The 115,343-nt window shown below is 74.8% G+C and carries 53 protein-coding genes and 2 pseudogenes (1 of these 55 running past the window's edge); 17 read left to right on the top strand and 38 right to left on the bottom strand.

All coding sequences use genetic code 11. The annotated features are described in order from the left end of the window. Positions 1 to 54 carry the beginning of a sulfite oxidase gene (locus DMH08_RS01585; RefSeq protein WP_233617346.1) on the bottom strand. It extends 1,053 nt beyond the left edge of the window, so only the first 54 of its 1,107 coding nucleotides appear in the window; the start codon lies at positions 52 to 54; the stop codon falls past the left edge of the window. A 248-nt stretch (positions 55 to 302) separates the two neighbouring features. On the opposite strand from DMH08_RS01585, the gene DMH08_RS01580 reads away from it, so the two are divergent. Both DMH08_RS01580 and DMH08_RS01575 read left to right on the top strand, forming a co-directional pair. After that, positions 303 to 773 carry a cysteine dioxygenase gene (locus tag DMH08_RS01580; RefSeq protein WP_233617345.1) on the top strand — a complete coding sequence of 157 codons (471 nt, stop codon included), beginning with the start codon at positions 303 to 305 and terminating at the stop codon, positions 771 to 773. Then, entirely contained in the window at positions 767 to 1,180 is a 414-nt protein-coding gene (locus DMH08_RS01575) for a rhodanese-like domain-containing protein (protein WP_051301353.1), read from the top strand. Before DMH08_RS01580 ends, DMH08_RS01575 begins: the two co-directional genes overlap by 7 nt. A 146-nt stretch (positions 1,181 to 1,326) precedes the next feature. Here DMH08_RS01575 and DMH08_RS01570 read toward each other — a convergent pair whose 3' ends face one another. Continuing rightward, entirely contained in the window at positions 1,327 to 1,737 is a 411-nt protein-coding gene (locus tag DMH08_RS01570) for a hypothetical protein (RefSeq protein WP_199747561.1), read from the bottom strand. Positions 1,738 to 1,939: 202 nt separating this feature from the next. Between DMH08_RS01570 and DMH08_RS01565 the strand changes: the two genes are divergently transcribed. Then, the gene (locus DMH08_RS01565; protein ID WP_199747566.1) at positions 1,940 to 2,770 is read left to right on the top strand and encodes an ABC transporter ATP-binding protein; all 831 of its coding nucleotides are present in this window, start codon (positions 1,940 to 1,942) and stop codon (positions 2,768 to 2,770) included. Between the two features lie 3 nt (positions 2,771 to 2,773). Then, a complete protein-coding gene (locus tag DMH08_RS01560) occupies positions 2,774 to 5,302 on the top strand; it encodes an ABC transporter permease (RefSeq protein ID WP_125611165.1) in 2,529 nt (842 codons plus the stop codon). 50 nt (positions 5,303 to 5,352) lie between these two features. On the opposite strand, the gene araA is transcribed toward DMH08_RS01560, so the two are convergent. From araA to araB, 3 genes are all read right to left on the bottom strand, one after another. Then, positions 5,353 to 6,813, bottom strand: a complete 1,461-nt coding sequence (araA, locus tag DMH08_RS01555; RefSeq protein WP_125611163.1) for an L-arabinose isomerase — start codon at positions 6,811 to 6,813, stop codon at positions 5,353 to 5,355. After that, complete coding sequence (locus tag DMH08_RS01550; protein WP_026405068.1) at positions 6,810 to 7,472, bottom strand: L-ribulose-5-phosphate 4-epimerase; 663 nt, start codon at positions 7,470 to 7,472, stop codon at positions 6,810 to 6,812. Before DMH08_RS01550 ends, araA begins: the two co-directional genes overlap by 4 nt. Before the next feature lie 89 nt (positions 7,473 to 7,561). Then, positions 7,562 to 9,187, bottom strand: a complete 1,626-nt coding sequence (gene araB, locus DMH08_RS01545; RefSeq protein ID WP_233617350.1) for a ribulokinase — start codon at positions 9,185 to 9,187, stop codon at positions 7,562 to 7,564. A gap of 115 nt (positions 9,188 to 9,302) precedes the next feature. Here araB and DMH08_RS01540 point away from each other — a divergent pair, with 115 nt between their 5' ends. Together DMH08_RS01540 and DMH08_RS42730 are read left to right on the top strand one after the other, a co-directional pair. Beyond that, positions 9,303 to 10,457 carry an acyl-CoA dehydrogenase family protein gene (locus tag DMH08_RS01540; RefSeq protein WP_125611159.1) on the top strand — a complete coding sequence of 385 codons (1,155 nt, stop codon included), beginning with the start codon at positions 9,303 to 9,305 and terminating at the stop codon, positions 10,455 to 10,457. 25 nt (positions 10,458 to 10,482) lie between these two features. After that, positions 10,483 to 10,596, top strand: a pseudogene (locus DMH08_RS42730) (hypothetical protein); the annotation flags it as partial. Positions 10,597 to 10,932: 336 nt separating this feature from the next. Here the strand turns inward: DMH08_RS42730 and DMH08_RS01530 are convergent. The 7 genes from DMH08_RS01530 to DMH08_RS42275 form a co-directional block, all read right to left on the bottom strand. Continuing rightward, positions 10,933 to 12,165, bottom strand: a complete 1,233-nt coding sequence (locus DMH08_RS01530; protein ID WP_233617343.1) for an ABC transporter substrate-binding protein — start codon at positions 12,163 to 12,165, stop codon at positions 10,933 to 10,935. Between the two features lie 4 nt (positions 12,166 to 12,169). Beyond that, positions 12,170 to 13,204 (bottom strand): branched-chain amino acid ABC transporter permease, encoded by a 1,035-nt coding sequence (locus DMH08_RS01525; RefSeq protein ID WP_233617342.1) that lies wholly within the window; start codon positions 13,202 to 13,204, stop codon positions 12,170 to 12,172. Beyond that, positions 13,201 to 14,082 carry a branched-chain amino acid ABC transporter permease gene (locus DMH08_RS01520; protein WP_125611157.1) on the bottom strand — a complete coding sequence of 294 codons (882 nt, stop codon included), beginning with the start codon at positions 14,080 to 14,082 and terminating at the stop codon, positions 13,201 to 13,203. Before DMH08_RS01520 ends, DMH08_RS01525 begins: the two co-directional genes overlap by 4 nt. 2 nt (positions 14,083 to 14,084) lie before the next feature. After that, positions 14,085 to 14,825 carry an ABC transporter ATP-binding protein gene (locus DMH08_RS01515; protein ID WP_233617341.1) on the bottom strand — a complete coding sequence of 247 codons (741 nt, stop codon included), beginning with the start codon at positions 14,823 to 14,825 and terminating at the stop codon, positions 14,085 to 14,087. Continuing rightward, entirely contained in the window at positions 14,822 to 15,580 is a 759-nt protein-coding gene (locus DMH08_RS01510; RefSeq protein ID WP_125611156.1) for an ABC transporter ATP-binding protein, read from the bottom strand. Before DMH08_RS01510 ends, DMH08_RS01515 begins: the two co-directional genes overlap by 4 nt. Positions 15,581 to 15,746: 166 nt before the next feature. Continuing rightward, complete coding sequence (locus tag DMH08_RS01505) at positions 15,747 to 15,953, bottom strand: tautomerase family protein (protein ID WP_026405166.1); 207 nt, start codon at positions 15,951 to 15,953, stop codon at positions 15,747 to 15,749. A 125-nt stretch (positions 15,954 to 16,078) separates the two neighbouring features. After that, on the bottom strand, positions 16,079 to 16,213 hold the full coding sequence (locus DMH08_RS42275) for a hypothetical protein (protein WP_267898518.1): 135 nt from the start codon (positions 16,211 to 16,213) through the stop codon (positions 16,079 to 16,081). Between the two features lie 106 nt (positions 16,214 to 16,319). On the opposite strand from DMH08_RS42275, the gene DMH08_RS01495 reads away from it, so the two are divergent. Further along, positions 16,320 to 17,024: a TetR/AcrR family transcriptional regulator gene (locus tag DMH08_RS01495; RefSeq protein WP_125611154.1), complete on the top strand. Its 705-nt coding sequence runs from the start codon at positions 16,320 to 16,322 to the stop codon at positions 17,022 to 17,024. A gap of 22 nt (positions 17,025 to 17,046) precedes the next feature. Here the strand turns inward: DMH08_RS01495 and DMH08_RS01490 are convergent, their stop codons facing one another. Next, complete coding sequence (locus tag DMH08_RS01490; protein WP_125611152.1) at positions 17,047 to 17,475, bottom strand: ATP-binding protein; 429 nt, start codon at positions 17,473 to 17,475, stop codon at positions 17,047 to 17,049. Between the two features lie 112 nt (positions 17,476 to 17,587). Here DMH08_RS01490 and DMH08_RS01485 point away from each other — a divergent pair, with 112 nt between their 5' ends. Then, positions 17,588 to 18,403 carry a helix-turn-helix domain-containing protein gene (locus DMH08_RS01485; protein ID WP_125611150.1) on the top strand — a complete coding sequence of 272 codons (816 nt, stop codon included), beginning with the start codon at positions 17,588 to 17,590 and terminating at the stop codon, positions 18,401 to 18,403. Positions 18,404 to 18,422: 19 nt separating this feature from the next. Then, entirely contained in the window at positions 18,423 to 18,629 is a 207-nt protein-coding gene (locus DMH08_RS01480; protein ID WP_026405163.1) for a DUF397 domain-containing protein, read from the top strand. A 33-nt stretch (positions 18,630 to 18,662) separates the two neighbouring features. Here the strand turns inward: DMH08_RS01480 and DMH08_RS01475 are convergent, their stop codons facing one another. Beyond that, complete coding sequence (locus DMH08_RS01475; protein WP_125611148.1) at positions 18,663 to 19,049, bottom strand: hypothetical protein; 387 nt, start codon at positions 19,047 to 19,049, stop codon at positions 18,663 to 18,665. A gap of 227 nt (positions 19,050 to 19,276) precedes the next feature. On the opposite strand from DMH08_RS01475, the gene DMH08_RS01470 reads away from it, so the two are divergent. The 3 genes from DMH08_RS01470 to DMH08_RS01460 all read left to right on the top strand — a co-directional run bounded on the left by DMH08_RS01470 (position 19,277) and on the right by DMH08_RS01460 (position 23,528). Further along, on the top strand, positions 19,277 to 20,524 hold the full coding sequence (locus DMH08_RS01470) for a serine hydrolase domain-containing protein (protein WP_125611146.1): 1,248 nt from the start codon (positions 19,277 to 19,279) through the stop codon (positions 20,522 to 20,524). Positions 20,525 to 20,704: 180 nt separating this feature from the next. After that, positions 20,705 to 22,057, top strand: coding sequence for a PucR family transcriptional regulator (locus tag DMH08_RS01465; RefSeq protein WP_125611144.1), 1,353 nt, complete (start codon positions 20,705 to 20,707; stop codon positions 22,055 to 22,057). Beyond that, positions 22,044 to 23,528, top strand: a complete 1,485-nt coding sequence (locus DMH08_RS01460; RefSeq protein ID WP_125611142.1) for a long-chain-fatty-acid--CoA ligase — start codon at positions 22,044 to 22,046, stop codon at positions 23,526 to 23,528. Before DMH08_RS01465 ends, DMH08_RS01460 begins: the two co-directional genes overlap by 14 nt. Here DMH08_RS01460 and DMH08_RS01455 read toward each other — a convergent pair. The 4 genes from DMH08_RS01455 to DMH08_RS01440 all read right to left on the bottom strand — a co-directional run bounded on the left by DMH08_RS01455 (position 23,497) and on the right by DMH08_RS01440 (position 28,641). Further along, positions 23,497 to 24,573: an AI-2E family transporter gene (locus tag DMH08_RS01455; protein WP_125611140.1), complete on the bottom strand. Its 1,077-nt coding sequence runs from the start codon at positions 24,571 to 24,573 to the stop codon at positions 23,497 to 23,499. The two genes, DMH08_RS01460 and DMH08_RS01455, sit on opposite strands and share 32 nt — an antisense overlap. 61 nt (positions 24,574 to 24,634) lie before the next feature. Continuing rightward, positions 24,635 to 25,405 carry an SDR family NAD(P)-dependent oxidoreductase gene (locus tag DMH08_RS01450; protein WP_125611138.1) on the bottom strand — a complete coding sequence of 257 codons (771 nt, stop codon included), beginning with the start codon at positions 25,403 to 25,405 and terminating at the stop codon, positions 24,635 to 24,637. A gap of 42 nt (positions 25,406 to 25,447) precedes the next feature. Continuing rightward, positions 25,448 to 26,866 carry an FAD-binding oxidoreductase gene (locus tag DMH08_RS01445; protein ID WP_233617340.1) on the bottom strand — a complete coding sequence of 473 codons (1,419 nt, stop codon included), beginning with the start codon at positions 26,864 to 26,866 and terminating at the stop codon, positions 25,448 to 25,450. Positions 26,867 to 26,934: 68 nt separating this feature from the next. Then, complete coding sequence (locus DMH08_RS01440) at positions 26,935 to 28,641, bottom strand: helix-turn-helix domain-containing protein (RefSeq protein ID WP_125611136.1); 1,707 nt, start codon at positions 28,639 to 28,641, stop codon at positions 26,935 to 26,937. 127 nt (positions 28,642 to 28,768) lie between these two features. On the opposite strand from DMH08_RS01440, the gene DMH08_RS01435 reads away from it, so the two are divergent. From DMH08_RS01435 to DMH08_RS01425, 3 genes are all read left to right on the top strand, one after another. After that, positions 28,769 to 29,485, top strand: a complete 717-nt coding sequence (locus tag DMH08_RS01435; RefSeq protein ID WP_125611134.1) for a response regulator transcription factor — start codon at positions 28,769 to 28,771, stop codon at positions 29,483 to 29,485. A gap of 78 nt (positions 29,486 to 29,563) precedes the next feature. Next, a complete protein-coding gene (locus DMH08_RS01430; RefSeq protein WP_125611132.1) occupies positions 29,564 to 30,862 on the top strand; it encodes a bifunctional glycosyltransferase family 2/GtrA family protein in 1,299 nt (432 codons plus the stop codon). Continuing rightward, positions 30,859 to 33,168: a glycosyltransferase family 39 protein gene (locus DMH08_RS01425; protein WP_125611130.1), complete on the top strand. Its 2,310-nt coding sequence runs from the start codon at positions 30,859 to 30,861 to the stop codon at positions 33,166 to 33,168. Before DMH08_RS01430 ends, DMH08_RS01425 begins: the two co-directional genes overlap by 4 nt. Before the next feature lie 371 nt (positions 33,169 to 33,539). Here the strand turns inward: DMH08_RS01425 and DMH08_RS01420 are convergent, their stop codons facing one another. The 4 genes from DMH08_RS01420 to DMH08_RS01405 all read right to left on the bottom strand — a co-directional run bounded on the left by DMH08_RS01420 (position 33,540) and on the right by DMH08_RS01405 (position 37,513). Next, the gene (locus tag DMH08_RS01420) at positions 33,540 to 34,343 is read right to left on the bottom strand and encodes an alpha/beta fold hydrolase (protein WP_026405154.1); all 804 of its coding nucleotides are present in this window, start codon (positions 34,341 to 34,343) and stop codon (positions 33,540 to 33,542) included. Between the two features lie 79 nt (positions 34,344 to 34,422). Beyond that, positions 34,423 to 35,622 carry an ABC transporter permease gene (locus DMH08_RS01415; RefSeq protein WP_026405153.1) on the bottom strand — a complete coding sequence of 400 codons (1,200 nt, stop codon included), beginning with the start codon at positions 35,620 to 35,622 and terminating at the stop codon, positions 34,423 to 34,425. Continuing rightward, the gene (locus DMH08_RS01410; protein WP_125611128.1) at positions 35,619 to 36,383 is read right to left on the bottom strand and encodes an ABC transporter ATP-binding protein; all 765 of its coding nucleotides are present in this window, start codon (positions 36,381 to 36,383) and stop codon (positions 35,619 to 35,621) included. Before DMH08_RS01410 ends, DMH08_RS01415 begins: the two co-directional genes overlap by 4 nt. Beyond that, positions 36,380 to 37,513, bottom strand: a complete 1,134-nt coding sequence (locus DMH08_RS01405; protein ID WP_125611127.1) for a hypothetical protein — start codon at positions 37,511 to 37,513, stop codon at positions 36,380 to 36,382. Before DMH08_RS01405 ends, DMH08_RS01410 begins: the two co-directional genes overlap by 4 nt. 423 nt (positions 37,514 to 37,936) lie before the next feature. Here DMH08_RS01405 and DMH08_RS01400 point away from each other — a divergent pair, with 423 nt between their 5' ends. Both DMH08_RS01400 and DMH08_RS01395 read left to right on the top strand, forming a co-directional pair. After that, on the top strand, positions 37,937 to 38,590 hold the full coding sequence (locus tag DMH08_RS01400) for a response regulator transcription factor (protein ID WP_026405150.1): 654 nt from the start codon (positions 37,937 to 37,939) through the stop codon (positions 38,588 to 38,590). 9 nt (positions 38,591 to 38,599) lie between these two features. Beyond that, positions 38,600 to 39,883, top strand: a complete 1,284-nt coding sequence (locus DMH08_RS01395) for a sensor histidine kinase (protein ID WP_034520810.1) — start codon at positions 38,600 to 38,602, stop codon at positions 39,881 to 39,883. Between the two features lie 47 nt (positions 39,884 to 39,930). Here DMH08_RS01395 and DMH08_RS01390 read toward each other — a convergent pair whose 3' ends face one another. The 16 genes and pseudogenes from DMH08_RS01390 to DMH08_RS42725 form a co-directional block, all read right to left on the bottom strand. Then, the gene (locus DMH08_RS01390) at positions 39,931 to 40,527 is read right to left on the bottom strand and encodes a hypothetical protein (RefSeq protein WP_051301390.1); all 597 of its coding nucleotides are present in this window, start codon (positions 40,525 to 40,527) and stop codon (positions 39,931 to 39,933) included. A 151-nt stretch (positions 40,528 to 40,678) separates the two neighbouring features. Beyond that, positions 40,679 to 42,976, bottom strand: coding sequence for a peroxidase family protein (locus DMH08_RS01385; protein ID WP_125611125.1), 2,298 nt, complete (start codon positions 42,974 to 42,976; stop codon positions 40,679 to 40,681). 22 nt (positions 42,977 to 42,998) lie between these two features. After that, positions 42,999 to 44,111, bottom strand: a complete 1,113-nt coding sequence (locus tag DMH08_RS01380) for a methyltransferase (protein WP_051301389.1) — start codon at positions 44,109 to 44,111, stop codon at positions 42,999 to 43,001. A gap of 14 nt (positions 44,112 to 44,125) precedes the next feature. Then, positions 44,126 to 72,970 carry a non-ribosomal peptide synthetase gene (locus DMH08_RS01375; protein ID WP_125611123.1) on the bottom strand — a complete coding sequence of 9,615 codons (28,845 nt, stop codon included), beginning with the start codon at positions 72,968 to 72,970 and terminating at the stop codon, positions 44,126 to 44,128. Between the two features lie 104 nt (positions 72,971 to 73,074). Further along, positions 73,075 to 83,982, bottom strand: a complete 10,908-nt coding sequence (locus DMH08_RS01370) for a non-ribosomal peptide synthetase (RefSeq protein ID WP_125611121.1) — start codon at positions 83,980 to 83,982, stop codon at positions 73,075 to 73,077. A gap of 40 nt (positions 83,983 to 84,022) precedes the next feature. Beyond that, complete coding sequence (locus DMH08_RS01365) at positions 84,023 to 88,756, bottom strand: non-ribosomal peptide synthetase (protein ID WP_125611119.1); 4,734 nt, start codon at positions 88,754 to 88,756, stop codon at positions 84,023 to 84,025. Beyond that, positions 88,753 to 107,427, bottom strand: a complete 18,675-nt coding sequence (locus DMH08_RS01360; RefSeq protein WP_158642232.1) for a non-ribosomal peptide synthetase — start codon at positions 107,425 to 107,427, stop codon at positions 88,753 to 88,755. Before DMH08_RS01360 ends, DMH08_RS01365 begins: the two co-directional genes overlap by 4 nt. Then, positions 107,321 to 108,061, bottom strand: coding sequence for a hypothetical protein (locus DMH08_RS01355; protein ID WP_158642231.1), 741 nt, complete (start codon positions 108,059 to 108,061; stop codon positions 107,321 to 107,323). The genes DMH08_RS01360 and DMH08_RS01355 overlap by 107 nt, the downstream gene beginning before the upstream one ends. Before the next feature lie 39 nt (positions 108,062 to 108,100). Next, entirely contained in the window at positions 108,101 to 110,149 is a 2,049-nt protein-coding gene (locus DMH08_RS01350; protein WP_233617339.1) for an ABC transporter ATP-binding protein, read from the bottom strand. 32 nt (positions 110,150 to 110,181) lie between these two features. Further along, positions 110,182 to 110,439 (bottom strand): MbtH family protein, encoded by a 258-nt coding sequence (locus DMH08_RS01345; RefSeq protein WP_026400754.1) that lies wholly within the window; start codon positions 110,437 to 110,439, stop codon positions 110,182 to 110,184. Positions 110,440 to 110,692: 253 nt separating this feature from the next. Beyond that, entirely contained in the window at positions 110,693 to 111,529 is an 837-nt protein-coding gene (gene dpgD / locus DMH08_RS01335) for an enoyl-CoA-hydratase DpgD (RefSeq protein WP_125611108.1), read from the bottom strand. Then, entirely contained in the window at positions 111,526 to 112,890 is a 1,365-nt protein-coding gene (dpgC, locus tag DMH08_RS01330; RefSeq protein WP_125611106.1) for a (3,5-dihydroxyphenyl)acetyl-CoA 1,2-dioxygenase DpgC, read from the bottom strand. Before dpgC ends, dpgD begins: the two co-directional genes overlap by 4 nt. Next, positions 112,887 to 113,558: an enoyl-CoA-hydratase DpgB gene (gene dpgB / locus DMH08_RS01325; RefSeq protein ID WP_026400756.1), complete on the bottom strand. Its 672-nt coding sequence runs from the start codon at positions 113,556 to 113,558 to the stop codon at positions 112,887 to 112,889. Before dpgB ends, dpgC begins: the two co-directional genes overlap by 4 nt. Before the next feature lie 29 nt (positions 113,559 to 113,587). Then, entirely contained in the window at positions 113,588 to 114,766 is a 1,179-nt protein-coding gene (gene dpgA, locus DMH08_RS01320; protein ID WP_233617338.1) for a 3,5-dihydroxyphenylacetyl-CoA synthase DpgA, read from the bottom strand. Positions 114,767 to 114,839: 73 nt separating this feature from the next. Further along, positions 114,840 to 115,079, bottom strand: coding sequence for a carboxyl transferase domain-containing protein (locus tag DMH08_RS01315; RefSeq protein ID WP_125611104.1), 240 nt, complete (start codon positions 115,077 to 115,079; stop codon positions 114,840 to 114,842). A gap of 76 nt (positions 115,080 to 115,155) precedes the next feature. After that, a pseudogene (locus DMH08_RS42725) lies at positions 115,156 to 115,341 on the bottom strand (hypothetical protein); the annotation flags it as partial. Positions 115,342 to 115,343: the final 2 nt, after the last annotated feature.

Below are 115,343 nucleotides of genomic sequence, written 5' to 3'. Positions count from 1 at the left end.
CAGGTCCGACGGCACCGGCTTGAGGATGCCGCTCGCCTGCCGAGTCTTCCGCATGATCCACCACTCCTCGTCCGGGGCGGTCTTCTCTGACGCTTGCCCACCGGCGCGACATGCTATCTCGCTTATTCCGATTGACTTAGTGGGAAACATGCGCGAGGATGCCGCCATGCATCGGGATCCGCCTCTGTGGCGACGACCGCACCTGGACCTCGGACGGCTCGCGAGCGGCCTGTGTCCGCCCTGCCCGGCCGGCGGCCGGGCACGGCACGCGGAACGGAACGGAACGGAGAGGACCCCGGCAAGTGACGACGAGCACGGCCGCCCCTGAGGCGGCCCGGCCCACCGCGATCGCGGAACTGTCCACGACGGTCGCGGAACTGGCCGCGAACCCCGACGCGTGGCTGCCGCGCGTGCGGCTCGACCCGCAGGGCCGCTGGTACGAGCGGCTGCACCGCGACGACGACCACGAGATCTGGCTGATCAGCTGGCTCCCGGGCCAGTCCACCGGGCTGCACGACCACGGCGGCTCGCGCGGCGCCTTCGCCGTCGCGCTCGGCACGCTCGAGGAGCGCGACCCCGGCGCGGCCCGCCGGCTGGCGGCGGGCGAGTCCCGCGCCTTCGGCGCCGACTACGTGCACGAGGTCCGCAACGCCTCCACCGCCCCGGCGATCAGCGTCCACGCGTACGCGCCGCCGCTGGCGTCCATGAACCGCTACGACCTCGTCGACGGACGCCTCGTCCGGCTCGCCACCGAGGAGGCGGGCCGGTGGTGACGCGGACGATCGACGACGTCCTCGCGGCGGCGCGCGCCCGGCTGCGGCGGCTCGATCCGCGGTCGGCCCACGACGAGTGGCGGCGGGGCGCGCTGCTGGTCGACATCCGGCCCGCGGCGCAGCGGGCCGCCGAGGGGAGCGTGCCCGGCGCGCTGGTGATCGAGCGCAACGTCCTGGAATGGCGCCTCGACCCGGCCTCCGACGCCCGGATCCCGCAGGCCGCCGGCCACGGCGTCCGGGTGATCGTGCTGTGCTCGGAGGGCTACACCTCCAGCCTGGCGGCCGCGTCCCTGCAGGACCTCGGGCTGACCCGCGCGACCGACGTCGCCGGCGGGTTCCGCGCCTGGCGGGCCGCCGGGCTCCCCTCCTCCGGGCGCCCGGCGGCGCCCGTCCCCTGCTCGTCCTGACCGGACGAGCCTCCCCGCTCCGGGGGCGGCCCCGCTGGAGCGCCGGGTCGTGCGGACGGCCCGAGCGGCTTCCCCCGGAACGCGGGTCCGGTCCGGCCTCCTACACGGCGCGGCGACCGGACCGGACCCGCGGCGTCACCGCGCGGTCACGCCGGGGCGGCGCCGGCCCTCCGGTCGCGCACCGCCCGGACCACGGCGGTCGTGACGACCGCGCCGGTGAAGAGGCCGGCGGACGCCATCAGGGCGCCGACCGCCCAGAGCCCCGTCGCGTCGTCCGACCAGTCGGCGCACAGCGCGGCCATGGTGCCGAGGACGGGCGCGGCGGCGGCGGTGACGGGATGGCGGAAGGCCGCCGCGGCGACGGTCAGCGCGACGAGGACCAGGACCAGGCCGGCGACCTGCCACGGCTGGTAGGGGCCGGTCTCGCTGCCGTCGGGATGCACGTCGCGGCGCTGGTCCCAGCCGAGCCAGGCGGCCCAGTTCGCGGCGGCCGCCGCGGCCAGGAGGAGGAAGGCCGCCGCCTCGAACGCGGCCCGCTTCGGCGCTCGTGTCGTCATGCGTTCATGGTCCCGCCGGACGCGCCCCGGCCGACTGAGTACGGATACTCATCTCCGCGCGGGGCGTACCCGGGTCCGCGGTGCGCGGTAGTGCCTGCACTACTCCAGGTGGGCAACTGGCTGCATTGTCCCCGGTGAGCGGCCTCCCTAGCGTCGAAGGGCGTCGGACAAGACTCCCCTGGAAGGCACCCGCACCATGTCAATGACCCCAGCCGGCACGCCCGCGGCCGGCACGCCCGCGGTCGGCACGGCTCCGGGCGGGACGGCTCCGGCCGGCTCGTTCCCGGCCGACTGCGCCGTCAGCGTCGAAGGCGTCCGCAAGACCTACGGCGGCGAGCAGCCCGTCGTGGCGCTCCACGGCGTCGACACCCGGTTCCGCCGGGGGACGATGACGGCGGTGATGGGGCCGTCCGGATCCGGCAAGAGCACCCTGCTGCACTGCGCGGCCGGCCTGGACCGGCCGGACGCGGGCCGGGTCCGGATCGGCGGCACGGACCTGTCGACGATGTCGGAGAAGCAGCTGACGAAGCTGCGCCGCGACCGGGTGGGGTTCGTATTCCAGGCGTTCAACCTGGTCGGCGCGCTCACCGTGGAGCAGAACATCCTGCTGCCCGGACGGCTGTCGGGCCGGCGCCCGGAGCCGGCGTGGCTCGCCGAGGTGATCGACCGGGTCGGGCTGGGCGAGCGGCTGCGGCACCGCCCGGCGGAGCTGTCGGGCGGGCAGCAGCAGCGGGTCGCCATCGCCCGCGCGCTCGCCACCCGGCCGGAGGTGGTCTTCTGCGACGAGCCGACCGGCGCGCTCGACACGCAGACCGCCGCCGAGGTGCTGGCGCTGCTGCGGGCGGCCGTCGACGACACCGGGCAGACCGTGATCATGGTGACCCACGACCCGGTCGCCGCGTCCTACGCCGACCGGGTCGTGGTCCTCGCCGACGGCCGCATCGTCTCGGACCTGCCGCGGCCGGGCGTCCAGCGGATCGCGGAGCAGCTCGCGAACCTCGGCCGCCGCCCCGCCGCGCACCGGGAGGGCTGAACCGTGCTCCGGCTCGCACTGCAGATGCTCCGGCACCGCAAGGGGACGTTCGCGGCGACGTTCCTCGCGCTCGCCGCGGGCGTCACCGTCCTCACCGTGTGCGGCGTCCTCGTGGAATCGGGGCTCCGGTACAAGGGGCAGCCGCAGCGGTACGCCGCCGCGACCGCCGTCGTCGCGCAGCGGGACCTCACCATCACCAACGAGATGTTCGGCGAGACCGAGACCGCCACGCTGCCGCTGCCCGAGCCCGGCGGCGTCCCGAGCGAGCTGGTGCGGCGGCTCGCCGGGGTGCCGGGCGTGGCGCGCGCGGTCGCCGACCGCTCGATCCCCGCCGCGGCCGCGGACGCCCCGGAGGTGCCCGCCCAGGGGCACGGCTGGGGCAGCGCGGCGCTCGCCCCGTACCGGGTGGTGTCCGGCGCGCCGCCGCGGACGGACGGCGAGATCGCCGTGGACGCCCGGATCGCCGAGGCCGGACGGCTGCGTCCCGGTTCGGCCGCGACCGTCGTCGCCGGCGGGACGGCGCACCGGTTCACCGTGAGCGGCGTCGTCGACGCGGGCGAGACCCGCGGCGTGGCGGCGGCGCTGTTCTTCACCGACGCGCTGGCCGCCCGGCTCGACCCCGACCCGCGCCGCGTCGACGCGGTCGGCGTCCTCGCCGAGCGCGGCGCCGACCCGGCGGCCGTCCTGGCCGGGGTGCGCAAGGTCGCGGACGGCGCCGGCGCGACGGCGTACGCGGGGGACGACCGGGGCATCGCGGAGCAGCCGGAGGTGGGCGCGGCGCGCGACCTGCTCGTGCAGGCCGGCGGCGCGTTCGCCGGCTACGCCGCGCTGATCATCGGGTTCGTGGTCGCCGCGACGGTCGGGCTGTCGGTGCGGTACCGCCGCCGCGACCTCGCCCTGCTGCGCGCGATCGCGGCCGCCCCGGGCCAGGTGCGGGCGCTGATCCTCGGCGAGACGGGGATGCTGGCGGCGCTCGCGGCGGTGGTGGGCGTCCCCTGCGGCCTCGCCGCCGCCCGCTGGGTGGGGGGCGAACTGGTCGACCGCGGGTTCGTGCCCGTCACCTACACCGCGAGCGGCGGGCTGCTCGCCGCGCCCGCGGCGGTCGCGGCCGTGGCGGCCGTCGCACTGCTGTCCGCGGGGATCGCCGCGCAGCGGACCGCCGCGATCCGGCCCACCGAGGCGCTCGGCGAGGCCGCGGTCGAGCGCGGGCTCGGCGGCCAGATCCGGGTCATCTTCGGCGTGGCGTGCCTCGGCGGCGGCGTCGTCCTGATCTTCGTCACGGGCGGCGCGAACGGGCAGACGGCCATGGGCGCCGCGGTCGGCATGCTGTACACGTTCGTGCTGGCGGTCGCGCTGCTGGCGCCGTGGATCAACCGGGCCGCCGCGGCCGCCGCGGCGCCGGTGCTGCGGCTGGTGTGGCGCGACAGCGGGTACCTCGCCGCCGCGAACCTGCGGGCGAACGCCCGCGGCATGGTCGCCGTGCTGACCGCGCTCGTCCTGTCCGTCGGGTTCGGCGGCACCGTCTGGTTCCTCCAGGACAACCTGCAGCGCCAGACGGTCGAGCAGAGCCGGGACGGGACGGTCGCGCAGCACGCGCTCGTCGGCGGCGCCGGGCTGCCCGCGGCGGCGTCGGAGGACGCCCGCCGGATCCCCGGCGTGGTCGCCGCGACCGGCGTGCGCCGCACGTCCGTGATCGTCCCGTTCATGGGCGAGGGCATGGCGGTCGTCGCGCAGGGCGTCGACCCGCGGGGGGCCGCCGAGACCATGGACCTGGACGTCACCGAGGGCAGCCTCGCCGACCTGCGGGACGGGACGGTCGCGGTGTCGTCGTCGCAGGCGGGCACGTCCAAGTGGGAGGTCGGCGGGGACGCGCGGTTCTGGCTCGGCGACGGGACGCCCGTCACGCTGAAGGTCGTCGCCGTGTACGAGCGGGGCTTCGGGTTCGGGGACGTCACGCTGAGCAACGCGACGCTCGCCGGCCACACCGCGTCCGGGCTGAACGACCACGTCCTGATCCGCACCGCCCCCGGCGCCGACGCGGGCCCGGCCCTGGCGGAGCTGGCCCGCGCGTACCCAGCGAGCGCCGTGACGAGCACCGACCGGCTCACCGGGGAGCTCGCGAAGGACCTGGAGATCAGCGCCTGGCTCAACAAGATGCTGATCGCCGTGCTCGTCGGCTACGCGGTGCTCGCCGCCGCCAACACCCTCGTCATGGCGGCGCTGGCCCGGACCCGGGAGCTGTCGCTGCTGCGCCTGGTCGGGGTGACGACCGGGCAGGCGAAGCGGATGGTCCACGCCGAGCAGGCCACGCTGCTGGGCGTGTCGATCGGGATCGGCGCGGCGATCGCGGCGGTCACCCTCTCCTCGATCGTCAACGCGATCGCCGGGCAGCGCGTCCCGTACGTCCCGGCGCTCGGATGGGTCGTGATCGTCGGCGGGACCGCGGCGCTCGCGCTGGTCGCCACGATGCTGCCGATCGGCCGGCTGCTGCGCCGCACCCGCCCGGTCGAGGGCATCGGCATCCGCGAGTAGCCGGCCGCGCGCCGCGCCCCGGGGGGGCCGTGCCCCCGGGGCGTCCGGCGTCAGAAGCCCTGGGCCAGGCGGTGGTACGCCTGGTTCCAGCGGAGCTCCTTCGCGAACCGCGCCGTGGTCGTGCCGGCGTCGATGACGGCGAGTTCGACACCGAGCATCTCGGCCAGGTCGGTGAGCTCCTCGGCGCCGACCGCCGTGGACAGGACGGTGTGGTGCGGGCCCCCGGCGGTGAGCCACGACTCCGTGGACGTCGCCAGGTCGGGGCGCGGCCGCCAGACGGCCCGCGCCACCGGCAGGTTCGGCAGCGGCGGCGGGACGACCACGTCGATCTCGTTCGCGACCAGCCGGAACCGGTCGCCGAGGTCGGCGAGGCCCACGACGATCCCGGGGCCGGGCTCGGCGTCGAACACCAGGCGCACGGGGTCCTCGCGGCCGCCGATGCCGAGCGGGTGGATCTCGCAGGACGGCGTGCCCGCGGCGATCGACGGGCAGACCTCCAGCATGTGGGCGCCGAGGATGAGCTGCTCCCCCGGCACCAGGTTGTAGGTGTAGTCCTCCATGAACGAGGTGCCGCCGCCCGGCGCCATCGCCTTGAGGGCCCGCAGCAGCGCGGCCGTCTTCCAGTCGCCCTCGCCGCCGAACCCGTGGCCGTCCGCCATGAGCCGCTGGACGGCCAGGCCGGGGAGCTGGCGGAGCCCGCCGAGGTCCTCGAAGTTGGTGGTGAAGGCCGTGAAGCCGCCGTCCGCGAGGAACCCGCGCAGCCCCAGCTCGATGCGGGCGGCGTAGCGCAGCGACGCGTGCCGGTCGCCGCCCGCGCGCAGCTCGGGGGCGACGTCGTAGGCGTCCTCGTACTCGGCGGCCAGCGCCGCCGCGCCCGCGTCGGCGACCGCGTCCACCGCCGCGACCAGGTCGTTCACGGCGTAGGTGTTGACCGAGACGCCGAAGCGGAGCTGCGCCTCGACCTTGTCGCCCTCGGTGACCGCGACGTCGCGCATGTTGTCGCCGAAGCGGGCGAGCCGCATCGTGCGCAGCGCCGCGGCGCCGGCGGCGGCCCGCGCCCACGCCTCGATCCGGGACGCCGTGGACGGGTCGGTGACGTGCCCCGCCACGGTCTTGCGGGCGACGCCCAGCCGGGTCTGGACGTGCGCGAACTCGCGGTCGCCGTGGGCGGCCTGGTTGAGGTTCATGAAGTCCATGTCGATGGAGCTCCACGGCAGCTCCACGTTCGCCTGCGTGTGCAGGTGCAGCAGCGGCTTGCGCAGCGCGTCCAGGCCCGCGATCCACATCTTCGCCGGGGAGAACGTGTGCATCCACGCGATCACGCCGGTGCAGGCGTCGTCCGCGTTCGCCTCCAGCATGACGCGGCGGATGGACGCCGCGTCGGTGAGCACCGGCTTCCACTCGACGCCGATCGGCAGGGCGTCCGCGATCCGCCGGGACTGCTCGGCCACCTGCCGCAGCGTGTCCGCGCCGTACAGCCCCTGGCTGCCGGTCAGGAACCATGCCGTCATCGCGTGCTCCTCTGCCCGTAGACGTTCTGGTAGCGGTCGTACAGGCGGTCGACGTCGGCCCGCGCGATCGGCAGCGGCTCGCCGAGCTGCCGCGACACGTGCACGGTGCGGGCGACGTCCTCGCACATCACCGCGGCCTTGACGGCGGCCTTCGGGGAGTCGCCGACCGTGAAGACGCCGTGGTTGCGCATCAGCACGGCCTTCGACCGGTGGCCGCGCAGCGTGGCGACGACGCCGCGGCCGATGTCGTCGCCGCCGATCAGCGCGAACGGCCCCACCGGGATCTCGCCGCCGAACTCGTCGGCCATCGCGGTCAGCACGCACGGGATCGGCTCCCCGCGCGCCGCCCACGCGGACGCGTAGGTGGAGTGCGTGTGCACGACCCCGTTCACGTCCGGCATGTGCCGGTACACGTAGGCGTGCGCGGCGGTGTCGCTGGACGGCGCCAGCTCCCCCTCGACGAGGTTCCCGTCGAGGTCGCACACGACGATCGACGCGGGCGTCAGGTCGTCGTAGGACACCCCGCTGGGCTTGATGGCGAACCGGTCGCCGCCGGGCAGCCGCCCGGACACGTTGCCCGCCGTCCACGCGACCAGGTCGTTGCGGACGAGTTCGGCGTGCAGGCGGCAGACGGTCTCCCGGAGCTCTTCGTCGGTCATCCTTTTCCCCGTGGGGAAACGACCCCCCACACCCCCCGGCGAATGCGGCCGCATTCCTTCACTCCAGTCGCTTCGCTCCTTGCGTTCGGTCATGCGGCGGCCTCGTTCCTGATCGCGCGGAGGCGGTGCAGCAGGCCGCCGTCCGCGAAGTGGTCGTGCAGCCGGCGGTACTCGGCGTACAGCCGGTCGTAGGCGTCGGCGCGGTCCGGGTCGGGGACGAACGCGTCCGGGACGCGCCGGCCCATGGCGGCGGCCGCGGCGGTGACGTCGGGGTGGGCGCCCGCGGCGACGGCCGCGTGGATCGCCGCGCCGAGCGCCGGCCCCTGGCCGGAGCCGATCGCCGACAGGGGGCGGCGCAGCACGTCGGCGTACACCTGCATGAGGAACCGGTTGCCGAGCAGCCCGCCCGCGACGACGACCTCCTCGACCGGCACCCCGGACGCCTCGAACGTCTCGACGATCGTCCGGGCGCCGAACGCCGTCGCCTCGATGAGCGCCCGGTAGACGTCCTCGGGCCGGGTCGCGAGCGTCTGCCCGACGAGCACGCCGGACAGGTCGTGGTCGACGAGCACGGACCGGTTGCCGTTGTGCCAGTCGAGCGCGACGAGCCCGTGCTCGCCGACCCGCTGCCGCTCGGCGAGCGAGGTGAGGTACTCGTGGGCGCTCATCCCCCGGGCGTCCGCCTCGCGGGTGTAGGACGCGGGCACGGACGTCTCGGCGAACCAGCCGAAGATGTCGCCGACGCCCGACTGGCCCGCCTCGTACCCCCACAGCCCGGGGACGATCCCGTCGCGCACCGCGCCGCACATGCCCGGCACCTCGGCGAGCCGGTCGGACGCCATGACGTGGCAGGTGGAGGTGCCCATGATGGCGACCATCCGGCCGGGCCGGACGGCGTCCGCCGCGGCGGCCGTGACGTGCGCGTCCACGTTGCCGACGGCGACCGCGATGCCCGCGGGGAGGCCCGTCCAGGCGGCGGCCTCGGCGGTCAGCCGCCCGGCGAGGCCGCCGAGGGGCGCGAGGTCGTGCCCGAGCTTGTCGGTGAAGTCCGCGAAGTCCGGGTTCAGGGCGGCGGCGAACTCCGCGGAGGGGTACCGGCCGTCCTGGTGGATGCCTTTGTACCCGGCCGTGCAGACGTTGCGGGACTCGGTGCCGGTGAGCTGCCAGACGATCCAGTCGGCGGCCTCGATCCAGCGTTCGGCCTCCGCGTACGTCGCGGGGTCCTCTTCGAGGACCTGCAGGCCCTTGGCCCACTCCCATTCGGCGGAGATCTTCCCGCCGTACCGGGCGAGCCAGGGCTCGCCCCGCTCGGCGGCGAGCGCGTTGATCCGGTCGGCGTGCGGCTGGGCGGCGTGGTGCTTCCACAGCTTGGGCCAGGCGTGCGGGCGGTCCGGGTGCCGCTCGCACAGCGGCGTCCCGTCGGCCGCCGCCGGCAGCACGGTGCAGGCGGTGAAGTCGGTGCCGATGCCGGCGACGTCCGCCGGGTCGACGCCCGCCGCGGCCACCGCCGCCGGGACGGCGGCCCGCAGGACGCCGCGCCAGTCCTCGGGCGACTGCAGGGCCCAGTCGGGCGGGAGCCGCGGCCCGCCGCCGGGCAGTCGCTCCTCGATCACCCCGTGGGCGTACTCGTGGACCGCGCTCCCGAGTTCGGCGCCGTCCGCGACCCGCACCACCACGGCCCGTCCGGACAGGGTGCCGAAGTCCACTCCCACCACGTACGCGTCTGCGCCCACACCGTCCCCTCTCTCGCTGTCGTCACTGTGACCGGTAACATGCGCCGCCGTCAACCCCCATGGACACCATCCATACTCGGGAGTATGGTTCCGTACCATGGGGTATGGAGATGACGTCACCGCCCGCGTGCGCGCCCTCGCGCCCGCGCTGTCCGACCGCGCCCGCGCCGCCGAGGAGGCGCGGCGGCTGCCCGACGAGACGATCGCCGACCTGGCCGCCACCGGCCTGTTCGGCACGCTCGTCCCGAAGCGGTTCGGCGGCGCCGAACTCGGCTTCGCCACGATGGCCGCCGCGTGCCGCGAGGCCGGCGCGGGCTGCGCGTCCACCGGATGGCTCTCCGCCATCTACACGTTGCACAACTGGATGGTCGCGCTGTTCCCCGAGAAGGCGCAGGAGGAGGTGTGGGCCGAGCGCCCCTACGCCCTCATCCCCTGCACCCTCGCCCCGAGCGGCACCGCCGAACCCGTCGACGGCGGCCACACGGTCACCGGCCGCTGGTCGTGGGGCAGCGGGGTCATGCACGCCGACCACGTCATGGTCCTCGCGCTCGTCACCGCCGGCGGCGGGATCGAGCCCCGCCTGTTCCTGCTGCCCCGCGCCGACGTCGCCGTCCACGACGTCTGGCACACCAGCGGCATGCGCGGCACCGGCAGCAACGACATCGAGGTCGCGGGCGCGTTCGTCCCCGCGCACCGGTCGGTGCCGCTGGCCGACCTCGCCGAGGGCCGCTCCCCCGGCTCCCGCGTCCACCCGGGCGTCCCGTACCGGACGCCGCTGGTCCCGGTGTTCGCGCTGGCCGGCGCGGCGCCCGTCCTCGGCACCGCGGAGGGGGTGCTCGCCCGCTTCCGCGCGCGCATGGAGGGCCGGGTGATGTCGTACACGGGCGAGCGGCAGCGCGACCTGATGAGCGGCCAGATCCGGCTCGCCGCTGCGACCGCCGACCTGCGCGCCGCCCGGCTCCTGCTGGAGGACGCGCTGGGCGCCGCGTCCGGCGACGACGCCGCGGACCTGCGCCGCCGCGCGAACGCCCGGCTGGCCGCGGCCCACGTCGTCGCGACCGCCCGCCGCGTCGTCAACGACCTGTGCGGCGCCGCCGGGGCGAGCACCCAGCTCATCGACTCGCCGTTCCAGCGGGCGCAGCGCGATGTGAATACGATCTCCGGGCACGTGGTGTTCGACCCGGACGCGTCCTACGCGCTCTGGGGCAAGATCGAGCTCGGCCTGGACCCCGGCCCGGTCAACCTCGTGTGACCGCACGAACGATCGGGGGAGCGCGATGACGGCCCGCACGAAGGCGTCCAGGCGGGACTGGATCGAGGCCGCGTACGGGGAACTGGCCCGCACCGGCGAGCGCGGCGTGACGATCAACGCGCTCGCGGCCCGCCTGGGCGTCACCAAGGGCAGCTTCTACTGGCACTTCAAGGACCGCACCGAGCTGGTGCGGGCCCTGCTCGACCGGTGGGCGCACGAGCGGACGGACGAGATGCTCGGGCTCGCGCTCGGCACCACCGCCGACCCGCGCGAGCGGCTGCGCCGCGTCCAGGCGCTCGGCCGCGAGATCGCGCCGGTCGACCGCGCGATGCGGCTGTGGGCGCGGCGCGAGCCCGCGGCCGAGGAGGCCGTCCGGCACGCCGACCGCGCCCTCCTCGGCCACATCACCGCCTGCCTGCGCGACCTCGGCTTCGCCCCCGACGACGCCCGCCTGCGCGCCCTGCTCATGCTCCGCTCATGGGTCGGCGGCTACCTGGTCCCCACACCCCCGGACGCCCCCGACCAAGACGACCGCATGCTCGCCCTCGCCGGTCTGCATCGTCACGCCGGGCAGCAGCATCGGGACCTGGACGTTCGCGAGGTCGCGCATCGAGTCGCGCAGCCCCTCGCGGGTCTTGCACTCGGCCGCGTCCATCGTCCGGTGGAAGCTGCTCGCCACGGCCCACCCGAACGCGTGGTACGGGACGGCCGGGTCCGCGTTCGGCACGTACTGCTTCATCTTCGCCCGGTAGAGCCGCATCTCCGGGTCGTTCGCCCACTGCGGGTCGTTCGGGTCCTTGTAGTACGTGGCGGACACGACGCCCTGGACGTTCTCGAACCCGACCGGTTCGAGGACGGTGACGGACGCGGCGACGTTGTTGACGATGTGCAGCGGGTTCCAGTCGGCGATCTTCGCGTCGGCGGCGAGGGCCTGGGAGCCGAACTTCGGCGTCGTCACGTTGAGGAAGACGTCCGCGCCGGACCCGGCGAGGTCGCGCATCTGCGGCTCGACGCTCGGGTCGGAGACCTCGTAGCTCTCCTCCTGGACGATCGTGATGCCGCTGCCCTCGACGGCCCTTTTGAAGCCCCCGACGAGGTCCTCGCCGAAGTCGTCGTTCTGGAACAGGACGGCGACCTTCGCGTTCGGCTTCTCCTGCTTGAGGAACTGCGCGTACACGCGGGCCTCGGAGACGTAGTTGGGCTGCCACCCGATCGTCCACGGGTGCTCGCCGTCGGTCCCCCACTTCGACGCGCCGGTCGCCACGAACACCTGCGGCACCTTGCGCTGGTTCGCGTAGTCCCAGGTCGCGGTGGTCGACGGGGTGCCGAGGGTCTGGAACAGCGCGAACACCTGCTCCTGCTCGACGAGCCGGCGCGCCTCCTCGACGGCCTTCGGCGGCTGGTAGCCGTCGTCGCGGACGACGAACTCCACGGTGCGCCCGTCGATGCCGCCCTTCTCGGCGTTGACGTAGTCGAAGTAGGCTTCGATGCCCTTCGGGATGGCGCCGTACGCGGACGCCGGGCCCGACAGCGGGTAGATGCCGCCGAGCTTGATCGCCTCGTCGGTGATGCCGGTCGTCTGCTGCCCTTCGCAGCGCCCCTCGGCGGTGCTCCCGCCGCCGTCGTCCCGGCCGCCGCAGGCCGCCGCGGACGCCAGCAGCAGCACGGCCGCCGACGCCGCGGCCGTCCGTCCCATCGTTCGGCGCATTGCGTCACCTCTTCCGGAGGATCTTGTCGGTCGTCCACGGCGCGACGCGTCCCGGCAGTCCGGCCAGGCCGGTCGGGGCGAGGTACATCACCGCGATGATCAGCAGGCCGAAGATGACCCCCGGCGCCGCCTCGTTGATGTCCTGGGAGAGGCTCGGCACGAACATCATGAACAGCCCGCCGAGCAGCGGTCCCGCGGTCGACCCGAGGCCGCCCACCACGATCGCGGCGAGCAGCGTGATCGACAGGTTGACGGTGAACGAGTCGGGCGACACGAACCCGATCGTCCACGTGTAGAGGCAGCCCGCCGCCCCCGCGAACAGCGCGCTCCACGCGAACGCGAGCCGCTTGTACGCCGCCGGCCGCACGCCCATCACCTCGGCGGCCGTCTCGTTGTCGCGGACGGAGTGCAGCGCGCGGCCCACGCGGGAGCGGAGCAGGAACCGCACGACCGCGAACGCCAGGACCGTCCCGGCGAGCGCGAGGAAGTAGAGCCACTGGTCGGGGGCGAGGCCGGTCCAGGACGGCGGCGCGGGCTTCTCCAGCGTCAGCCCCATCGACCCGCCGGTCACCGACCCGAACCGCTTGAGCAGCGGCACCAGGAAGATCGCGATGGCGAGGGTGACGAGCGCCAGGTACAGGCCGCGCAGCCGGGTGGCGGGCACGCCCAGCGCCAGCCCGATCGCGAACGTCAGCGCCGCCGCGAGCGGGAACGTCAGCGGGTACGGGACGTCCCAGTGGAACATCATCGCGGCCGTCCCGTAGGCGCCGACGGCGAAGAACGCGCCGTGCCCGAGGGAGATCTGCCCGGCGTGCCCCACCAGCAGGTTCAGCCCGATCAGCGCGACCGCGTACACCATCACCATCGTCAGCTGGAACACCCGGAACGGGACCAGCTCGAACGGCGCCCGCAGCGCCGCCAGCAGCAGGACGCCCGCCAGGATCGCGCGCCAGTGCCGGACGGCGAACGCCGCCGCCCGGTCGCGGGCCGTCGGGTCGACGCGGGCCCCGGCCGTCTTCGTCCCCATCTCGCTCCTCACGCGCGCTCCACCGCCGGACGTCCGAACAGGCCCTGCGGGCGCAGCAGCAGGACGCCCAGGATGATCGCCAGCGGGACGCCGATCTTCAGGTCGGAGCCGATCGCGTCGACGTACGCGCCCGCGAGGGTCTCGGCCACGCCGACGACCAGGCCGCCGACGACGGCGCCGAGCGGGCTGTCGAAACCCCCGAGGGTCGCGGCGGCGAACGCGTAGATGAGGACGCCGCCCATCATGTTCGGCTCCAGGAACAGCAGCGGCGCGACGAGCACGCCCGACACCGCGCCGACCATCGCGGCGAGGCCCCAGCCGACCGCGAGGGTCCACCCGACCCGGATCCCGACCAGCCGCGCCGACTCGGGGTTCGCGGCGACGGCGCGCATCCCGAGGCCGATCTTGGTGTGCCGGAACAGCAGGTACAGCAGGCCCATCACCCCGCCGACGACGGCGAGGATCCCGAGCGTCGCGTAGCCGACGCTGACCCCGCCCGCCCGCAGCGCGCCGTCGGGGAACGGGTTCGGGAAGTCTTTGATCAAGAAGGACCAGATCCAGCCGGCGGCGGCGTTGACGAAGATGAACAGGCCGACCGTGACGATCACGATCGTCAGCTCGGGGGCGCCCTCGACCGGCCGGATGATCACCCGCTCGATCAGCATCCCGCCCGCGAACGAGATCGCGAGCGTGAGGAGCAGCGCGAGCCAGAACGGGAGCCCCGCGTCGATGAACGTCCACGCGATGTACGTCGCGAACATCGCCAGCTCGCCCTGCGCGAAGTTCACGATCCCGGTGAAGCGGTAGATCAGGACGAGCGCGAGCGCGAGGCTCGCGTAGATCGCGCCGGCGCTCAGCCCGGCCACGCACTGCTGCAGGAAGTCGGCCACGGCTAGATCCGGTATCCGAGGTAGGACTGCGCGACCTGCTCGTCCGCCCTGATGTCCGCCGCCGACCCCGACAGCGCGATGCGCCCGCTCTCCAGCACGTGCGCCTGATCGGCGATGCCCAGCGCGAGATGCGCGTTCTGCTCCACGACGACCACGGTGGTCCGCTCCTCCTCGTTGATCGACCGCACGATGCCGAACAGCTCCCGGGTGACCAGCGGCGCGAGGCCGAGGGACGGCTCGTCCAGCAGCAGCAGGCGCGGCCGGGACATCAGCGCGCGGCCGATCGCGAGCATCTGCTGCTCGCCGCCGCTGAGGCTCCCGGCGGCCTGCCGGGTCCGCTCCCGCAGCACCGGGAAGTGGCCGTACACCCGGTCCAGGTCGGCCTGGACGGCGGCGCGGTCGCGGCGCGCGAACGCCCCGAGCCGCAGGTTCTCCTCGACCGTCAGCGGGACGAACGTGCCGCGCCCCTCCGGCACGTGCGCGACGCCGCGCCGCGCGACGGCGTCCGGCGAGCGGCCGCCCAGCGGCGCCCCGTCCAGACGCACGTCGCCACGGCCCTTGACCATCCCGCAGAGCGCGCGCAGCAGCGTCGTCTTGCCTGCACCGTTCGGCCCGAGGATCGCGCAGATCTCGCCCTCGCCCACCCGCAGGCTCACCCCGTGCAGCACCCGCACGTCCCCGTAGCCCGCGCGGAGGTCGTCCACGGTGAGGAAGGCGCTCATGTCCTCGCTCCGCTCGGTCATGCCGCGGCTCCGAGGTACGCCTCGATGACCGCCGGGTCGCGCTGGACGTCCTCGGGCGGGCCCTCGGCGATCTTCTTGCCGAAGTCGAGGCACACAACGCGGTCGCAGGTGCCCATGACGAAGCCCATGTGGTGCTCGACGACGATGACCGTCACGTCGAAGTCGTCCCGGATCGTCTGGAGCAGGCCCGCGAACTCCCCGACCTCGCCGTGGCTGAGGCCGTTGACGGGCTCGTCCAGCAGGAGCAGCCGCGGCCGGGCGGCCAGCGCCCGCGCCAGCTCGACCCGCTTGAGCGTGCCGAACGGCAGCCCCGCCGCCGGATGGTCGGCGACGTCCGCGAGGTCCAGCCGCTCGAGCAGCCCGGCCGCCTCGCCCCGCAGCCGCGCCTCCTCCCGCCGGACGGACGGCAGCCGCAGGCTCGCGCCCGTGAACCCCGCGCGGCCGCGGTGGTGCGCGCCGACGAGGACGTTGTCCCGGACGGACATGCGCGGGAACAGGCCGAGGTTCTGGAACGTGCGGGCGATGCCGAGCCCCACGATCGCGTGCGGCGCGACCCCGAGCAGGTCGCGCCCCTCGTAGGAGATCGCCCCCTCGTCGGCGTCGTACCGTCTGGTCAGGCAGTTGAACAGGGTGGTCTTGCCGGCGCCGTTCGGCCCGATCAGCCCGACCATCGCACCGCGGTCGACGGCGAACCCGACGCCTCCCAGCGCGGTGATCCCGCCGAAGCGGACGGTGAGCCCGCGCACCTCCAGCATCCGGCCTCCCGAACCGCGTTCCGTACAGGGGCCGTCAGCGTAAAATCCGCGCTCACCTCGCACATTGGGCGCGGGAACCCAACCTGTGAGCGGGGAGTTGTCCGCGGAGAACAGCGGGCGTCCCGGGCCGGACGGTCCCCCGCCCGGCCCGGTTCCCGGCGGAGTGTCAGCTGCGGCCGAGCATCTCGGCGGTGAGGACGTCGCCGCCGAGGCCCCAGCCGCCATCGGGGACTTCCTCGACGAGAACCAGCGTGGTCGCCCGGGCCCGCTCGCCGTAGACGTCGACGTAGGCCGCGGTGACGGCGTCGATGAGCTTCTTCTTGGACTCGGGCTTCAGGGTGTCGGCGGGAACCTTGAGGTTGGCGAACGGCATGATGATGACCCCTTCGTGTGGTGATTCGGTTGGAGGCGTCCGGGGGCGGGAGGCCCTCGGCCACGCAGGTACGGCGGTGCGGCGCGGTCGGCCCGTCGGCTCGATGACCTCTCGCGCCGCGGCCGTCAGATGGCCCCGCCGTTCGCGCGCACGACCTGCCCGGTGACCCGGTGCCCGGCCGGGCTCGCCAGGAAGGAGACGACCTCGGCGATGTCCCCGGGCGCCCGACCACCGGACGCCGTGATCGCCTGCTCACTCATGACATCCCTCCCTCTTATCAGCGATACGGCATATCGATATCGTCGTTACGCCACGACGGTAGCACGCTTCCTATCATCGATAGCGTTAGGCGGTATCGTTGATCGCATGACGGAGACGGACCCGCTTCGCGCGGCGATGATCGAGGCCGCGGAGCGGCAGCTGGCGTCGTCCTCGGACCACGAGATCGCGACGCGCGCGGTCTGCGAGGCGGTCGGCGTGAGCCAGCCCGTGCTGTACCGGCTGTTCGGTGACAAGCGCGGGCTGCTCGACGCCGTCGCCGACCACGGCTACGAGCGGTACACCGTCCTCAAGGCCGCCCAGGAGCGGACCGGCGATCCGGTCGCCGACCTGCACGCCGGCTGGGACGGCCACATGGCGTTCGCGCAGGCGAACCCGGCCCTCTACCAGCTGATGTTCACCCCGCGGCCGTGGTCGCGCTCGACGGCGCGAGACCGCGTGATGGATCTGCTGGTGGCGACGCTCACGCGGTGCGCGGCGGCGGGCGCGCTGAAGCTCGCGCCGCGAACCGCCGCGCGGCTCATCCTGTCGGCGAACGTCGGAACGGCCTTGGACCACATCGCCGATCCGGCCCTGTTCGAGGACCCCGCGCCGTCCCACCGCATGCGCGACGCCGTGTTCGCGCACGTCCTGACCACAGCGACCGCCCGGGACGACGCCGACACGCTCCCCACCACCGCGCTGCACCTGCACGCGCAGCTCGATCTCGTCGGGACCGACGCCCTGGAGCCGGCAGAGATCGCCCTCCTACTGCGATGGCTCGAGCGCATCACGCAGCGCGGCGAGCGATGACAGCGGTGTCACGCGCCGCACGTCACCGCCGCGCGATCTCGAACCACACCGTGACCGGACGTCCCGTTTCCCGGCCGACGTCGAAGCCCCAGCAGTCCGACAGGCAGGAGACCATCGCCAGCCCCCTGCCGCACTCGGCCCAAGCGTCCGCCGCCGCCACCTTCACGACCGGCAGCGACACCGCCCCGCCGTCGTCGGTGATCTCGACCCGCACCCGGTCGACGGCCGTCAGGACGGCCGCCCGCACACCGCCGCCCGGACGCCTGCTGTCGGTGTACCGCAGCGCGTTCGTCGCGATCTCGTCCACCAGCAGGTCGAGGTCGGCGAGATCCACCCGGTCGGCGCCGAGCCGGACGACCTCGCGGCGCACCCAGCGCCGCACCGCCCGCACGTCCACGCCCCCGCCGCCACCCGTGATCCGCCCGGCCCCGTGACCGTCCCAGCCCCTCATCGGACGCCCCTCACCAGCGCGGACGCCGCACGCCACGTCCCGTCCGCGCCCGCACCGGCCGGGAATCGGGCCGAAAGGCCCCACACGTAGGCCCAGCAGCCGCCGTCAACTCATGATCGAACTCAAGCAACTCCGGGAATCGGCCGAACTAACGCAGGAACAGGCGGCGGACCGACTCGACTGGCATCCGACCAAAATCTTCAGGATCGAGACGGGCCGTACCGGACCGCACCCCAACGACGTTCGCGCCATGCTGGACATATACGGAGTTACCGACCTCGGCCCGCGAGAAGCGCTGCTCCAACTCGCCAAGGAGGCACGGAAACGTGGTTGGTGGTACTCCTATCGCGACGTGCTGCCCAGCAAGTACGAGTTCTACATCGGCATGGAATCGGAAGCATCGTCCATCCGAACGTTCGAACTCGCCGTCGTCCCTGGGTTGCTCCAGACCGAGAGCTACGCGCAGGCCCTCATCCGTGGTGGACCGCTGGAGCTTGAGGACGAGGAGATCCAGCGGCGCCTTGAGGTGCGTATCAATCGTCAACAGCTCCTCACCCGGCCGGATCGCCCCCAGCTTTGGGCGATCCTCGATGAGGCCGCGATCCGGCGGCGCATCGGCGGCCCGGAAGTGATGCGCACCCAGCTTCAGCACCTGGAGCGTTCAGCCCAAGGCAAGACCACCATTCAGATCGTCCCGTTCGGGGTGGGAGCGCACCCGGCTACAACGGGGCCATTCATCGTTCTGGGCTTTCCACGCCCCACCGACGTCGATGTCGCCTACATGGAAACCATCGGCGGCAACCTTTGGGTGGACAAGCCCGAGGAGGTCGAGCAGTACAGCACCGCCTTCGACCACCTCCGCGCGGTCGCTCTCAGCCCGGATGACACGCGGGATATGCTAAATACAGCCATAAAAGAGCTTTCGTAACCATCCGAGGAGACGCGGGATGACATCGACAGACCTGTCCCGTGCAGTCTGGCGCACCAGCAAGCGCAGCCAGCAAAACGGCGCGTGCGTCGAGATCGCCAACCTGGCCGCCCACATCGGGGTGCGCGACAGCAAGGCTCCGGACGCCGGGCACCTCACGCTCACCCCCGACGCGTGGGCCGCGTTCATGGCTGAGGCGCGAGGCGGTCGGTTCGACCTGGCCTGAGCCGGAACGCCCGGCTGGGTTCGCGCCGTGCCGTTACCGGCCGATCCGGTGACCTTCCGTGTCGAGCCAGACGAACTGGCCTTGCGGAGTGACGGTCAGGCCCCAGCGGTCGGCGACCGGGCGGCCGAGGCCGTCCCACCAGCGAAACGCGTCCTCCGCCTCCTGCCACAGGTCGCGCTCACCCGACTGCCGGACCGGGAACGCCAGTGAGGCACGCTTGCCGCGCTGGGCGCGCATCGGCATGAACGCCACGGCGTCCGGGCGGCCGGCCGAACCGGTGATCTCGCGCCCGACCCGGTCCGGCCCGGGCGGGACGCCGTCGTCCACTGCGTAAGCACATCCTGCCTTCGCGGCGTCCTCGGAAGTCGCGTCGGCGATCTTGTCGGTGCCGGACAGGACGAGCGGCGGCAGCACCTGCACGCCCGCCGTGCGATTCCCCCGCCTTGAGTCCTCCGGTGGCGTGCGGCGTCATCGGGGCTGCCGTGGGTTCGGTGTATCGCGGGCGTATCGAAAACCGCATACGCCACCGCAACAGTCTTCCGTCTTCAGTGGAGGCACTGGACACACATGGCGGGTGATCGGTTGCCGACGGCGGTCGCCGGTAGACCCGCAACGGTCGATTCGTCGATCGGGAAAGGACCGTGATCATGGGCTCGGAATCCGTACGTGGTGTCAATCGGCGGCGGCTGCTCGGGTGGGGCGGGCTGACGGCCGCCGGCGTGGTGGCGGCCGGCGCGCCGCTGATGGGCTCCCGTTCCGAGCGTGCCGTGGCTGCGGGACGGCGCCGTCCGGTCGACATCCCACCGGCCACCCGTCCCGGCGGAGCCTACGACCGGTACGTGGCGAAGCTTGCCGCCGAGGGCAAGTTCTCCGGCGTGGTGCTGTTGTCGTACAAGGGCCGGACGGTGCTGTCCCGCAGCTACGGCATGGCCGATGAGGAGAAGGGGATCCGCAATCACGAAGGCATCGCGTTCAGTCTCAGCTCGGCGGGCAAACCGTTCCATGCAGTGGCCATCTTGCAGCTGGCGCAGCAGGGCAAGCTGAAACTGTCGGACACGGTGGGCACCCACCTGGAGGGCTTCGCCGGGAACATCGCCGAGCAGGTGACCATCCACCACCTGCTGTCCGGCACCTCCGGGCTGGACAGCCCGGACGAGAACGTGCAACGCGTCTTCCAGAGCCGGGAGGAGGTGCACGAGTATTACAAGCAGCGTGCCCGGCAGGCGAAACTGGTGGGCGTCCCAGGCGTGCCCCGCGCCGCACACGCGGAGGCGGAGGTCACCATTCCCGCGCTGATCGTGGAGGCCGTGACCGGCACGACGTACTGGGACTACGTCCAGGAGAACATTTTCGAGCGCTGCGGCATGACCGGCTCGGCGTTCTACACCCGGCCGCAGTGGCTCACCGACGAGCACATCGCGCACCCGTACATGACGCTGGCGGACGGCAGCGTGGTGGACGCGGTCCGTAATCTGGACAAGAGCAGCCCGCACCCGCACGTCCTGGGCAAGAACCCGGGCCGCAGCTTCATCGATGCCCCCGGCGACGGCGGCTTCGCCACCGCACCGGATCTGGTCCGGTTCGCCCACGCACTGGACGACGGCACGGTGCTGGAGCGTCCCTGGGCCGACGTGCTCACCGGGGCCAAGATCCCCCACGGACCGAGGTCATTCGGGGCATACGGGATCCCGGTCTCCATCGTCAGCGGCCAGTGGCTGTACCAGCGCGCCGGCGGCAATGCCGGTGTCAGCGCCAACTGGGACATCTACCCGGACACCGGCTGGGTCGGTGTCATCCTCGGCAACTGCGACGGCGTGCCGATGCAGGAGATGATCGGGCGGGAGACACAGGCCGTCACCGGGGCTGCGCCCGGCGGCGGAGGTGGTGGCGGCTGAGTCGAAATGCCCCTGTCGCGGGCGGCGCCGGCACGGCGCGCACGGCGGCCGGACGCCCGTCCTCGGTGTTGGGCGCGGCCACCCATGCTCGGGGCGGGGAGTTGTCCGCCGAGAACAGCGCGCGTCTCGGAGTTGTCACAGGCCGTTGACGCTGCCGGGAACGGCAGGAATCATCCGGGCATGTCCGGTGGTCTCAGCACGGGAACGCTCACCGGTGCGGACACGGTCCGCACCGAACGCTCACGGATCCTCGCCGAACTCCTCACCATCGTCGACGAACTGGCGGACCGGGCCGTCGCCGCCATGCGGGCGGAGATCCCCGCGTACGCGGACCGGTCGGACGACTTCCTCGCGGACGTCCGCGAGCAGGTCGGCCGCCACTACCGCACCAAGCTCGCCGTGCTGCTGGAGGAGCGCACGGTCACCTTCGGGGACATCGCGTTCAGCCGCCGCGCGTCGATGCGGCGGGCGCGGGCCGGGTGCACGCTGGCCGACTACATCAACGCCTTCCGGGTGGGCCAGCAGGTCTTCTGGGAGGCGGTCGTGGCGCACGCGGGCCGCTCGGTCGCCGGGCAGGAGGCGGCGCTGACGCTGGCGTCGCCGCTGATGCGGTACTGCGACTTCGCCAGCACGCACGCCGCGAACGCGTACATGGAGTACCAGCGGTACGCGGCGGCGGAGAGCGTCCAGGCGAGCCGCGACCTGGTCGAGCTGCTGCTGGACGGCGAGGCGCCGACGCGCGGGCCGCAGCTGGCGACCGCGCACGCGCACGGGCTGGGCCCCGAGTCGCCGCTGGCCGTGGTCGCGGCCGTCGTGGTCGGCGGCGGGGCCGAGGCGGACGCCCGGCACGCGGCGTGCGCGGCGATCGCCCGCACCGTGGTCGGCCGGCACCGGACGCTGGCGGTCGTGCGGCGGTCGGAGATCGTGGCGCTGCCCGTGCTCGGCCCCGGCGGCGACCCCGGCGAGCTGTGCGACCGGCTCCAGGCCGTCCAGCGCGACCTGGCGGACGAGGGCATCGTGCTCGCGATGGGCATCAGCACGGTCGTCGAGGGCGCGGCGGACGTCCCCCGCGCCTTCCAGGAGGCGCGCGCGGTGCTGGAGTTCCTCCCGGAGGACGGCGGCGTGGCGGCGCTGCCGCGCATCTCCCCGTTCGAGTACATGGCGCTGCGGGCGGACGACACCGCGCGCCACCTGGTGGACCCGCGCGTCCTGGACCTGCTCGAGGAGGACCGGATGCGCGGCGGGGTGCTGACCGCGACGATCCGGGCGTTCGCCGCCGCCGACCTCAACCTGCGCGCCGCCGCCGAACACCTCCAGATCCACCACAACACCGCGCAGTACCGCCTCCGCCGCATCCAGCAGCGGACCGGGCGGAACCTGCGGCACATCACCGATCTCGTCGACCTGCTCGTCGCGATCGCCCTCCAGGACGTGCTGCCCCCGGCCACCAATCCCGGGCGGGAAAGACTGGTCTCCGCGACCAATGAGGAGGACGAGACCGGCGGCGTACCGTCGGCGCATGAATCTCGCTGAGCGGCTCCGGGCCGCCGCCGAACGGCTCGGCGGGCGCGCGGCCCTCACGCTCGACCGGGAGGGGCTCGGCTACCGCGAGCTGGAGCTGCGGAGCGCGCGGACGGGCGCGCTGCTGCGGCGGCGCGGGATCAGGCCGGGCGACCGGGTCGCGGTGATGCTCCCCAACGTGCCCGAGTTCGCCGTCGTCTACTACGGCATCCTGCGGATCGGGGCGGTGGCCGTCCCGCTCGATCCGCTGCTGAAGCGGCGGGAGGTCGCCGCGTACCTGGGCGACTGCGCGGCCCGGCTGGTGATCGCCTGGCACGCGTACGCGGAGACCGTCGAGGCGGGCACGGCCGGCACCCGCACCGACTACATGTTCGTCGTGCCGGGCGAGTGGGACCGGCTGCTGCGCGGCGTGCCGCCCGCGCCGGACATCGCCGCCGCGGCCGGCGGCGACACCGCGGTGCTCCTCTACAGCGCGGGGACGACCGGCCCGACGAAGGGCATCGAGCTGACGCACGCCAACCTCGGCGGCAACGCCGCGACGGTCGCGCGGATGCACGGGCTCGGCGTCGACGACGTCGTCCTCGGCGCGCTCCCGCTGTACCACGCGTTCGGGCAGACGTGCGCGCTGAACGCGACGGTCCACGCGGGCGCCCGGCTCGCCCTCCTCGAACGGTTCGACGCGGCGCGCGCGCTGGAGGCGGTCAGGCGGGACGGCGTGACGGTGTTCCACGGGGTCCCGGCGATGTTCATCGCGCTCCTCGACCATCCGGCCGTCTCCGACATGTCGCTCCTGCGGAGCTGCGTGTCCGGGGGCGCCGCCCTCCCGCTGGACGTCCTGCGCGCGTTCGACGCGCTCGGCTGCCGGATCATCGAGGGCTACGGGATGAGCGAGACGTCGCCGCTGGCGGCGTCCAACCGGGGCGGTGCGGGCCGCCGCCCCGGCTCGATCGGCCGGCCGGTCCACGGGGTGCGGATGCGGGTGGTCGGCGACGACGGGCGCGAACTGCCGCCGGGCGAGATCGGCGAGATCGCCGTGCGCGGCCCGAACGTGATGAAGGGCTACTGGAACGACCCGGCGGCGACCGCGGCCGCGATCCGCGACGGCTGGTTCCACACCGGCGACCTGGGCCGCGTCGACGGCGACGGCGTCTTCTACCTCGTCGACCGCCGCCGCGACGTGATCATCCGGGCCGGGTACACGGTGTATCCCCGGGAGGTGGAGGAGGTCCTGTACGAGCATCCGGCCGTGCGGCAGGCCGCGGTCGTCGGCGTCCCGCACCCGGAGGTCGGCGAGGAGATCACCGCGGTCGTGGCGCTGCGCGCCCCGGCGAGCGCCGCGGAGCTGCGCGCCTGGGTGCGCGACCGCGTCGCCGCCTACAAGTACCCGCGGATGATCAAGTTCCTGGACGAGCTGCCGACGGGCCCCACCGGCAAGATCCTCAAGCGCGCGCTCACGCCTCCCGCGGCGACGCCGCTGCGGTAGGCCCGTCGCGGCCCGCCAGCACGGACGACACCCGGTACACCACCGCGACCGCCGGGACGGCGATCACCGCGCCCGCGATGCCCGCCAGCAGCGTCCCGGCCGTCACCGCCATGATGATCACGACCGGATGCAGGTGCAGCGTCCGTCCCATGATCAGCGGCTGGAGCAGGTGGCTCTCGGCCTGCTGCACCACGAGCACCGCCACGAGCACGAGCAGCGCGTCGGTGACGCCGCCGCCGACGAACGCGATGAGCACCGCCGCCGCGCCCGCGATGATCGCGCCCGCGATCGGGACGAACGCCGCGACGAACGTCAGCATCGTCAGCGGCAGCGCGAACGGCACCCCGATCAGCACCAGCGCGAGCCCGATGCCGACCGCGTCCACGAGGGCGATCACGACGATGCCGTGCACGTACGACACGAGCGCCCGCCACCCGGCCCGTCCGGCCGCGTCGATCCGCTCCCGCCGCCGCTCGGGCGCGAGGCCCACGATCCAGCACCACATCTTCCTGCCGTCCTTCAGCATGAAAAACAGCAGGAACAGGGCGATCAGCGCGGCGGCCAGCACCTCGGCGGCCATGCTGGCGCCCGCCACCGGGTCCGGGGACGACCGCTGCGCGGCCCGCGTGATCGCGTCGACGACGCTGTTCAGCTGCCGCTCGCTGATCGGCAGCGGCCCGTTGACGAGCTGGTCGCGGGCCCGGTCGAGCCCCTCGGTGAGCCCGCGCCGCATCTGCTCCCACTGGTCGGCGGCCTGCCCGGTGACCAGCGCGACCGGCCCGGCGATCGCGAGGAGCAGGGTGAGCAGCCCCGCGAGCGCCCCCGCCCACGCGGGGGCCCGCAGCCGCCGCGTCCACCGCGCGACCGGCGTCATCAGCGCGGACAGCAGCAGCGCGGCGATGACCGCCATGGTCAGCGGCGCCAGCAGGACGAGGAAGTAGACGAGCAGCCCGATGGCCGCGGCGATCACCAGGAAGCACGCCGCGACCGCCGCCGCCTTCCGCAGCACGTCCGGAACGGCGCCGAACCCCTTGCCGTTGGTCACCCCGCCGCTACTACCCCGGCCCCCGCCCCGAAACCACGATGGCGGACGACGTGCGGCGGGGTCAGTGGGGGACGAGGCCGCCGTCGGCGAGGAGGACCTGGCCGGTGACGAAGCTGGCGGCGTCGGAGGCGAGGAAGAGCGCGGGGCCGACCATCTCGTCGGGGTCGGCCATGCGGTTCTGCAGGGCGGCGGTGGCCATCGCCTGCTGCACCTCGGGCGGGTTGTTGCGGACCATGAGGGTGTCGACGGTGCCGGGCGCGAGGGCGTTGACGCGGATGCCGCGGGGGGCGAACTCGGCGGCCATCGAGCGGGTGTAGGAGGCCATCGCGGCCTTCGCGGCGGCGTACATGGCGACGCCCGGCGACCACATGAACGCACCGGCGGAGATCACGTTGAGGACGGCCGCGCCGGGGCTCTCGGTGAGGTGGTCGAGGGCGCGCTGGACGAGGAAGACGGGGCCGCGGACGTTGACGTCCTGCGACTTCGCGAACGCCTCGGGGGTGAGGCCGCCGATGGGCTGGGCAAGCGGGTTCGCGGCGTTGTTGACGACGATGTCGAGGCGGCCGAACGTGTCGACGGTGCGGTCGACGAGGGCGTCCAGGGAGGCGAGGTCGCCGAGGTGGGTCGGGACGCCGAGGGCCGCGCCGCCCATCGCCTTCAGGTGCGCCTCCGTCTCCGCGCAGGGCTCGGGCTTGCGGCTGGCGACCACGACGCTCGCACCGGCGGCGACGAAGCCCTCGGCGATGGAGCGGCCGATGCCGCGGGTGCCGCCGGTGATGATCGCGACGCGTCCGGTCAGGTCGAACAGGGTCCGCAGCTTCTCGGCGTCCACGGTGGCCTCCCGGGCACTCTGCGACGATTTGCGACCTTTGTATCAGAAGTCGGGATCATCGCCGATGACCTTCCCCGGGTTGAAGAGGTCCAGCGGGTCGAGGGCCCGCTTGACCGCGTGCTGCATCGCGCGGACGCCGAGGGGCAGTTCGCGCTGCATGCCGCCGCGCTTCAGGAGGCCGACGCCGTGCTCGCCGGTGACGGTGCCGCGCAGGTCGATCGCGGCCCGGAGCAGCTCCTCGAACGCGGCCTGCGCGGCGGCGCGGGCGGCGTCGTCGCCGGGCGGGGTGATCAGCAGCGGGTGCAGGTTGCCGTCGCCGGCGTGCGCGATGGTGGCGATGCGGACGCCGTGCCGGCGGCCGATCTCCTCGGTGCGGGCCAGCATCGCCGGGACGGACGAGCGGGGCACGCAGACGTCCTCGGTCAGGACGGGCCCGAGCCGTTCGAGCGCGGGGTAGGCGAGCCGGCGGGCCTCGAACAGGGCGTCGGCCTCGACGGGGTCGGTGGACTGCTCGGCCCACGCGGCGCCCGCGTCCCGGAAGATCGCCGCGAGGGCGGCGGCCTCGTCGTCGCCGGACGGGCCGGGCGTGTCGACGCTCGCGAGCAGGAGGGCCTCGGCGCCCGGGTGGATGCCGAGGTGCTTCCACTCCTCGACGGCCTCCAGGCAGGCGCGGTCGAGGAGTTCGAGGGCGGCGGGGACGAGCCCGCGGGAGGTGGCGGCGGCGACGGCGCGGCCCGCGGCGACGATGTCGTCGAAGGCGCCGACGACGGTGCGGGGCGCGTCGCGGCGGGCGGGCCGGAGCCGGAGGGTGACCTCGGTGACGACGCCGAGGGTGCCCTCGGAGCCGACGAACAGGCCGGTGAGGTCGTACCCGGCGACGCCCTTGGTGGTGCGGCGGCCGAGGTCGACGCGGGTGCCGTAGGCGCCGGCGGGCCCGCCCACGACGGCCTGGAGGCCGAGGACGTAGTCGCGGGTCACGCCGTACTTGAGGCAGCACAGGCCGCCCGCGTTGGTGGCGACGTTGCCGCCGATGGTGGACCAGGGCGCGCTGGCGGGGTCCGGCGGGTACCAGAGGCCGTGCTCGGCGACGGCCTTCTTCAGGTCGTCGTTGACGACGCCGGGCTGGACGACCGCGACCATGTTCTCGGCGTCGATCTCGACGACGGCGTCCATCGCGGACAGGTCGAGGACGAGGCAGCCGTCGACGGCGTTGGCGCCGCCGGACAGCCCGGTCCCGGCGCCGCGCGGCACGACGGGGATCCGCAGCTCGGCGCAGGCGGCGACGGCGCGGGCGACCTCGTCGGACGAGCGCGCCCGCAGCGCCGCGACCGGCGCGCCGGCCGGCGCCCACTCGGCCTCGTCGTGGCCGAGGCCCGCGAGGACGTCGGCGTCGGTGATGAGGCGCGCGCCGGGCAGTGCCGCGGCGAGCACGTCGACCTGCGTGGAAGAAATGGGGCACACCTCGCTTTCCGGGAGCCGATGCTATGCGGTGGCCGCGCGCGTCGGCCATGGAGGTTCTCCCCACCCGCTCAGGGGTTCGGTGGAGGGTCTCCCCCCAGGTCGGCGGCGAGGCGGTGCAGCCGCAGGGCGAGCTGGACGTCGAGGGCGCGGTCGCCGTCCCGCCAGCCGGCGCCGAGCAGCGCGGTGATCCTGTCGAGCCGCTGGTACAGCGTGTTCGGGTGGATGTGCAGCGCGGCGGCGGTGGCGGTGTGGCGGCGGCCGCCGCCGAGGAACGCGTCCGCCGTGCGCACGAGGTCGCCGCCGCGCCGCTCGTCGTGGTCGAGCAGCGGCCCCAGCGTCGCGCGGACGAACCGGTCGGCGTCCGCGCGCCCGGAGCGGCTCAGCAGGTACCGGTAGGGGCCGAGGTCGGCGGGCGCGGCGCAGGCCCCCTCCCGGGCGAGGCTCCGCAGGACGGTCGCGCACGCGGCCGCGTCGGCGTGCGCGGCGGCGAGGCCGGCGGCGCCGGCGGCGGGGCCGCCGAGGCCGCACGTCGCGCCGAGCGTCGCCGCGAACGCCCGCAGGACGTCCTTGTCCGCGCGGACGAACGCGACCGGGCGCCCGCGCAGCCGGGCGGCGATCCCGCCGTGCTCCCGGACGAGGTCGTCGAGCCGCGCCTGGACGCGGGCGTCGTCGGCGGCGTCGACGACCAGCACCCGGTGCGGGACCCGCGGGTCGAGGCCCAGCGGCCGGGCGCGGCGGGCGAACGCGGCCTCGTCGCCGACGCGGCCCGCGACGAGCCGCTCCACGAGGTCGTCGGCGGTGCGCCGCTCCGCGTCGCCGACGGCCCGCTCGACGACCAGGACGAGCGCGAGCGTCATCGCGGCCCCCTCCAGCACCCGGACGTCCCGGTCGTGCAGCGGCGCGTCGGGCGTGACCCGCAGGGCCCCGAAGTAGGTGTGCGCGGACGCGACGGGGACGGTGACGGTGCGGCCGTCGCGGCGGGTGCGGCGCTCGGCGGCGAACGCGGCGGCGGGGCTGTCCCCGGCCGGCGGCGCGGCGGTCCGCACGGCGCCGCCGGACGCGGCGACGCGCGGCCGGTCCCGGTCGTCGACGAGCAGCACGGTCCCGGGGAACTCGGCGGACACCGCGAGCACGACCTCCTCGGCGCCGCCGCCGCGCAGCGCGACGCCGAGCATCCGGCCGTGCACGCGGGCGGCCCGCTCGGCGCCGTCCACGCGCCGCCGCAGCTCGTCGTTCGCGGCGGTCAGCTCGGCGGCCGCCCGCCGGTGCCCGGTGATCAGCCGGGCGTTGGCGATGGCGACGGCCGCGAACGAGGCGAGCGACGTCAGGAACGCCATCTCCCGCCCGGTGAAGTCCCGGACGCTCCGCTGCGCGATCATCAGCACGCCGTCGACGCGCCCGCGCAGCCGCAGCGGGACGCCGACGATCGTCCGCAGCCCCTCCTCGCGGACGACCCGGTCGACGGCGTCGCTGCGCAGGAGGTCGCGGTCGGCGAGGTAGTCGGCGCTGCGCACCGGCTCGCCCCGGTCGGCGACGCGCCCGGCGACGCCCACCCGGGGCGCGAGCCGGACGCCGCGCAGCCGCGGCCCGAGCGACCCGTCGGTCACCTCGATGGTGAGGGCGCCGTCGTCGCCGGGCAGCGCGAGGTAGGCGATGTCGACGTCGAGCAGCCGCCGCGCCTGCGCGACGACGTCCTGCAGCAGCGCGTCCAGGTCGTGGACGCCCGACAGCCGCAGCGCCAGGTCGTACAGCGCCTGGAGCTCACGGGTGTCCACCGGGTGAAGGCTACCGCCGGGGCGGCCGGGGCCTTCGGTGAGAGAGCGTTGAGCGTTGCCTGAGAGAACGGTGAGAAAGGCCCGTACCCGGCGCCGGCAGGGGATACGGGGTGATTACTGTGAGTGCATGGAATCTGGCACGCGGGAGGCCGCGCGGATCCTGATCGTGGACGACGAGCCGGCGGTGCGGGAGGCGCTGGCCGGGAGCCTGGAGTTCGAGGGCTACCGGACCGCGGAGGCCGCCGACGGCGCCGCGGCGCTCGACGCGGTGGCGCGCGAGCACCCCGACCTGGTCGTCCTCGACGTGCTGATGCCGCGGATGGACGGCCTGACGGCGTGCCGGCGGCTGCGGGCGCTCGGCGAGGCCGTCCCGGTCCTGATGCTGACCGCCCGGGACATGGTGGGCGACCGGGTGACGGGCCTGGACGCGGGCGCGGACGACTACCTGGCGAAGCCGTTCGAGCTCGACGAGCTGCTCGCGCGGGTGCGGGCGCTGCTGCGGCGCAGCCGGATGACCGCGGCCGCGGGCCCCGCGCGCGACGGCGTCCTCGCGTTCGACGACCTGCGGATGGACACCGCGACCCGGGAGGTGACGCGCGCCGGGCGCCCCCTAGAGCTGACGCGCACCGAGTACATGCTGCTGGAGACGCTCCTGGCGCACCCCAGGCAGGTGCTGACGCGCGAGCAGATCCTGAAGGCGGTGTGGGGGTTCGACTTCGAGCCCGCGTCGAACTCCCTGGACGTGTACGTGATGTACCTGCGCCGCAAGACGGAGGCGGGCGGGATGCCGCGGCTGGTGCACACCGTCCGGGGCGTCGGGTACGTGCTGCGGACGGCCCGATGAGGACCGCGCCGGGAATCCTCATGCGGGCTTAACCGGCGCCTCAGGGCGTTCCCACACGGGCCGGTGAACGTGGCCGGCATGAGTCACCTAGTCACCGAACGGGGCACGCCCGCCGCGCCTCCCCCGTCCCCCCGGGACGGCGGGGGCCGGGGCCGGCTGGTGGAAGTGGTCGTGCCCGTGCACAACGAGGAGCACGTGCTCGCCGCCGCCATCGGGCGGCTGCACGCCTACCTCGCCGAGACCTTCCCGTACGCGTTCCGCGTCACGGTCGTCGACAACGCCAGCACGGACGGCACCTGGACGGTCGCGCGGCGGCTGGCGTCCGAGCACGAGCGGGTCCGCGCGGTCCGGCTCGACCTCAAGGGGCGCGGCCGCGCGCTGCGGCACGCGTGGAGCACCAGCGACGCCGACGTCGTCGCGTACATGGACGTCGACCTGTCCACCGGCCTGGACGCCTTCCTGCCGCTGGTCGCGCCGCTCATCTCCGGGCACAGCGACCTGGCGATCGGCAGCCGGCTCACCCGGGGCTCGGCGGTGGTGCGCGGGCCGCGCCGGGAGGCGATCTCCCGCTGCTACAACCTGCTGCTGCGCGCCGCGCTCGCCGCCGGGTTCAGCGACGCGCAGTGCGGCTTCAAGGCCGCCCGCACCGAGATCGTCCAGGCGCTGCTGCCGCGGGTCGAGGACGAGGAGTGGTTCTTCGACACCGAGCTGCTGCTGCTCGCCGAGCGCAACGGGCTGCGCATCCACGAGGTCCCGGTGGACTGGGTGGACGACCCCGACAGCCGCGTCGACGTGCTGCGCACGGCCCGCGACGACCTGCGCGGCATGGCGCGGGTGGGCCGCCGCATGCTGACGGGCGCGTTCCGCGCGCCCGTCGAGGGGAGGGGCACGGACGGGCGGGCCGCGCCCCGGCTGCCCGCCGGGATGGCGCACCAGCTCCCGATGTTCGCGGTCGTCGGGATCATCTCGACGATCACCCAGCTCGTCCTGTTCGTCCTGTTCCGCCGGGTGATGGGGCCGCTGTGGGCGAACGCCCTGTCGCTCGCCCTCACCGCGGTCGGCAACACGGCCGCGAACCGGCGCTTCACCTTCGGCGTCACCGGGCCCGGGCGGGCGCTCCGCCACCAACTCGAAGGGGGCCTGGCGTTCCTGACGGGGCTGGCGCTCGGCACGGGCGGGCTCGCCCTGCTGCACGCCGCCGCGCCCGGCGCGTCCCGCACCGTGGAGATCGCCGCGCTCGTCGCCGCGAACGGCACGGCGACGCTGGTGCGCTTCCTGCTGATGCGCGCCTGGATCTTCCACCCGCGCCGCCTGGCCCGGGGCTCCGGGGCGCGGGGCGCCCACGCCGCCGAGGAGACCGGGGGGCCGGTGTCATGACCGCGACCACGCTCCCCCCGGCGCCCGCGCGAGCACCGGCCGCGCGCGGACGCGTCCGGCGGCTGCTCCTCGGCGCGCCGGACGACCCGCGCTGGGCGCGGCCCGCGCTGTGGGCCGTCCTCGCCGTCGCCGCCGCCCTCTACACGTGGAGGCTGACGGAGGCGGGGCACGCGAACGCGTACTACTCGGCCGCCGTCATGAGCGGCACGCAGAGCTGGAAGGCGTTCTTCTTCGGCTCCCTGGACGCCGGCTCCTTCATCACCGTCGACAAGCCGCCGATGGCGCTGTGGGCGATGGGCCTGCTCGCCCGCGTCATCGGCGTCGGCTCCTGGAGCCTGCTGCTGCCGCAGGCCGCCGCGGGCGTCGCCGCCATCGCCGTCCTGTACGCGGCGGTGCGGCGGCCCTTCGGGCACCCGGCGGCGCTCGTCGCGGCGTCCGTCCTGGCCCTCACCCCGATCACCGTCGCGATCAACCGCGACAACAACCCGGACACGCTGCTGCTCCTGTTCCTGGCCGGCGCCGTCTGGGCGACCCGGCGCGCCATCGAGACCGGACGGCTCCGCCCGCTGCTGCTCGCGGCGCTCCTCGTCGGCTGCGGGTTCAACACCAAGATGCTGCAGGCGTTCATCATCGTGCCCGCGCTCGCGCTCGCGTACCTGGTCGCGGCGCGCCCCGGGCTCGCGCGGCGCGCGCTGCACCTGCTCGCGGCCGGGGCGGTCCTCGCCGTGTCGAGCTTCTGGTGGATCGCGATCGTGGACCTCGTCCCGGCGGACCGCCGCCCCTTCATCGGCGGCAGCACGGACGGGACCGCCCGGGACCTCGTCCTCGGCTACAACGGCCTCGGCCGCGTCTTCGGTCAGGGCGGCGGGCCGGGCGGCGGTGCCGGGTTCGGCGGCGCGCCCGGTGCCGGGCGCCTGTTCAACGACACGATCGGCGGCCAGATCTCCTGGCTGCTCCCGCTCGCGGCGATCTTCCTCGCCGCCGGCCTCGCCCTGACCCTGCGCCGCCCGCGCACGGACGCGACCCGCGCGTCGCTGCTGCTGTGGGGCGGCTCCCTGGCCCTGCACTACGCCGTGTTCAGCTTCGCGCAGGGCACCTTCCACCCCTACTACACGACCGCGATGGCCCCCGCGATCGCCGCGCTCACCGGCGGCGGCGCCGTCCTCCTGCTGGACGCCTCGCGCCGCTCGGCCGCGTGGGCGTGGATCCTCCCGGCGGGCATCGCCGTCACCGGCTGGTGGGCGGTCACCCTGCTCGGCCGCACCCCCGGCTGGAACCCGTGGCTGCGCTGGGCCGTCGCCGGGACCGCCGTCCTCGCCGTCGCCACCCTCGCGGCCGCCCGGCTCCCGCGCGCCGCCCGCCCGGGACGTCCCGTCCTGCGGGCCGGGCTGATGTGCGCGCTCGTCGCGGCGCTGGCCGGACCGGGCGCCTACGCGGTGTCGGCCGCCGCGACGACCCCGAACGCCGTGAACCCGCTCGCGGGCCCGTCCGCGGGCGGCGGCCCGGGAGGCGGTCGCGGCATGCCACCGGGCATGGACGGCTCCGCACAAGGCGGCCCCCCGCCCGACGGCACGCCATCTGGAGGCACCGCGCCCGACGGCGCCGCGCCCGGGGGCGCTGGGACCGGGGGCGCTGGGACCGACGGAACCGCGCAAAGCGGGGCCGCGCCCGGCGGCACTGCGCCCGGCGGCGCTGGGACCGGCGGCGCCACGCCCGGCGGCACTGCGCCCGGCGGCACCGCGCCCGGGGGCGCTGGGACCGGCGGCACCGCGCCCGGCGGCGCTGGGACCGGCGGCGCCCCCCAGGACGGCGCCACCCAGGACGGCGCCGCGCCTGGGCGCTATCCCCCGGACGGTAGGTGGTTCGGTGGGCGGGGGCGTGGGCCGGGTGGGCGGTCGGCGTTCGGCGGCGGGCCCGGCATGGGCGGCGTGAACGCGCGGATGATCGACTACCTGGAGCGGAACCAGGGCGACGCGACGTGGCTCGTGGCGGTGCCGAGCGCGCAGGAGGCGTCGCAGATCATCCTGCGGACCGGACGGGCGGCCATCGCCATGGGCGGCTTCACCGGAAGCGATCCCGCGATGACCGTCGAGAAGCTCCGGCGGCTCGTCGCGGACGGCGAGCTGCGGTACATCGTCGGCGGCGGCGGCATGGGCGGTCCCGCCGGACGCGGCGACGCGGACGTCACCGCGTGGGTGCAGGAGAACGGGACGCTCGTCCAGCCGAGCGAGTACGGCGGCACCGCGTCGACCTCTTCCGACTCGTCGTCCGCGTGGTCCGGCGCCGGGCTCTACCGGCTCGGCTGACGGGAGGACCACCATGACCTCGACACTTCCGAGGCGCTGACGCCGGTGGCGGCGCTCATGTTCCGGTTCAACAACCCGGACGCACCGCTGGTGTTCGCCGCGGCCTGCGTGGGGACGGGTTTCCTGGCCAAGATGCTGCAGGCGTTCCTGGTGGTGCCGGTGTTCGCGCTCGTGTACCCGGTGACCGCGCCGGCGGCGGCTGTGGCGGCTCGTCCTGCCGGCGGCCGGGCCGTGGGCGGATCACCGCGCGGGTCGGGTCCGCCTTCCCGGCGACGCAGGTCGGCGGCGCCACGCTGTACGACCTGTCGAAGTGCTGACGGCCGGGGAGCCGGTGCGCGCGTCCGTGCGGGGCGCGCGCACCGGCTCGCCGGTCAGCCGGACCCGAAGAACTCGATGATCGCCGCGTTGACCGCGACGGGGTCCTCCAGGTGGCCGTGGTGCCCGCAGCCGGGGATCTCCCGGTAGGTGCCGCGCGGGATCCGGTCGGCGACCTCGCGGCCCAGGTGCGGGGGCGTCACCAGGTCGTCGGCGAACCCGAGGACGAGGCACTCGGCGTCGATGCGGCGGTACGCGTCCAGCCGGTCCGGCAGCCGGTCGACCGCGAGCTGCGACCGGCTGAGGGACGCGCTGAGCGGGGACAGCTCGAACAGGTCGAGCCAGTCGCGGACGGTGTGCTCGTCGCGCAGGGTGCGGCGGGAGAAGCCGCGCAGCACCTGGAACACCGCCTCGTAGCGGGGCGGCAGCTTGATCCCGGAGTCGAACAGTTCGAGCTCGGCGGTGGCGACCGCCGCGCCGAGCGCGTCGGTGCGCCCCCGGGTGGCCATCAGCACCGCCTGCGCGACGAGGTCGGGACGGGCGAGGGCGAGCTCCTGCGCGATGATCGCCCCCATCGAGGCCCCGACGACGCGGCACGGCGCGGCGCCGAGGTGCTCGACGAGCCCGGCGACGTCCGCGACCATGTCGGCCAGGGTGAAGCCCTCCGGGCAGACGTCCGACGGCGGCACGCCCCGGTTGTCCAGGGTGATCGCGCGGAACCCGGCCCGGTTGAGGGCGGGCACCTGGTGGGCGCGCCAGACCCGGCCGAGGGCGCCGGTGCCGGCGATGAGCACGACGGGGTCGCCCGTCCCGTGCTCCTCGTAACTGAGGTGGACGCCGTTCACGACGCTGATGGGCATTGGCCGTCCCTTCGCCTCGCGCGGGGTGCGCGGCGGATCTGACTGGGTCACGCGGCCCCCGCCGGCGGCGGGGGCCGGGTCATGAGGTGCGCAGGGCCTCGGTGGGCTGCATGCGGGCGGCGCGGATCGCGGGGAGCAGCCCGGCGATCGCGCCGATCGCGACCGCGGCGCCGACACCGCCCGCCCACGCCTCGGGCGGCAGCACCACCGCCCACCCCTTGATGGACGCGTACACGACGGTGGCCATGACGCCGCAGAACACGCCCACGGCCCCGCCGAGCCCGGCGAGCAGCACCGCCTCCGAGAAGAACTGGACGCGGATGTGGCCGCGGGTCGCGCCGAGGGCGCGGCGCAGCCCGATCTCGGACCTCCGCTCCAGCACCGAAATGATCATGGTGTTGGCGACGCCGACGCCGCCGACCAGCAGCGCGACCGCGCCGAGGCCGAGGAACAGGCCGTTCAGCGCCGACTCGGCGGCGGCGCGGGCGACGAGCGCGTCCGACGGGTTGCTGACCGTGACGTCCCCGGGGTTCATCGGGTTGACGGTCCTGGCCAGCACCGAGTGGACGGCGTTCACCTGCTCGGTGTCGGACCGGACGTAGATGGTGGTGGGGTGCCCGTCGTGGCGCAGGAACTTCTGGGCGGCCGGGTACCCGATCAGGACCGAGGCGTCGATCTCCGGGGCGAGGTCGGCCTTCGCGAGGATCCCGGCGACGTAGAACCACTGCTCGTCGAGCCAGATCCGCTGCCCGGGGCGGATGCGGTCGAAGCCGAGCCGCCGGGCCGCGTCGTAGCCGAGCACCGCGGTCGGCTGCGTCGCGGTGGCCTCGTTGAGGAACACCCCCTCGGCGACCCGGGTGCGGACGGTCTCGGGCAGGTCCAGGCTGGCCGCCTGGACGGTGAGGCCGTTGGAGTTGATCGCCGGGACGAGCGGGCTGCGGTACACCTTCGCGTCGGTCTTGCCGGTCGTCTGGACCCGCTGGACGGGCCCGATCCGGCCGACCATCGCGGGCGCGGACTTCGGCAGCTTCACCTCGTTGCCCTCGATGTCGACGCCGGGACTGACCGTCAGCATGTTGGTGCCGAGCCGGTCGATCTCGGCGAGCAGCCCGGCCTGCGACGACGCCGACAGGCCGAGGACGGCGACGATCGACGCGACGCCGATCGCGATGCCGAGGGCGGACAGCGCGGCGCGCAGCCGCCGGGTGCGGAGCCCGACGCTGGCGGTGCGCGCCAGGTCGGCGGGCGCCAGCCGCCCGGGCGTGGTGGTCGTGGTCATCGCAGCCGCGCCTCCCCCGGTGCGCCGGTGTCCGCGACGATCCTGCCGTCCAGCACCTCGATCCGGCGGGGCAGCCGCGCGGCCATCTCCCGGTCGTGGGTGATCACCATGATGGTGGCGCCCTGCTGGTGCAGCTCGGTGAGCAGCGACAGGATCGCGGCGCCGTTGACGCTGTCGAGGTTGCCGGTGGGCTCGTCGGCGAGCACGATCGCGGGGCCGCCGATGAGCGCGCGGGCGATCGCGACGCGCTGCCGCTCGCCGCCCGACATCTTGGACGGCAGGAACCCGGCGCGGTGCGCGAGCCCGACCCGGTCGAGGGCCTCCGCCGCGGCCTTGCGGCGCGCCGCGCGGCCGACGCCCGCATACAGCAGCCCGTCGGCGACGTTCTCCAGAGCGGTGGTGTGGTCGGCGAGGAAGAACTGCTGGAACACGAACCCGATCTGGGTGGCGCGCAGCGCCGCGAGGTCCCGGTCGCTCATCCGCGCGACGTCCGTGCCGGTGATGCGCATGACGCCGGACGTGGGGCGGTCGAGCGTCCCCATCACGTTCAGCAGCGTGGACTTGCCGGACCCGGACGGCCCGACGATCGCGACGAGCTCGCCGCGGTTCACGGTGAAGCTGACCCCGGCCAGCGCCGCGACGGGCGACGCGCCCGGGTACAGCCGGGTGACGCCGTCGAGTTCGAGGACGGGCGTCTCGCCGCCGGAGCGGGGCCCGGTCAGCAGCGCGGTGTCGCCCGCGCCGGCGTGCGGCCCGCTCATGACGCCGGCACCACGACGCGCTGGCCGGCCTGGAGGCCCTGGCCGGTGACCTCGACCGTCCCGCTGTTCTGGTCGAACATGCCGAGCTCGACCTGGACGAGCCGGCGGGCGCCGTCGGGCGCGACGACCTCGACGCCGTAGCCGCCGTCCAGCAGCGCCAGCAGGGCCGTCACGGGGACGAACAGCACGCCGTCGGCGCTGTCGGTGACGATCGACACCTGCACCGGGGCCCGGTCCAGGCTGCCGGTGGCCTCGGGGTCGTCCGGCCGGATCCCCACCTTGATCTTGGCGCCGCCCTCCTCGTCGTCGGAGGTGGCGACCTTGCCGACGGACACGACCTCGCCGCCGGTCGTCTTCAGGTTCGGCAGCGTGATGGTGACCTTGTCGCCCTCCTTCACCTGCGACTGGTAGGCGGCGTCGAGCTCCACCGAGACGTGCCGGCGCAGCGAGCTGGCCTCCAGCACGGCGGTGCCGCCGCCGGCCCGGTCGCCGACCCCGACGTTCAGCTTGGTGACGCGGATCTGGTCGGCGGGCAGGTAGACGATCTCTCCCTTGGACAGTTTCCCGTCCTCCTTCAGGCCGCGGGCGTCCTCCAGGCGCAGGAGGGCGAGGTAGGTGGCGTAGCCGAAGTACTTGGAGTCGGCGTCGAGGCCGCTGCCGTGGCCGAGGGAGACGAGCGCGGCGTTGAGCTGCCGGACGTCCCGGCCCTGGTCGCCCCACTCCAGGTCGCGGTAGACGGGGATGGACCCCTTGAGGAACACGACCGGCGCGGTGTTCACCCGGTACAGGGTGTGGCCCGCCTTGTAGACCTTGCCGGTGCTCGGCAGGTCGGTGAAGACGCCGCTCGCCTGGTTCACGGCCTCGTAGCCGCCGTCGTAGGTGAGGGTGCCGCTGACCGAGATGCGGGCGGACACCTGGCCCTGGCGGACGGCCGCGGTGCCGGTCGGCGCCGCGTTGCGGGTGGTGGCGGGGGCCTCGTCGCCGAACGGGTCGACCAGCACGACGCCGGCGACCGCGCCGGCGGCGCCCAGCACCAGGACCGACAGCAGCGTGCGGCGCCGGCGGCGGCGCTGCGGCGGGGCGTCCCGGCCGCCCGCGGCGTCCTCGCCGGGCACGGTTTCGGAGGTCACGCTCATGCCTCCTCCCCGTCCCGGGCCGGGCCGCTGCGGACGGCGGCGCGGCCGGACCCGTCCGGCCGCGTTCGATATTCGGTGCCGCGCATTGCTTCTCCTTCGGCGGATGCCTTTTCCGATGTCAATGTGGTTCTACTCGGGCGGCGGTTTCGGGACGGTATCGGCGGCGGCGCATTTCCTCGGGCGGCGGACCGGTGCGCCCGCCCCTTCCGGCGAGCCGACAAAAGCGCACCTTTCGGTCGGCGGGCGGTGCCGTGAGCCGCCGGGAAGCAGCGTCCGCCTTCGGCATTCCGGCGCTGAAACCCTGCCGAAACCGGGCCTCGGTTAGCATGGCGATTCGCGCGGCGTGCGGACGCCGCGCGCCCGGCCCGAATGGACCGGGCGGTCGGAGCTCAATGATCTTTCCGGGGGTGCGGGGCGGTGCGGATACTGGTCATCGAGGACGACGAGGAAATGGCGGAGACGGTCGCGGTGGGGCTGCGCCGGGCGTGGATGGCCGTCGACGTCGCGCTCGACGGGTCGTCCGGGCTGGAACGCGCGATGGTCAACGACTACGACGTCATCGTCCTCGACCGCGACCTGCCCGGCCTGCACGGCGACGAGGTCTGCGCGCAGCTCGTGTCGGCCGGGCGCGGCAGCCGGGTGCTGATGCTCACCGCGGCCGCGACCAGCGACGACCTGGTCGACGGGCTCAACCTGGGCGCGGACGACTACCTACCGAAACCGTTCGACTTCCCCGTCCTCATGGCGCGGATCGGCGCGCTGGCGCGGCGGGCGCATCCGGCGGTGCCGCCGGTGCTGCGGCACGGCGACATCGAGCTGGACGTGGCGCAGCGGCGGGCGCGGCGGGCCGGGCGGACCCTCGACCTCGCCCCGAAGGAGTTCGGCGTCCTGGAACTGCTGCTCGCCGCGAACGGGCGGGCGGTGTCCGCGGAGGAACTCCTGGAACGGGTCTGGGACGAGTCCGCCGACCCGTTCACCAAAACCGTCAAGGTGACGATCAGCAGGCTGCGCGCCAAGCTCGGCGACCCGCCGGTCATCGAAACCGTGGCCAAATCCGGCTACCGAATCTGAAGGACGCCCATGCGGTTCCGACTCCCCCGCAACACCGTCCGGCTCCGGCTCACGCTGCTCTACGGCGCGCTTTTCCTGCTGTCGGGCGCGGTCACGCTCGGCATCACCTTCTTTCTCGTGGACCGCGCCACCCAGGGCGTGTACTTCTACCAGGGCGAGGACGGCATCACGACGTCGATCAAGGAAATGCGGGACCCGCCGCGCAAGCGGGGCCCGGCACAGCGGGACGACAGCGACACCGGCAACCGCGGGCTGACCCCGCCGGACGACATCGACGACCGGCAGATCGCCGCGCTGGCCCGGCACCAGAAGGAGCGGCAGCGGCGGACGCAGCTCGTCCAGTCCGGCATCGCGCTGGGGATCATGTCGCTGGCGTCGATCGGGCTGGGCTGGGCCGTCGCCGGCCGCATCCTGCGGCGGCTGCGCGTCATCACGGCCGCGACCCGCGAGATCTCGGCCACCAACCTGCACGAGCGGCTGGCGCTGCCCGGCCCCACCGACGAGCTGAAGGACCTGGGCGACACCATCGACGGGCTGCTCGCCCGGCTGGAGGCCGCGTTCGAGGCCCAGCGCCGGTTCGTCGCCAACGCGTCGCACGAGCTGCGCACCCCGATGGCGCGGCAGCGGACGCTGTCGCAGGTGGCGCTCGCCGACCCCGACGCGACCGTGGAGTCGCTGCGGGACGCGCACCTGCGGGTCATCGCCGCGGGCCGGCACCAGGAGCGGCTGGTCGCCGCGCTGCTCACGCTGGCCCGCGGGCAGGCGGGCATCGAGCGCCGGGTGCCGGTCGCGCTCGACCGGCTGACCGGGCAGGTCGTCGCGGCCCGCCGCGCGGAGGCCGAGCGGCGCGGCGTCACTCTGGACGCCGCCCTCGGCGAGGCGGTCGCGGCGGGCGACCCGGGCCTCGCGGAACGCCTGGTGATCAACCTGGTCGACAACGCGCTGCGGCACAACGTCCCGGACGGCGGGGTGACGGTCGCCACCGGCATGGACGGGGACCGGCCCGTCCTGACGGTGGAGAACACCGGCCCGGTCGTGCCGCCGGACGCGCTGGAGCGGCTGTTCATGCCGTTCCAGCGGCTCGGGACCGAACGCACCGGACGCAGCGAGGGGCTCGGCCTCGGCCTGTCCATCGTGCAGGCCATCGCCACCGCCCACGACGCGGACCTGCGCGCGGAGCCGCGCCCCGGCGGCGGGCTGACGGTCACGCTCCGCTTCCTGCCCGCCCCGGCCGCGGCGGCCGGCGGCGCGCGCACGCCCGCGGACGCGTCCGCCCCGGCGGCCGCCGGCTGACCCCGGCGCGCCGTCGCGCGCGCCGGGGTCCCGCACGGTGCCGGTGGTCACCCACCGCCTCCGACCTTCTTGCCGCCGTGCACCAGGACCTTCTTGCACTCCTCGTCGGCCTTCTTGTAGGCCGCGCCGTCGAGGTCGATGCCGGTGCTCGCGTCGATGTCGGTCTTGCCCTGGGCGTCCGGGTCCGGGAAGTTGGGGATGCCGTTCTCGCGCATGCACTTGGCGTATTCGAGCGCCGCCTTGCGGTCCGCCGCGGGCTCCGGCGGGGGCGGCGGGTCGAACTCCTTGCACTTCTCCTGGGCCGCCTTGAACGCCGGCGAGTCCATGTCGACCTTGCTGCCGTCGATGGCCAGCCGGCCGTCCGAGTCGGGGTCGGGGAAGTCCGCGACGCCGTTGTCGCGCATGCACTTGGCGTAGGCGAGGGGGTCGCCCCCGCCGCCGCCGGCGCCGCCGGTCTTCGGCTGGCCCGCGGCCCCGGGGGTGGCGGCGGCGACACCGGTGCCGCCCTCGCCGCCGTCGTCGCCGCAGGCGCCCGCCAGCAGCCCGACGGCCGCGACCGCCGCCGCCATCGTCACGAGCGGCCGGAGGCGGCGCGGCCGCCGCGCGGCGGCGCGCCCCTCGCCGCGGTCGGTATCCGTCTGCATGTCGTCGCACCTCTCGTCGAGATCGCTGAATCGGTTCTGACTTTCGTTCTATCGGGCGTGCGGTTGCGGGAAGGTATCAGCGAGAAAACCTCGCATTCCCCCCAATTTCCGGCGCCCGCACCGTTCTTTCGATTTCCTTGATCGCCGCCCGTCAGGAACGGCACGGCGTGGTGTTGAGAGAGAAGGCCGACGGGTCGGTATTGCGATCCCGCCACTTTCCGGATATCTCGATCACGCGACTTCGTCCGGGCGCGATCGCACCGCCTCCCGGCGGGGTGGAAATGGGCACGTCGGCGCCGTTCTGCGCGGCCGTCCCGCCCGTCACGCCGGTGATCTCCTGCCCGTCCCCGTACCGGAACCGGACGGCCCAGGCGTCGAGCGGCCGCCGCGACAGGTTGGTGACGCGCAGCTCCGCCGCGAAGGTCCCCGAGCCGGTGCCGGTCCGCTCCGTCGTCCGGTACCGCACCATGCAGCGCTCCGGCGGCACCTGGCCCTTGGCGAAGAACACGTTCCCCGCCAGGTCCGACCGCGCGACGTCGGTGTTGTTCGCGACGAGGTCCCCGAGGTTCTCCCGGAAGTCGACGCCGTAGCGCTTCCTTATCTGCTCGAGCACCGGCGCCTGGTTGCCGTAGAAGAACCGGTCGCCGTCGCGGAGCCGCCGGAACTCCCGGCTCCACATCGCCCGCTGCAGCTCCCCGAACTCCGGGCCGGCGTGCTTCTCGGCGAGCATCCCCATGTAGGCGTCGAGCCGGTCCACCGACCTGTACAGGGCCTTCAACCGCGCGGCGAGCGTGGTGCGCCGCGCGAACGACACGGCGCCGGTGTCCTCGAAATGGTTCTCCGGCCCGACCCGGCTGCCGAACAGGTTGGTGATGCGGACGAAGTCGATCGCGTCCGGGTCGTTGATCTCGTCCCCGGCCGTGAGCAGCGGATCGGCGGGGAACTCCGCGGTCGTCTCCCCGGTGATCTCGGTGAACGCCCGCTTCGGCGGGAGCCCGTAGGCGCGCCGCATCGCGTTGTAGGACGGCATGCCGTGGTCGCGGCCCCGCTCCAGGTCGAGCGCGCCCAGGTCGAAGACGCAGCGCGGCTCGGCGTCGGGCGCCGAACACAGGACGTCCCGCAGCTCCCGCTCGATCTGCTCCTCGTTGTGGTACTGCGCCTTGGACCCGAGCCCCTGCAGGAACGGCCCGAGCCCGATCACCGGGATGATCATCGGGTTGTCCCGGGACTGCGCCAGCGTGAACTGGATCTTCACCTTGGCGGGGTCGTCGCTCGGGTCGATGTTGAAGCCCATCTCGCGGAACTTCTCGAGCTGCTCCTCCGTGTACCGGGACCGCTCCGTCTCCATCGGGAACCCGCTGTGGATCATGCTGTGGATGCGGTACCCGACGGTCGCGAACTCGTTGCCGAGCGTCGCGTCCACCGACGGGTCGTACCCCCGGTACCGGGGCAGGTCGATCCCGTGCGCGGGCAGGAACTCGGTGTAGGTGATGTACTGCACCTTCGCGATGACCACCCGCCGGGCGATCTGGAACTTCTCCTCCTCGCTCAGCGCGTCCGGCAGCCGGTCCACGATCCGGTTGTGCTCCCGCGCGATCAGCGTCTCCACCGCCGTGACGGCCGTGTTGTTGTTGGCGCGCGGGTCCCCGGTGACGACCGCCTTCCCCGGGTCGGCGAGCAGTTCCCCGCCGAGCTCCACCTCGGGCGCGGCCGCGACGTCGCCGCGCGCGTCCCGGCGCGGCAGGTGACCGCCCGGCAGCAGCAGCCGGGCCCCGTTGTCGGCGAGGTTCCCGTCGACCGGGCCCTCCCGCATCCACTCCAGCCGCTCCGCGGTGGTGGCGTAGACGGCCGACCCGTCGAGGTAGGAGCTGACGTTGTTGATCTGCTGCCGGGGGTTCTCCGGCCCCGTCCCGGTGCCCGGGGCGGGCGTCGACCGGGTGAACTTCACGACCGCGGGATCCTGCTTCGTCTCCAGCGGGTCGGCGCCGTCCACGGGCACGTCCGCCCGCTCCCCCTGCGGGTCGCCGCGCAGCACTCCGCTGCGCAGCCCGATCTCGTGGTCGACGAACTGCCCCCACGCCCACGCCCACTGGCTGAGCTGCTGCTCGGAGAAGATGTTCACCGAGAAGCCGGCGCCGTTCTCGTCGAAGAACTCGTCGTTGAACACGCGGTTGCTGACGGTCCTGGCGTTCGGCCCGGTCACGGGCTCGCCCCGCCCGTCCGCGTACCGCGCCGGCGCGACCCGCGCGTAGTTCGTCCCGGCGCGGCCCCAGTCGGGGTGCCGCGGGTTGTTGCCGCGGCCGTCCAGGCTCTGCCGCCCCGGGTCGAAGGCGCCCAGCGCGGCGGGCGTGCCCGCGACGGCCACCAGGCCGCCGCCGAGCACCAGGGCGAGCGGCGCCGCCAGCGCCCGCCGCACGCGCCGCCGGCCGGCGGCGTACGTCGGTCTCATCCGCACTCCTCAACCGGTCGGGTCACTCGGGCCGGGCGTCGACCAGGCTGAGCGCGTTGGGCAGCTCGACGACCCGCTCGGTGCGCAGCCCCGCCTTGCCGAGCAGCGCCAGGTACTCCTGCTCGCCCCGCTCCCGGCCGCCGTCGTAGAGCGCCAGCAGCCGCATGTCCATCTCCTTGCCGAGATGCGGCCGGTCGTCCTCGGGCAGCAGCATGTCCAGCAGCAGGACGCGCCCGTCCGCCGGCAGCTCCCGGCGGATGTTGCCGAGGATGCGCAGCGCGTCGTCGTCGTCCCAGTTGTGGACGATGTTGGACAGCAGGTACGCGTCGGCGCGCGGCACGGCGCGGAAGAAGTCCCCGACGACCAGCTCGCACCGGTCCGCGACCCCCTCGGCCGCCAGGAACGCGCGGGCGCCCGCCATCACCGGCTCCAGGTCCAGCAGCATTCCGCGCATGCCGGGCGTCGCCCGCAGCGCCGTCGCGAGCACCGTCCCCTTGCCGCCGCCGATGTCGGCGAGCGTCCCGATCCCGGCGAAGTCGTAGGCGGCCACGGCCGCGTCGGCGATCGCGCGGGACCGCGTCGTCATGAAGACGTCGAAGTGCCGCCGCGCGTCGGCGTCGGTGGCGAGCCACCCGTAGAACGACCCGAACCGCGCCGCGAAGGACGAGCGCCCCTGCCGCACGGCGTCCGCGAGCGACTCCATCGCGTCCAGCAGGACGGGCGCGCCCTGCAGCAGCGACACCGACCGCATCGAGCCGGGCGCGTCCGCGCGCAGCGAGTCCCCCGCCGCGGTGAGCGCGTACCGGGGCGTCTCCGGCCCGCCCACCGACCGCGCGACGCCCAGCGCCGCGACCGTCCGCAGCAGCCGCCCCACCGCGACCCGGTCCACCCCCAGCCGCTCGGCCAGCTCCCCGGCGGTCAGCGGCCCGTCGCCGAGCGCGCCCGCCACGTCGAGTTCCACGAACGCGTACAGCGCGGAGAACCGCCACTGGCCGCGCAGCAGATCCCAGATCAGCGCCCGCGGGTCCGCGTCGTCGACGACGTCGCGCTCCCGCCCGGCCCCCTTCGCTCCGCCCGACCCCGATCCCGATCTGTCCGGTTCCGCTTTGTTCGATAAGGACGTGTTCTGTGACACTCCGTCTCCTGACGTTAGATGGGTCGCTCGTCGTTCCCGGCGGGTTCCCGGGCGAGATCGTCGGTGCGGTCGTCGGCGGGGTCGGCGGCGCCGTCCTCGGTGAGCTTCGAGGCCAGCAGCCGCCCGATCGGCGCGGCGGGCTCCGGCGCGAGCAGGCCGTGGTGGTCGGCGTCCACCGGATGCGTCTCCACGGCACCGGTCACGTAGGGCCGCCACACCTCCGCCGCGCGGTCCGCGGGCAGGTGCCGGGGCCGCGCGCGCGTCGCCACCGCGAGCACGACGTCCCCCCGGAACACCCCGGGCTCGTGCTCGGCCGCGAGCCGCACGTTGTTGTCGGCGATCCGCTGCACGGCCGCCAGCGCCGGCACCTCGCCGCCCGGCGGTCCGGCGGGCGGGCCCCCGGCGGGTCGCTCGGCTCCGGCGGCGGGGCCGTCGTGCGGGTAGCCGTCGAGGATCGCCAGCAGCCCGACCCGCTCCCCGAGCTCCTGCAGCCGCGTCGCCACCGCGTGGGCGACCACCCCGCCGAACGACCAGCCGGCGAGATGGTACGGACCCGCGGGCTGCACGGCGCGGACGAGCTCCGCGTACTCGGCCGCCATCTCCGCGATGCTCGCGGGCGGCTCCGCCGTCCCGTCGAGCCCCCGCGCCTGGATCCCGTAGACCGGGCGTCCCGGCGGCAGATGCCGGGCGGGCTCCGCGTAGTTCCAGGCGAGCCCGCCGCCCGAATGGACGAAGAACAGCGGAGGTGCGTCACCGTCCGGGCGCAGCGGCAGCAGCGGATCGAAGTCGCCCGCCGAGCCGCCGCCCGCCGCGACGGCCTCGGCCGCACCCGCGGGCGTGGGCGCCGCGAACAACCCCCGGATCCCCACCTCGGCGCCGAGGACCGCCCGGATCCGGGCGATGAGCCGCATCGCGAGCAGCGAGTCGCCGCCGAGGCCGAAGAACGAGTCGTCCGGCCCGACCCGGTCCGCACCGAGCGCCTCGGCGAACAGGGCGCAGAGGATCTCCTCCACCCGGTCGGCGGGCTCCCGCCCGGCCCCGGCACCGGCGAGGGCGGGCACCGGCAGGGCGGCCCGATCGACCTTGCCGTTACGGGTCACCGGGAGGGCGTCGAGCGGGACGAACGCGGCCGGGACCATGTACTCGGGGAGTCGGTCGGCGACGAACTCGCGAAGGTCGGAGCCGTCGCCGCCGGGGTTTCCGATGATGTAGGCGACGAGCCGCATGGTGCCGGGGATGTCCTCGCGGGCGATGACGACGGCCTGGTGGACGTCGGGGTGGCTGGTCAGGACGGCTTCGATCTCGGCGGGCTCGATCCGGAATCCCCGGATCTTCACCTGCTCGTCGGCGCGCCCCGCGAATGCCAACCGGCCGTCGGACGTCCAGCGGGCGAGGTCGCCCGTGCGGTACATCCGGGCGCCCGTCTCGAAGGGGTTCGCGACGAACCGTTCCGCCGTCAGGGCCGGGCGGGACGCGTACCCGCGCGCCAGGCCGTGCCCGGCGAGGTACAGCTCACCGACCACACCGGGCGGCACCGGGCGTAACGTCTCGTCGAGGACGTAGGCGCGGGTGTTGTCCATCGGCGTCCCGATCGGCACCGTGGACGGGACGTCGTCGGGAGACGTGAAGGCCAGGTGGGTCGCGAACGCCGTCGTCTCGGTCGGCCCGTAGGTCGTCCGGACGGTGAGTTCCGGGTGGGCGTCCAGCAAGGCGCGGGCCGCTGCGGACGACACGACGTCGCCGCCGGTCGACACCTCGCGGACACCGGCGAAGATCTCCGGCGACTGCTCGGCCAGCACCCGGAACAGGCCAGCGGTCGCGTGCACGTTCGTCACACCGTGCTCGGCGATCAGCCGCCCGCGTTCGGCGGCGTCCAGATCGCCGTCCGGCGCCACCACCAACCGGCCACCGTGCAGAAGCGGCGTCCAGATCTCGTACGTCGACGCATCGAACGCATGGTTCGCCTGCACCAAGACGCACTGGACGACGTCCTCGCGCCAGGCGGCGTCCAGTGCGAACGCCACCACGTTCCCGTGCGTGATCGCGACGCCCTTCGGGACGCCCGTCGATCCGGACGTGTACATGACGTACGCAAGGCACTCGGGTTCGATGTGAAGGCTGGGGTTTTCCTCGACGGGCTCGAACGCGTCGGCGTCGGTGATGACGGTCGACACTCCGGCCTCGGCCATCACCGCCGCGATCCGGTCCTCCGGATGCGAGACGTCCAGCGGGACGTACGCCGCGCCCGCCTTGAGGACGCCGAGCAGCACCGGGAGCAGGTCGGCCGACCGCCGCATCCGGACGCCGACCAGCGAACCGTTTCGACCCGCGAGCGTCTTCGCGACGCCGTTCGCGCGGGCGTTCAACTCCGCGTACGTCCACGACACGCGACCGTCCCCCGACACGACCGCCACCGCGTCGGGCGTCCGCGCCGCCTGCGCCTCGAACAGCTCCACCAGCGAGCCGCCCGGCACGGGACGTGCGGTGGCGTTCCACTGCTCAACCACCCGTCGGCGCTCGGACGGCGCCAGCACGTCGATATCGGAGACGGGCGCGTCCGGGGTGGCGGCGCCCTGCTCGAGGACGCGTTCGAGGCGTGCGGCGAGCGCGCGGGCGGTGGCGTCGTCGAACAGGTCGGCCGCGTACTGGATTCCGCCTTCGATCCCGGCCGGGGAGCCGTCCGCGTCGCGCTGCTCGGTGAGGCTGAACGACAGGTCGAACTTGGCCGCCTGCTCGCCCGGCTCGTCCCCGGCGAACGGACATGCGCGCACGCCCGCGAGGTCGAGGTCGCCGTCGCCCTGCGGCAGGTTCTGAAGCGTCAGCATCACCTGGAAGAGCGGGTGCCGGGCGAGGGAGCGCGGCGGGTTGAGGTCTTCGACGAGCCGCTCGAACGGGACGTCCTGGTGCGCGTAGGCGGCGAGGTCGGTGTCGCGGACGCGGTCGAGGAGTTCGGCGAACGACGGGTCGCCGCTCACGTCCGTCCGCAGCACGAGCGTGTTGACGAAGAAACCGGCCAGGTCCTCCAGCGCCGCGTCGCCGCGTCCCGCGACGGCCGTGCCGATCGGGACGTCGTCGCCCGCACCGACCTTCGACAGCAGCACCGCGACCGCGGCTTGCGCCACCATGAACATCGTCACGCCGTGCAGCCGCGCCAACTCGGTGAGGCGGCGGTGCACCTCGGCGTCCGTCCCGACCGGGACGATCGCGCCGCGGAACGTCGCCGCCGACGGCCGGGGCCGGTCGACGGGCAGCGCCAGTTCCTCGGGGAGGCCGGCGAGCGCTTCGCGCCAGTGCCCGATGTGCTCGGCGAGAAGACTCTTGGGATCGTCGGGGTCGCCCAGGACGTCCCGCTGCCAGAGGGCGTAGTCGGCGTACTGGACGGGCAGCGGCTCCCACGCGGGCGCCTCGCCCCGGACACGGGCCGCGTACGCGGCCCCCAGGTCGCGGGTGACGACGCCCATCGACCAGCCGTCCACGGCGATGTGGTGCGCCGTGATCACCAGGACGGATTCGCCGGACGACGGCACCAGCAGCCGCGCCCGCCACGGCGGCTCCCGGGTGAGGTCGAACCCGCGTTCCATCTCGACGGTCGCGGCGTCCGCCAGGTCGCTCTCCGCGACCTCGTCCACCCGCAGGACGGGACGGCCGTCCGCGCCGTCCAGGATTTCCTGCCGCGGAACGCCCGCGCTCTCGGGGAAGACCGTGCGGAGCGTCTCGTGGCGGTCTGCGACGTCCCCGAGGGCCCCCTCCAGCGCCGCGACGTCGAGGTCGCCCGTCAGGCGCAGCGCGAGCGGCACGTTGTACCCCGCACCCGCACCGGCCTCCTCCAACCGGTTCAGGAACCACATCCGCTGCTGCGCATACGACAGCGGCACGACCTCCGGACGCTCCCGAGCCACGAGCGCCGGACGCACGCCCGCCCCACGCGCCTCGTCCGCGAGCCGCGCCAACCCCGCGACCGTCGGCGACCCGAACAGCTCGCGAATGCCGATCTCCGCACCCAGCACCACCTGCACACGAGAGATCAGCCGCATCGCCAGGAGCGAGTCACCACCGAGCTCGAAGAACGAGACGTCCACCCCGACCCGGTCCAAGCCGAGGACGTCGGCGAACAGTCCCGACAGGACCTCCTCGGTCGGGGTCGCCGGGGCCCGATCACCGGCCAGACCCGCGAAGTCCGGGGCGGGAAGGGCGGCCCGATCGACCTTGCCGTTGCGGGTGACGGGAAGCGTGTCGAGCGGGACGAACGCGGCCGGGACCATGTACTCGGGGAGTCGGTCGGCGACGAACCCGCGCAGGCCGGAGCCGCCGTCGCCGGGGTTTCCGATGATGTAGGCGACGAGCCGCCTGGTGCCGGGGATGTCCTCACGGGCGATGACGACGGCCTGGTGCACGTCGTCGTGGGCGGTCAGGACGGCTTCCACCTCGGCCGGCTCGATCCGGAACCCCCGGATTTTCACCTGCTCGTCGGCACGCCCCCCGAACTCCAGCCGTCCTCCGGACGTCCAGCGGGCCAGGTCACCCGTCCGGTACATCCGCCCGGAGCCCTCGAAGGGGTTCGCCACGAACCGTTCCGCCGTCAGCGCCGCGCGTCCGGCATACCCGCGCGCCACACCGTGCCCGGCAAGGTACAGCTCACCGGCCACACCCGGCGGCACCGGGCGTAAGAACTCGTCCAGGACGTACGCCCGCATGTTGTCCATCGGCGTCCCGATCGGCACCGTGGGCGGGACGTCGTCGCCTGCCACGAAGGGAAGATGCGTGGCGAATGCCGTCGTCTCGGTCGGCCCGTAGGTCGTCCGGACGGTGAGTTCCGGGTGGGCGTCCAGCAGGTTCCGGACGGCCGTGGAGGAGACGACGTCGCCGCCCGTGGACACCTCGCGGACACCGGCGAAGATCTCCGGCGACTGCTCCGCCAGCACACGGAACAGACCCGCCGTCGCATGCACGTTCGTCACACCGTGCTCGGCGATCAGCCGTCCGCGTTCGGCGGCGTCCAGATCGCCGTCCGGCGCCACCACCAACCGGCCACCGTGCAGCAGCGGCGTCCAGATCTCGTACGTCGACGCATCGAACGCATGGTTCGCCTGCACCAGCACGCTTTCCACGACATCGTCACGCCACGCCTCGTCCAGGCAGAACGCCACCACGTTCCCGTGCGTGACCGCGACACCCTTCGGCACGCCCGTCGAACCGGATGTGTACATCACGTAAGCGAGACTTTGCGCCGAGACATGAACATTCGGGTTCTGCTCGACCGGCTCGAACTCGTCGGCGTCGGTGATGACGACCGACACCTCGGCCTCCGCCATCACCGCCGCGATCCGCTCCTCCGGATGCGAAACGTCCAACGGGACGTACGCCGCACCCGCCTTGAGGACGCCGAGCAGCACCGGGAGCAGGTCGGCCGACCGCCGCATGCGGACGCCGACCAGCGAACCGCGACGATCCCCCAGCGCCCGCGCGACCCCGTTCGCCCGCGCATTCAGCTCCGCGTACGTCCACGACACGCCGCCGTCCCCCGACACGACCGCCACCGCGCCCGGCGTCCGCGCCGCCTGCGCCTCGAACAACTCCACCAGCGAACCACCCGGCACCGGACGACCCGTCGCGTTCCACCCCTCCACCACCAACCGGCGCTCGTCCGCCGACAGCACATCGACCTCGGACACCGGCACGTCCGGGTCCGCCGCCACCTGCTGGAGCACCGCGACGAAACGTCGGGCGAGCGCGTCGGCCGTTTCCGGGTCGAACAGGTCGGTCGCGTACTGGATCCCGCCTTCGATTCCGTCCGCCGCTCCGCTCTCGTCGCGGCGTTCCGACAGGGTCAGCGACAGGTCGAACTTGGCGGTCACGCTCTCGGCCGCCATGAGCGGACGGACCTGGAGGTTCGGCAGGTCGAGGGGAGCGTCGCCGTCCGGGATGTTCTGGAAGGCCAGCATGACCTGGAACAGCGGGTGCCGCGCCAGCGAACGCGCCGGATTGAGGTCTTCGACGAGCCGCTCGAACGGGACGTCCTGGTGCGCGTACGCCGCGAGGTCGGTCTCGCGGACGCGTGCGAGCAGTTCGGTGAACGACGGGTCGCCGCCGACGTCCGTCCGCAGGACGAGGGTGTTGAGGAAGAAGCCGGCGAGGTCGTCCAGTGCGGCTTCGCCGCGCCCGGCGACCGGGGTGCCGATCGGGACGTCGTCGCCCGCGCCGACCTTCGACAGCAGGACGGCGAGCGCCGCCTGCGCGACCATGAACATCGTGACGCCGTTCCGCCGGGCCGTCTCCCGCAGCCCGCGGTGGGTTCGGGCGTCCACCCGCAGCGGGACTTCGGCGCCGCGGAACGACGCGGTGGCCGGGCGGGGACGGTCGCCGGGCAGCGCGAGCTCCTCCGGCGCGCCCGCGAGGGCGTCTCTCCAGTAGCCGAGCTGGGCGGAGATCACGCTGTCGGGGTCGTCGAGTTCGCCGAGCACCTCCCGCTGCCAGAGGGCGTAGTCGGCGTACTGGACGGGCAGCGGCTCCCACGCGGGCGCCTCGCCCCGGACGCGGGCCGTGTACGCCGCCCGGATGTCGGCGGCGAGGACGCCCATCGACCAGCCGTCCACCGCGATGTGGTGCGCCACCACGACCAAGGCCGCCTCCGTCGGGGACGACACCAGCAGCCGCGCCCGCCAGGGCAGGTCGCGGGCGAGGTCGAACCTTCGGGAGACCTCTTCGGCGGTGTCCTCCGCCAGGCGTTCCTCGGTGGTCCGGTCTATCCGCAGGCTCGGACGCGCTTCCGGCGCGTCCAGGATCACCTGGTGCGGGACGCCGTCGACGTGCGGGAACAGCGTGCGGAGCGTCTCGTGGCGGTCGGTGACGTCCCCGAGGGCCGCCTCCAGCGCGGCGACGTCCAGATCACCGGACAACCGCAGCGCGAGCGGCACGTTGTACCCCGCGCCCGCACCGGCCTCCTCCAGCCGGTTCAGGAACCACATCCGCTGCTGCGCATACGACAGCGGCACGACCTCCGGACGCTCCCGAGCCACGAGCGCCGGACGCACGCCCGCCCCGCGCGCCTCATCAGCGAGCCGCGCCAACCCCGCGACCGTCGGCGACCCGAACAGCTCACGAATGCCGATCTCCGCACCCAGCACCGCCTGCACACGAGAGATCAGCCGCATCGCCAGGAGCGAGTCACCACCGAGCTCGAAGAACGAGACGTCCGCCGCGACCTGCTCGACGCCCAGCACCTCGGCGAACAGGCCGCACAGGACCTCCTCGCCGGGAGTCGCCGGAGGACGACCGCCCGCCCGTCCCGCGAAGTCCGGGGCGGGGAGGGCCACCCGATCGACCTTGCCGTTACGGGTCACCGGGACGGCGTCCAGCGGGACGAACGCGGCCGGGACCATGTACTCGGGAAGCCGGACGGCCGCGAACTCCCGCAACTCGGCCAGGTCCGCTTCGCCGACGACATAGGCGACGAGCCGCTTGGTCCCAGGGTCGTCCTCGCGGGCGATGACGACGGCCTGGTGCACGTCGTCGTGGGCGGTCAGGACGGCTTCCACCTCGGCCGGCTCGATCCGGAAACCCCGGATCTTCACCTGCTCGTCGGCACGCCCCCCGAACTCCAGCCGTCCCTCGGACGTCCAGCGGGCCAGGTCACCCGTCCGGTACATCCGCCCGGAGCCCTCGAAGGGGTTCGCCACGAACCGTTCCGCCGTCAGCGCCGCGCGTCCGGCATATCCGCGCGCCACGCCTTCGCCCGCGATGTACAACTCCCCCACCACGCCCGGTGCGACCGGGTTGAGGAAGTCGTCGAGGACGTAAGTCCGCGTGTTGTCCAGAGGACGGCCGATCGGCAACGACGCCGGGACCGGATCGCTCGACGCGAACGGCAGGTGCGTCACGAAGCCCGTCGTCTCGGTGGGTCCGTAGGTGGTCCGCACGGTGAGGTCGGGATGGGTCTCCAGGAGCTTCCGGACGGCCGCCGCCGAGACGACGTCGCCGCCGGTCAGCACCTCCCGCACCCCGCCGAAGATCTCCGGCGACTGCTCGGCCAGCACCCGGAACAACCCCGACGGCGCCACCACATGCGACACCCGATGCTCCGCGATCAGCCTGCCGCGCTCCGCCGCGTCCACCTCACCAGGCGGAACGATCACCAACCGACCACCGTGCAGAAGCGGAGCCCAGATCTCGTACGTCGACGCATCGAACGCATGGTTCGCCTGCACCAGGACGCACTCCACGACGTCATCGCGCCACGCGCTGTCGAGCGCGAACGCCGCGACGTTGCCGTGCGTGACCGCGACACCCTTCGGAACCCCCGTCGAACCGGAGGTGTACATGACGTACGCCAGATCGTCCGGCGAAACGACCACACCCGGAGCGTGCTCGAACGGCTGGAACGCGTCGTCGTCCGTCAGCACGACCGACACACCGGCTTCCGCCACGATCGACGCCAACCGCTCCTCCGGATGCGAAACGTCCAACGGGACGTACGCCGCCCCGGCCTTCAACACACCCAACAACGTCGCGACCAGGTCCGCAGACCGCTGCATCCGCACACCCACCAGCGACCCACGACCCACACCACGGCCACTCAAACCACGCGCGACACCGTTCGCCCGCGCGTCCAACTCCGCGAACGTCCACGACACACCACCATCGACCACCGCGACCGCGCCCGGAGTCCGAGACGCCTGCCCCTCGAACAGCTCCACCAGCGAACCGCCCGGCACCGCACACGCCGTCGCATTCCACCCCTCCACCACCAGCCGACGCTCGTCCACCGACAGCACATCGAGGCCGCTCACCCGCACGTCCGGATCCGCCGCGACCTGCTCCAGCACCCGCACCAAACGCTCCGACAACGCCCGCACCGTCGACTCGTCGAACAGGTCGGCCGCGTACTGGATCTCTCCGCCGAATCCCGCCGGGACGCCTTCCGCGTTGCGGTACTCGGCGAGGTCGATCGAGAGGTCGAAGCGGGCGGTGATGGTCTCGTCCGGCGGTGGCGGGGACACGCGCAGGCCGGGGAGGTCCCAGTGGTCCTGTTCCTGGGGTGCGCCGAGGAAGCTCAGCATCACCTGGAACAGCGGGTGCCGCGCCAGCGAACGCACCGGGTTAAGGTCCTCCACCAGCCGCTCGAACGGGACGTCCTGATGCGCGAACGCCGCCAGGTCGGTCTCACGCACGCGGCCCAGCAACTCCGTGAACGACGGGTCCCCGCCGACGTCCGTCCGCAGGACCAGCGTGTTGACGAAGAAGCCGGCGAGGTCTTCGAGGCGGGCGTCGCCGCGTCCGGCGACCGCCGTCCCGATCGGGACGTCCGGTCCGGCGCCCACCTTGGTGAGGAGCAGCGCGACCGCCGCCTGCGCGACCATGAACATCGTGACGCCGTTGCGGCGGGCCAGGTCGACGAGCCGGGCGTGGACGTCCACGCCGACCTCGACGGGCACGGCGCCGCCGCGGAACGACGCCTCCGCCGGCCGGGGCCGGTCGGTGGGGAGGGCGAGGTCCTCCGGCGCCCCCGCGAGCGCGTCGCGCCAGTACCGGAACTGCGAGGCGATGAGGCTTTCCGGGTCGTCCAGGTCGCCGAGCACGTCGCGCTGCCAGAGCGCGTAGTCGGCGTACTGGACGGGCAGCGGCTCCCACGCGGGCGCCTCGTCCCGGACGCGGGCCGTGTACGCCTCCCGCAGGTCGCGGGCCAGCACCGCCATCGAGCCGCCGTCCACGGCGATGTGGTGCGCGGTGATCACGAGAACGGACTCGGTGGGCGTCAGGGCCAGCAGCCGCGTGCGCCAGGGCAGGTCGCGGGTGAGGTCGAAGCCCCGTCCGGTCTCGCGGGCCGCGGCGGGGGCCGCGTCCTCCTCGCCGATGTCCTCGACGACCAGGGGCGGGCGCCCGCCGGGGCCGTCGACGATCCGCTGGTGCGGGACGCCGTCGACGTCGGGGAAGATCGTGCGGAGGCTCTCGTGCCGGTCCGCGACGTCCCCGAAGGCCGCCTCCAGCGCCGCGACGTCGACTCGGCCGGACAGCCGCATCACCAGCGGCACCGTGTACCCGGCGCCCGCACCGGCCTCCTCCAGCCGGTTGAGGAACCACATCCGCTGCTGCGCATACGACAGCGGGACGACCTCGGGACGCTCCCGCGCCGCCAGCGGCGCGCGCACGCCCGCGCCGCGTGCTTCGTCAGCGAGCCGCGCCAGGCCCGCGACGGTCGGCGAGCCGAACAGGTCCCGGATGCTCACCTCGACGCCCAGCACCGACCGGACACGGGCGATCAACCGCATCGCGAGGAGCGAGTCGCCGCCGAGCTCGAAGAACGAGTCCTCCGTCCCGGCCGACGGCACGCCCAGGACGTCCGCGAACACGGCGCACAGGACCTCCTCGGTCGCCGTGGCGGGGCCGCGGCCGGCGGACCCGCCGCCGAAGTCGGGGGCGGGGAGCGCGGCGCGGTCCACCTTGCCGTTCGCCGTCACCGGGATCGCGTCGACCGTCACGAACGCCGCCGGGACCATGTGGTCGGGCAGCTTCGCGGCCGCGAGCTCCCGCAGCGCGGCGCGCTCCGCGTCGCCGACGACGTAGGCGACGAGCCGCCGCACGCCCGCGTCCTCCCTGGCGACGACGACGGCCCGCGCGACCCGGTCGTGGGCGGTCAGGACGGCCTCCACCTCGGCCGGCTCGACCCGGAACCCGCGGATCTTCACCTGCGCGTCGGCGCGGCCCGCGAAGACGAGGTCGCCGCCGGGCGTCCACCGCGCAAGGTCGCCCGTCCGGTACATGCGGCCCCCGCCGAACGGGCACGCCACGAACCGCTCCGCCGTGGGGACGGGACGGCCCGCGTACCCGCGGGCGAGGCTCGCGCCGGCCACGTACAGGTCGCCCGCCACGCCCGGCGCGACCGGACGCAGCCGGTCGTCCAGCACGAACACCCGCGAGTTCCACACCGGGCGCCCGATCGGCACCGCGCCGCCGGTCGTCGGCGCCGACGGCGACAGCGGCGGCGACATCGCCGCGCACACCGTCGTCTCCGTCGGCCCGTACGCGTTCACGAAGCGGCGGCCGCCCGCGAACCGCTCCACCAGTTCGGGCGGGCACGCCTCGCCCGCCACCACCAGGGTCGCGAGGCGCTCCGGCAGCTCCTCCTCCCCCGCCGGCACCGACGGCGGCACCGTCACGTGCGTCACGCCGAGCGCCTCGACCGTGTCGCCGAGGCCGCGGCGCGGCGGCATGCCGTCCGGTCCCGCCAGGACGAGCGTCGCCCCGGACAGCAGCGCCATGCACAGCTCCGAGAACGCCGCGTCGAAACCGAGCGCCGCGAACTGGAGCACCCGCGAGCCCGGCGCCACCGCGAACCGCTCGATCTGCGCACCGGCGAGGCTCCCGACGCCGCGATGCGTGACCACCACGCCCTTCGGGCGGCCCGTCGAACCCGACGTGTAGACGACGTACGCCGGGTGGTCCGGACGCAGCGGCGCCGTCCGGTCGGCGTCCACCGGCGCCGCCGCCGGGCGCGCCGCCGCCGACGCGGCGACGGCCGCGTCGTCCAGCACCAGGCGTGCGGGGCCGTCCACCAGCGGCGCGGTGGCGTGCGTGCAGACCACCAGTGCGGGCGCCGCGTCGTCCAGGATCAGCGCGATCCGCTCCGGCGGGTATCCCGGGTCGATCGGGACCCACGCCGCGCCCGCCTTCGCGACGCCCAGCAGCACCGCCGCCAGGTCCGCCGACCGGTTCAGCAGCACGCCGACCGCGCACTCCGGCCCCACGCCGCGCGCGATCAGCTCGCGCGCCAGCCGGTTCGCCCGCGCGTCCAGCTCGGCGTACGTCCACGCGTCGTCCTCGAACTCCACCGCGACCGCGTCGGGCGTCCGGGCCGCCTGGGCCTCGAACAGCTCCGGCAGCGTCCCGTCCGCGCCGGGACGGGCGGTGTCGTTCCACTCCTCCAGCGCCCGGTGCCGTTCCGCCGCCGACAGCACCTCGATGCGGTCCAGCCGGACGCGCGAGTCCGCCGCGATCTGCTCCAGCACCCGCGCCAGGCGCCGCGCCAGGGCCCGCGCGGTCGGCTCGTCGAACAGGTCGGCCGCGTACTGGAGGCCGCCGCCGATCCCGGCGTGGGCGCCGTCGTCGTCCCATTCCTCGGCGAGCGTGAACGACAGGTCGAACTTCGCCGTCTCGCCGTCGCCGCCGCGCTCGTCGCCGTCCTCCGCGTCTTGCGCCGGGTCGGCGAGGGCCAGCGGGCGGACCTGGAGGCCGGGCAGCTCCGGCGGCGTCTCGGCGCCCCGGACGTTCTGGAAGGTGAGCATGACCTGGAACAGCGGATGCCGCGCCAGCGAGCGCGCCGGGTTCAGGTCCTCGACCAGCCGCTCGAACGGCAGGTCCTGGTGCGCGAACGCCGCCAGGTCGGCGTCGCGGACACGTGCGAGCAGCTCGTCCAGCGTCGGATTCCCGCCCACGTCGGTACGCAGCACCAGCGTGTTGACGAAGAACCCGGCGAGGTCCTCCAGGGCGGCGTCGCGGCGCCCCGCCAGCACCGTGCCGACCGGCACGTCGGTGCCCGCCCCCATCTTCGACAGCAGGACCGCGAGCGCCGCCTGCGCGATCATGAACATCGTGACGCCGTTCCGCCGGGCCGCGTCGGCGAGGCCGGCGTGCGTCGCCGCGTCCACCCGGACGGGCACGGAACCCGCCCGGTACGTGGCTTCTGCCGGGCGCGGGCGGTCCGCCGGAAGCGTCGCCTCAGCGGGCGCCCCCGCCAGGGCCCGGCGCCAGTGGTCGAGCTGGGCCGAGATCACGCTCTCCGGGTCGTCGAGCTCGCCGAGCACCTCGCGCTGCCAGAGGGCGTAGTCCGCGTACTGGACGGGCAGCGGCTCCCACGCGGGAGCCTCCCCCCGGGCGCGGGCCGCGTACGCCGCCTCCAGGTCGCGGGTGACGATGCCCATCGACCAGCCGTCCACCGCGATGTGGTGCGCCACCAGCACCAGCGCCGACTCCGTCGGCGACACCAGCAGCAGACGGGCCCGCCACGGCAGGTCCCGCGCCAGGTCGAACCCGCCGGCCAGCTCACCGGCCACGGCCGCGCGCAGGCCCGCCTCGTCCACCTCCGACACCGCCAGCGGCGGCCGCCCCGCCGCACCCGAAAGGATCTCCTGGCGCGGTTCGCCGTCGACGTCGGGGAAGATCGTGCGGAGGCTCTCGTGCCGGTCCGCGACGTCCCCGAGCGCCGCTTCGAGCGCGGCGACGTCCAGGTCGCCGGACAGCCGCAACACCAGCGGCACCGTGTACCCGGCGCCCGCACCGGCCTCCTCAAGACGGTTCAGGAACCACATCCGCTGCTGCGCATACGACAGCGGCACGACCTCCGGACGCTCCCGAGCCACGAGCGCCGGACGCACGCCCGCCCCGCGCGCCTCGTCCGCGAGCCGCGCCAGACCTGCGACGGTCGGTGCCCCGAACAGGTCCCGGATGCTCACCTCGACGCCCAGCACCGACCGGACACGGGCGATCAGCCGCATCGCGAGGAGCGAGTCGCCGCCGAGGTCGAAGAACGCGTCGTCCACCCCGGCCCGGTCCAGGCCGAGGACGTCGGCGAACAGCCCGGACAGGACCTCCTCGGTCGGGGTGGCCGGGGCCCGGTCACCGGCCAGACCCGCGAAGTCGGGGGCGGGAAGGGCGGCCCGGTCGACCTTGCCGTTACGGGTGACCGGGACGGTGTCGAGGGGGACGAACGCGGCGGGGACCATGTACTCGGGGAGGCGGACGGCCGCGAACTCCCGCAACTCGGCCAGGTCCGCTTCGCCGACGACATAGCCGACGAGCCGCTTGGTGCCGGGGTCGTCCTCGCGGGCGATGACGACGGCCTGATGCACGTCGGGGTGGGAGGTCAGGACGGCTTCGACCTCGGCCGGCTCGATCCGGAATCCCCGGATCTTCACTTGGTCGTCGGACCGGCCCGCGAATGCCAACCGGCCGTCGGACGTCCAGCGGGCGAGGTCGCCCGTGCGGTACATCCGGGCGGCCGTCTCGAAGGGGTTCGCGACGAACCGTTCCGCCGTCAGGGCCGGGCGGGACGCGTACCCGCGCGCCAGGCCGTGCCCGGCGAGGTACAGCTCACCCACCACACCGGGCGGAACCGGGCGTAACGACTCGTCCAGAACGTAGACGCGGGTGTTGGCGAGCGGGCTGCCGATGGGAACGGCGGCCGGAACCCGGTCGGCGGACGTGAAGGCCAGGTGGGTGGCGAACGCCGTCGTCTCGGTCGGCCCGTAGGTCGTCCGGACGACGAGGTCCGGGTGGGCGTCCAGCAGGTTCCGGACGGCCGTGGAGGAGACGACGTCGCCGCCGGTCGACACCTCGCGGACACCGGCGAAGATCTCCGGCGACTGCTCCGCCAGCACCCGGAACAGACCCGCCGTCGCGTGCACGTTCGTCACACCGTGCTCGGCGATCAGCCGTCCGCGCTCGGCCGGATCGACCTCGCCCGGCGGGACGACGACCAGACGACCGCCCCGCAGCAGCGGCGTCCAGATCTCGTACGTCGACGCATCGAACGCATGGTTCGCCTGCACCAGCACGCTTTCCACGACATCGTCACGCCACGCCTCGTCCAGGCAGAACGCCACCACGTTCGCATGCGTGACCGCAACACCCTTCGGCACGCCCGTCGATCCCGAGGTGTACATGACATACGCAAGGCACTCGGGTTCGATGTGAAGGCCGGGGTTTTCCTCGACGGGCTCGAACGCGTCGGCGTCGGTGATGACGGTCGACACTCCGGCCTCGGCCATCACCGCCGCGATCCGGTCCTCCGGGTGCGAGACATCCAGCGGCACGTACGCCGCCCCTGCCTTCAGCACCCCGAGCAGCGCGGCGATCAGGTCCCCCGACCGCCGCATCCGGACGCCGACCAGCGAACCGCGACGATCCCCCAGCGCCCGCGCGACCCCGTTCGCCCGCGCATTCAGCTCCGCGTACGTCCACGACACGCCGCCGTCCCCCGACACGACCGCCACCGCGCCCGGCGTCCGCGCCGCCTGCGCCTCGAACAGCTCCACCAGCGAAACACCCGGCAGCGGCCGCGCCGTGGCGTTCCACTCCTCCACCACCAGCCGGCGCTCCTCCGGCGACAGCACATCGACCTCGGAGACCGGCACGTCGGGATCGGCCGCCACCTGCTCGAGCACACGGACCAGCCGGTCGGCCAGCGCGCGAACGGTCGGCTCGTCGAACAGGTCGGCCGCGTACTGGATCTCGCCGCCGAGGCCGTTCGGGACGCCGGCGGCATCGCGGTGTTCGGTGAGCCCGATCGAGAGGTCGAACCGGGCGACGGCGGTCCGGTCGAGGGGTTCGGGGAGGACGCGGAGGCCGGGCAGCCGCCACGGGTCCTCGGCGTCGGTCACGTTCTCGACGGCCAGCATGACCTGGAACAGGGGGTGCCGGGACAGCGACCGCGCCGGGTTCAGCTCCTCGACGAGCCGCTCGAACGGAACGTCCTGGTGCGCGTACGCCGCGAGGTCGGTCTCCCGGACGCGCTCCAGCAGTTCGGCGAACGACGGATCGCCGCTCACGTCCGTCCGCAACACCAGCGTGTTGACGAAGAACCCGACCAGGTCCTCCAGCGCCGCGTCACCACGACCCGCCACGGCCGTCCCCACCGGGACGTCGTCCCCCGCACCCACCTTCGACAGCAGCACCGCCACCGCCGCCTGCGCCACCATGAACATCGTCACGCCACGCCGCCGCGCCAGATCAGCGATCCGGACATGAACGGCCGCACCCACCTCCACCGGCACCACGCCCGCGCGGAACGACGGTTCGGTCCGGCGGGGGCGGTCGGCGGGGAGCGCGAGTTCGTCCGGCGTTCCGGCCAGGGCGGTGCGCCAGTGGCCGAGCTGCCCGGATATCGGGCTGTCCGGGTCGTCGGGGTCGCCGAGGGTCTCCCGCTGCCAGAGCGCGTAGTCGGCGTACTGGACGGGCAGCGGCCCCCAGCCGGGAGCCTCCCCCCGGACGCGGGCCGCGTACGCGAGCCCCAGGTCCCGGACGAGGACGCCCATGGACCAGCCGTCCACGACGATGTGGTGGGCGACGAGGACGAGGACCGCCTCGTCCGCCGAGGGCACGAGCAGCCGCGCCCGGAACGGCAGGTCGCGGGACAGGTCGAAGCGGCGGGTCGTCTCCGCGACGACCGCGTCCCCGACGGCGGTCTCCGCGACCTCGGTCACCGCCAGTCGGGGCCGTCCGGCCGGGCCGTCGACGACGCGTTGCCGCGGGACGCCGTCCGCGTCGGGGAAGGTCGTGCGCAGGGACTCGTGCCGGTCGGCGACGTCCCCGAGCGCCGCCTCCAGTGCCGCGACGTCCAGGTCGCCGGTCAGGCGGAGCGCGAGCGGCAGGTTGTAGGCGGCGCCCGCGCCGGCCTCCTCCAGCCGGTTCAGAAACCACATGCGCTGCTGCGCGTACGACAGCGGGACCTCGTCCGGGCGGGGACGGGCCGTCAGCGGCGCGCGCGCCGTGCCCTGCAGCCGCGCCACGCCCGCGACGGTCGGGGCGGCGAACAGGTCGCGGATGTCGACCTCGATGCCGAGCGCCGCGCGGACGCGGGAGATGAGCCGCATGGCGAGGAGCGAGTCGCCGCCGAGGTCGAAGAACGAGTCGTCCGCGCCGACCCGCTCGACGCCGAGGACCTCGCCGAACAGCCCGGCGAGCACCTCCTCCGCCGGGGTCGCGGGCGCCCGGCCGGGGGCGCGGCCGGCGAAGTCCGGGGCGGGGAGGGCGGCCCGGTCGAGCTTCCCGTTCCGGGTCACCGGGAGGGCGTCGAGCCGGACGAACGCCGACGGCACCATGTACTCGGGCAGCCGTTCCGCCGCGCGGGCCCGCAGCGACGGCTCGTCCGCCGCGCCGACGACGTACGCGACGAGCCGGTGGACGCCGGGCCGGTCCTCGCGCGCGACCACCACGGCCCGGTCGACGAGCGGGTGGGACGCCAGCGCGGCCTCGACCTCGCCCGGTTCGATCCGGACGCCCCGCACCTTCACCTGGTCGTCGGCGCGGCCCGCGAAGACCAGTTCGCCGCCGGGCGTCCAGCGGGCCAGGTCCCCGGTCCGGTACATGCGCTCGCCGGGCGCGCCGAACGGGCAGGCCGGGAACCGCTCGGCCGTCGGCGCCGGGCGCCCCGCGTAGCCGCGGGCGAGCTGGACGCCCGCGACGTACAGTTCGCCGACGACGCCCGGCGGGACCGGCCGCAGGAACTCGTCGAGGACGTAGGCGCGGGTGTTCCACACCGGGCGGCCGATCGGCACCGGGCCGTCGCCCGCGCCGGGCTCGACGGGACGGGCCGTGACGCCGATCGTCGTCTCGGTCGGCCCGTAGAGGTTGTGCAGCGGGACGCCCAGGGTCCGGTGGACCTCCTCGGCGAGGTCGGCGGGGAGCGCCTCACCGCCGGAGAGGACCGCCCGGAGGCTCCGGGCCCGGTCGGCGACGCCGTCCTGCCGCAGGAACGCCGCGAGCATCGCGGGGACGAACTCGACCACGGCGACGCGTTCCCGCTCGATCAGTTCGGCGAGGTGGCCGGGGTCGCGGTGCGCGTCGTGCCGGGCCGCCACGACGGCCGCCCCCACGAGCAGGGGCCAGAACAGCTCCCACACGGACACGTCGAACCCGGACGGCGTCTTGTGCAGCGCCCGCTCGCCGGGTGCGAGGCCGTACTCGTCCTGCATCCAGAGGAGCTGGTTCACGACCGCGGCGTGGGTGACCACCACGCCCTTGGGGGTCCCGGTCGACCCGGACGTGTAGATCACGTAGGCGGGGTGCGCGGGACGGAGCGGCACCCCGGCCGGCCGCGTGTCCGGCGCCCCCGCGGCCGGTGCCATGCCCGGCCGCAGGGTGAGGACGGGTGCGGCGCCGACCAGCATGCGGCGTTCCCGCTCGGCGGGCAGGTCGGGGTCCAGCGGCAGGTAGGCGCCGCCCGCCTTGAGGACGCCGAGCAGCATCGCGACCATGTCGGCCGACCGTTCCGTCACCACGCCGACCCGGCTCTCCGGCCCCACGCCGCGCCCGATCAGGTCGTGCGCCCACCGGTTCGCGCGGCGCTCCAGCTCCGCGTACGTCCACGTCGCGTCCTCGGCGACGACCGCGACGGCGTCCGGCGTCCGCGCCGCCTGCGCCTCGAAGAGGTCCACCAGCGTCCCGGCCGGGACGGGACGGGCGGTGTCGTTCCATTCCCGGAGCACCCGCCGCCGTTCGTCCGGCGACAGCGGTTCGACGTCCCGGACGTGCACGCCGGGGTCGGCCGCGACCTGTTCCAGCACCCGCGCCAGCCGGTCCGCCAGCGCCCGGACGGTGTCCGCGTCGAACAGGTCGGCGGCGAACTCGAACCGCCCGCCGAGCCCCGCGGGCAGCCCGCGGCCGTCCCGGTGCTCGGTCAGCGTCAGCGCCAGGTCGAACTGGGCCGTCCGCGCCTCGGCCGCGGCGGCGAACGCCTCGACGCGCAGCCCGTGCAGTTCCAGCGGCGCGTCCGTCCCGGCGGCGGCGTTCTCGACGGAGACCATCACCTGGAAGAGGGGGTGCCGGGCGAGCGACCGGGGCGGGTTGAGGTCCTCGACGAGCTGCTCGAACGGGACGTCCTGGTGTGCGTAGGCGGCGAGGTCGGTGTCGCGGACGCGTGCGAGCAGTTCGGTGAACGACGGGTCCCCGCCGACGTCCGTCCGCAGCACCAGCGTGTTGAGGAAGAACCCGACCATGTCGTCCATGGCGGCGTCGCCGCGTCCGGCGATGGGCGTGCCGAGCGGGATGTCGGTGCCCGCGCCCATCCGCGACAAGAGGACCGCGAGCGCGGCCTGCGCCACCATGAACATCGTGACGCCGTTCCGCTGCGCCGTCTCGGCGAGCCGCCGGTGCACGTCCGCGTCGACCCGCACGGGGACGCTGCCGGCGCGGAACGACGCGTCGGGCGTCCGGGGACGGTCGAGGGGCAGGGCCAGCTCGTCCGGCATCCCGCCGAGCGCCTCGCGCCAGTGGGCGAGCTGCGCGGAGATCACGCTCTCCGGGTCGTCGAGTTCGCCGAGCACGTCGCGCTGCCAGAGGGCGTAGTCGGCGTACTGGACGGGCAACGGCTCCCACGCGGGCGCCTCCCCCCGGACACGGGCCGCGTACGCGGCCCCCAGGTCGCGGGTGACGACGCCCATCGACCAGCCGTCCACCGCGATGTGGTGCGCCACCAGCGCCAGGACGGATTCGCCGGACGACAGCACCAGCAGCCGCGCCCGCCACGGCGGCTCCCGGGTGAGGTCGAACCCGCGCCTCATCTCCTCGGCGACCGCCTCCTCCAGGCCGGACGCCTCCACCCGGCCGACCCGCAGCCCGGGACGGCCCGCCGGTCCGGCGAGGATCCGTTGGTGCGGGACGCCGTCGACGTCGGGGAAGACCGTGCGAAGGGCCTCGTGCCGGTCCGCGACGTCCCCGAGCGCCGCCTCCAGCGCCGCGACGTCCACCTCACCGGACAGCCGCACGCTCATCGGGACGTTGTAGCCCGCGCCCGCACCGGCCTCCTCCAGCCGGTTCAGGAACCACATCCGCCGCTGCGCGAACGACAGCGGCACGACGTCCGGACGCTCCCGCGCGACCAGCGCCGCACGCGTCCCGGTCCCGCCCCGCTCGTCCGCCACGACGCGGGCGAGACCCGCGACGGTCGGGGACGCGAACAGGTCGCGGATGCCCACCTCGGCGTCCAGCACCGCCCGGATGCGGGCGATGAGCCGCATCGCCAGGAGGGAATCGCCGCCCAGCTCGAAGAACGAAGCCTCCGCGCCGACCGACGGGAGCCCGACGACCTCGGCGAACAGCCCGCACAGCACCTCTTCGGCCGGCGTGGCCGGCCCACGCCCCGACGACGCCCCCGCGAACGCGGGCGCGGGCAGCGCGGCCCGGTCCAGCTTGCCGTTGAGAGTGACGGGGATGGCGTCGAGCGGGACGAACGCCGCAGGGACCATGTAGTCGGGGAGCTTGGCGGCGGCGAACTCCCGCAGCGTCGACTCGTCCGCGTCGCCGACGATGTACGCGACGAGCCGCTTGACGCCCGGCTGATCCTCGCGGGCGACGACGGCGACCTGGACGACGCTCTCGTGGGCCGCGAGCACCACCTCGACCTCGGCCGGCTCGATCCGGAAGCCCCGGATCTTCACCTGCTCGTCGGCACGCCCCTCGAACACCAGATTTCCGTCCGGCGTCCACCGGGCCAGGTCACCCGTCCGGTACATGCGGGGCGAACCGCCGAAGGGGTTGGCGACGAAACGCTCCGCCGTCAGGACGGGACGACTCGCGTAACCGCGAGCAACACCCTCACCCGCGATGTAGAGCTCACCCACCACACCCGGCGCGACCGGGTGCAAGAACTCGTCGAGGACGTACATCCGGGTGTTGTCCAGCGGACGACCGATCGGCACCGACACCGGGACGTCATCGCCGACCGTGAACAGCACGTGCGTCGCGAACCCCGTGGTCTCGGTGGGGCCGTAGGTGGGGCGGACCTCCAGATCGGGGTGCATCTCCAACAGGCTGCCGATGGCGGTGGACGACACGACGTCGCCGCCGGTCAGCACCTCCCGCACCCCGCCGAAGATCTCCGGCGACTGCTCGGCCAGCACCCGGAACAACCCCGACGGCGCCACCACATGCGACACCCGATGCTCCGCGATCAGCCTGCCGCGCTCCGCCGTATCCACCTCACCAGGCGGAACGATCACCAACCGACCACCACGCAGAAGCGGAGCCCAGATTTCATACGTCGACGCATCGAACGCATGGTTCGCCTGCACCAACACGCACGACAACACGTCCTCACGCCACGCCGTGTCCAGCGCGAACGCGGCGACGTTGCCGTGCGTGACCGCGACACCCTTCGGGACCCCCGTCGAACCGGAGGTGTACATGACGTACGCCAGATCCCCGCCACCGATCGGGGTCTGTGGCCTCTCCTCCACCGGCTCGAACACGTCGTCGTCACCGAGGACGACCGAGATCCCGGCCTCCGCGACGATCGACGCCAGCCGCTCCTCCGGATGCGAAACGTCCAACGGAACGTACGCCGCCCCGGCCTTCAACACACCCAACAACGTCGCGACCAAGTCCGCAGACCGCTGCATCCGCACACCCACCAGCGACCCACGACCCACACCACGGCCACTCAAATCACGCGCAATGCCGTTCGCCCAGGCGTCCAGCTCCGCGAACGTCCGCTCCACACCGTCCGCGATCACGGCAACGGCGTCGGGAGTCCGAGACGCCTGCGCCTCGAACAGCTCGACCAGCGAACCGGCCGGCACCGGACGCGCCGTGTCGTTCCAGTCCTCCAGCACCAACCGGCGCTCGTCGCCCGACAGCACGCCGATCTCGGAGACGGGCGTGTCGGCGTCGGCCGCGACCTGCTCCAGCACCCGCACCAGACGCTCCGACAACGCCCGCACCGTCGACTCGTCGAACAGGTCGGCCGCGTACTGGATCTCTCCGCCGAGCCCCGCCGGGGCGCCGTCCTCGCTGCGGTGCTCGGTGAGCGTCACCGACAGGTCGAACCGCGCCACCGCCGTGTCGTCCGGAGGCAGCGGCACCGCGCGCAGACCGGACAGGTCCCATTCGTCGTCCGGTTCGGACGCGTTCTGCACCGCGAGGATCACCTGGAACAGCGGGTGCCGGGCCAGCGAACGCACCGGGTTGAGGTCCTCGACCAGCCGCTCGAACGGGACGTCCTGATGCGCGAACGCGGCGAGATCGGTGTCCCGGACGCGTTCCAGCAGTTCGGCGAACGACGGGTCGCCGCTGACGTCCGTCCGCAGCACCAGCGTGTTCAGGAAGAACCCGACCAGGTCTTCGACCGCCGCGTCGTCGCGCCCGGCGACGGCCGCGCCGAGGGCGATGTCGGTACCGGCCCCCATCCGGGACAGCAGCGCGGCGAGCGCGGCCTGCGCGACCATGAACATCGTGACGCCGCGCCGCCGCGCCAACCCGGTGAGCCGGGCGTGGGTCGCGGCGTCCGCCCGGATCGGCACCACGCCGGCCCGGAAGGAGGGGTCCGGCGGGCGCCGCCGGTCGACCGGCAGTGCGATCTCCTCGGGGAGCCCGGCGAGCGCGTCGCGCCAGTACCGAAGCTGGTCCGCGAGGACGCTCCCGGTGTCCTCCAGATCGCCGAGAACGTCCTGCTGCCAGAGGGCGTAGTCGGCGTACTGGACGGGCAGCGGCGCCCAGTCCGGCGCGTCCCCCCGGCGGCGGGCCGCGTAGGCGGCGCCGAGGTCCCGCGTCAGGACGCCGACGGACCAGCCGTCCACCGCGATGTGGTGCGTCACCGCCACGAGCACGGACTCGACCGGTGACACCACCAGCAGCCGCGCCCGCCACGGCAGCTCGCGGGACAGGTCGAAGCCGCGCCGGACCTCGGCCGCGACCGCCGCTCCCACCGCCGTTCCGCCGACCTCGTCGATCAGCAGGCGGGGACGTCCGTCCGCGCCGCTCAGCACCCGCTGCCGGGGCCGCCCGCCGACGTCCGGGAAGATCGTGCGCAGGGTCTCGTGCCGGTCGGCGACGTCCCCGAGCGCCGCCTCCAGCGCCGCGACGTCCACCTCGCCGGACAGCCGCAGCACCACCGGCACGTTGTAGCCCGCACCGGCGCCGGCCTCCTCCAGCCGGTTCAGGAACCACATTCGCCGCTGCGCGTACGACAGCGGGACCTCGTCCGGGCGGGGACGGGCCGTCAACGGCATGCGGGCCTCGCCGCCGACCCTGGCCAAGCCCGCGACGGTCGGCGACGCGAACAGGTCCCGAATGCTCACCTCGACGCCCAGCACCGCCCTGACCCGGGCGATCAACCGCATCGCCAGGAGGGAATCGCCGCCCAACTCGAAGAACGAAGCCTCCGCACCGACCCGGTCCAGGCCGAGCACGTCGGCGAACAGCCCGCACAGGACCTCTTCGGTCGGCGTCTGCGGCCCCCTCCCCGCCTCCCCGCCCGCGAACGCGGGCGCGGGCAGCGCGGCCCGGTCCAGCTTGCCGTTGGGGGTGATGGGGATGGCGTCGAGCGGGACGAACGCCGCAGGGACCATGTAGTCGGGGAGCTTGGCGGCGGCGAACTCCCGCAGCGTCGACTCGTCCGCGTCGCCGACGACGTACGCGACGAGCCGCTTGATTCCTGGTTGGTCTTCGCGCGCGATGACGGCGGCCTGGACGACGTTCTCGTGGGCCGCCAGAACGGTCTCGACCTCGGCCGGTTCGATCCGGAAACCGCGGATCTTCACCTGCTCGTCGGCACGTCCCTCGAAGGCCAACTGCCCGTCGGGCGTCCACCGGGCCAGGTCACCGGTCCGGTACATACGACCAAAGCCATCGAAGGGGTTGGCGACGAAACGCTCGGCCGTCAGTACGGGACGTCCGGCATAGCCGCGCGCCACACCTTCGCCCGCGATGTAAAGCTCGCCCACCACGCCCGGCGGAACCGGATGCAGGAACTCGTCCAGCACGTACATCCGGGTGTTGTCCAGCGGACGACCGATCGGCACCGACGCCGGAACCTCATCGCCAACGTCGAAAGGGACATGGGTGGCGAAGGCCGTCGTCTCCGTCGGCCCGTAGGTCGAACGGACCACCAGGTCAGGATGCGCCTCCAGGAGGGCGCGGATCGCGGACGACGACACCACGTCACCACCGGTCGACACCTCCCGCACACCTGCGAAGACCTCCGGGGACTGCTCGGCCAGCACCCGGAACAGACCCGCCGTCGCGTGCACGTTCGTCACGCCGTGCTCGGCGATCAGCCCGGTCCACTCCGTCGCGTCGACCTCGCCGGGCGGCGTGATCACCAGTCGACCGCCGTGCAGGAGCGGCGTCCATATCTCGTACGTCGACGCATCGAACGCATGGTTCGCCTGCACCAACACGCATTCCACGACATCCTCACGCCAGGCGGCGTCCAGAGCGAACGCCGCGACGTTGCCGTGCGTGACCGCTACCCCCTTCGGCTCTCCGCTCGACCCGGAGGTGTACATGACGTACGCCAGGTCGTCCGGGGAGACGGCCACGCCTGGAGCGTGGTCGAACGGCTCGAACGCATCGTCGTCCGTCAGCACGACCGACACACCGGCTTCTGCGACGATCGACGCCACACGGTCCGCCGGGTGCGAAACGTCCAACGGGACGTACGCCGCCCCGGCCTTCAGCACCCCCAGCAACGTCGCGACCAGATCCGCAGACCGCTGCATCCGCACACCCACCAGCGACCCACGACCCACACCACGGCCACTCAAACCACGCGCAACGCCGTTCGCCCGCGCGTCCAGCTCCGCGAACGTCCAGGACACACCGCCATCGACCACCGCGACCGCGCCCGGGGTACGAGACGCCTGCGCCTCGAACAGCTCCACCAGCGAACCGCCCGGCACCGGGCGCGCGGTGTCGTTCCACTCGCGGACCACACGCCGCCATTCCTCGGGCGACAGCAGTTCGAGGTCCCGGACGCGCGCGCGAGGATCGGCCGCGACCTGCTCCAGCACCCGCACCAGACGCTCCGACAGCGCCCGGACCGTCGACTCGTCGAACAGGTCGACGGCGAACTCGAACTGTCCGTCGATGCCGGCGGGGGCGCCGCCGTCCCGGTGCTCGGTCAACGCCAACGACAGGTCGAACCGCGCCGCCATCGCCCCCACCGGAGCGGCGAACGGGACGACGTCGAGCCCCGCCAGTTCCACCGGGGCCGCGGCTTGCGGGACGTTCTGGAGAGTGAGCGCGACCTGGAACAGCGGGTGCCGGGCCAGCGAACGCGCCGGGTTCAGGTCCTCCACCAGCCGCTCGAACGGGACGTCCTGATGTGCGAACGCCGCCAGGTCGATCTCGCGGACGCGGGCCAGCAGTTCGGCGAACGACGGGTCGCCGCCGACGTCCGTCCGCAGCACCAGCGTGTTGAGGAAGAACCCGACCATGTTCTCCATGGCGGCGTCGCCGCGCCCGGCGACGGGCGTGCCGAGCGGGACGTCGGTGCCCGCGCCCATCCGCGACAAGAGGACCGCGAGCGCGGCCTGCGCCACCATGAACATCGTGACGCCGTTCCGCTGCGCCACCTCCACGAGCCGCCCGTGCACACCGGCATCGACGTGTACCGGGACGACGCCCGCGCGGAACGACGCGTCGGACGTCCGGGGACGGTCGAGGGGCAGGGCCAGCTCGTCCGGCATCCCGCCGAGCGCCTCCCGCCAGTGGGCGAGCTGCGCGGAGATCACGCTGCCCGGGTCGTCGAGTTCGCCGAGCACGTCGCGCTGCCAGAGGGCGTAGTCGGCATACTGGACGGGCAACGGCTCCCACTCGGGAGCCTCCCCCCGGACACGGGCCGCGTACGCGGCCCCCAGGTCGCGGGTGACGACGCCCATCGACCAGCCGTCCACCGCGATGTGGTGCGCCACCAGCACCAGCACCGACTCCCTCGCCGACACCACCAGCAGCCGCGCCCGCCACGGCGGCTCGCTCGACAGATCGAACCCGCGCCCCATCTCCTCGGCGGCGGCCGCGGGCAGTTCCGCCTCGCCGACCTGCGACACCGCGAAGGGGGGCCGACCCACCGCACCCGAGAGGATCTCCTGCCGGGGTTCGCCTTCGACGTCCGGGAAGATCGTTCGCAGGCTCTCGTGCCGCTCGGCCACGTCCGCCAACGCCGCCTGCAACGCCGCCGTGTCCACCTCGCCCGACAAGCGCAGCGCCAGCGGCACGGTGTAGCCCGCGCCCGCACCGGCCTCCTCCAGCCGGTTCAGGAACCACATCCGCCGCTGCGCGAACGACGGCGGCACGATCTCCGGACGCTCCCGCGCGACCAGCGCCGCACGCTTCCCGCCCTGCTCGTCCTGCACCGTCCGCGCCATCCCCGCGACCGTCGCGGCGGCGAACAGGTCGCGGATGCTCACCTCGACGCCGAGCACCGCCCGGATGCGGGCGATGAGCCGCATCGCCAGAAGCGAGTCGCCGCCCAGCTCGAAGAACGAATCCTCGGCGCCCACCGACGCGAGCCCCAGAACCTCGGCGAACAGCCCGCACAGGACCTCTTCGGTCGGCGTGGCCGGCCCACGCCCCGAGGACGTTCCCGCGAAGGCGGGTGCGGGGAGGGCGGCGCGGTCGAGCTTGCCGTTGCGGGTGACGGGGATGGCGTCCAGGGAGACGAACGCCGCCGGGACCATGTACTCGGGCAGGCGGTCGGTCGCGAACTGCCGCAGTGCCGTTTCGTCCGCGTCGCCGACGATGTAGGCGACGAGGCGCTTGACGCCCGGCTGGTCTTCGCGGGCGATGACGGCGGCCTGGACGACGCTCTCGTGGGCCGCCAGAACGGCTTCGACCTCGGCCGGTTCGATCCGGAAGCCCCGGATCTTCACCTGCTCGTCGGCGCGCCCCTCGAACACCAGATTTCCGTCCGGCGTCCACCGGGCCAGGTCACCCGTCCGGTACACGCGGCCGGAACCGCCGAACGGGTTGGCGACGAAACGCTCCGCCGTCAGGATGGGACGTCCGGCATAGCCGCGCGCCACACCTTCGCCCGCGATGTAGAGCTCACCCACCACGCCGGGGGCGGCCGGGCGTAAGAACTCGTCGAGGACGTACATCCGGGTGTTGTCCAGCGGACGACCGATCGGGACGGACGCCGGAACCTCACCACCGTCGGTGAAGGGAACATGAGTGGCGAACGCCGTCGTCTCCGTCGGCCCGTAGGTCGAACGGACGACCAGACCGGGATGCGCCTCCAAGAGCGCGCGAATCGCGGAGGACGACACCACGTCGCCACCCGTCGAGACCTCCCGCACCCCCGCGAAGACCTCCGGCGACTGCTCGGCCAGCACCCGGAACAGGCCGGCCGTCGCGTGCACGTTCGTCACGCCGTGATCGGCGATGAGCCTGCCGCGCTCCGCCGCGTCCACCTCGCCCGGCGGCGCGATCACCAGTCGGCCGCCGCGCAGGAGCGGCACCCAGATCTCGTACGTCGACGCATCGAACGCGTGATTTGCCTGCACCAACACGCATTCCACGACATCCTCACGCCAGGCCCTGTCCAGCGCGAACGCGGCGACGTTGCCGTGCGTGACCGCGACACCCTTCGGGACCCCCGTCGAACCCGACGTGTACATCACGTACGCCAAGTCCTCGGCGCCGACCGGAGTGTGCGGCCCTTCCCCCGTCGGCTCGAACGTGTCGGCGTCCGTGAGCACGACCGAGGCACCGGCTTCCGCGACGATCCGCGCCAGCCGCTCCTCCGGGTGCGAGACGTCCAACGGGACGTACGCCGCCCCGGCCTTCAGTACGCCCAGCAACGTCGCGACCAGACCCGCAGACCGCTGCATCCGCACACCCACCAGCGACCCACGACCCACACCACGGCCGCTCAAACCACGCGCGACACCGTTCGCCCGCGCGTCCAACTCCGCGAACGTCCACGACACACCACCATCGACCACCGCGACCGCGCCCGGAGTCCGAGACGCCTGCCCCTCGAACAGCTCCACCAGCGAACCGCCCGGCACCGCACACGCCGTCGCGTTCCACCCCTCCACCACCAGCCGACGCTCGTCCACCGACAGCACATCGAGGCCGCTCACCCGCACGTCCGGGTCGGCCGCGATCTGCTTCAGGACTCGGACCACGCGGCCGAGGAGGGTGCGGGCGGTCGGCTCGTCGAACACGTCGGGCCGGTAGTCCAGGCGCAGGGACATCCGGGAGTCGGGGAGGACGGCGAGGATGAGCGGGTAGTGGGCCGCGTCCGAGCCGTCGACGTCGGTGACCTCCAGGCCGCCGGGGCTCTCCGGCCGGGGCGCGTCGCGCAGGAAGTTCTCGTAGACGAGGATCGTGTCGAACACGGCGCCGCGGCCGGCCGCACGCCGGATCTCGGCGAGGCCGAGATGCTGGTGGTCCATCAGTGCGGTCTGCCGGGCCTGGAGGGCGGCGAGGGTGTCGGCGAGGGTGCGGGCCGGGTCCAGCTCGACTCGTACGGGAACGGTGTTGATGAACAGTCCCAGCATCCGTTCCACGCCGGGCAGTTCGGCCGGGCGGCCCGACACCGTGGCCCCGAACACGACGTCGCGGCGTCCGGTCAGCTTGCCGATGACCAGTCCCCACGCCGCCTGCACCACCGTGTTCGGGGTGAGGCCGTGCGCGCGGGCGGCCTCGCGGAGGGCGTCCGCGGCCTCGTCGCCCAGCGCTTCGACGACGTGGTCGGGCGGTACGGGCTCCGCCGCGGGGTCGGCGGGGGCGACGAGGGTCGGCTCGGTGACGCCGTCGAGGGCGTCCGCCCACGCCGTCCTGGCGGCGTCCGCGTCCCGGCCGCCGAGCCACGCCAGGTAGTCGCGGTAGGGGGTCACGGGGGGCAGGACGCTCGCGTCGCCGCCCGCCGCGTACACCTCCGACAGCTCCTGGAAGAGGATCGGCAGGGACCAGCCGTCGAGCACGAGATGATGCATCGTGAACACGAGCCGGTACCGGGTGTCGTTCAGCCGGACGAGGACGAGGCGGAGCAGCGGCGGGACCGACACGTCGAAGCCGCGTTCGCGTTCCGCCTCCGCCAGCCGCGCGGCCTCGGCGTCGGCTTCGGCGGCGGGCCGGTCGGACAGGTCGAGTTCGGTCCAGGGCAGGGCGACGCCGCCCGCGATCACCTGCACGAGCCGCCGCAGGCCGGCCGGCTGCCGGAAGCTCGCGCGCAGGCTCGCGTGCCGGTCCAGCAGCGCCTGCCACGAGGCGCGCAGCGCGGCGGCGTCCAGCGGGACGGCGAGGTCCAGAACGCGCTGCTCCACGTAGAGGTCGCGGGCCCGCTCGTCGTACCGGGCGTGGAAAAGAAGCCCTTCCTGCAATGGCGACAGCGGCCAAACGTCCTCAATACGGTTCTGGGTCATCGTGGTCCCTCACCCCGGTCGGTCGGACTCCCGGAAACGGACGGTATATCGGATCGGGCGTGTCCAACGTGGCTGTCCAAATGGCCATCCGGGCGCCCGCCCGGTCATCGCGTTTCGTCGAAGATCTGGGCTTGGAGTTCGTCGAGCTGGTCCTGTTCGAGCGTCACGAGAGCGAATTGCGCGGGCGCGTCTTCCGCGGCGTCCGAGGACGCGGCGGGGTCGGCGCCGGGGGCGGTGGCGTGCGCGGCGAGGCCGCGGAGCATGGCCCGCCAGGCGTCGATCAGTTCCGCCGCCTCGGTTTCGGTGAACAGGGCGGAAGGGCAGGTCAGCGCGATTTCCAGGGTCGGGCCGTCCGGACGTTCCCAGACCGTGGCGCCCGCGTCCAGGGCGTGCGTGAAGGCCGTTTCGGCGTCCGCTCCGCTGCCCAGTGCGGTTTCCCCGACGGGCCGCCAGTTCGCGCGCCCCGACGCGCCGGACGGGTCGGCGGCGTTCATCCGGCCGAGATAGTTGAAACGGATCTGCGGTCTCGGCAGGGCGGCGAGCGTCGCCGCGGTCGCCGGATTCAGATAACGCAGCAGGGCGTATCCGAGGCCGTCGCCGGGAACGGCGCGCAGCCGTTCCCGCACCCGTTTCACCAGCCGGGCCGCGGCCGGCCCGCCCGACCGTACTCCGGTCGGGTCCGACGCGCCGGTGTCCAGCCGCACGGGGTGGCCGCCGGTGAACCATCCGACGGTTCCGGTGAGGTCCATGCCGGCGGTCAGCGGGTCCCGGCCGTGCCCTTCGACGTCCACCAGCAGACCGCCCGCGCGGCCCCCGCCGCGGCGGCCGCGCCAGGCCGTCACGGCCGCCACGAGGCCCGCGAGGAGCAGATCGTCGATGCTCGCGCGGACCCCGGCCGGTCCGCCGTCCAGCAGAACCGCGGTCACGTCGCGCGGCAGCACCCGCGAGGCCCGGTGGGCACCCGCGGCCACGGTGTCGCGCGCGGGGTCGAGCGGACGCGCCCCCAGCGTCGGGTTCGGGCCCGACAGCATCCGCGTCCACTCGGCCAGCTCGTTCACCCTGGCCTGGCCGGACGCCTGCGCCTCCAGCTCGCGGGCCCAGCGGCGGAACGACGTGCCGACCGGTGCGAGGGGCGTCTCCGGTGCGCGGTAGGCGGCCTCCAGGTCGGGCACGAGGATCCGCCAGGACACCCCGTCCACCACCAGGTGGTGCGCGACCAGCAGCAGGCGGCCCGGCGCGTCCGGCCCGGCGTCGAACCAGGCCGCCGCGACCATCGCGCCCGCGCGCGGATCGAGCTCCGCCATCGTCGTCCACGACTCGGCGTCCACCAGCGCGTCCAGCCGCCCGGCGGCCAGGCCGCGCGCGTCCACCCGCCGGACCTCGGGCGTCGCGCTCCCGGTCGCCTCCGGCACCTCCAGCCGCCACGGGCCGTCGTCGGGGATGCAGAGGCGCGCGCGCAGCGCGTCGTGATGGTCGAGGACCGCGCGCAGCGCCCGTTCCAGCCTCGCCAGGTCGAGCCCCGCCGGGACGCCGATCACCATCGACTGGCAGAACCCGCCGTGCAGCACCGCGGCACCCGACCGCTCCGCCGCCTCCCGCATCGCCGGCGTCAGCGGCACCGTCCCGGTCGGGACGTCCTCCCCGCCCGCCGAGGACTCGGTTCCCGCCGCCGTCGCGACGCGCGCCAGACCCGCCGGGGTGCGCTGCTCGAACACCTGGCGCGCGCTGATCGCGACACCCGCGCGGCGCGCCCGGGACACGGCCAGGATCGACAGCACCGAGTCGCCGCCGAGCTCGAAGAACGAGTCGTCCGCCCCGACCCGCTCCAGGTGCAGGACGTCCGCGAACACCTCGCACAGCAGTTCCTCGACGGGCGTCGCCGCGTCCCGTCCCCGCGCCGCCCGTTCCGCGAAGTCGGGGGCGGGAAGGGCGGCCCGGTCGACCTTGCCGTTGCGGGTGACGGGGAGCGCGTCGAGGGGGACGAACGCGGCCGGGACCATGTGCTCCGGGAGTCGGTCGGCGACGAACTCGCGAAGGTCGGAGTCGTCGCCGCCGGGGTTTCCGATGATGTAGGCGACGAGCCGCTTGGTGCCGGGGTCGTCCTCGCGGGCGATGACGACGGCCTGGTGCACGTCGGGGTGGCTGGTCAGGGCGGCTTCGACTTCGGCGGGCTCGATCCGGAAGCCCCGGATCTTCACTTGGTCGTCGGCCCGGCCCGCGAATGCCAGCCGACCGTCGGACGTCCAGCGGGCGAGGTCGCCCGTGCGGTACATCCGGGCGGCCGTCTCGAAGGGGTTCGCGACGAACCGTTCCGCCGTCAGGGCCGGGCGGGACGCGTACCCGCGCGCGAGCCCGGCACCCGCGACGTACAGCTCACCGACCACACCGGGCGGGACCGGGCGTAACGACTCGTCCAGGACGTACGCGCGGGAGTTGTCCATCGGCGCCCCGATCGGCACCGCGTCCGGGACGTCGTCGGACGGGCCGAACGCGACCTGGGTCGTGAACGCCGTCGTCTCGGTCGGCCCGTAGGTCGTCCGGACGACGAGGTCCGGGTGGGTCTCCAGCAAGGCGCGGATCGCTGCGGACGACACGACGTCGCCGCCCGTGGACACCTCGCGGACACCGGCGAAGATCTCCGGCGACTGCTCCGCCAGCACACGGAACAGACCCGCCGTCGCGTGCACGTTCGTCACGCCGTGCTCGGCGATCAGCCGTCCGCGCTCGGCCGGATCGACCTCGCCCGGCGGGACGACGACCAGACGACCGCCCCGAAGCAGCGGCGTCCAAATCTCGTACGTCGACGCATCGAACGCATGGTTCGCCTGCACCAGCACGCTTTCCACGACGTCGTCACGCCACGCCTCGTCCAGGCAGAACGCCACCACGTTCGCATGCGTGACCGCGACACCCTTCGGCACGCCCGTCGATCCCGAGGTGTACATGACATACGCGAGACTCTGCTCCGGGACATGGACGTTCGGGTTCTGCTCGACGGGCTCGAACGCGTCGGCGTCGGTGATGACGGTCGACACTCCGGCCTCGGCCATCACCGCCGCGATCCGCTCCTCCGGGTGCGAGACGTCCAGCGGCACGTACGCCGCGCCCGCCTTCAACACCCCGAGCAACACCGGGATCAACTCGGGCGAGCGCCGCATCCGGACGCCGACCGGCGTACCCGCCCGGCCGGCGAGCGCCCGCGCGACACCGTTGGCCCGCGCGTTCAACTCCGCGTACGTCCACGACACACTGCCGTCCCCCGACACGACCGCCACCGCGCCCGGCGTCCGCGCCGCCTGCGCCTCGAACAGCTCCACCAGCGAACCGGCCGGCACCGCACACGCCGTGGCGTTCCACTCCTCCACCACCAGCCGGCGCTCGTCCGCCGACAGCACATCGACCTCAGAGACCCGCAGGTCCGGATCGGCCGCCACCTGCTCGAACACACGGACCAGCCGGTCGGCCAGCGCGCGAACGGTCGGCTCGTCGAACAGGTCGGTTGCGTACTGGATCGCGCCGTCGAGGCCGCCGCCGTCCCGCCGTTCGAGCAGCGACACCGACAGGTCGAACCGTGCGGCGCCCGTGCCGCCCATCGGGAGCGGGGCCACGTCGAGGCCGGGGAGCGTCCAGGAATCGCCGTCGCGGACGGCGTCCACGGCGAGCATCACCTGGAAGAGCGGGTGCCGGGACAGCGACCGCGCCGGGGCCAGTTCGTCCACGAGCCGCTCGAACGGAACGTCCTGGTGGGCGAACGCCGCGAGGTCGGTCTCCCGGACGCGCTCCAGCAGTTCGGCGAACGAGGGATCGCCGCTCACATCCGTCCGCAACACCAGCGTGTTGACGAAGAACCCGACCAGGTCCTCCAGCGCCGCGTCACCACGACCCGCCACAGCCGTCCCCACCGGGACGTCGTCACCCGCACCCACCTTCGACAGCAGCACCGCCACCGCCGCCTGCGCCACCATGAACATCGTCACGCCACGCCGCCGCGCCAGATCAGCGATCCGGACATGAACGGCCGCGCCCACCTCCACCGGCACCACGCCCGCGCGGAACGACGGTGTCGCCGGGCGCGGACGGTCGGACGGCAGCGCGGTCTCCTCGGGGGCGCCCGCCAGGGCGTCGCGCCAGAAGGCGAGCTGCCCGGCGGCGAGGCCGTCCGGGTCGTCGGGGTCGCCGAGGGTCTCCCGCTGCCAGAGCGCGTAGTCGGCGTACTGGACGGGCAGCGGCCCCCAGCCGGGGACCTCCCCGCGGGCGCGGGCCGCGTAGGCCGTCGCGAGGTCGCGCGCCAGCACGTCCATGGAGATGCCGTCCACCGCGATGTGGTGGGCGACGATGACGAGGATCGCGTCGGACGGCGATCGGCGGATCAGGACGGTCCGCCAGGGCAGGTCGCGGGACAGGTCGAAGCCGCGTCCGGTCTCGGCGTCCGCGAGCCGTTCCGCGTCGGCGGCGGTGACGTCGGCGGCGTCGACGACGTCCAGCGGCGGGCAGTGCGCCGTCACCCGCTGGCGGGGGGCGCCGTCGCCGTCCGGGTAGATCGTCCGCAGGGTCTCGTGGCGGTCGGCGACGTCGCGGAGCGCCGCCCGCAGCGCCGCCTCGTCCAGGTCGCCCGACAGGCGCAGGACGGACGCCACGTTGTAGGCGGCGCGGCCGGGGGCGGCCGGGTCGCCGGGGCCGTCGAGCCGGTTCAGGAACCACATGCGCTGCTGCGCGTACGACAGCGGGACCTCGTCCGGGCGGGGCCGGGCCGTCAGCGGCGGGCGCGCCGCGCCGCGCGCGCCGTCGACCGCGCGGGCGGTGGCCTCGACGGTCGGGGCGGCGAACAGCGCGCGGATGCCGATCTCGGCCCGCAGGACGGTCCGGACGCGGGCGAGGAGGCGCATCGCGAGGAGGGAGTCGCCGCCGAGGTCGAAGAAGGAGTCGCCGGCGCCGACGCGGTCGAGGCCGAGGATCTCCGCGAACAGGCCGCACAGGACGTCCTCGGTGGGGGTGCGGGGCGTCCGGTCGCCGGTGCGGGCGGCGAAGTCGGGGGCGGGCAGCGCCGCCCGGTCCAGCTTGCCGTTCACGGTGACGGGGAGGGTGCCGAGCCGGACGAACGCGGCCGGGACCATGTGCTCGGGGAGCCGTTCGGCCGCGTGGGCCCGCAGCGCCGCCTCGTCGGCGTCGCCGACGACGTACGCGACGAGCCGCTGAGCGCCGGCGTCCTCGCGGACGACGGCGGCGACCTGGGCGACGCCGGCGTGCCCGGCGAGGACGGCTTCGACCTCGCCGGGTTCGACGCGGAACCCGCGGAGCTGGACCTGCCGGTCGGCGCGGCCCAGGTGCTCCAGGGCGCCGTCCCGCCGGTACCGGGCGAGGTCTCCGGAGCGGTACATGCGCCCGCCGGTGAACGGGCACGCGACGAACCGTTCCGCCGTGCGGCCGGGGCGGTGCAGGTAGCCGCGGGCGAGGCCGGGGCCGGTGACGTACAGTTCGCCGGTCACGCCGGGCGGGACGGGCCGGAGCCAGTCGTCCAGCAGGTGGACGGCCAGGTCGGGGATGGGCTCGCCGATGACCCCGCCGGGACGGGACGCGCACAGTTCGGCGTCCAGGGCGGCGCGGGTGACGTGCACGGTCGTCTCGGTGATGCCGTACATGTTGGCGAGCGCCGCGCCGGGGTGGCGGTCGTACCAGCCGGTGAGCCGTCCGGGGTCGAGGGGTTCGCCGCCGAACACGACGTGCCGGAGCGCCGCGAGGTCGGTGCCGGGCGCGCCGGCGTCGGCGGCCATGAGCTGCGCGAACGCCGACGGCGTCTGGTTGAGGACGGTGACGCGTTCGGCGGCGAGCAGGTCCAGGAACGCGTGCGGGGTGCGGGCGGTCGCGTAGGGGACGACGACGAGGCGGCCGCCGTGCAGCAGCGCGCCCCAGATCTCCCACACCGAGAAGTCGAACGCGTACGAGTGGAAGAGCGTCCACACGTCCCGCGGCCCGAACCGGAACCAGGGGCGCGTCTCCGACAGCAGCCGGACGACGGCGGCGTGCGGCACCGCCACGCCCTTCGGGCGGCCGGTGGAGCCGGACGTGTAGATGACGTAGGCGGGGTGGCCGGGGCGGAGCGGGGCGGTCCGGTCGGTGTCGGACGGCGCGGTCACGGGGCGCGCGGCGATCGTCGCGACGGTCGCCGGGTCGTCCAGCACCAGCGGCCGGGCGGTGCCCGGGATCCGCGGCGCGGTCGCGGCCTCGCACACGACCAGGGCGGGGCGGGCGTCGGCGAGGGTGTCCGCGATCCGCCCGGCGGGATGGGCGGGGTCGACGGGGACGTAGGCGGCGCCCGCCTTCAGCACGGCGAGAAGGACCGCGACGAGGTCCGCCGACCGGTCCATGACGACGCCGACGCGGGTCTCCGGCCCGGCGCCGCGCGCGATCAGCTCGTGCGCGATCCGGTTGGCGGCGGCGTCCAGGGCGCCGTAGGTGCGGGCGGTGCCCGCGCAGGTCACCGCGACCGCGTCGGGGGCGCGGGCGGCCTGCCGCGCGAACAGGTCCGGGAGCGTGGCGGCGGGCGCCGGGCGCGCCGCGGGCCGCCGGACGGCCCGCGCCCGTTCGGCGTCGTCGAGGAGGTCGACGCCGCCGACGGTGACCGCCGGGTCCGCCGCGACCTGTTCCAGGACCCGCACGAGCCGCGCCGCGAGGGCCTCCGCCGTCGCCGCGTCGAACAGATCGGCCGCGTACCGCAGGTCGCCAGTCAGCCCGGCGGGGGCGCCGTCGCCGTCGCGCCTCTCCGCGAACGTGAACGACAGGTCGAACCGGGCCGCGGTCCCGTCGCCGGGCGGCAGCGCCTCCGCCCGGACGCCGGGCGGCGTCCACGGCGCGTCGTCCCGCGGCACGTTCTGGAAGTTCAGCACGACCTGCACCAGCGGGTGCCGGGCGAGGGAGCGCGGCGGGTTGAGGTCCTCGACGAGCCGCTCGAACGGGAGGTCCTGGTGGGCGTAGGCGGCGAGGTCGGTGTCGCGGACCCGCGCGAGCAGGTCGGTGAAGCTCGGGTCGCCGCTGACGTCCGTCCGCAGCACGAGGGTGTTGAGGAAGAACCCCACCAGGTCCTCCAGCGCCGGATCGCCGCGCCCCGCCACGACCGTCCCGATCGGCACGTCGGTGCCCGCGCCGGTCCGCGCCAGCAGCAGCCCGAGCGCCGCCTGCACCACCATGAACGGCGTGGCCCCGCCGCGCTGCGCCACCCCGATCAGCGCCGCGTGCGTCCGGGCGTCCACCTCGATCGGCACGGAGCCGCCGCGGAACGAGGCGGCGGACGGCCGGGGCCGGTCGGCCGGCAGCGGCAGCTCGTCCGGCAGCCCCGCCAGCGTCGCCCGCCAGTACGCGAGCTGCGCCGCGAGGACGCCGTCCGGGTCGTCCGGGTCGCCGAGAACCTCCCGCTCCCACAGGGCGAAGTCGGCGTACTGGACGGGCGGCGGCGCCCAGCCGGGCGCGCGGCCCGCGCGCCGGGCCCGGTAGGCGACGCCGAGGTCACGCAGCAGCAGCCCCATCGACCAGCCGTCCACCGCGATGTGGTGCGCGACGAGCACCAGCACCGACTCCGCCGGGGACACGACGAACAGCCGCGCCCGCCACGGCGGTTCCCGGGTCAGGTCGAACCCGCGCCCCAGCTCCGCCGCGACGGCCTCCGCCAGCTCCGCTTCGCGGACCTCGGCGGGGCGCAGCCGCGGGCGGCCCGCGGGCCCGTCCAGCCGCACCTGGCGCGGCGTCCCGTCCGTCTCGGGGAACGTGGTGCGCAGGCTCTCGTGGCGGTCGGCGACGTCCCCGAGGGCCGCCTCCAGCGCCGCGACGTCGAGGTCGCCCGTCAGGCGCAGCGCGAGCGGCACGTTGTACCCGGCGCCCGCGCCCGCGGTCTCGAGCCGGTTCAGGAACCACATCCGCTGCTGCGCGTACGACAGCGGCACGACGTCGGGGCGCGTCCGGGCGGTGAGCGGCGGGCGGACCGCGCGCCCGCGCGCCGCCTCGGCCGCCCGCGCGACGTCCGCGGCGGTCGGCGCCGCGAACAGCTCCCGGATGCCGATCTCCGCGCCCAGCACCGACCGGACGCGGGCGGTCAGCCGCATGGCGAGGAGCGAGTCGCCGCCGAGGTCGAAGAACGAGACGTCCGCCCCGACCCGCTCGACGCCGAGGACCTCGGCGAACAGGCCGCACAGGACCTCCTCGGCGGAGGTCGCCGGAGGGCGGCCGCCCGTCCGCCCGGCGAGGTCCGGGGCGGGAAGGGCGGCCCGGTCGACCTTGCCGTTGCGGGTGACGGGGAGCGTGTCGAGCGGGACGAACGCGGCCGGGACCATGTACTCGGGGAGTCGGGCGGCGACGAACCCGCGCAGGTCGGTGTCGGAGGCGGTGCCGGTGACGTAGGCGACGAGCCGCTTGGTGCCGGGGTCGTCCTCGCGGGCGATGACGACGGCCTGGCGGACGTCGGGGTGGCTGGTCAGGACGGCTTCGATCTCGGCGGGCTCGATCCGGAATCCCCGGATCTTCACCTGCTCGTCGGCGCGCCCCTCGAATGCCAACCGGCCGTCGGACGTCCAGCGGGCCAGGTCACCGGTCCGGTACATGCGGCCGGTGCCGCCGAAGGGGTCGGCGACGAACCGTTCCGCCGTCAGCGCCGCGCGTCCGGCATATCCGCGCGCCACACCGTGCCCGGCGAGGTACAGCTCACCGGCCGCACCCGGCGGCACCGTGCGTAAGAACTCGTCCAGGACGTAGGCGCGGGTGTTGTCCATCGGTGCCCCGATCGGCACCGAATCGGGAACCTCGCCAGAGGACGTGAAGGCCAGGTGGGTCGCGAACGCCGTCGACTCGGTCGGGCCGTAGGTCGTCCGGACGACGAGGCCCGGGTGCGCTTCCAGCAAGGCGCGGGCCGCTGCGGACGACACGACGTCGCCGCCCGTGGACACCTCGCGGACACCGGCGAAGATCTCCGGGGACTGCTCGGCCAGCACCCGGAACAGGCCAGCGGTCGCATGCACGTTCGTCACGCCGTGCTCGGCGATCAGTCGTCCGCGTTCGGCGGCGTCCAGATCGCCGTCCGGCGCCACCACCAGACGACCGCCCCGCAGAAGCGGCGTCCAGATCTCGTACGTCGACGCATCGAACGCATGGTTCGCCTGCATCAGAACGCACTGGACGACGTCCTCGCGCCAAGCGGCGTCCAGTGCGAACGCCACCACGTTCGCATGCGTGACCGCGACACCCTTCGGCACGCCCGTCGAACCGGACGTGTACATCACGTAAGCGAGACTCTGCGCCGAGACATGAACGTTCGGGTTCTGCTCGACCGGCTCGAACTCGTCGGCGTCGGTGATGACGGTCGCCACTCCGGCCTCCGCCATCACCGCCGCGATCCGCTCCTCCGGATGCGAAACGTCCAACGGGACGTACGCCGCACCCGCCTTGAGGACGCCGAGCAGCGCGGCGATCAGGTCTCCCGACCGCCGCATGCGGACGCCGACCAGCGAACCGCGACGATCCCCCAGCGCCCGCGCGACCCCGTTCGCCCGCGCATTCAGCTCCGCGTACGTCCACGACACGCCGCCGTCCCCCGACACGACCGCCACCGCGCCCGGCGTGCGCGCCGCCTGCGCCTCGAACAGCTCCACCAGCGAACCACCCGGCACCGGACGACCCGTCGCGTTCCACCCCTCCACCACCAACCGGCGCTCGTCCGCCGACAGCACGTCGATCTCGGCGAGGCGGGCGCCGGGGTCGGTGGCGAAGCGGTGCAGGATCCGTACCAGCCGGTCCAGCAGCGCCCGTGCCGCGGGGCGGTCGAAAACGGTCGGCCGGTGGTCGAGGCGGAGTTCGAGGTCGTCGTCGCCGGGGCTGACGACGAGGGTGAGGGGGTAGTGGGACGCGTCGTCGCCGCCGACCTCGGTGATGTGCAGGCCGCCGGGGACGCGGGCGGCGGACGGGTCGCCCGGGAAGCTCTCGTAGACGACGAGGGTGTCGAAGGCGGCGGCGGGTCCGGCGGCGCGCTGCACTTCGGCGAGGCCGAGGTGCTGGTGGGCGAGCAGCGCCGCCTGCCGGTCCTGGAGGGCGGTGAGGGTGCCCGCGACGGTGGCCGCCGGGTCGAGGGGCACCCGGACGGGGAGCGTGTTGATGAACAGGCCGAGCATCCGTTCCACGCCGGGCAGGTCGGCGGGGCGCCCCGCGGCGGTCGCGCCGAACACGACGTCGGTGCGGCCGGTGAGGGTGCCGAGCAGCAGCCCCCAGGCGGCCTGGACGGCAGTGTTCGGGGTGACGCCGAGGGCGCGGGCGGTGTCGCGGAGCCGGGTCGCGGTCGGCGCCCCGGCCCGGACGGTGACGTGGTCGGGGCGGGCGGGGGATTCGCCGGCGCGGCCGGGGACGAGCAGGGTCGACTCGTCGAGGCCGGTGAAGGCGGCGGCCCACGCGGCGCGGGCGGCGTCGCGGTCCTGGCGGGACAGCCAGGCGAGGTAGTCGCGGTAGGGGGCGGTGGGCGGCAGGACGGACGTGTCGCCGCCCGCCGCGTACACGCGGGACAGTTCGTCGAAGAGGATCGGCAGGGACCAGCCGTCGAGCACGATGTGGTGCATCGTGACGAGCATCCGGTGGCGGGCGGCGTCCAGCCGGATCAGCGCGGGGCGCAGCAGCGGCGGGGCGGACACGTCGAAGCCGCGGTCGCGTTCCTCGGCGGCGAGCCGGGCGGCCGCGGCCTCCGCGTCGGCGGGCGGGAGGTGCGACAGGTCGGCCTCCCGCCAGGGAAGGGCGGGGGCGCGGACGATGATCTGGACGGGCGCGCCGGAGCGGCGGCGCCGGAACCCGGCGCGGAGCGCGGCGTGCCGCCGCAGCAGCGCCTCCCACGACGCGCGCAGCACGGCGGCGTCCACGGGGCCGTCCAGGTGGACGGTGTGCTGCCCGACGTAGACGTCGCGGGCGCGCTCGTCGTAGCGGGCGTGGAACAGCAGCCCCTCCTGCAGGGGCGACAGCGGCCAGACCTCGGCGAGCGCTGAGTTGTTCACCGGTGTGTCCCTCCGGGTGCTCGGGCGGTCGGCGGGGGCGTCAGGTGGTGAGGCCCCGGCCTTCGAACTCGTCGGCGATCGCGGCGAACTCGTCCAGTTCGTCCTGGCTGAGTTCGGTGAGCGGGAAGTCGGACGGAGTGTGGCCGCCGCTGCGGGGGTCGGCGGCGTGGGCGGCGAGGCCGCGCAGCATGGCGGACCAGCCGGCGGCGAGGGCGTCCACGTCGGTCCGGTCGAGGACGCCGGCGGGGGCGACGAGGGTGAGGGCGAGGCGGGGCCCGCCGGGCGCGTCGTGGACGGCGGCGGTGGCGTCGAGGGCGTGCGCGACGGCGGTGCCGGCGGCGGCTCCGCCGTCGAGCAGTTCCCCCTGCCACGGTTCGGGGCGCGCCGCGCCGGGCGGGACGGCGGGGAGGCGGCCGAGATGCGTGAAGCCGATCTGCGGGGCGGGCAGCGCGGCGAGGACCGGGGCGGTCGCCGGGTTGAGGTGGCGCAGCATGCCGTGGCCGAGGCCGTCGCCGGGGACGGCGCGCAGCCGCTCCTTGACGCGTTTGAGCAGGATCCCGGCGGCGAGGCCGCCCGCGCGGACCTCGGCGGGGTCCACCGCGCCGGGGTCGAGCCGGACGGGGCGGGCGGCGGTGAACCAGCCGACGGTGCGGGCGACGTCGACGCCGGGCGCGATCGGGTCGCGGCCGTGCCCCTCGACGCTCACCGGCAGCCCGCCGGCGAGGGCGCCGCCGCGCGCCCGCCGCCATTCGGCGACGGCCGCGACGAGGCCCGCCAGCAGGACGTCGTCGACGGTGGCGTGGAACGCGGCGGGGACGCGGTCGAGCAGCGCGGCGGCCGTCCCGCCGGTGACGGCCGCGGACGCGGTGCGGAGCCCGGCGGCGACCGTGTCGCGGGCCGGGTCGGGGCGGCGGGCGCCGAGCACCGGGTCGGGCCCGGCGAGCAGGTCGCGCCAGGCGGGCAGCTCGTCGACGCGGGCCTGGCCCGCCGCCTGCGCGGCGAGGCGCCGCGCCCAGGCGCGGAACGGGGTCCCGGCCGGGGGGAGCGGGGCGTCCGGGTCGCGGTGGGCGGCGGCGAGGTCGGGCACCAGCACCCGCCACGACACGCCGTCCACCACGAGGTGGTGCGCGACGAGCAGCAGCCGGCCGGGTTCGCGGGGCCCGGCGTCCAGCCGGACGGCGCGCAGCATGACGCCCGCCTCGGGGTCGAGGTCGCGGGCGGCGCGCGCGGCCTCCCGTTCGGCGACGTCCCGCCACGGGACGGGCCCCGGCCCGGACACGTCGACGCGGGGGACGCGGACGGCGGCGCCGGGCGGCGGGACCGTCAGGACCCGGTCGCCCGCGGCGGTGCGGCGGAGGCGGGCCCGCAGCATGTCGTGGTGGTCGAGGACGGCGCGGACGGCGGCCTCGATCCGGTCGTGGCCGGCGTCCGGCGGGAGCGTCACGAGCATCGCCTGGCTGAGCGGGCCGGTCAGGTCGGCGCGTCCGGCCATCTCCAGCATCGCGGGCGTGAGGGGGACGTCGCCGTAGGGGCCGTCGTCGGGGTCCGGGCCGCCGGCGGTCTCGGCGGCGTCGGCGCGGCCGGCGACGCTCGCGAGGGCGGCGGGGGTGCGGTGCTCGAACACCTGCCGGGCGGACAGCGCGAGGCCCGCGCGGCGGGCCCGCGCCACCACCAGCATCGAGGTGATGGAGTCGCCGCCGAGCGCGAAGAACGAGTCCTCGGCGCCGACCGCGTCGAGGCCGAGGACGTCGGCGAACAGCCCGCACAGCAGCTCCTCGGCGGGGGTCGCGGGACCGCGCCCGGTCGCCGCCGCGGCGGCGGGGGCGGGCAGCGCCGCGCGGTCCACTTTGCCGTTCGCGGTCACCGGGATCTCGTCCAGCGGGACCACCTCGGCGGGGACCATGTACTCGGGGAGCCGCGCGGCGGCGAACGCGCGCAGCGCCGCGGGATCGGGGGCGGCGCCCGGGGCCGCGACGACGTAGCCGACGAGGCGGCGGGCGCCCGGCCGGTCCTCGCGGACCACGACCGTCGCGCGGGCGACGTCGTCGTGCGCGCCGAGCACGGACTCCACCTCGGCGGGCTCGATGCGGAACCCGCGGATCTTCACCTGGCCGTCCGCGCGGCCCGCGAACCGCAGCACCCCGTTGGCGCCCCAGCTCGCGAGGTCGCCGGTGCGGTAGACGCGCTCGCCGGGCCCGGCGTGCGGGCACGCGACGAACCGTTCGGCGGTGAGCGCGGGACGCCCGGCGTAGCCGCGCGCCACCCCGGCGCCCGCGATGTACAGCTCGCCCACCACGCCCGGCGGGACCGGGCGCAGGAACTCGTCCAGGACGTACGCGCGGGCGTTGTCCATCGGGAACCCGAGCGGCACCGCCGCGGGGACGCCCTCGCTCGCGGTGTAGGCGACCTGGGCGGTGAACGCGGTCGTCTCCGTCGGCCCGTAGGTGGTGCGCACGACGAGCCCGGGGTGGGCCTCCAGCAGCGCGCGGACGGCGGTGGCGGAGACGACGTCGCCGCCGGTCGACACCTCCCGCACGCCCGCGAACATCCACGGCGCCTGGTCGGCGAGCGCGGCGAACAGCCCGGCGGTGACGTGCACGTTCGTGACGCGGTGCGCGGCGATGAGGCGGGCACGTTCGGCGGCGTCGACGCGGCCGGGCGGCGCGACGACGAGGCGCCCGCCGTGCAGCAGCGGCGTCCAGATCTCGTAGGTGGACGCGTCGAACGCGTGGTTGGCGTGCACGAGGACGCTCTCGACGACGTCGTCGCGCCACGCCTCGTCCAGGCAGAACGCGACGACGTTCGCGTGGGTGACGGCCACGCCCTTCGGCGCGCCGGTCGACCCCGACGTGTACATCACGTACGCGAGGCCCTGCGGCGGCACCCGGCGGGCCGGTCCGCGCACGTCCGGGCCGGGGGCGTCCGGGCCGGGGGCGTCCGGTGGCTCGGCGGCGGGGTCGAACGCGTCGGCGTCGGTGAGGACGACCGACACGCCGGCCTCCTCGATGATCGCGCGGCGGCGCTCCTCCGGGTGGGCGGGGTCCAGCGGCAGGTAGGCGGCGCCCGCCTTCAGGACGCCCAGCAGCACGGGCACCAGCTCCGCCGAGCGTTCCCGGACGACGCCGACGAGGTCGTGGGGGCGGACGCCGCGGCGGACCAGCGCGCGCGCCACCGCGTCGGCGCGGGCGTCCAGGTCGGCGTACGTCCACGTCACGTCCGTCCCGGACGCGTCGGGGCCGGCGACGGCGACCGCGCCGGGCGTCCGCGCGGCCTGCGCCTCGAACAGGTCCACGAGGGACGCGTCGGGGACGGGCCGGGCGGTGTCGTTCCACCCGTGCAGGACGGTTCGGCGCTCCTCGGGCGTCAGCACGTCCACGTCCGCGACGCGGGCGAGCGGGTCGGCGGCCGTCTGCTCCAGCACCCGCACCAGGCGGTCCAGCAGCGCCCACGCGGCGCGCTCGTCGAACAGGTCCGGCCGGTAGTCGAGCCGCAGCTCCAGCTCGTCGTCGCCGGGGGTGACCACGAGGGTGAGCGGGTAGTGGGACGCGTCCTCGCCGCCGCCCCCGCCGACGTCGAGCCCGTCGAGGCGGAGCGGCCCGTCCGGGTTCCGCGGGTAGTTCTGGTGGACGATGAGGGTGTCGAACACCGCGCCGTCCCCGGCGGCGCGGCGGATCTCCGTCAGCCCGAGGTGCTGGTGGTCGAGCAGCGCGGACTGGGCGGCCTGCAGGCGGGTCAGGGTCCCGGCGAGGGTGTCGCCGGGGGCGGCGGCGACGCGGACCGGCACGGTGTTGATGAACAGGCCGACCATGCGCTCCACGCCCGGCAGCTCCATCGGCCGCCCGGAGACGATCGCGCCGAACACGACGTCGGAACGCCCGGTGAGCTGCCCGACCAGCAGCCCCCACGCCGCCTGCGTCACCGTGTTCAGGGTGACGCCGAGGCCGCGGGCGACCCGGCGCAGCCGCGCCGCGAGGTCCCCGCCGAGCCGGGTCGCGGCGCGCGCCGGAAGCGGCGCCCCGCCCGGACCCGCGGCCGGGGCCGTGCCGGCGGCGCCGTCCGCGCCCGCGCCGTGCGCGGGGCCGACGAGGGTCGGGCCGGGCAGGCCCGCGAGCTCCCGCCGCCACGCGTCCCGGGCGGCGCCGCGGTCCCGGCCGCCCAGCCACACCAGGTAGTCCCGGAAGGACGTCACGGGCGGCAGCCCCGACGGGTCGCCGCCCGCCGCGTACACCCGCGACAGCTCCTCGAACAGCACCGGCAGCGACCAGCCGTCCATGATCAGGTGGTGCAGGGTGAGCACCATGCGGTACCGGCCGGGGCCGAGCCGCACCAGCAGCAGCCGCAGCAGCGGCGGCACCTCCGGATCGAACCGCCGGGCGCGTTCCGCGGCCGCCAGCTCGGCCGCCGCGGCCTCGGCGTCCGCCGGCGCGAGCGCCGACAGGTCCCGCTCGTCCCACGGCAGCGCCACCCCGGCGGCGACGAGCTGCACCGGGTCGCCCGTGCCGCGCCGCTGGAACCCGGCGCGCAGCACCGCGTGCCGGTCCAGCAGCGCCTGCCAGGACGCCCGCAGCACCGCCGGGTCCAGGTCGCCGGTCAGCCCGACCACGCCCTGCACGACGTACACGTCGCGGGCGCCGCCGCGCCCCCCGCCCGGCCCGTCCCCGTGCCCGGCGTCCCCGTGCCCGGCTTCGTGCCCGGCGTCGTAGCCGGCGTGGAACAGCAGGCCCTCCTGCAGCGGCGAAAGCGGCCACACGTCCTCGATCCGCGGCTGGCTCACTGCGCATTCCTCTCCGCGAGCTTGATCTGGAACTCGTCGATCTCGTCCTGGTCGAGCGTCACCAGCGGGAAGTCCGACGGGGTGCGGGCGGTGCCGGGCGCGGCGTCGTGCGCGGCCAGCCCGGCGAGCAGGTCCGCCCACGCCCCGGCCAGCTCGTCCAGGTCGGCCCGGTCCAGCAGCCCCACCGGGGACGCGAGCGTCAGCGTCAGCTCCGGCCCGGACGGACGGTCGAGCACCACGGCGCCCGCCTCCAGCGCGTGCAGCACCGCCATCGCGGGATCGGCGGCGCCGCCCACCGCGCCGTCCTCGACCGGCCGCCAGTGACCGTCCGCGCCGCCCGTGCCGTCCGCGTCCGCGGCGGTGAAGCGGCCCATGTAGTTGAACCCGATCTGGGGTTCGGGCAGGCCGGCCAGCTCCCGGGCCGCCGCGGGGTGCAGGCGGCGCAGCATCCCGTGCCCGAGGCCGTCGCCCGGCACCTCCCGGAGCTGCTCCTTGATCCGCTTGACGAGGGCGCCCGCCGCCGGGCCGCCCGCGCGCACGTCCGCGCCGTCCGGCTCGCCCGGGTCGAGCCGGACCGGGTGCGAGCCGGTGAACCAGCCGACCGTCCGGGTCAGGTCCGCCCCGGGCGTCAGCGGCACCCGCCCGTGACCCTCCACGTCGACGAGGACGGCGGACGCGGCCCGGCCGCGGGCGCGCCGCCACTCGGCGACGGCGGCGGCGAGCCCGGCCAGCAGCACGTCGTCGACGCCCGCGTGGAAGGCCGCAGGGACGCGCGTCAGCAGCGCGCCCGTCACCGGCGCCGCGAGCCGCCGCTCCGTCTCGTGCAGGCCCGCGCCGATCGTGTCCCGCGCCGGGTCCAGCGGCCGGGACCCGAGCGGCGGCTCGGACACCGACCGGATCCGCCGCCACACCGGCAGCTCCCCGGCGCGCCCGGCCGCGCCCGCCGCCAGGTCCAGCGCCCAGCGGCGGAACGACGTCCCGGCGGGCTGCGGGTCCGGTGCGCGGCCCTCGGCGAGGGCGGTGCAGGCGGCGGCCAGGTCGGGCACGAGCACCCGCCACGACACACCATCCACCGCCAGGTGGTGGACGACGAGCAGCAGCCGTCCGGGCGCGTCCGGTCCCGCGTCGAACCACACGGCCTGGAGCAGGTTCCCCGCCCGCGCGTCGAGCCGGTCCACGGCCTCCCGGGACGGCCCGGCGATCGCGTCGGCGAGCGCGCGCCCGTCCAGGCCGGCGACGTCGACGCGCCGCACGCGGTCCTCCGCCCGCACCGTCCCGCGCCCCGGCACCAGCAGGCTCGGGACGCCGCCGGACGCGGGCACGTCCAGCCGGGCCCGCAGCACGTCGTGGCGGTCGAGGAGCGCCCGCACGCCGCCGGTCACCACGTCCCGCCGCAGGCCGGGCGGCACCGACAGCAGCATCGACTGGCAGAACCCGCCCGCGAGCGCCGCCGGGCCCGACCGTTCGGCGAGGTCCAGCATCACCGGGGTCAGCGGGACCCGCCCAGTCGGCTCGTCCGGCTCCGCCGCGCCGCCCGCGTCCGCGCCGGGGGCGGCGCCGACGTCGGCGGCGACCCGGGCCAGCGCCGCCGCGGTGCGCTGCTCGAAGACCTGCCGCGGGGTGAGGGCCAGCCCGTCCCGCCGCGCCCGCGCCACCACCAGCATCGACATGATCGAGTCGCCGCCGAGCGCGAAGAACGAGTCGTCCGCGCCCACCCGCTCCAGGCCGAGGACCTGCGCGAACAGCCGGCACAGCAGCTCCTCGCGCGGCCCCGCCGGGGCCCGCCCGGTGGCGAGGCCCGCGAAGTCGGGGGCGGGCAGCGCCGCCCGGTCCAGCTTCCCGTGCGCGGTCACCGGGATCGCGTCCACCTCGATCACCGCGGCCGGCGTCATGTGGTCGGGCAGCCGCGCCGCGACGTGCTCGCGCAGCGCCGCCGCGCCGGCCCCGCCCGGCGACGCCGGCACCACGTACGCGACGAGCCGCTTCACGCCGCCGTCCGTCCGGACGACCACCGCCGCGCGGTCCACGCCCGGATGCCCCGCCAGGACCGCCTCGATCTCCCCCGGCTCCACCCGGAACCCGCGGATCTTCACCTGCTCGTCGGCGCGGCCCGCGAACACCAGCTCCCCGCCGCCGGACCACCGCGCCAGGTCGCCCGTCCGGTACATCCGCTCCCCGGGACGGCCGAACGGGCACGCCGCGAACCGTTCCGCCGTCAGGACGGGGCGGCGCACGTAGCCGCGGGTCACGCCGGCGCCCGACACGTACACCTCGCCGACGACGCCGGGCGGCACCGGCCGCAGGAACCCGTCGAGCACGTGGACCCGCACGTTCGCGATCGGCCCGCCCACCGGGACCGGCTCCGGGACGCTGCCCGGGACGCCGTCCGGCGGGGCCGTCCAGCAGGTGACGTCGACCGACGCCTCGGTGGGCCCGTACTCGTTGTGGAACGCGCGGCCCGGCGCCCACCGCCGCACCAGCTCCGGCGTGCACTCCTCGCCCGCCGTCACGATCGTCCGGATGCCGCGCACCGCCGGGGACTCCGCCGCGTCCGCCAGCGACTCCAGCACCGACGGCGTGAACGTCGCCGCCGTCACCGACAGCTCCGCCAGCTCCGCCGCGAGGTCCGCCGCGCGCCGCGCCACGCACAGCGTCGCGCCGCACGTCAGCGCCCCGTAAATCTCCGACACCGACGTGTCGAACGACACCGCGGCGAACTGCAGCACCCGCTCCCCCGGCCCCCAGCCGTAGGCGTCCGCCCGCCACGTCACGTAGTTCACGACGCCCCGGTGCGGCACCGCCACGCCCTTCGGGGCGCCGGTGGACCCGGACGTGTAGATGACGTACGCGGGATGCGCGGGCCGCAGCGGCGCCGCCCGCTCCGCGTCGGCGGGCGCCGTCGCGGGACGGGACGCCAGCACCGCCGCCGTCGCCGGGTCGTCCCACACGATCCGGTCGGCGCCCGCCGCCCCCGCCGCGCCGGCGGTGGCGGACGTGCAGACCACCACGGCGGGACGCGCGTCCGACAGCGTGAACGCGATCCGCTCCGCCGGGTACCCCGGGTCGACCGGCACGTACGCGGCGCCCGCCTTCATCACGCCGAGCAGCACCGCGTACAGGTCCGCCGTCCGCTCCATCACGACCCCGACGAGGTCCTCCGGGCCGACGCCCCGCGCGATCAGCTCGTGCGCGACCCGGTTGGCGCGCGCGTCCAGTTCCGCGTACGTCCACTCCGTCTCGCCGTCGTCCAGCGCGGCCGCGTCCGGGGTGCGGGCCACCTGCGCCTCGAACAGGTCCGGCAGCGTCCCGTCCGGGACGGGACGGCCGGTGTCGTTCCACGCGTGCAGGACCCGGCGGCGCTCGTCCCCGGTCAGCGCCTCCAGCGCCGCGACCCGCGTCGCCGGGTCGTCCGCCACCTGCGCCAGCAGCCGCGCCAGCCGCCCCGCCACCGCCCGGACGGTCTCCTCGTCGAACGCCTCGGGCCGGTACTCCAGCCGGAGCTCGGTCCCGGCGCCGGGCGCCGGCGTCACGACCAGCGTCATCGGGTAGTGCGCGGAGTCCTCGCCGCCCGCCCACGCCACGTCGCGGCCCGCGAGCCGCGGCGGGGACGCCGGGAAGTTCTGGTAGACGACGAGCGTGTCGAAGGAGGCGCCGGGCCCGGCGAGGCGCTGGATCTCCGCGAGCCCGAGATGCTGGTGCGCCATCAGCGCCGACTGCCGCTCCTGAAGCGCGGCCAGCACCTCCACCGTCGGACGCCCGGGGTCCAATTCGACCCGGACGGGCACGGTGTTGATGAACAGTCCCAGCATCCGCTCCACACCGGGAAGCTCGGCAGGACGACCCGACACCGTCGCGCCGAACACCACGTCCCGGCGACCGGCCATGACGCCCACGAGCACCGCCCACATGCCCTGGAACACCGTGTTCGGCGTGAGCCCGTGCTCCCGGGCGACGTCCTGAAGACGCGCGGCGAGGCCCGCGTCCAGGTGGGTGACGACGTGCCGTACGGGGGTGTGGACGGCCCCCGGTTCGACCGGGCCCGCCAGCGTCGGCTCGTCCGCCCCCGCCAGCTCCCGCCGCCACGCTTCCCGGGCCGCCTCCCGGTCCTGGCGGCGCAGCCACGCCAGGTAGTCGAGGTAGGGCGCCACCGGCGGCAGGACGCCGGGCCCCGCGTCGCCGCCCGCCGCGTACACCCGCGACAGCTCCCGGAACAGCAGCGGCAGCGACCAGCCGTCCAGCACGATGTGGTGCTGGGTGACCACGAGCCGGTGCCGCTCCGCGGCGAGCCGCACCAGGACGAGCCGCAGCAGCGGCGGCGCGGCCACGTCGAACCCCCGCGCCCGCTCGTCGTCCGCGATCCGCTCCGCGCGGGTCTCCGCGTCTGCGTCCGCGAGCCCCGACAGGTCGACCTCGCGCCACGGCAGCGCGAGCCCGTCCGCGACGGCCTGCACGTGCCCGTCCCGTCCGTCCGGACGCAGGAACGCGACCCGCAGGTTGGCGTGCCGGTCCAGCAGGGCCTGCCACGACGCCCGCAGCACGGCGGCGTCCAGCGGGCCGGTGAACTCCAGCGAACGCTGCCACACGTAGACGTCCCCGGCGGCCCCGTCGTATCCGGCGTGGAAGAGCAGTCCCTCCTGGAGGGGCGACAGCGGCCACACGTCGGCCAGCGTCGGGACGGCGGCCTGCAGTTCGTCGACCTGGTCCTGGTCCAGGTTCACGAGGGGGAAGTCGGAGGGGGTGTGCCCGCCGGCGGACGGGTCGGCGGCGTGCGCGGCCAGGCCGCCGAGCATCGCCGCCCAGCGCCCGGCCAGGTCGTCCAGCGCCGCCGCGTCCACGAGCCCGGCCGGCGCCGCGAGCGACAGCGCGAGCTCCGGCCCCCCGGGCCGGTCGAGCACGACGCCGCCCGCCTCCAGCGCGTGCCCGAACGCCATCGCCGGACCGGCGGACCCGCCCAGCGCCGCCTCCCCGGCGGGTCTCCACCCGGCACCGTCCCCGGCACCGTCCCCGGCCGCCGCAAAGCGGCCCATGTAGTTGAAGCCGATCTGGGCGGCGGGCAGGTCCGCCAAGACCGGGGCGGTGTCCGGGTTCAGGTGCCGCAGCATCCCGTAACCGAGACCGTCGACCGGGACGTTCCGCACCTGCTCCTTCACCCGCTTGACCAGCACCCCGGCGTCTGTCCCGCCTGCCCGCACCCGCGCCGGATCGACGCCGGAGGCGTCCAGCCGAACCGGATGGGACGCCGTGAACCACCCCACCGTCCGCGACAGATCCATGCCCGGCGCCAACGCCTCACGACCGTGCCGCTCGACGTCCACCAAAAACTGCGCGGACGCGCCCTCCCCGGACCACTCGGCCACCGCCGCCGCCAACCCCGCCAGCAGCACCTCGTCCACACCCGCGTGGAACACCACCGCGACCCGCCGCAGCAGCGCCGAGGCGACCTCGCCGGGGACGGTCACGGCGGCGCGGTTCTCACCGGCCGCGACGGTGTCCGACGCCGGATCCAGCGGGCGGTCCCCGATCAGCGGTTCGGGACGGTCGAGGACGCGCCTCCACTCGGGCAGCTCACCGACCCGCGCCCCGCTCCGCGACAGGGCCGCCAGTTCCCGCGCCCAGCGCCGGAACGACGTCCCCACCGGCTCCAAGCCGCCCGGATCGGCGTACGCCGCCGCGAGGTCGGGCAGCAGCACCCGCCACGACACGCCATCCACCACCAGGTGATGCACCACCAGCAGCAACCGCCCCGGCGCGTCCCGCCCCGCGTCGAACCAGACCGCCCGCACCATCGCCCCGGCCCGCGGGTCGAGGCGCGCGGCCTCGCGCTCCACCAGGTCATCGAGCGCCGAACCGTCCGGCGCGGGCGTCCGGACGCGCCGCAGCGGGACCTCGGTGCCGCCCGGCGGCGGAACGTCCAGCTCCCAGGTACCGTCCTGCGACCGCCGCAGCCTCGCGCGGAGCATGTCGTGGTGATCCACGACGGCGCGCAGCGCCGCCCCCAGGCGGTTCTGGTTCAGGCCCGGCGGCACGATCGCCAGCATCGACTGGCCGAACGGCCCGGACAGCGCCGCGGCCCCCGACCGTTCGAGCACGTCGAGCATCACGGGCGTCAGCGGCACGGCCCCCGTGCCCCGCTCGACCGGTTCGTCCACCCGTCCCGACTCGGCCGCCCGCGCCAGCGCGGCGGGCGTGCGCAACTCGAACACCTGCCGCGCGGAGAGCAGCAGCCCCGCCCGGCGGGCCCGCGACACGACCAGCATCGACATGATCGAGTCGCCGCCGAGCGCGAAGAACGAATCCTCCGCACCGACCCGTTCCAGGCCGAGCACATCGGCGAACACCTCGCAGAGCAGCTCCTCGTCCGGCGTCGCAGCCGCGCGCCCCGAGGACGCCCCCGCGAACGCGGGCGCGGGGAGGGCACTCCTGTCGAGCTTGCCGTTGCGGGTGACGGGGATGGCCTCCAGGGAGACGAACGCGGCCGGGACCATGTAGTCGGGGAGCTTGGCGGCGGCGAACTCCCGCAGCGTCGACTCGTCCGCGTCGCCGACGATGTACGCGACGAGCCGCTTGACGCCCGGCTGATCCTCGCGGGCGATGACGGCGGCCTGGACGACGTTCTCGTGGGCCGCGAGCACCACCTCGACCTCGGCCGGCTCGATCCGGAAGCCCCGGATCTTCACCTGCTCGTCGGCACGCCCCTCGAACACCAGATTTCCGTCCGGCGTCCACCGGGCCAGGTCACCCGTCCGGTACATGCGGGGCGAGCCGCCGAAGGGGTTGGCGACGAACCGCTCCGCCGTCAGTACGGGACGTCCGACGTAGCCGCGCGCGAGCCCTTCGCCCGCGATGTACAGCTCCCCGACCATGCCGGGGGGTGCCGGGCGTAAGAACTCGTCGAGAACGTACATCCGGGTGTTGTCCAGCGGACGACCGATCGGCACCGCCGCCGGGACGTCGTCGCCGGACCTGTACGGAACGTGCGTCGCGAACGCCGTCGTCTCCGTCGGCCCGTAGGTCGAACGGACCACCAGATCGGGGTGCGCCTCCAGGAGGTTGCGGATCGCGGTGGACGACACGACGTCACCACCGGTCGACACCTCACGAACACCCGCGAAGATTTCCGGCGACTGCTCTGCCAGCACCCGGAACAGGCCGGCCGTCGCGTGCACGTTCGTCACGCCGTGCTCGGCGATCAACGCACCACGTTCCGCCGCATCCACCTTGCCGGGCGGAGCGATCACCAACCGACCGCCGCGCAGGAGCGGAGCCCAGATCTCGTACGTCGACGCATCGAACGCATGGTTCGCCTGCATCAGGACGCATTCCACGACGTCATCGCGCCACGCCGTGTCCAGCGCGAACGCCGCGACGTTGCCGTGCGTGACCGCGACACCCTTCGGGACCCCCGTCGAACCGGAGGTGTACATGACGTACGCCAGATCGTCCGGCGAAACGACCACACCGGGAGCGTGCTCGAACGGCTGGAACGCGTCGTCGTCCGTCAGCACGACCGAGATCCCGGCTTCCGCGACGATCGACGCCACACGGTCCGCCGGGTGCGAGACGTCCAACGGGACGTATGCTGCACCGGCCTTCAGCACCCCCAGCAACGTCGCGACCAAGTCCGCAGACCGCTGCATCCGCACACCCACCAGCGACCCACGACCCACACCACGGCCACTCAAACCACGCGCGACACCGTTCGCCCAGGTGTCCAGCTCCGCGAACGTCCGCTCCACACCGTCCGCGATCACGGCAACGGCGTCGGGAGTCCGAGACGCCTGCGCCTCGAACAGCTCGACCAGCGAACCGGCCGGCACCGGACGCGCCGTCGCGTTCCACTCCTCCACCACCAGTCGGCGCTCGTCGCCCGACAGCAGTTCGAGGTTCCGGACGCGAAGGTGCGGGTCGGTCGCCACCTGCTCCAGCACGCGCGTCACGCGGTCGAGCAAGGCTCGGGCCGTCGCCTCGTCGAACACGTCCGGCCGGTAGTCCAGCCGCAGTTCACCGTCCTGCGGCATCACGCCGAGGATCAGCGGGTAGTGCGCCGCGTCGCGTGCGTGGACGCCGGTGACGTCGAGGCCGGACGGGCCGGACGGCAGGTCGGCCTCGGGGAAGTTCTCGTACACGAGGAGCGTGTCGAAGGAAGCGCCGGGCCCGGCGAGGCGCTGGATCTCCGCGAGCCCGAGATGCTGGTGCGCCATCAGCGCCGACTGCCGCTCCTGAAGCCCCGCCAGCATCTCCGCCATCGGGCGCCCCGGGTCCAGCTCCACCCGGACCGGCACCGTGTTGATGAACAACCCCAGCATCCGCTCCACACCGGGAAGCTCGGCAGGACGACCCGACACCGTCGCGCCGAACACCACGTCCCGGCGACCGGCCAGAACCCCCACGACCGAAGCCCACGCTCCCTGGACGATCGTGTTCAGCGTCAGGCCGTGCTCTCGAGCGACGTCCCGCAACCCCTGCACGAGACCGCCGCCGAACGGCGCGACCAGGTGGTCGGGGTCCTGCTCGCCCGCGTCGGACGGCGCGACGCGCGTCGGCTCGGCGGTCCCCGCGAGTTCGGCCGTCCATGCCGTCCGTGCCGCGTCCGCGTCCTGGCGGCCGAGCCACGCCAGGTAGTCGCGGTAGGACGTCGCCGGGGGCAGGACGCTCGCGTCGCCGCCCGCCGCGTACACCTGCGACAACTCCTGGAAGAGGATCGGCAGCGACCACCCGTCGAGGACGATGTGGTGCATCGTCAGCACCATGCGGTGCCGGTTCTCCGCCAGCTTCAGCAGCAGGACGCGCAGCAGCGGCGGCTCCGCCATGTCGAGCCGCCGAGCGTGCTCGCGTGCGGCGAGGCGGTCCGCCTCCGCGTCGGCTCCGTCCCCGAGGCGCGTCAGGTCCCGCACGCCCCACGGCACGGACACGTCCCGCATGATCACCTGGACGGGACGCGCCCCGGTCGGCTGCCGGAACCCCGCGCGCAGACCGGGATGCCGGTCGAGCAGCGCCTGCCACGACGCGCGCAGGACGTCCGCGTCCACGGGACCCGCCAGGTCGAGCGAACGCTGCTCGACGTAGACGTCGCGGGCCCGCGCGTCGTATCCGGCGTGGAAGAGCAGTCCCTCCTGGAGGGGCGACAGCGGCCACACGTCGGTCAGCGAGGGCGCGGCGTTCTGGAGTTCGTCGACCTGGTCCTGGTCCAGGTTCACGAGGGGGAAGTCGGAGGGGGTGTGCCCGCCGGCGGACGGGTCGGCGGCGTGCGCGGCCAGGCCGCCGAGCATCGCCGCCCAGCGCCCGGCCAGCTCGTCGAGCGTCCGGCGGGCGATCCGCGCACCGGGCCCGCTCAGCCTGAGGACGAGCTCCGGCCCGCCGGGAAGGTCGTGGACGATCGCCTCGGCGTCGAGGACGTGCGGAGGCGGGCCGTCGGCACCGCCGACGCCGTCGAGCCCCGCGCCCATCGGAAGCCACGCGCCTTCGGCGGCGGCGAAGCGGCCGAGGTAGTTGAAGCCGATCTGGGCGGCGGGCAGACCCGCAAGCGCCGGGGCGGTGTCGGGGTTCAGGTGCCGCAGCATCCCGTAACCGAGGCCATCGGCCGGGACGTTCCGCACCTGCTCCTTCACCCGCTTGACCAGTACCCCGGCGTCGGTCCCGCCTGCCCGCACCCGCGCCGGATCGACGCCGGAGGCGTCCAGCCGAACCGGATGGGACGCCGTGAACCACCCCACCGTCCGCGACAGATCCATGCCCGGCGCCAACGCCTCACGACCATGCCGCTCGACGTCCACCAAAAACTGCGCGGACGCGCCCTCCCCGGACCACTCGACCACCGCCGCCGCCAACCCCGCCAGCAGCACCTCGTCCACACCCGCGTGGAACACCACCGCGACCCGCCGCAGCAGCGCCGAGGCGACCTCCACAGGCACGGTGACATTGACCTGCGGAACCTCGTCGCCGGTCCCGGCGTCCGGTTTCGCGATCTCCAGGGCGGGGCCGTCCAGGATCCGCGTCCACTCCGGCAACTCCCCTGCCCGGACCGGACTCACGGCCTGCTCGGCGAGTTCCCGCGCCCAGCGCCCGAACGACGTCCCCACCGGCTCCAGCCCGCTCGGATCGGCGTACGCCGCCGCGAGGTCGGGCAGCAGCACCCGCCACGACACGCCATCCACCACCAGGTGATGCACCACCAGCAGCAACCGCCCCGGCGCATCGGGGCCCGCGTCAAGCCACACCACCCGCACCATCGCCCCGGCCCGCGGATCCAGGTGATCGGCTTCGCGCTCCGCGAGTTCGCCGAGCGCCGCGTCGTCCAGCCCCGCCGCGGACACTCGCCGGACGAGGTCGCGGGCCGGCGTCGCCTCACCCGAGCCCACGGGCGGCACGACCAGGTGCCAGGACCCGCCGCCGGGATCCGCCTCCAGCCGGGCGCGGAGCATGTCGTGACGGTCGAGGACCGCCCGCACCGCCGCCACGAGCCGTTCCTCCGACAGCCCGGCCGGAACGCTCACCCGCATCGACTGGCCGACTCTCGCGGCAGGTCCGAGCGTCCGCGACCGTGCGGCCAGCTCCAGCATCACCGGGGTCGGCGGAACCGGGCCGCTCCCCATGTCCGGGGCCTCGCCGCGGCCGTCCGGGCGGGCCCGCACCGCCGCCGCCGCGAGCGCGGCCGGCGTCCGGTGCTCGAACACCTGCCGCACGGACACCACCAGCCCCGCCCGGCGGGCCCGCGACACGACCAGCATCGAGGTGATCGAGTCGCCGCCGAGCGCGAAGAACGAATCGTCGGCACCGACCCGTTCCAGGCCGAGCACGTCGGCGAACAGTTCGCAGAGCAGTTCCTCGTCCGGCGTCGCAGCCGCGCGCCCCGAGGACGCCCCCGCGAACGCGGGTGCAGAGAGGGCAGCGCGGTCGAGCTTGCCGTTGCGGGTGACGGGGATGGCGTCCAGGGAGACGAACGCCGCCGGGACCATGTAGTCGGGCAAGCGCGCGTTCGTGAACTCTCGCAGCGTCGTCTCGTCCGCGTCGCCGACGATGTAGGCGACGAGGCGCTTGATTCCTGGTTGGTCTTCGCGGGCGATGACGGCGGCCTGGACGACGTTCTCGTGGGCCGCCAGAACAGTTTCGACCTCGGCCGGTTCGATCCGGAAACCGCGGATCTTCACCTGCTCGTCGGCACGTCCCTCGAACATTAACTGCCCGTCGGGCGTCCACCGGGCCAGGTCACCCGTCCGGTACATGCGGCCGGAACCGCCGAAGGGGTTGGCGACGAAACGCTCCGCCGTCAGGACGGGACGTCCGACGTAGCCGCGCGCCACGCCTTCGCCCGCGATGTACAACTCCCCCACCACGCCCGGCGGAACCGGATGCAGGAACTCGTCCAAGACGAAGACCCGGGTGTTGTCCAGCGGACGACCGATCGGCACGGCAGCCGGAACCTCGTCACCGTTCGCGAAGGGAACGTGAGTGGCGAACGCCGTCGTCTCCGTCGGCCCGTAGGTCGAACGGACCACCAGGTCAGGGTGCGCCTCCAGGAGGTTACGGATCGCGGACGACGACACCACGTCACCACCGGTCGACACCTCACGAACACCCGCGAAGATCTCCGGGGACTGCTCGGCCAGCACCCGGAACAAGCCGGCCGTGGCGTGCACGTTCGTCACGCCGTGATCGGCGATCAGCGCCCCACGCTCGACCGCGTCCACCTTGCCGGGCGGAGCGATCACCAACCGACCACCGTGCAGGAGCGGAGCCCAGATTTCGTACGTCGACGCATCGAACGCATGGTTCGCCTGCACCAACACGCATTCCACGACATCGTCACGCCACGCTCTGTCCAGCGCGAACGCGGCGACGTTGCCGTGCGTGACGGCGACACCCTTCGGCTCTCCGCTCGAACCGGAGGTGTACATGACGTACGCCAGGTCGTCCGGGGAGACGGCTACGCCGGGAGCGTGCTCGAACGGCTCGAACACATCGTCGTCACCGACCACGACCGAGATCCCGGCTTCCGCCACGATCGACGCCAGCCGCTCCTCCGGATGCGAAACGTCCAACGGAACGTACGCCGCCCCGGCCTTCAACACACCCAGCAACGTCGCAACCAAGTCCGCAGACCGCTGCATCCGCACACCCACCAGCGACCCACGACCCACACCACGACCCGCCAAACCACGCGCGACACCGTTCGCCCGCGCGTCCAACTCCGCGAACGTCCACGACACACCACCATCGACCACCGCGACCGCGCCCGGAGTCCGAGACGCCTGCGCCTCGAACAGCTCCACCAGCGAACCACCCGGCACCGGACGACCCGTCGCGTTCCACCCCTCCACCACCAGCCGACGCTCGTCCACCGACAGCACATCGAGGCCGCTCACCCGCACGTCCGGATCCGCCGCGACCTGCTCCAGCACCCGCACCAAACGCTCCGACAACGCCCGCACCGTCGACTCGTCGAACAGGTCGGCCGCGTACTCGATGCCGCCGGTGAGGCCGCCGGGGGTTCCGGTTCCGTCTCGGCGTTCGGCGAGGGTGACGGCGAGGTCGAACTTGGCGGGCAGCGGGACGGCGGGCAGCGGCCGGACGTGCAGGCCCGGCAGGTCCCAGTTCGCGGCCGGGGCGTTGTCGAGGGTGAGCATCACCTGGAACAGCGGGTGCCGCGCCAGCGAACGCACCGGGTTCAGGTCCTCCACCAGCCGCTCGAACGGGACGTCCTGATGCGCGAACGCCGCCAGGTCGGTCTCACGCACGCGGGCCAGCAGCTCGGCGAACGACGGGTCGCCGCCGACGTCCGTCCGCAGGACCAGCGTGTTGAGGAAGAATCCGACCACGCCCGCGAGGGCCGTGTCGGCGCGGCCCGCGATGGGGGTGCCGAGGGGGACGTCGGTGCCCGCCCCCATCCGCGACAGCAGCATCGCTAGGGCGGCCTGGGCCGCCATGAAGAGGGTGCCGCCGTTGCGGCGGGCCGCGTCGGCGAGGGCGGCGTGGACGTGCGGTTCCACCGACAGCGGCACGAGGCCGCCGCGGAAGGACGACCGGGCGGGGCGCGGCCGGTCGGCGGGCAGGGCGAGTTCCTCCGGCAGCCCGGCGAGGGCGCCGCGCCAGTGGCGGAGCTGGTCGGCGATCACGCTGCCGGGGTCGTCGGGGTCGCCGAGCGCCTCCCGCTGCCACAGGGCGTAGTCGGCGTACTGGACGGGCAGGGGCGGCAGGTCGGGGGCGCGGTCCGCCCTCCGGGCGGTGTACGCCGTCCGCAGGTCCCGGGCGAGGACGTCCAGGGACCAGGCGTCCATCGCGACGTGGTGGGCGGTGACGACGAGCACGGCCTCCGTGGGGGACGACGTCAGCAGCAGCGCCCGCCACGGCAGTTCGCGGGCGAGGTCGAAGCCGCGCGCGACCTCCGCGGCGACGGCGTCCGCGACGCCGTCCGCGGCGACGGGGGCGACGGCCAGCCGGGGGCGGCCCGCGGGGCCGTGCAGGATCTCCTGGCGGGCGTCGCCGTCATGGTCGGGGAAGATCGTGCGGAGGGTCTCGTGCCGGTCCGCGACGTCGCCGAGCGCCGCTTCCAGCGCCGCGGCGTCCAGGTCGCCGGACAGCCGCAGCGCGACGGGCACGGCGTAGCCGGCGCCCACGCCGGACTCCTCCAGCCGGTTCAGGAACCACATCCGCCGCTGCGCGTACGACGGCGGTACGACGTCGGGACGTTCGCGGGCGGTGAGGGGCGCGAGTTCGGCGGGGGCGCGGTCGGCGGCGAGCCGCCGGGCCACGCCGGCGACGGTCGGCGCCGCGAACAGGTCCCGGATGGCGATCTCGGCGTCCATGACGGCGCGGATCCGCGCGATGAGCCACATGGCCTGCAGCGAGTCGCCGCCGAGCGCGAAGAACGACTCGTCGGCGCCGACCCGGTCGACGGCGAGGACCTCGGCGAACAGCCCGCACAGCACCTCCTCGGCGGGCGTCGCGGGGGCGCGGCGCCCGGCGCGGCCGTCCCGTTCGCGGCCGTCCCGTTCGGGGGCGGGCGGGGCGGTCGCGCCGGCGGGGCCCGCGTCGACGAGGTCGCCGCCGGTCGTCCAGCGCGCCAGGCGGCCCGTGCGGTACATGCGGCCGGACGTGTAGGGGCAGGCGACGATGCGGGCGGCGGTCGGCGCGGGGCGGCCCGCGAACTCGCGGACCGCGTCCGCGACGTACAGGTCGCCGGTCACGCCGGGCGGGACCGGGCGGAGGAAGCCGTCCAGCACGAACACCGCGGTGGTGCCGGTGGGGCGTGCCGTCGGCGGGACGTCCGGGGCGGCCAGCGGGCCGTCCGCCGCCATGAGCCGCGCCGGGTCGACCCGCGCGGCGGCCTCGGCCAGGGCCCGGCGCGTCAGGACGGCGCCCCGGGGGCGGCCCGTCTCCCCGGCCGGGTAGACGACGCACGCCGCGAGGTCCGCGGGGAGCGGGACGTCCGGGGCGGCGGGCGCCCCGGCGGTCAGGCCGTCCCACACCAGCGGTTCGGCGCGGTCCCCGAGGAGGGGCGTCGCGGCGCGGCGGCACACCGCGGCCGCGGGCGCCGCGTCGCGCAGCACCGCCGCGATCTCGGCCGCCGGACGGGCCGGGTCGATCGGCACGTACGCGGCCCCGGCCCGCAGGACGCCGAGCGCGGCGGCCGCGAGGTCCGGTGAGCGTTCCAGCACGACGGCGACGCGGTCCTCCGGGCCGACGCCGCGGGCGGCCAGCGCGTGCGCCAGCCGGTTCGCGCGCGCGTCGAGGTCCGCGTCCGCGGGGAGGACGTCGGCCGCGTCGGCGTCCGGGGTCCGCGCGGCCCGCTCCGCGCACGCGTCCGGCAGCGGGCGCGCCGGGGCGGGGCGGCCGCCGCCGTTCCAGTCGGACAGGACGGCGCGCCGTTCGGCGGGGGTGAGGACGTCGAGGACGGCGAGGGGGCGGCCGGAGTCGGCCGCGAACCCGTCCAGGATCCGCAGCAGCCGCCCGAGGAGCGCGTCGGCGGTCGCGGCGTCGAACACGTCGGGCCGGTACTCCAGGCGCAGCACCGGCGGGTCGCCGGGGAGGAGCGCCAGGCTGAGCGGGTAGTGCGCGACGGACGTCTCCGTCGCCTGCCCGGTGACGGGCAGCCCGCCGGGCTCCGGGGCGGCGTCCGGGTAGTCCTGCGACACCACGATGGTGTCGAACGCGGCGCCCGGTCCGGCCGCCCGCTGGACGTCGGCCAGCCCCAGATGCTGGTGCGCGATCAGCCCGGACCGCTGGTCCCGCAGGTCGGCGAGCAGGTCCGCGGCGGGCCGCGCGGGGTCGAGGCGGGCGCGCACCGGGACGGTGTTCATGAACAGCCCGACCATCTCCTCGACGCCCGGCAGCTCCGGGGGGCGTCCCGCCACCGTGGTGCCGAACACGACGTCGTCGCGTCCGGTGAGGGCGCCGACCAGCACCGCCCACGCCCCGAGGACCACCGTGTTCAGGGTGAGCCCGTGCCGCCGGGCGAGCGCGTGCAGCGCGTCGGCGAGGGCCGCGTCCACGGCGGCGCGGGCGTGCCGGGGCGGGACGTCCGGGGCGGCGTCCGCGCCCTCGGGCGCGACCCACGTCGGCTCGGTCGTCCCGTCCAGCGCGCGCCGCCACGCCGCGCGCGCCGCGTCGCGGTCCTGCCGGGCGAGCCAGGCCAGGTGGTCGCCGAACGGCCGCGCCGGGGGCAGCGCGGAGGCGTCGCCGCCGGCCGCGTAGACGGCCGACAGCTCCCTGAGCAGGATCGGGACGGACCATCCGTCGACGACGATGTGGTGCAGGGTGAGGACGGCGCGGTGCCGGCCGGCGCCGAGCCGCAGCAGCGTCATCCGGGCGAGCGGCGGCGCCGCCAGGTCGAAGCGGCGGCCGAGGTCGGCGGCGGCGATCCGGTCCGCCTCCCGCGCCGCCGCGCCGGGCGGCCGACCGGTCAGATCGACCACCGCGAACGGTGCCGTCACGCGCCGCTCGACCGCCTGCACGGCGCGTCCCGTCCCCGGGAGCCGCCGTACGCCCGCGCGCAGGCCGGGGTGCCGGTTCAGCACCGCCTCGAAGGACGTGCGCAGCAGCTCCGCGTCGAGGTCCCCCGCCAGGTCGACGACGGTCTGCACCAGGTAGACGTCACGGGCCCGCTCGTCGTAGCTGGCGTGGAACAGCAGGCCCTGCTGCAGCGGCGACAGCGGCCAGGCGTCGACGACGTCCGGGCCGAGTCCGGCGAGCTCCTCGGCGGTGAGCGGCGCGGGCGCGCCCGAACCGGTTCCGTCCCGCTCGGGCGCGTCCTCCCCCGCCTCCGCCGCCGCCGCGAGACGGGCCGGGGTGCCGTGCTCGAAGACCTGCGCCAGCGTGATCGGGACGCCGGCGCGCCGCGCCCGCGTCACCACCCGCATCGCCATGATCGAGTCGCCGCCGAGCGCGACGAACGCGTCGTCCGCGCCGACCTCCGCGAGCCCCAGCACCTCGGCGAACACGCCGCACAGCGCGGTCTCGGCGGGGGTGGCGGGCGCGCGTCCCCGCGCCGGGGCCGCCGCGTCCGGTGCGGGCAGCGCCGCGCGGTCCAGCTTGCCGTTCGCCGTCACCGGCAGCGCGTCCACGATCACCACGGCGCTCGGCACCATGTACTCCGGCAGGCGCCCGGCCGCGTGCTCCAGCAGCGCCGCCTCCGTCACGCCGGCCGCGTCCCCGGCGGGCACCGCGTACCCGACGAGCCGCCGCGCCCCGGGACGGTCCTCCCGGGCCAGCACCACGGCCTCCCGGACCCCCGGATGGCCCGCCAGCGCCGCCTCCACCTCGCCCGGCTCGATCCGGAAACCGCGGATCTTCACCTGGTCGTCGTTGCGGCCCTCGTAGAGGACGGCGCCGTCCGCGGTCCAGCGGGCGCGGTCGCCGGTGCGGTACATCCGCCCGCCGCGCCCGTCCGGGCCGGGGAACGGGCACGCCACGAAACGCTCCGCCGTCAGCGCGGACCGGCCCGCGTACCCCCGGGCGAGCTGCACGCCCGCCAGGTACAGCTCGCCCGGCACGCCGGGCGGCACCGGCCGCAGGAACTCGTCCAGCACGTACACGCGGGTGTTCCACACCGGACGGCCGATCGGCACGACGTCCGCGTGGACGTCCGGGGCGCACGTCCACGCCGTCACCTCCACCGCCGCCTCCGTCGGCCCGTAGAGGTTCAGCAGCGGCAGCGGCAGCCGCCGGTGGAACAGCTCCACCAGGTCCGGCGGCAGCGCCTCCCCGCTGGCCAGCACCCGCCGCAGGCTCCGGCACCGGCCCGCGACCCGCTCGTCCAGCAGGAACGCCCGCAGCATCGGCGGGACGAAGTGGACGACGGTGACGCCCTCCCGCTCGATCAGCCCGGCGAGGTAGGCGGGGTCGCGGTGCCCGCCGGGACGGGCCACGACCAGCCGGGCGCCCGCCAGCAGCGTGCCGAAGAACTCCGGCACCGACACGTCGAAGCTCATCGGCGTCTTCTGCATCACCCGGTCGCCGGGCGTCAGCCCGTGGACGGCCTGCAGCCACGCCAGCCGGTTCGCGATCGACGCGTGCGCCACCTCCACCCCCTTCGGGGCGCCGGTCGACCCGGACGTGTAGATCACGTAGGCGGGGTGGGCGGGGCGCAGCGGCGCGGCGCGGTCGGCGTCGACCGGCGCCGCCGGGGACCGGGCCGCCAGCGCGGCCCGCACGCCCGGATCGTCCAGCACCAGCGTGGCGGCGCCCGCCACCGCCGGCGCCGTGCCGCCCGTGCACACCACCACGGCCGGGGACGAGCTCCGCAGCAGCAGCGCCGTCCGCTCCGGCGGCGCCGACGGGTCGAGCGGCACGTAGGCGGCGCCCGCCTTGACGACCGCCAGCAGCGCCACGACCAGCTCCGCCGACCGTTCCAGCGCCACCCCCACCCGGCGCTCCGGGCCGACGCCCCGGGCGATCAGCTCGCGGGCCAGCCGGTTCGCGCGCGCGTCCAGCTCGGCGTACGTCAGCGAGCGGCCCTCGAACACCACCGCGACCGCGTCCGGCGTCCGCGCGACCTGCGCCTCGACCAGCTCCGGGAGGGTCCGGTCCGGGAGCGGGCGCGCGGTGTCGTTCCATTCCGCCAGCACGCGGCGCGCCGTGCGCTCCTGGAGCAGGTCGACGTCTCCGGCGCGGGCGCCGCGGGCCAGCGCCGCGAGGAAGCCCGCGAACGCGGGACCGTCGGCGGCGCGGTCGCCGCCGTCCGCCGCGCACCGCACCCGCAGGCCGCCGCCCGCCGCGTCGCCGCGCACCACGAGCGACAGCTCGCCGGGCGGCCCCGCGGCGAGCTCGCGGGAGACCGCGGGCACGCCCGCGAAGTCCAGCTCCCGGCCGTCCAGGACGACGTCCACGACGGGGCCGAAGAACGGCCGTCCGCCCACCGGCCAGCGCAGCTCCCGGCGCAGGTCCTCGCCGCGGTACCGGCCGTGCGCGGCGGCCTCCCGCAGCGGGCCCGCCAGCCGCGCCGCCAGCTCCGGCAGCGTCGCCGCCGGGTCCACGTGCGCGCGGACCGGCAGCACGTTCACCGCCGCGACCGGCGCCGCCGCCGCGACCGGCCCCGCACGCCCCGGCAGGCAGACGCCGAACACCACGTCACGCACCCCGCCGCGCCGCGCCAGGAACGCCGCCGCGGCGGCGACCAGCACCGTCTCCGGCCCGGCACCGCACCGTTCCCCGATCTCCCGAACACGTGCCTCCACCGCCGCCGACGCGACCGGAACCGACACCGACGCGACCGGGGCGGTCGGCGAAGAGGGTCGTCCAGTGCTCGCGGTCGCGGGTGCGGTCGGGCGAGTCGCGGTAGGCGTCCTCCTCGGCGAGGACGTCCGCCGGTGCGGGGAACGGGGACGGCGGTGCGGGCGTCCCCTCGGTGAGCGCCGTGTAGATGCGGGCCGCCCGCCGTTCGAGCGGCGGCACGGCGTGGCAGTCGAGGAGGACCGGGTCGTAGCGCTGGTACCACAGGCAGCGGTCGCCGGCCGTGCGCAGGACGGCCTGGGCGAGCGGGCCCGCGGGCGCGGACCGCTCGGCCTCCGTCCACGCGCGGGCCGCCGCGTCGGGGTCGGCCTCGTCGCGCAGGTCGACGACGGGCACCTCCGGCCCGTCCGGCGGCGGGACGAGCCGGGGCCCGTCGCGCGTCTCGCGGACGGCGGCGTGCAGGCCCGCCTCCACGACCGCCGCGCGGACCGCGTCCGCGAGGCGGCCGGCGTCCACCGGCCCGGCGATCTCGACCAGGGCGGCGACGTGGTGCGCGGCGCCCGGCGCGCCGAGCCGCCTCCCGAGCCAGACGTCGTACTGGGCCGCGGTCAGGCGGCGGCCGTGCATGCCTTCAGTCATCGGTGATGCCCTCATCTGGTGCGACCGGAATGCCGGACTTCACCCGCGCGGAGGCGGGCCCATCGGTCCCCTCGGACCCATCGGCGGCGGGCCCATGCCGGGGCCCGGCGGCGGACCCATGCCCGGGCCGGGCGGCGGGCCCATGCCGGGGCCCGGGTGGGGCGCGCCGGCCACGGCGGGCTCCGGGAGCCGGTCGCGCTCCGGGTCGGGGCGCGCCGCCGCGAACTGGGTGCGGCACAGCTCGGCGTACAGGCCGCCCGCGTCGAGCAGCTCCTCGTGGACGCCCGACTCGATGATGCGGCCGCCGTCCACCACCAGGATCCGGTCCGCCTCCCGGATCGTGGACAGCCGGTGCGCGATCACCAGCGACGTCCGTCCCCGCAGCGCCGTGCGCAGCGCCCGCTGCACCTGCGCCTCCGACTCCGAGTCGAGGTGCGCGGTGGCCTCGTCCAGCACCACCACCGGCGGCGCCTTGAGCAGCAGCCGCGCGAGCGCGACCCGCTGCTTCTCGCCGCCCGACAGCCGGTAGCCGCGCTCGCCCACGACCGTGTCCAGGCCCTCCGGCAGCGCCGCGATCACGTCCCAGATCCGCGCCGCCTCGCACGCCTCCCGCATGTCGTCCTCGGTCGCGTCCGGGCGCGCGTACAGCAGGTTGGCGCGGAGCGTGTCGTGGTACAGGTGGGCGTCCTGGGTGACCATGCCGACTGTCTCGCGCAGCGAGTCGAGCGTCAGCTCGCGGACGTCGTCCCCGCCGATCCGGACGGTGCCCGCCTCGACGTCGTACAGCCGCGGCACCAGGTGCGTGATGGTGGTCTTGCCCGCGCCGGACGGCCCGACCAGCGCGGTCATCCGGCCCGCCGGAGCGGTGAACGTGACGTCCCGCAGCACCGGCGGGTTCTCGCCCCGCTCCGGCGACGGCAGCGCGATCGACTCCAGCGACGCCAGCGACACCTCCGCCGCGGACGGGTAGCGGAACGCGACGCCCTCGAACCTGATGTCCGGGGCCGCCACCGCGCCGTCCGCGTCCCCGCCGCCGTTCGCCTCGGCGACCCGGACGGCGGCGACGGGCCGCGCGTCCGGCCGCTCGGCGATCAGCGGCTTCAGGTCCAGCACCTCGAAGACCCGGTCGAAGCTGACGAGCGCGGTCATCGCGTCCGCCTGGACGCTCGACAGCTGGTTGAGCGGGGCGAACAGCCGGGTCAGCAGCGTCGCCATCGCCACCAGCGTGCCGATCTGCACCGCGCCGTCGATCACCAGGGCGCCGCCCAGCCCGTACACCAGCGCCGTCGCGAGGGACGCCAGCAGCATCACCGAGATCAGCATCAGCTCGGCGTACACCGAGGTGACCACGCCGATGTCGCGGACGCGCGCCGCGCGGCGCGCGAACAGGTCCGCCTCCTCGTCCGGGCGGCCGTACAGCTTCGCCAGCAGCGCGCCCGTCACGTTGAACCGCTCGTGCATGAGCGAGCCCATCTCGGCGTCCTGGTGCATCGACTCGCGGGTGAGCCGCTGCAGCGGCCGCCCGACGAGCCGGCCCGGCAGCAGGAACAGCGGCAGCACCAGCACCGCCACCAGCGTGATCGGCCACGACAGGTAGAACATCGTGCCCAGCACCAGCAGCAGCGTCAGCACGCTCGGCACGGCCATGGACAGCAGCGAGGTGACCGCCTGCTGCGCCTGGATGACGTCGGTGTTGAGGCGGCTGACCAGCGCGCCCGTCTGCGCGCGGGTGAAGAACGCGAGCGGCTGCCGCTGGACGTGCCGGAACACCTCCGTGCGCAGGTCGTAGATGAGCCCCTCGCCGATGCGGCCGGACAGCCGCGCCGCGGCGAGCTTGCCGGCCGCGTCCACCAGCGCCAGGACGGCCGCGGCCGCCGCCACCCACACCACCACCGCGGTGTCGCGCGGGATCACCCCGTCGTCGATGATGACCTTGAACAGCAGGGGGATCGCGACCGTGATCCCCGCGCCCAGGACGGTGATCGTCAGCAGGAGGATCGCGAGGCCGCGGTACGGCCGGACATAGGGCAGGATCCGCCGGAAGGTGCCGGGACGGACCCGCTGCCGGGTCACCTCCTCGCCTCCCATCCCGCGGATCATCACGGGTCCCGGGCCGCCGATCACGACGAGGTCTTCTCGGGCTCGGCCGTTCCCGCGCGGCCCGCCTCGTACTCGCGCATCTCCTCGACGAGGCTGCGCGGCCGCATGTCGGTCCAGTTGGCCTCGATGTGGTCCAGGCACGCCTGCCGGGTGTCCTCGCCGTGCGCGATCTCCCAGCCCTCCGGCACGTCCGCGAACGCCGGCCACAGCGAGTACTGGCCCTCGTCGTTGATCAGCGCCAGGAATCGTCCGTTCTCGTCATCGAACGGGTTGGCCATGATCTCTCCCCTGCAGATTGCGAAAGCGGCCCTTCCATTTCACGCGTCACGATAATGAGGCCGACAGGCCCCTACAAGGCGCCAGAAAATGGACGCGCGACCGTCCAACCGTGCATTTTTCCGGTTGGACGGCCGCCTTTTCCGCGCAGTTCTCGGCCGCGCGGTCCGCGCGCGGTCGCCGCCGCCGGGAACGGCGCGGAGCCCACCGGAACGTCCGGTGGGCTCCGCGCCGCGGGGGCCTATGCGGGGACGGTCACGTGCCCGTCCAGCGCGGCTCGCGCCTTTCCGCGAACGCCCGCGGCCCCTCGACCGCGTCCCGGCTGCGCATGCGGCGCTCCTCCCACACGTACCGGGTGGCGAACGCCTGCTCCAGCGGCATGTCGACGGACCGCAGCACCGCCTCCTTCACCGCCCGCACCGCCAGCGGCGCCGCCCGCACCAGGTCGTCGGTCCACGCGGCGACCCGCTCGTCCAGCCCGTCCGCCGGCGCGACCTCGTTCACCAGCCCGAGCTCCAGCGCCCGCGCCGCCGTCATCCGGCGGCCGGTGAGCAGGTGGCCCATCGCCGCCTTCAGCGGGACCTGCCGGGCCAGCCGGAACGCGCCGCCCGCGCCGGGCACCAGCCCGAGCCGCACCTCCGGCAGCCCGAACTCGGCGTGCTCGGCGGCCACGATGACGTCGCAGGCGAGCGCCAGCTCGAAGCCGCCGCCGAGGGCGTACCCGTTCACCCGCGCCAGGACCGGCTTGGTCAGCCCGAACCGCTCGGTGAGCCGCGGCCAGCCCGGCTGCCCGCGGCTGCCGAACGTCGTCGGCGGCGCCCCCGCCGCGTTGAGGCGGCTGCGCTCCTTGAGGTCCTGCCCGACGGAGAACGCGCGGTCGCCCGCCCCCGTCAGGACGGCGACGCGGACGTCGTCGTCCGCCTCGACGTCGTCCCACACCGCGGCCAGCTCCTCGTGGGTGCGCAGGTCCATCGCGTTGAGGACGGCCGGGCGGTCCAGCGTCACGTACGCGACGTGGTCCTTCTTCACGTACCGGACGCGCGGGCCCTCATCCTCGGGGGCGGCGTCGTGGGCGGTGCCGGGGGCGCTCACGCGGGACGCCCGAAGCGGCCGACCTTGGCCAGGACGTCCTGGCCGTAGATCCGCAGCGCCTGCTGGAGCGCGAACTCCGCCATGTAGCGGCGGAACTCCTCCGGCGGGTCGTCGGCGAGGTTCAGCATCCGCCGGTTGGTGACGACCGCGGGGCCGCGCAGCCGGTCCACGGCCCGCGCGACGGCCGCGTCCATCTCCGGCGGCTCGACGACCTCGTCCACCAGTGTCGCCGCGGCCGGTTCGGCGGCGCGGATCCGCCGCCCCGACAGGATGATCTGGCGGGAGATCCGCGGGCCCGTCGCGCGGGTCAGCCGGTAGTTCGACGCGCCCGGGATGATGCCCTCCTGCGCGGCCGGCAGGCTCAGGTACGCGCCCGCCTCGGCGATGACGTGGTCGAACGCCTGGAGCAGCTGCATGCCGCCGCCGATCGCGAAGGCGTCCACCGCCGCGACCCACGGCTTGTCCACCGTCGGCCACTGCCACGCCGGACCGCCGCCCGAACCGTCCGGGGCGTCCGGGTCGGCCGGGACGCGCACGCCCCGCACCAGCTTGGCGATGTACCCCATCTCCCGGCGCAGCAGGAACCCGACCAGCGAGATCTCCCCCGCGTGCAGCCGCTTCAGGTTGATGCCGGCGCTGAACACCCGGCGCCCCCGGTAGCGCGGGTGGCTCATCTCGCCGCCGCGCAGCAGCCCCACGCCCACCGACGGGTCGAGGAGCGCCAGGTCGACCGCGGTCTCCATGTCGTCGACCTGCCGCTCGTCCTCCGCGTTCAGGCAGTCGTCCCGGCACATGGTCAGGTGCGCCACCCCGTCGCGGCGCTCCAGCCGCACCGCCTCCATGTCGACCGCGCCCGTCCGGACGAACTCCGGCAGCAGGTCCAGCGCCCGCTCCGTCGGCGCCAGCATCGCGTCGAGCAGGTGCGGGCCCGCCACCGGGGACCGCAGCACGCCGCGCAGGAAGATGCCCTGGTCGATCTCCAGGCCCTCCTTGTCGGCCTGCGCGCGGGTCCGCTCGGCCGCGAGCCGCGCCGCCGTCGGCACCAGCCCCGGGAACGCCTCCGCCGCGGCCTCCACCAGCGCGTCGATGCGCGGCTCGCGGGTCCGCCCCGCGGTCAGCGCGTCGTACACCGCGGCGGCGTGCGCGTCCATGAACCGGGTGCGGGCCGCCCGCGCCCGGTCCAGCGCCGCGGCGGCGGCCGTCCGCTGCTCCGCGGACCGCACCGCCGGTTCCGGCAGCCCGTCCAGGAACGCGTCCGCGTCCCGCAGGACGCCGCCCAGCTCGTCCCACGCGCGTCCCGCGTCCCCCGGCAGGGCCGCCGCGGCGGCCCCGGCGGGCGCGGCCGAGTGCTCGATCGTCATGACGCGGCCTCCCGCTCCAGCCGCAGCGCCCGGTCGCACGCGGCGAGGTGCGCGCCCAGCGCGTCCTCGAAACCGGTCGTGGCGGCGTCGAACATCAACTGCCGGCGGATCGCCAGCTCCGGCCCGGCGAACCCGCCGAACCGGGCCGCCGCCTCCGCCACCGCCGCGTCCGGGTCGGTCGTCGTCTCGTCGACCAGCCCCGCCGCGACCGCCTCCGCCGCGCCGACCGGCGCGCCGAACAGCACCGTGTGCCGCACCGCGGCCGTCCCCGCCTGGTGCGCCATCCGGAACAGCGCCATCCCCGGCCAGGTCGCCGCGCCCGCGGCGCCCGCGAGGAGCCGCGCGTCCGGCGCGGCGATCCGCACGTCGGTGGCCAGCAGCGCGTCCAGCGCCGTCCCGCCGACGTCCCCGGACGCCACCGCCACCGTCACGGCCGGGAGCCGCTCCAGCCGGCGCAGCGTCCGCTCCCACTTCGTGACCAGCGAGGTCGTCAGCCCGTCCCGGGACGGGCCGGGCGCGCCCCCGACCTCCAGCACCACCAGCCCGGGCCCGCCGGGCCCCTCGACCCGGTCGCACAGCTCGTTCATCTCCAGGACGACCGCCGCCGACAGCGGCGCCGCGCCGTCGATCCGCGCCGCGGCCCCGACCGTTCCCGCCGCCTGCGTCATGCCCGCTCCCGTTCTCGTCGCCACCCGCGTCACCACCGCACCAGCGCGGTCTCGATCGTCGAGCCCGGCCCCATCGTCATCAGGACGCCGTAATCGCCCGGTTCGACCGCGTTCTCCTCCACGAGCCGCTCGTAGGAGAACAGGAACGAGCCGCTCGACACGTTCCCGTAGTCGCGCAGCACGCCCGTCGTGTGCCGGACGTCGTGCCGGTTCAGCCCCAGGTTCACGACGACCGCGTCGATCACCTTCTTGCCGCCGGAGTGGACGAGCCAGTGCCGGACGTCGCCGCGCCGCAGGCCCGTCCCGTCCAGCAGCCGGTCCACCGCGACCTCGGCGTTCGCGCCGACCACGTACGGGATCTGCGGGTCGAGGAAGAAGCTGAAGCGCCCCAGGTCGCGGTCCCAGTCGTAGCGCATCGCGTCGAGCGCCTCCGGGATGAGGGTGCTGGCGAACCGCAGGACGCGGGGCCCCGGCGCCCGCCCCGCCGCGTCCGGGCCCGCGGCCCGCGCGCCCGGCCCCGGTTCCGGCCCGGCGACGAGCGCGACGGCCGCGGCGCCGTCCCCGAACAGGCTGTTGACGACCGCCGTGCGCATCGTCCCGTCCATCGCGTACGCGGCCGAGCACGCCTCCGTGCACAGCACCACGGCCAGCTCGCCCGGGTGGGCGGTCGCCCAGCCGGACACCACGCCCAGCGCGTTCAGGCCCGCGTTGCAGCCCATCCCCACGATGTCGGACCGGCTGCAGTGCCGGTCGATGCCCAGCGCCCGGATCACCAGCGCGCTGAGGCCCGGGGTGAGGAACCCCGTCGACGTCACGCAGCACAGGTGCCGCAGGTCCGACAGTTGCGCGTCCGCCCGCTTCAGGCAGCTCTCCAGCGCCCGCACGCCCATCTCGACCGCCAGCCGGCGGTGCTTGTCGAGCAGGTCGCCCTGCGGCTCGGACTCCCGCCGGCCGCCCGCGCCGGGCGGCGGCAGCGTCAGGTACCGGCTCTCGATCGCGCTGTTCAGGAACACCGACCGCACCTTCGGGTCGGTGACGCCGATCTCGTCCAGCACCTCGCGCTGCGAGTACGACGTGGCGCCGCCGGCCGTCCCCACCCCGGCGATCCGGGGGACGAACGGGTTCGCCGCGGCGACGTCGGGGCGCGGCGCCTCCGTCGGTAAGTCGTCCCGGGATAATTCCATGTCCACGGTCATCGGAAGGTCCATCCCCACATTCTCGGTTTACTGCGAATATCTCCGCGTTGCGGCCCGGACAATGTCGACCCTTCTCTCGTGTTCCTCACAGGGGCACGTTTCCGTGTTTGCGCTGCGGCCCGGCCCGGCGTTTCGTGCGGAGCATCGCCAGGCCGCGCGCCACCTCGATCCGCGTCCGCACCGGATCGATGACGTCGTCCACCAGGCCCCGCTCCGCCGCGTAGTACGGATGGACGAGCCGCCGCGTGTAGTCGTCGACCAGTTCGGCGCGCAGCCGCTCCGGGTCGGGCGCCGCGGCCAGCGCGCGGCGGTGGATCACGTTCACCGCGCCCGCCGCGCGACACCCGCCGCCCGAAGATCTCCCCGGACCCGGTGACGACGCCGTCGGTGTGCGGCCGCGGCTCGTCCGGCCCCCCGTCGGGCCGCCGGTACAGCCCGATCTCGCCGAACGACCCCTCGTCCAGCAGGATCGCCAGCCGCTCGCGGGCGGTGAGCTTCCCGAGCGCGTGCTGCCGCTCCACCGCCGCCGGCCTCCCGGCGACGATCCGCGCCCGCAACTCCGCGTCCCCCCGCCGCAGCCCCTCCATCC

The organism is Actinomadura sp. WAC 06369 (assembly GCF_003947565.1).
Classification (GTDB): Bacteria; Actinomycetota; Actinomycetes; order Streptosporangiales; family Streptosporangiaceae; genus Spirillospora; species Spirillospora rifamycini.
This window is presented reverse-complemented; position numbering and strand designations above follow the sequence as displayed.

Bases quoted from the DNA above. Each gene is read 5' to 3' on its own strand.
- DMH08_RS01515 (WP_233617341.1), bottom strand. From the start codon at position 14,825: ATGACCGAGCGGAGCGAGGACATGAGCGCCTTCCTCACCGTGGACGAC.
- DMH08_RS01415 (WP_026405153.1), bottom strand. From the start codon at position 35,622: ATGACCACGACCACCACGCCCGGGCGGCTGGCGCCCGCCGACCTGGCG.
- DMH08_RS01485 (WP_125611150.1), top strand. From the start codon at position 17,588: ATGATCGAACTCAAGCAACTCCGGGAATCGGCCGAACTAACGCAGGAA.
- DMH08_RS01510 (WP_125611156.1), bottom strand. From the start codon at position 15,580: ATGCTGGAGGTGCGCGGGCTCACCGTCCGCTTCGGCGGGATCACCGCG.
- DMH08_RS01410 (WP_125611128.1), bottom strand. From the start codon at position 36,383: ATGAGCGGGCCGCACGCCGGCGCGGGCGACACCGCGCTGCTGACCGGG.
- DMH08_RS01355 (WP_158642231.1), bottom strand. From the start codon at position 108,061: ATGACTGAAGGCATGCACGGCCGCCGCCTGACCGCGGCCCAGTACGAC.
- DMH08_RS01375 (WP_125611123.1), bottom strand. From the start codon at position 72,970: ATGACCCAGAACCGTATTGAGGACGTTTGGCCGCTGTCGCCATTGCAG.
- DMH08_RS01420 (WP_026405154.1), bottom strand. From the start codon at position 34,343: ATGCCCATCAGCGTCGTGAACGGCGTCCACCTCAGTTACGAGGAGCAC.
- DMH08_RS01490 (WP_125611152.1), bottom strand. From the start codon at position 17,475: ATGAGGGGCTGGGACGGTCACGGGGCCGGGCGGATCACGGGTGGCGGC.
- DMH08_RS01495 (WP_125611154.1), top strand. From the start codon at position 16,320: ATGACGGAGACGGACCCGCTTCGCGCGGCGATGATCGAGGCCGCGGAG.
- DMH08_RS01540 (WP_125611159.1), top strand. From the start codon at position 9,303: ATGGGGTATGGAGATGACGTCACCGCCCGCGTGCGCGCCCTCGCGCCC.
- dpgC (WP_125611106.1), bottom strand. From the start codon at position 112,890: ATGACGATCGAGCACTCGGCCGCGCCCGCCGGGGCCGCCGCGGCGGCC.
- DMH08_RS01465 (WP_125611144.1), top strand. From the start codon at position 20,705: ATGTCCGGTGGTCTCAGCACGGGAACGCTCACCGGTGCGGACACGGTC.
- DMH08_RS01480 (WP_026405163.1), top strand. From the start codon at position 18,423: ATGACATCGACAGACCTGTCCCGTGCAGTCTGGCGCACCAGCAAGCGC.
- DMH08_RS42275 (WP_267898518.1), bottom strand. From the start codon at position 16,213: ATGAGTGAGCAGGCGATCACGGCGTCCGGTGGTCGGGCGCCCGGGGAC.
- araA (WP_125611163.1), bottom strand. From the start codon at position 6,813: ATGACGGCATGGTTCCTGACCGGCAGCCAGGGGCTGTACGGCGCGGAC.
- DMH08_RS01430 (WP_125611132.1), top strand. From the start codon at position 29,564: ATGAGTCACCTAGTCACCGAACGGGGCACGCCCGCCGCGCCTCCCCCG.
- DMH08_RS01565 (WP_199747566.1), top strand. From the start codon at position 1,940: ATGACCCCAGCCGGCACGCCCGCGGCCGGCACGCCCGCGGTCGGCACG.
- DMH08_RS01385 (WP_125611125.1), bottom strand. From the start codon at position 42,976: ATGAGACCGACGTACGCCGCCGGCCGGCGGCGCGTGCGGCGGGCGCTG.
- DMH08_RS01470 (WP_125611146.1), top strand. From the start codon at position 19,277: ATGGGCTCGGAATCCGTACGTGGTGTCAATCGGCGGCGGCTGCTCGGG.
- dpgA (WP_233617338.1), bottom strand. From the start codon at position 114,766: ATGGACCTTCCGATGACCGTGGACATGGAATTATCCCGGGACGACTTA.
- DMH08_RS01345 (WP_026400754.1), bottom strand. From the start codon at position 110,439: ATGGCCAACCCGTTCGATGACGAGAACGGACGATTCCTGGCGCTGATC.
- DMH08_RS01350 (WP_233617339.1), bottom strand. From the start codon at position 110,149: ATGGGAGGCGAGGAGGTGACCCGGCAGCGGGTCCGTCCCGGCACCTTC.
- DMH08_RS01550 (WP_026405068.1), bottom strand. From the start codon at position 7,472: ATGACCGACGAAGAGCTCCGGGAGACCGTCTGCCGCCTGCACGCCGAA.
- DMH08_RS01425 (WP_125611130.1), top strand. From the start codon at position 30,859: ATGACCGCGACCACGCTCCCCCCGGCGCCCGCGCGAGCACCGGCCGCG.
- DMH08_RS01505 (WP_026405166.1), bottom strand. From the start codon at position 15,953: ATGCCGTTCGCCAACCTCAAGGTTCCCGCCGACACCCTGAAGCCCGAG.
- DMH08_RS01460 (WP_125611142.1), top strand. From the start codon at position 22,044: ATGAATCTCGCTGAGCGGCTCCGGGCCGCCGCCGAACGGCTCGGCGGG.
- DMH08_RS01530 (WP_233617343.1), bottom strand. From the start codon at position 12,165: ATGCGCCGAACGATGGGACGGACGGCCGCGGCGTCGGCGGCCGTGCTG.
- DMH08_RS01395 (WP_034520810.1), top strand. From the start codon at position 38,600: ATGCGGTTCCGACTCCCCCGCAACACCGTCCGGCTCCGGCTCACGCTG.
- DMH08_RS01435 (WP_125611134.1), top strand. From the start codon at position 28,769: ATGGAATCTGGCACGCGGGAGGCCGCGCGGATCCTGATCGTGGACGAC.
- dpgB (WP_026400756.1), bottom strand. From the start codon at position 113,558: ATGACGCAGGCGGCGGGAACGGTCGGGGCCGCGGCGCGGATCGACGGC.
- DMH08_RS01390 (WP_051301390.1), bottom strand. From the start codon at position 40,527: ATGCAGACGGATACCGACCGCGGCGAGGGGCGCGCCGCCGCGCGGCGG.
- DMH08_RS01570 (WP_199747561.1), bottom strand. From the start codon at position 1,737: ATGACGACACGAGCGCCGAAGCGGGCCGCGTTCGAGGCGGCGGCCTTC.